This is a genomic window from Streptomyces sp. NPDC093018, from assembly GCF_040684035.1.
GTDB classification, from domain to species: Bacteria; Actinomycetota; Actinomycetes; order Streptomycetales; family Streptomycetaceae; genus Streptomyces; species Streptomyces murinus.
On the sequence record NZ_JBFBFF010000011.1, the window covers coordinates 1 to 115,343 of the forward strand.

Genomic DNA, 115,343 nt, shown 5'->3' on the forward strand with positions numbered 1-115,343 from the left:
CACAATCCACCCATCCCCCCCCCCCCGTTCTTCTCTACCACTGCCCGGCCGCCCGCCCCCCCCCCGCCCCCCCCCCCCCCCCCCCCGGGGGGGGCGCCGGGGGGGCCCCCCCCCCCCCCCCCCCGCCCTTCGCGTCGGGCCTGCCTCAGTCGAGCCCCGCCGACTTCAGCCACGCCTTCGCCACGTCCAGCGGGTCCTTGTGCTGGAGTTGGACCTGGGTGTCCAGGTCGAGCAGGGTCGTGGTGTCGAGTTTGGCGGAGACCGCGTTCAGGGCGGCGACGCCCTTCTTGGGGAGGGCGGTCCTGGAGACGACGGGCTGGACGTTCTGGAAGCCGAAGAGGTTCTGGGGGTCCTGGAGGACGACGAACTTCTCCTTGGCGATGGTGGGGTCGGTGCTGAAGATGTCGGCGACCTGGACGTCGTTCTTCGCCAGCGCGGTCTGGGTGAGCGTGCCGCCCGCGTCCAGCGCCTTGAAGGACTTGAAGTCCAGGCCGTAGACGGACTTCAGGCCCACCAGGCCCTGCTGCCGGGTCTGGAACTCCGGCGAGCCGCCGATCACCAGATCCCCCGCGACGGCCTTCAGATCGGCGGCGCTGGACCGCGCGGTGAGGTGGTACTTCCGCGCCGTCTCGGCGTTGACCGCCAGGGTGTCCTTGTCCTGCGCCGACGAGGGGTCCAGCAGGGTCAGCCTGGAGGCGAGCTTGGCCTTGATGGCCGCCGTGGTCTCGGCGGCGCTCTTCGGCGTCGCCTTCGGGTCGAGGTAGGCCAGCAACGCCCCGTTGTACTCGGGCAGTACGGCGACGGAGCCGTTCTTCAGCAGACCGTAGGTGGTCTCGCGGCTGCCGATGTTCGGCTTGTACGTGACGTCGATCCCCTTGGCCTTGAGCGCCTCGCCGTAGATGTCGGCGAGCAGGTTGCTCTCGGGGAAGTTGTTGGAGCCGACGACCACACCGCCGGACTTGGCGGAGCAGCCCGCGAGCAGGGCCGTCGCCATCGCGAGCGCGACCGCCGCCGCCGCGCCCCGGCTCCTCCGTATGGACCTGCTGATCTGGGTTGTTGAAGTCACCACTTGATCCAATCCACGGGCTCGACGCCGAGTCAACCGCGCGCCCGGCTCTTGTAACGCATTCTTGATGAAGGGAAACGAAGGGGAATGCGGCCGGCCGCTCAGGTGCCTCGGCGCACACCACGTGACACCGTGGCCCGGGCGGCCGCCCAGAACAGCAGGAGGGTCACCAGGGCGAGCCCGGCGACCAGCGCGGCGCCGCCCACGACCTTCTCGTAGTCGCGCTGGTAGAGGCCGTCGATGATGTAGCGGCCGAGCCCGCCGAGCCCGACGTACGCCGCGATGGTGGCGGTGGAGATGATCTGCACGGCCGCCGTGCGCAGCCCGGAGAGGATCAGCGGCAGCGCCACCGGCACCTCGACCCGGAACAGCACCCGCGCCTCGGACATCCCCATGCCCCGGGCGGCGTCCACCGGGGACGGGTCGACGGTGCGCACCGCCTCGTAGGTGGTGACCAGGATCGGCGGCACGGCGAGCACCACCAGCGGAATCATCACCGGCAGCAGCCCGAGCCCGATCCACAGGACCATCAGCACCAGCAGCCCGAAGCTGGGCAGCGCCCGCCCGGCGGTGGCGATCAGCGCGAGCGCGTTGCCGCCCCGGCCGTAGTGCCCGGTGACCAGGCCGACGGGCAGCCCGATCACGGCGGCGATCAGCAGCGCCTCCAGCGAGTAGCCGATGTGCTCGGCGAGCCGGGTCGGTATGCCGTCGTAGCCGTGCCAGTGGGCGCCGTCGCCGAAGAAGGCGTGGACGAGGTTGAGTACGTTCACCGGGCGGCGCCCTTCCTCGGCATCCAGGGGGTCAGCAGTCGGCGCACGAGGACCAGCAGGGCATCGGCCAGGACGCCCAACACCGCTGTGGTCAGTACCGAGTTGATGGCCAGGTCGGGCCGGTGGTAGGTGTTGGCGTCGTAGAGCATGTTGCCCAGGGCGCCCTGGTTGCCGATGAGCATGCCGACGCTGACCAGGGACAGGCTGGAGATGACCGCCACCCGCAGCCCGGCGATGATCGCCGGTGCGGCGATGGGGAGTTGGACCTGGAGATAGCGGCGCAGCGGGCCAAAGCCCATCGCCTCGGCGGCGGCCAGTGTCTCCTGGGGCACCGAGCGGACGCCGTCCACGATGCCGGGGACCAGCACCACCAGGCTGTAGACCGCGAGCGGGATCATCACCGTGGTCTCGCTCTGCCCGAAGTAGTCGATGAGGACGACGAAGAAGGCGAGCGAGGGAATGGAGTAGAGCACGGTGGTGAGGCCGAGCACGGGCGGGTAGATCCACCGGAAGCGGGCGCACAGCTGGGCGATGGGCAGCGCGACGATCAGCCCGGCCAGCACCGGGATCAGCGCCTCGCGCAGATGCAGTCCGACGAGTCCGAGGTAGCTGTACTGGAGGTCGCTCGGCAGATCGAAGAAGCCGTTCATCGGGCGGCCTTCGCCTCGGCGCCGGCCCGGCCGTGCGCGGCGCGGATCGCCTCCCCGACGGCCTGCTGCGACACGACGCCCACGGCGCGCCCGTCGCCGTCCACCGCGACCGCCCAGCCGGTGGGCGACAGCACGGCGCCGTCCAGGGCGGTGCGCAGCGAGTCGGTGCCGGGCCGGAACGGCCGCCCGTGGTCCAGGAGTCGGTCCCGGTCGAGGGGCGCACCGGACTCGGCCCAGCCGAGCGGCCGGCCGTCGGCGTCGGTGACCAGGAGATAGGGCGCGTCGGCAGCGGCGGCGAGCCGGTCGGCGTCCGCGTCGAGCGGGACGAGCGGCGCGGTCGCGAGCTCCAGCGCGTCGGACGGGAAGAAGGACAGCCGCCGGATGCCCCGGTCGGCGCCGAGGAAGTCCTCCACGAAGGCGTCGGCGGGTGCGCTGAGCAGCTCGGCCGGCGGGGCGAACTGGGCCAGCCGGCCGCCCTCGCGCAGTACGGCGACCATGGTGCCCAGTTTGATCGCCTCGTCGATGTCATGGGTGACGAAGACGATCGTCTTTCCCAACTCGTCCTGGATCCGCAGCAGTTCGTCCTGGAGTCCCTTGCGGACCACGGGGTCGACGGCGGAGAACGGCTCGTCCATCAGCAGCACCGGCGGATCCGCGGCGAGCGCGCGGGCCACCCCGACGCGCTGCTGCTGGCCGCCGGAGAGCTGGTACGGATACCGCTTGGCAAGGGACGCGTCGAGGCCGACCCGCGCCATCAGTTCCGCGGCCCGCCCGCGTGCCTTCTGCTTGCTCCAGCCGAGCAGCCGGGGCACGGTGGCGATGTTGTCGAGGATGGTGCGGTGCTGGAAGAGCCCCGCGTTCTGGATGACGTAACCCATGGAGCGGCGCAGGGAGTTGACCGGCTGCTGCCGGATGTCCGCGCCGTCCAGGAGGATGCTGCCCTCGGTGGGCTCCACCATCCGGTTGATCATCCGCAGGGTCGTCGTCTTGCCGCAGCCGGAGGGCCCGACGAGGACGGTGATCGCGCGGTCCGGTATCTCCAGCGACAGCCGGTCGACCGCGACCGTGCCGTCGTCGTACCGCTTCGTGACTGCATCTATCCGTATCAAAACGCCGAACACCCTTCGGGTCTGACAGCTCTCCGCCCGCCCGCGGCCACGGCACGGCCGACGACGCGCGGGCCGCTGCCGCGAGAGTCTAGACGGCAACGGCCCGGTTCATCCGGCCTGTTCGAGGCGTGTCAGCCCTCCTCGGGCGCCAGCCTCAGGGAGATCGAGTTGATGCAGTACCGCTGGTCGGTGGGGGTCGGATACCCCTCCCCCGCGAAGACATGCCCGAGGTGCGAGCCGCAGCGGGCGCAGCGCACCTCGGTGCGGACCATCCCGTGGGAGCGGTCCTCGATCAGCTCCACGGCGTCGGTGTCCTTCGGGTCGAAGAAGGACGGCCAGCCGCAGTGCGAGGCGAACTTGGTCTCCGAGGTGAACAGCTCGGCCCCGCAGGCGCGGCAGGAGTAGACGCCCTTGGCCGTGGTGTCCGTGTACTCACCGGCGAAGGCGGGCTCGGTCCCGGCCTGGCGCAGCACCGCGTACTCGCCCGGACTCAGCTCCGCGCGCCACTGCTCGTCCGGCTTCTCGATGTCGTACGACATGGGTCTCAGCCCCTTACTGCTGCGACAGGCGGTCCAGGATCAGCGGGCCCAGGTCGGTCACATCGCCCGCGCCCATGGTGAGAACGAGATCACCGGGCCCGGCCATTCCCGCGATCACGGCCGGGATCTCCGCCTTGTCGTGCACGGCGGTGACCTCGGCGTCCGCGGTCCGCGCGGAGTCGATGATCAGCTCGCTGGTGATGCCCGGGATCGGGTCCTCGCGGGCCGGGTAGATGTCCAGGACCACCGAGGCGTCGGCGAGCGCCAGGGCCTGGCCCATCTCCTTGCCCAGTTCCTGGGTGCGGGAGAAGAGGTGCGGCTGGAAGACGACGAGGATCCGGGCGTCCCCGGCGGCGGCCCGCATGGCCTCCAGGTCCGCGGTCATCTCGGTGGGGTGGTGGGCGTAGGAGTCGATCACCTGCACCCCGGCGGCCTCGCCCTTGAGCTGGAGGCGCCGCTTGACCCCGGTGTAGGCGGCGATGGCGGGCGCCAGCTCGGCGGCCGGGATGCCGAGGGCGGCACCGGCGGCGAGCGCGGCGACGGCGTTCAGCGCGTAGTGCCGGCCGGGCACGGAGACCGCGAAGGTCAGTTCCTGGCCGTCGATCACCGCGGTGACCAGGCTCTTCAGGCCCTGCGGGACGATGGCGGTGACCCGGACGTCGGCGTCCGCGGCCTCGCCGTACGTCACTGTCCGCACCGATCCGGCCAGCCGCCGGGTCAGTTCGCGGGCGCCCTCGTGGTCGGCGGAGATCACCAGGGTGCCGCCGGGCACGATCTTCCCGGCGAAGGTCTCGAAGGACTCGTAGATCTCGTCCATCGAGGCGTAGTTGGCGTGGTGGTCCAGCTCGACGTTGAGGACGATCGCGACCTCGGGGGCGTACTTGTGGAAGCTGCGGTCCGATTCGTCCGCCTCGGCCACGAAGATGTCGCCCGCGCCGTGCAGCGCGTTGGAGCCGGGCTCGTCCAGGTCGCCGCCGATGGCGTACGAGGGCTTCAGGCCCAGTTCGCCGAGCGAGACGGCCAGCATCGAGGTGGTGGTCGTCTTGCCGTGCGTGCCGGCCACGGCGATCGGGCGCAGCCCCCGCATCAGCGCGGCCAGCGCGTCCGAGCGGTGCACGACCGGGATGTCCAGCTCGGCGGCGCGGGCCAGCTCCGGGTTGTCCTCGCGGATCGCCGAGGAGACGACGACACAGCTGGCGTCGTCGGCGAGGTGCCCGGCGGCGTGCCCGAGGTGCACGGTGACCCCGAGCGCCCGCAGCGCCGCCGCGGTCGCCGAGTCCTTGGCGTCGCTGCCGGCGACCTCGGCCCCGCGCTGCGCGAGGATCTTCGCGATCCCCGACATCCCGGCGCCGCCGATGCCGATGAAGTGCGGTCGGTCCATGGCGGCAGGAAGGCCGGGTGCCATGTGTTTCTCCCCAGAGACGGTACGAGCTGAAGCGGGGCCTAGCCTATGCGCTCGGCCCCCGCCTTCGGTGAAGCCCCCGCGCCCGAGCGCCTACGCCTTGCTGTGCGAGAACAGCTTCAGCACCGGCACCCCCACCTTGTGCCGGGCCCGGGAGGCCCAGTCCCGGTGGAAGAACTCCTCCACGTAGTGCGGGTCGGTGAGCACGATCACCTCGTCGGCGCCCACCTCCGCCACCATCGCCTTCAGCGCGTCCAGCGGATGGTCCTCGACCAGCCGCCCGTCGGCCACGCTGCCGGAGGCCCGCAGGGCGGTCACGGAGACGTCCAGGGCCTGCCGGCCGACGCTGCGCGCGTCCTCCCCCTCCGGGGTCTCGTGCTCGCGCACCGCCTCGTCCAGCTCGCCGAGCGCGATGTCGTCGATGGCCCGCAGCAGGCGGTCCGCCTGGTCGCCGCGCGGCTGGAGAAGCACATGGAAGGCGACCGGCTCGTCGCCGTGCAAGGTGGTGACGAACTCGACGTCCGCGGACGTCATTGCCTTCTCGATCATCAGAACGCTTGTGAACACCAAACGCCTCTTCTCCTCCGTGGGCCGTGGCCGGACCCTTGCGGAAACCATTTTCCCCCGCGCCTGCACGGGTACTGCGGGTCTAAGTGTGCCCGCCGAAGGCCAAACGGAACGGCAGATTCCGCTGATTTCAGGGCCGACGGTAACGACCGAACAGAAATCCGTCCTCCTCCAGGAGGGACACGAGTTCGAAGCGGCGCGGCACGGCGACCGGCGGTCCCCCGGCGACACGCTGCGCGTCCCCCGCCGTGAGCGTCGGCGAAAGGGTCAGACACAGCTCGTCCAGCACCTCGGCGGCGATCAGCTGGCCGAGCAGCCGGGGCCCGCCCTCGGTGAGCAGCCGGTGGTGGCCGAGCCCGGCGAGGGCGCCTACGGCGCGTGCGGGGTCGACGCCCATGCCCTCACCCGCGACGACCACCCGGGCGCCCGCCTTCTCGGCCGCGGCGACCTTCTCGGGCGCGGCCGCGGCGCCGGTCAGGATCAGCGTGGGCACCAGGGGCGAGGCGAACAGCGGGAGCGAGAAGTCCAGGTCGAGGCTCGCGGTGACGACCGCGATCGCCGGTGCGGGGGCCTGCCCGGCCGCCTCCCGCGCCGCGGCGAACTCCGCCCGCGCGCGGGCCGGGCGGTACCCCTCCTGCCGTACCGTTTCCGCACCGACGACCACGACATCGGCGAGCGCCCGCAGCGTGCCGAAGATCCGCATGTCGGAGGCGCTGGAGATGGGCTGGGAGTGGCCGTCGTGCTGGGCGGCGCCGTCCAGCGAGGACACCATGTTGCCGCGCAGCCAGGGGCGCTGCGCCGGGTAGGCGTAGGCGGTGGCCAGCTCGGCGAGGCTCCACTCGCGGTCGGCGCCCGCGGCGTCCCTTTCGCCCCCGCCAAAAGCCTGGGCTGGTGTTTCGTAGGTCACAGGGAACAGGCGTCGCATGTCGTGCAGTGTGACACGGCGCTTAGCATGGGTAATCGTGTCGTCCTCCACCACCGCCCCCGGATCCAGCGCCCTGACCGAAGCGGGCCCCCTCTCCCTCTGCGAGCGCGAGCCGCACGTCCCCGCGGACCGGCTGGTCGCCGAGATGGTGCCGCCGCCGCGCTTCGACTCGGTCCGCTTCTCGACGTACATACCGGACCCGAACCAGCCCAGCCAGACCGAGGCCGTCACGGTCCTGGAGGGCTTCGCGGCCGGGCTCGGCGGGGCGCACGCCTCCGGCACGGGCCGGCGCGGCTTCCTCGGCTTCGGCCGGGCGAAGGCGCCCAGGACCCCGGCGGGCCCCCGCGGTGTCTACCTCGACGGCGGGTACGGCGTCGGCAAGACCCATCTGCTCGCCTCCCTGTGGCACGCCACCCCCGCCGAGCCCTCCCGCAAGGCGTTCGGCACCTTCGTGGAGCTGACCAACCTTGTCGGCGCCCTCGGCTTCCAGCAGACCGTGCGGACCCTGTCCGAGCACCGGCTGCTGTGCATCGACGAGTTCGAGCTGGACGACCCGGGCGACACGGTGCTCGTCTCGACGCTGCTCGGCAAGCTGGTCGAGGCCGGGGTCGCGCTCGCCGCCACCTCCAACACACTGCCCGGCAAGCTGGGCGAGGGCCGGTTCGCGGCCGCCGACTTCCTGCGCGAGATCCAGGGCCTGTCCGCCCACTTCCGCGCCCTGCGCATCGACGGCGAGGACTACCGCCACCGGGGTCTGCCCGAGGCGCCCGCGCCGTTCACCGACGAACAGGTGACCAAGGCGGCGTACGCCACCGAGGGCGCCTCCCTCGACGACTTCCCGCATCTGCTGGACCACCTGGCCAAGGTGCACCCGAGCCGGTACGGCGCGCTGACCGACGATCTCAGGGCGGTCTGCCTCACCGATGTGCGCCCGGTGCCGGACCAGTCGACGGCGCTGCGCCTGGTGGTGCTCGCGGACCGGCTCTACGACCGCGAGGTCCCGGTCCTGGCGTCCGGACTGCCGTTCGACAAGCTGTTCAGCGAGGAGATGCTGAACGGCGGCTATCGCAAGAAGTACTTCCGCGCGATATCCCGCCTCACCGCGCTCGCCCGGGACGCGAAGGGCCTTGTCGGTTCCTGACCAGAAGGGTCTCGTCGGTTCCTGATCAGGGGGCTCCATCCCCCCATAGGGTGAATTTCCGCCCATGGGGGGCTTTGCCACGCTAATGTCTTTCTTGACCTTCCATTGACCAATGGTTGGCCCGGACGAGAGGCATGGATGGCCCCCTATGCAGCCCCTCATCGACAACGCCCGTAACTTCGGCGACCGCCCCGAGGAGTTCGCCCGGCACGGCGCCGGACAGTCCCCGCAGGTCCTGTTCATCACCTGCTCCGACTCCCGGGTCGTCCCGGCTCTGATCACCGGCGCCCGCCCCGGCCAGCTGTTCGAGCTGCGCACGGCGGGCAACATCGTCCCGCCGCACACCTCCGCCCACCCCACCAGCGAGGCGGCCACCATCGAGTACGCCGTGGAGGTGCTCGGCGTCCGCGACATCGTGGTCTGCGGCCACTCGCACTGCGGCGCCGTCGGCGCGCTGGTGCGGGGCGACGACCTGACGGCCGTACCGGCCGTGCGGGACTGGCTGGCGCATGCCGCACCGCGCCCGTCCGGCGCGGCGGAGGATCCGGAGGTCGCCGAGGCCGTGCAGTGCCATGTACTGACCCAGCTGCTGCGGCTGCGCTCGTACCCGTGCGTGCAGCGAGGCCTCGCCGAGGGCCGGCTGGGGCTGCACGGCTGGTACTACGAGGTGCACACCGGCGCGGTGCGGACCCACCGGGCGGAGACCGACACCTTCGAATCCCTCTGATCCGTCCGGGCCGAATCCCCTGTGGACAAAATAGGCATATCGTTGCATCAACAGGTGAATCAGGCCTCTGGGTGAGGAGGTCGTCATGGTCCAGGAGCTGGTGGGGGCGATCGTCGCGCTGCTCTGCGTCGCCCTGGTGTACACGGGGATGGCGGCCCGCGTGGTCAAGCAGTACGAGCGCGGGGTGCTGTTCCGGCTCGGCCGGGTCGCCGGTGAGGTACGGCCGCCGGGCCTCACGCTGATCATTCCCTTCGTGGACCGGCTGGCGAAGGTCAATATGCAGATCGTCACGCTGCCGATCCCCGCCCAGGAGGGCATCACCCGCGACAACGTGACCGTGCGCGTGGACGCGGTCGTCTACTTCCGGGTGGTCGACGCGACGAGCGCGCTGATCAAGGTCGAGGACTACAAGTTCGCCGTCTCGCAGATGGCGCAGACCTCGCTGCGTTCGATCATCGGCAAGAGCGACCTGGACGATCTGCTCTCCAACCGCGAGCAGCTCAACCAGGGCCTGGAGCTGATGATCGACAGCCCGGCCGTGGGCTGGGGCATCCAGGTGGACCGGGTCGAGATCAAGGACGTCTCACTGCCCGACACGATGAAGCGGTCCATGGCCCGCCAGGCCGAGGCGGACCGGGAGCGCCGGGCCCGGATCATCAACGCCGACGCCGAGCTCCAGGCGTCCAAGAAGCTCGCCGAGGCCGCCCAGCAGATGTCCGGCACCCCGGCCGCGCTCCAACTGCGCCTGCTCCAGACGGTGATGGCCGTATCCGCCGAGAAGAACTCCACCCTGGTCCTGCCGATCCCGGTGGAACTGCTGCACTTCCTGGAGCGCGGCAACCGCCCGGACACACCGCCCGCCGAGGGCGCCGCGCATCAGCCCCAGGAACAGCCTCCCAAGGAGATCACCCCTCAGGAGGCCGCCCCGCGGATCACCCCCGAGGAGACCACCCCGAACGGCGACCGGGCACAGGCCCCCGATCTGAACGGCGCCCCCGGCCCCGAGATCGGCCGCCACCACCTCACGCCGAACCCGGGCGGAGGCCCCCGCCCCGAGTAGCGTGCGGGCATCCGCAAGAGCTTGGCGAGCGCGGCGGTCGTCCTGATCGCCGCCACCGGCTGCGGAGGCGGCACCGGCGACGCGACCGGTGCCGCCTCCCCCACCGGCAGGACGGACACGACGACCCCGGCCGCCGCCCGCCACCTCACGGTGACGAGCACGGCGTACCGCGACGGCGGCACCGTCCCCCGCCGCTTCACCTGCGACGGCGCGGACGTCTCGACCCCGCTCGCCCTCTCCGGGGTGCCCGCGGGCACCCGCTCCCTAGGGCCTGTCCGACCATGACGGTGCGGGATCTCGACGCGCCGGGCGGCACCTTCGCCCACTGGCTGATCTGGGACCTCGACGCGCACACCCGCCGGCTGTCCGCCGGGGCGCACCCGCCGGGCGCCGTCGAGGGCCGCGACAGCTTCGGGAGGACCGGCTACAGCAGCCCCTGCCCGCCGCGCGGCGAGCACCCGCACCGCTACGTCCTCACGGTCTACGCCACCGACCGCCGTCCACCCCTCTCCCCCGGCACCTCCCCCCGAGCGTCCCCCGACGCGTCCTCCCGCGCCTCCCTCGACGACCTGCGGCGCGCCCTGTCCGGCCACACCCTCGCCACCGGCACCCTGATGGGCCGCTACGGACGCTGAACGGCCCCCGGGCTGGCGTGTCGGGCGCCGGGCGACGCACCATCGAAGGACGCCGAGCCGGAAGGGACGCCCGTGGCGAAACGAGATCTGCGGCGGCTGCTGCGCCTGTCACCGGGCGAGCCCGTCGACCTGACGGCCCACGACCCGGCGGCCACCCCGGGCGCCCCCGGCGACAAACAGGCCTCGCTCGCCGACGCCGAGCGCATGGGCGAGGAGCTGGCCGGGCTCCAGGAGCGGCTGTGGGCGGCGGGCACCGCGGGCGACCGGCGCCGGGTACTGCTGGTGCTCCAGGGGATGGACACCAGCGGCAAGGGCGGCACCGTCAAGCAGGTGATCGGCCACCTCAACCCCTCTGGCTGCCGTATCCGGGCCTTCAAGGCACCCACCGCCGAGGAGCTGCGGCACGACTTCCTGTGGCGGGTGCGCCAGGCGCTCCCGGAGCCCGGAGAGATCGGCATCTTCGACCGCTCGCACTACGAGGACGTCCTGGTCGCCCGCGTCCGGCAGCTGGTACCGGCCTCCGTGATCGGCAGCCGCTACGGCCGGATCAACGACTTCGAGCGCGCCCTCACCGAGGACGGCGTGACCGTGATCAAGTGCTTCCTCCAGCTGTCCTACGAGGAGCAGCGCCGCCGGCTGCTGCGCCGCCTCGACCGCCCGGACAAGCGCTGGAAGTTCGCCCCCTCCGACATCGACGAGCGCGCCCTGTGGCCCGCCTACCAGCAGGCGTACGAGCTGGCCCTCGAACACTGCGCCACCCCGCCCTGGTATGTGATCCCCGCCGATCACAAGTGGTACCGGAACTGGGCCGTAGGCCGCCTGCTCCTCGAACACCTGCGGGAGCTGGACCCCGAGTATCCGCAGTCCCCGTTCGATCTGGCCGAGTGCCGGGAGCGGCTGCTGAAGGAGACGTGAGCCGCCTCCGGCCCGGGGTACCCGGCGGCCATGCGCAAGATCACCGAGTCGTACTGGCTGGGCACCGCACCCGGTCCCGCCCACCCCGCCCTCGCCGAGGACATCGAGGCCGACGCGGCCGTGATCGGCGCCGGGACGGCCGGGCTGAGCACCGCATACGAACTGGCCAGGGCCGGGCTGCGGGTCGTCGTACTGGAGGCCGGGCGGGTGGCGGCCGGGGTCACCGGGTACACCACGGCCAAGCTGACCGCCCAGCACACCCTGATCTACGACCGGCTGCGGCACACCCGCGGGCCCGAGGGGGCGCGGCTGTACGCCCGTTCGCAGTCGGAGGCGATCGCGCACGCGGCGGACCTGGTGGCCGAGCTGGGCATCGACTGCGAGTGGGAGACCCGGGACGCGTACACCTACGTACGGGACCCGGAGCGGGTGGACGAGGTGCGGGCGGAGGCGCGGGCCGCGCGGGCGGCGGGCCTGGACGCGTCGTTCACCACGGAGACCGGGCTGCCGTTCCCGGTGGCGGGCGCGGTGCGGGTGCGGGGGCAGGCGCAGTACCACCCGGTGAAATACCTGCGGGCGCTCACCGCGGACCTGATCGCGCGCGGCGGCCGGGTCTACGAGGGGACCCGGGTCGTCGGCCTGGACGAGGGCGGCACCTCCGGACCCTGCCGGCTGACCACCGAGACGGGCCGTACCGTCACCGCCCGGGACGTCGTCGTCGCCACGCACTACCCGGTGTTCGACCGCGCCCTGCTGTTCGCCCGGCTGCATCCGCGCCGTGAACTGGTCGTCGCCGGGCCGCTGGGCGACGGGCCCGACCCCGGGGGCATGTACATCACGCCCGAGGAGAACACCCGTTCGGTGCGTACCGCGCCGCATGACGGCGGGCGGCTGCTCGTGGTCACCGGGGAGCACTTCACGCCCGGGACCGGAGATCCGGGCGCCGCTCTCGACGGGCTCGCCGCGTGGGCCGAGCGGCACTTTCCCGGGGTGCGCCTGGATCACGCCTGGGCCACCCAGGACAACGACGCCACCGACACCGTGCCGCTGGTCGGCCCGCTGCATCCCGGCGCCCGGCACACCTATGTGGCCACGGGCTTCGGCGGCTGGGGCCTGAGCGGCGGCATCATGGCCGGGCTGCTGCTGACCGCGCTGATCACCGGCCGGGACAGCCCCTGGCGGGAGCTGTACGACCCCCGGCGCCTGAAGTCGGTGGTGCGCGAGGCGCCCGCGCTGCTCAGGGCGCAGGCCGAGGTGGCCCGGCACTTCGTCGGCGACCGGCTGAAGCCGCCGGTGGACCTCGACGACCTGGAGCCGGGCGACGGCGCGCTGGTCCGGGCCGGTGAGCAGCGGCTCGCCGTGCACCGCGACGACGCGGGCGCGCTGCACGCCGTCTCGGCCCGCTGCACCCATCTGGGCTGCCTGGTCGCCTTCAACCGCGCCGAACGCGCCTGGGAATGCCCCTGCCACGGCTCCCGTTTCGATGTCGACGGGCGGGTGCTCCAGGGGCCCGCGGTACGGCCGTTGGAGCAGCGGGACCTCGAATCGAGCCCGAGCGTGGCGGCGGACGACCCGGAGCGGGACGCCGAGTGACCCCCGGGGCGCCCTCGGTGTGACATCAGGGGCGCCCCGCCACGACCGTGCGCGCGCCTGGGCCGACCGCCGCGCGGGTGACCGTACCGCCGCGCCACGGAACATATCGCCATACAAACGATCAAACAGTCCTACGTTCGTACGGTGATCCCACTAGTACGCCGTATGACTGCCGTTTGTGCTCTGGGCGCGGCTCTCGCCGCCTGCGGAACCGCGGGCCCCACGGGCAGCACCCGCCCGGCCCCGGTCAAGTCCCCCGTCTCCGCCTCCCCGTCCGCCACCCGTCCGCCCGTGCTCACCCCGGGTCCCGGCGGCCTCACCCCGGTCTTCGAACACGGCCCGCGCGACAAGGGCAAGATCGTGGCGTTCACCTTCGACGCCGACATGACCGCCGACGAGGGGCCCCGCGCGGCCTCCGGCGAGCACTTCGACAACCCCGGTCTGATCGGCGCCCTGCGAACGCTGAAGGTGCCCGCGACCATCTTCATGACCGGCCGGTGGGCCGAGGAGTACCCGGACGAGGCCCGCAGCCTCGGGGGCGACCCGCAGTTCGAGGTCGCCAACCACTCCTTCAGCCACTACGCGTTCACCCCGAGCTGCTACGGGCTGCCGACCATGGACGCGGAACACGGCCGCGCGGACGTCGAGCGGGCCTACACCGCCTTCCGCAAGGCGGGCCTGCGCAACGCGCTGCCGTACCTCCGTTTCCCCGGCGGCTGTTACGACCAGCAGACGCTGCGCACGTTCAGCAAGCTCGGGGTGACCGCGATCCAGTGGGACGTGGTGAGCGGGGACGCGTTCGCCACGGACACCGACGCGGTGGTCAAGCAGGTGCTGGACGGGGTGCGGCCCGGCTCGGTGGTCGTCATGCACTGCACCCGCAGCGCCGCCCCGACCACCGAGCAGGTCGTCCGCACCGTCGTACCGGAGCTGCGCAAGCGCGGCTACACGTTCGTGAAGGTCTCCCAGATGATCGCCGCGAGCCAGGGCCACCGCTGACGCTCAGGGCGTTCTGCGGGCGGTGAGCGCGCAGGCCGCGGCGAAGGCCGCGGCCGCGAGCAGGGCCGCCCCGGCGAGCGGCAGCAGCGGCACCGGCACCCGGCCGGACTGCGAACCGGTGACCAGGCCGCTGACCGCGGCCTGCGCCGGGGAGCCCGCGAGCACCGTCGCCAGCAGCGCGCCCAGCAGCATCGCGGGCACCGCGCGACCGGCGGAGCGCAGCAGCGGCCAGTGGGTGAGCGCGCCGACGGCCGCGCCGAGCAGCGCGCAGGCGTACGCGGCCGCGAGACCGGCCGCGCCGGCGCCCAGGCGATCCACCCTGACCTGGGCGCCGTTGCTCGCCGGATCGCTGATCAGGGTGACGACGAATGTCGCCGCCGTACCGAGGACGGCCGCCGCGAGCAGCGCCGTCAGCAGACAGGCGAGATGCGCCCGCGCGGGTCCGTGCGGCGCGGCCACGACGGCACGGGCGGCGGGCGGCTCCCCGGTGACGCAGATCCGCACCAGCCAGGCCGCGACCGGCAGCAGCCCGGCGGCCGCGTACCCGAGCGAGTCCAGCACCGGCTGCCCGCCCTGCACCCCGACCCCCAGGAACGCGGCGTACAGGATCACCGGAGCCAGCCACCGCTGCGAGCGCAGCAGCAGTTCGACGTGGTAACGCAGGAGTGCGCTCATACCCGGCTCCGGGGGTCGAGGGGTGGCCCGGCGGGGTCGGCGGGGTCTGCGGGTGGTGCGACGCTGACGACATGCCAGGGCGGGCGGGTCGCGAGCAGGGTGCGCAGCAGGACGTCGGAGTGGGAGGCGGGGACGGTCAGCCGGTGGCGGCCGGGGCCGGTCTCCTCGGCGGCGGTGACGAGCCGTGCCGCGTCGGGCGGCAGCTGCCCACCGCCCTGTACGACGATGACGGCGAGCGCCCCGGCAGCCGGACCGCCGCCGCCCGCGGGGGCCTTGAGCCCGCCGTCGATCACGGTGTACGTCGCGTCCGGCGCCCCCGCGAGCCGTCGCGGGTCGTGGTCCACGAAGACGACGGCGCCGCCCGCGGCGGTCCGCTCGGCCACCGCCCGCTCCAGCTCGTCCCGCGCGTCCGCGTCGAGCCCGGTCCACGCCTCGTCCAGGACCAGCAGCTCGGGGTCGGCGAGCAGTGCCTGCGCGACGGCGATCTTCTGGCTGCTGCCCTTGGACAGCCGCGCCATCGGTGTACCGGCGTACGCGGCCGCCCCGAACCGCTCCAGCCAGGCCCCGGCGGCGCGGGCGGCGGACGCGCGGGACAGGCCGTGGACGGTGCCGAGCCGGGTCAGGTATCCGGCGGCCGTGAAGGGCAGCGCGGACGGGAACCGCTCCGGCACATAGGCCGTGCGGGGGCGGCCGGTGATCCGGCCCTCGGTGGGCGCGTCGAGCCGGGCGAGCAGGCGCAGCAGGGTCGACTTCCCGGTGCCGTTCGCCCCCTCTATCCGGGTCAGGGTGCCGGGGGCGATGGTGAGATCGACGCCTCGTAACACCCAGGGGCCGCGGACGCCGTAGCGGCGGCCCACGGCGGTCAGTCGCAGGTCACGGTGCATGGGGCCATTCTTCTTCAGGCGGCCTGCCGGACGGGGAGGGTCCTCGCGACATGGGACGCGCGCCGGTCGTGCACTGTAGGACGTCCATTTCGGGGCGCGCGTTGATCGGCACGCGTGCGGCTTCGTAGGGTGGCCCCTCGTGAGCGATGTTCCGATCCCCGCCGAGAGCCCCCTTCCGTCCCCGCGCGACGAGGCCCCGCAGTACGTGCTGCCCCTCGTCGTCCGCCTCGAACGCGATGCGCCGCCCGCCCGCACCGACGCCCTGGAGACGTCTGCGCGGGCGGTCCTGACGCTGCTCGGCGACGAACGGGCCCTCGGCGACGGCGAGTGGGCCGAGGCCGTACGGAACTGGGAGGACGCCCGGATCCGCAAGGTGGTCCGGCGGGCCCGGGGCGCGGAGTGGCGGCGCGCCGGAACGCTGCCCGGGATCACGGTCACCGGCAGGACGGCGGAGGTACGGGTCTTCCCGCCGATCCCCCTGGACGGCTGGCCCAAGGACCTGGCCAAGCTCCAGGTCTCCGGCACCGAACTGGACGACCCCGAGCCCCCGTCGGACCCCGACCGCACCGCCCCCGTCCTGTGGCTCAACCCGGACCTCGCGATGTCCGCGGGCAAGACCATGGCCCAGACCGGCCACGCCGCCCAACTCGCCTGGTGGGCCCTGCCCGACACGGCCCGCACCGCCTGGCGCACCGCCGGCCACCCCCTCTCCGTCCGCACCGCCACCCCGGCCGAATGGATCCGCCTCACCCACAGCGGACTGCCGTTGGTCCGCGACGCCGGTTTCACGGAGATCGCTCCGGGCTCGTGCACGGTGGTGGCGGATCATCCGGCGTTGCGCTGACATGGGGACCGCGAGCGAGGCATCGAAGACCGAGACACCGAAGGCCGAGGCATCGAAGACCGTCGGCACGCCCCTGAAGATCCCCGCGTTCCGGCGGTTCGTGGCGGCGAATCTGATTTCGGCGACCGGGTCCGCGATGGCGCCGCTCGCGCTCGCGTACTCGGTGATCGAGGAGGGTGGCGGGGCCGGGTCGCTGGGGGTCGTGCTCGCGGTGAACACCGTGCCCACGATCCTGTTCCTGCTCATGGGCGGCCTGTTCGCGGATCGGTGGTCGCGGAGCCGGATCCTGTTCCTGGGGAATCTGGCGGCGGCGGGCGCGCAGGGGGCGCTGGCCGTCACCGTGGCCACGGGGCACGCGACGACGGTGTCGATCGCGGCGTGCGGCTTCGTGTCGGGGACGGCGGCGTCGTTCATCGTGCCGGCCACCCAGGGTGCCGTCGCCCAGATCGTCCCCGAGGAACACCTCCAGCAGGCCAACGCGCTGCTCCGGCTGCCGAGCAACGCGGTGAAGGTGCTGGGCCCGGTCGTCGGCGGCTTCGTCGTCGCCCTCAGCGGCGCGGCCTGGGCGCTGGCCTGGGACGCCTGCACCTTCGCCGTCGCGGCCGTCCTGCTGCTGGGCCTGCGCCTGGCCGTGCCGCCCGCCGCGCCCGGCGGTGTCCTGGCCGACCTGCGGGCCGGCTGGACGGGGTTCCGGTCCCGTACCTGGCTGTGGACCTACACCGCCGCCGGGACCGTCCTCGTCGCCGCGTGGCTGGCCGGCTTCCAGCTCCTCGGTCCGCTCGTCGCCGCCCACCGGTACGCCGGGGCGCGCGACTGGGGCCTGGTCCAGGCGGCCTTCTCCTGCGGGCTGCTGGCGGGGACCCTGGTGTGTCTGCGGTGGCGGCCGTACCGGCTGCTCGCGGTCGCGGTCGTCGCGGGCGGCGGGCTCGCGCTGCCGCTGGCGGCCATGGCCTGGGGCCTGCCGCTGCCGCTCGTCCTCGTGGCCGCGCTCCTGGCGGGGGTCGGGCTCGATGTCGCGATCGTCGCCTGGACCACCGCGTTCCAGCAGCATGTGCCCGCGGCGGAGCAGGGCCGGATGAGCGCGTTCAACGGTGTCGGCGAACGGCTCGCCATCCCCCTCGGCTATCTCATCACCGCCCTCGCGGTGCACGCGTGGAGCAGCCAGGGGGTGCTCCTGGCCTGCGCCGCGCTGATCGTCGCGGCGACCGTGCTCAACCTCTGCGTCCCGGATCTGCACCGCGTCAACCGCGTCCGCCGGGAGGCCGACCCGGCCTGAGGCCCGGCGAGGAGCTTCGCGCGCGGCCCGGCCTGAAACCCGGTTCGAAGCCCGGCCCAAAACCCGGCGCGAACCTCAAATGTTGCTCTGAAGGCGGCCGGGAGGGGGTTCGGGGCCGGGCGCCGGGGTCATGTACGACGCGTGCGCCGGGGGGCGAGGAGGGGGACAGGTCATGGGGAGACTGGGGACGGGCATCGGCTGGCGGCCGGAGATCGCGGAGGCCGTGGAGCGGATGCCCGGGATCGACTGGGTGGAGGTCGTGGCGGAGAACGTCTGCCCCGGCCATCTCCCCGAGTCGCTGGGGCGGTTGCGGGCGCGCGGGGTGACCGTGGTGCCGCACGGTGTCTCCCTCGGCCTCGGCGGCGCGCAGCGACCCGACGCCGGCCGGCTCACGGCGCTCGCCGAACGCGCTCAGGCGCTCGGGTCGCCGCTGGTCACCGAGCACATCGCGTTCGTCCGAGCGGGCGGCGCGCTCACCGCGTCGCCACTGCTGGAGGCCGGCCATCTGCTGCCCGTGCCGCGCACCCGGGACGCGCTGGACGTGCTCTGCGAGAACGTGCGCATCGCCCAGGACGCGCTGCCGGTGCCGCTCGCCGTGGAGAACATCGCCGCGCTGTTCTCCTGGCCGGACGAGGAGCTGACCGAGGGGCAGTTCCTGTACGAGCTGGCCGAGCGGACCGGCGTACGGCTGCTGATCGACGTGGCCAACCTGCACACCAACCACGTCAACCGCGGCGAGGACCCGGCCGAGGCGCTGGCCGGGCTGCCGCTGGAGGCGATCGCCTACGTCCATGTCGCGGGCGGCGTCGAGCGCGACGGCGTGTGGCACGACAGCCACGCGCACCCGGTGCCGGACGCGGTGCTCGGCATCCTGGCCGACCTCGCCGCCCGTGCCGCCCCGCCCGGCGTCCTGCTGGAACGCGACGAGAACTTCCCCGAACCGGCCGAGCTGGAGCGGGAGTTGCAGGCGATCCGGAAGGTGGTGGAGGGCGGCCGGCAGGGGGATGCGGAGGTGCGGCCCGTCTCACCGGTGCGCACGGACTCCGGCGACACCGGGGGCGCCCGGCAGCGGCTCGGGGTCGCGCAGGCCGCCGTACTGTCCTCGCTGGTGGCCAGGACGCCCGTGCCCGAGGGGTTCGACCGGGTACGGCTGGGGGTGCAGGCGCGGGCGCTCGCGGCGAAGCGGGCGGACGTGGTGGCGAAGGTGGCGCCGGAACTGCCGGTGCTGCTGGGGGCGTCGTACCGGGAGGCGTTCCTGGAGTACGCGCGGGCACGGCCGATGCGCGGGGGATACCGGCGGGACGCGCTGGACTTCGCCCAGTTCCTGCTGGACGGAAAGCGGACGGGCCTCCCGAGGCGGGAGCTGCGCGAGTGGTGGCTGGACCGCTCCGGCCCGGCCCCGCGGGGGCGGGTGGCGCGGGCGGCGCGCAGGGTGTTGCTGGGGCGCGTCCGAAGCGCGCCGCCCGTACGCGCCTGAAACACCCCGCCCGTACGCGCCTGAGCACCTCATCCGCATGCGCCTGAAGCACGCCGTCCGTATGTGAAAAATCCTGGCGGCCGCCCCCACCCCTGACATACAAAGCACCTCATGTTCTGGCTCCTCCTCCTGCTCCTCGCCTGGGTGTTCACCGGCACGGCCTGCGTCCGTCTCTGTCTCGCGGCGATGCGCGCCGCGGCCGCGGACCCGGGCCCGGATCCCGGAGGAGTGGCCGGAGGCCATGATCTGACCCTGTACGAGGCCGCGTTCCTGTCCGGCGGACCCCAGCGCGTCGCCGATGTCACCCTCCTGTCGATGGCCCGCCAGCGGCGCCTGCACCTCGCCCACACCGGCTGGGCCACCGTCGTCGACCCGCTCGGCCGGGACGAGATCGAGCGGTCCGTCATAGGGGCGATCGGCCCCGACGGCCAGTCCCGCATCGCGCCCGTGCGGACCCGCGCCGCCCACACCGACGCCGTACGACGCCTCGCCGACCGCCTCGTGCGCAGCGGCCTCGCCGTCCCGGACGCCGCGGGCCCCACCATCGCGGCGGCCGTGCGCCAGGTCCGCGCCGCCGCGCTCGCCGTGGCGGTCCTCGCCGTCGCCGCGCTGCTGATGCCGATCCAGGCCGACACCTCACGGCTGATGGTCGGCCTGTGGTTCCTGCTGCCGTTCACGCTGTCGCTGAGCTGTCTGGCCATCGCCCGCTTCGAGGTGCACCCGTACTCGCCGTGGGCCTCCGCCGCCGGGCAGCGCGTGCTGGGCGCGCTGCGGCGGCGGCGCTCCGGTGACGAGCCGTCGTTCCTCACCGCCGTCGCGCTGCGCGGCATCCGCGCGATCGGCGAACCGGAGCTGCGCGCGGCCTTCGCCCACCGCGACGCGCCACACCGGGAGTAGGGGGCGCATCGGGGCACGCGCGCCGACACCCGCCGGGCGGTGCTTGCCTTCCCCGGCGGGGGAACGAAACATCCCTGGTGTCCGCCTCGGTGACCGAAGGGATGCCGGATGAAAGCCGTCGCCGTCTGCTCGGCCGCCGTCTCGCTGCTGCTGACCACCCTGGCCACCGCCCCGGTGGACGCCACGCCGACCGTCCCCGCCGCGCCGAGCCTCCCCGGCGTGCCGTTCCCCTCCGGCGCCGCCGAACTCCGCGGCACCGTCGTCGCCGCCCTCCGCGCCCGCGCCACCGGCCCGCACTACGGCACCTGCGACCCCGCCGAGGTGCCACCGGTCGCCCACTCCCCCGCCGGACTGCGCTGCGGCACCGTCTCCGTGCCCCTCGACTACGCCCACCCCGACGGCAAGCAGATCGCGCTCACCGTCAGCCGGGCCCCCGCCACCGGCAAGGACGGCAAGCGGAAGGTCCCCCGGCAGGGCGCCCTCGTCTACGACCCGGGCGGCCCCGGCGCCTCCGGCATGTACTTCGCGCTGGCCGGCACCCTGCCCGTCTGGAAGCGGATCGCCGCCGCGTACGACCTGGTCGGCTACGCACCGCGCGGGGTGGGCCGCTCCGCGCCGCTGTCCTGCGAGGACCCGAAGCAGTTCGGCAAGGCGCCCACGCTCGCGCCGACGCACCCCTCCGCGTCGTACAAACGCGAGCGCGTGGCGGAGGCGAAGGCGTACGCCCGCGGCTGCGCCCGGCGTTCGGGCCCCGGGCTGCGGTTCTTCAACTCCCTGAACAACGCACGGGACCTGGAGGTCCTGCGGGCCGCGCTGGGCGAGGACCGGCTGACGTTCCTGGGCGCGTCGTACGGCACGTACTACGGCTCGTTGTACGCGGCGATGTTCCCCTCCCATGTCCGCCGGATGGTGCTGGACGCGGCGGTGAACCCGGATCCGGAGCGGATCTGGTACCGCGGCAACCTCGACCAGTCGGCCGCGTTCGAGAAGCGCTGGGCGGACGTGCGGGACTGGATCGCCCGGCACGACGATGTGTACCGGCTCGGCGCCACACCGCGGAAGGTGCAGGGGAGTTACGACACCGCCGCCGCGCGGCTCGCCCGGAGACCGGCGGGCGGGAAGGTCGGGCCCGGCCAGCTGCAGAACGCGTTCCTGACGGCCGGGTACTACGACACCTACTGGCCGAGCCGGGCCGCCGCCCTCTCCGCCTATCTGCACGGCGACCCGAAGCCGCTGGTCCACCTGGCCGCGCCGGACCCCGCGTCGGCGGCCGCGGCGGAGAACGGCACCGCCGTGTACACGGCCGTCGAGTGCAATGACGCGCCCTGGCCCACGAGTTGGGCGGTGTGGGACCGGGACAACACCCGGCTGGCCCGCGTCGCGCCGTTCGAGACCTGGGACAACGCGTGGATGAACCTGCCCTGCGCGTACTGGCCCGAGCCCCGGCAGCGGCCCCTGGACGTGCGCACCGCGCCCGGCGCGCTGCCCCCGGTGCTGATCCTGGCGGCCGAACGGGACGCGGCCGCGCCGTACTCGGGGGCCCTGGAGATGAACCGGCGGCTGGCCGGCTCCCTGCTGGTGACCGAGCGCGGCGCGGGCACGCACGGCATCGGCGGCGGCCCCAACAAATGCGTCAACGCCTATCTGGACGACTATCTGCTGACGGGACGCCTCCCGGCGCGGAACGCGTCCTGCGCGCCCCGCGCCGAACCCGTCCCCGGCCGGGGACGGACGGCGGGCTGAGCCTTACGCCAGCCCCGCCACCAGGTCCGCCACGTCCTTGCGGCGGCCCGTGTAGAACGGGACCTCCTCGCGGACGTGCATCCGGGCCTCGGAGCCGCGCAGATGGCGCATGAGGTCGACGATGCGGGACAGGTCGTTCGCCTCGAAGGCGAGGATCCACTCGTAGTCGCCCAGCGAGAACGAGGCGACCGTGTTGGCGCGCACGTCCGGGTAGCCGCGGGCCATCTTGCCGTGGTCGGCGAGCATCCGGCGGCGGTCCTCGTCGGGCAGCAGGTACCAGTCGTACGAGCGCACGAAGGGGTAGACGCTCACATAGTCGCGGGGCGTCTCGTCGGCGAGGAACGCCGGGATGTGCGAGCGGTTGAACTCTGCCGGGCGGTGCAGCGCCATGTTGGACCACACCGGCTCCAGCGCGCGGCCCAGCTTGGTGCGGCGGAAGAGGCTGTACGCCTCCTGGAGCTGGTCGCTGGTCTCCGCGTGCCACCAGATCATCACATCGGCGTCGGCCCGCATACCGGACAGGTCGTACGTGCCGCGGATCGTCACGTCCTTGGCGGCGAGCTGGTCGAACAGCTCCTGGACCTCGTCGGCGTAACCCGCGCGGTCGGCCGGCAGCACGTCCTTCAGCTTGAAGACCGACCACAGGGTGTAGCGGATGACATCGTTCAGGTCCTTGGCCAGCTTGCCCTTGTTGGGGATCCTGCCGGACTCGGTGGTGGGGGCGTCGTCACTCATGGTTCCTATTCTCCTGCTCCGCCGTGAAGGCTCTGCACCGGGTGGGCCGTCAGCTCCTCGACCCCGCGCAGATCACCGGACAGCTGGTCGACGGCCGCGTTCGCGCTCGCGACACACGCGGGGATGCCCACGCCGTCGTACTGCGCGCCGCAGACCGCGAGGCCCGGAAGCTTGGCGATGTGTTCGCGGATCCGGGCCACCCGGCCGTGGTGCCCGACCGGGTACTGCGGCAGCCCGTCGGTCCAGCGGGTGACCCGGGTCTCGACCGGCGCGGCCTCGATGCCGACGGCCTCGCGGAGGTCGTCCCGGGAGACCTCCACCAGGTCGGCGTCGTCCCGGCCGAGGACCGCCGTCTCGCCGTACCGCCCCACCGAGGTGCGCAGCACGACCGTGTCCGGGTCCTGCTCGGCGATCCAGCCCCACTTCTGGGAGGCGAACGTGGCGGCCTTGATGGTGCGTCCGTCGACCGGCGGCACCAGGAAGCCGCTGCCCTCGGGCAGGTCCAGGTCGGCGCGCCGGTAGGCGAGGGTGATCAGGGCCATCGAGGCGTACTCGACGGCGGCCAGTTCGGCGGCGGCGGCCGGGGACTCGGGGCGCAGCAGCCGGGCGGCGGCCGGGGCGGGTACGGCGACCACCACGGCGTCGGCGTGCAGTTGCCGCCCGGCCGCGGTGATCCGCCAGCCGCCCGCGGGGTCCCGGCGCAGCTCGGTGACGGGGGCCCCGGTGCGGATCTCGCCGCCGCGCGCCCGGACGGACTCGGCGACCGCGAGCGGCAGGGTGCCCACGCCGCCCTCGATGCCCATGAACACGGGCCCGGTCTGCTGGGCGGCGGCGGCCCTGGCCTGGATCTCGCGGACGCCCTCGGTCAGGGAGGCGTGTGCGCGGGCGGCCTGGAAGAGCTGGGGGACGGCGGAGCGCATCGAGATGCGGTACGCGTCGCCCGCGTACACCCCGCCGAGCAGGGGTTCGACGAGGCGGTCCACGACCTCGCGGCCCAGGCGCGCCGCCACGTACTCGCCCACCGCCACGTCGTCGCCGACCTCGGTGCGGGGCAGCACGGCGTCCTGTTCGATGCGGGCCAGGCCGTCCTGGGACAGGACACCGGCGAGGGCGGCGGCGGTGCCGGGCACGCCCATCACGTGGCCCTTGGGCATGGGGCGCAGGGCGCCGCGGGTCCAGATCGCGGCGCTCGCGATCGCCGGGGTCCTGAGCCGGGCGTCGAGGCCGGCCTCGCGGGCGAGGGCCACGGCCTCGGGGCGGCGGGCGAGCATCGACTCGGCGCCGAGGTCGACCCGGACGCCCGCGATCTCGCCGGGCAGCAGCTTGCCGCCGACCCGGTCGGACGCTTCGAGGACCGTCACCCGCGCGCCGCGCTCCAGCAGCCGGTGGGCGGCGGCCAGACCGGCGACACCGGCTCCGATGACGACGGCGTGCCCCGAACTCGTACCCGTTGCGCTCATGGCCCCCACTCTCTCAGACCCCACTGACAGCGCCGATAGGGCCGTAGGTCCCGCACCCGCGCGGCGGCCCGGACCTCTAGCGTGTCCTCATGAGCATGCATCAGGGGCGGGAGCGGCTGGTCGTCGTCGGCGGGGACGCGGCGGGCATGTCGGCGGCGTCGCAGGCGCGGCGGCAGAAGGGGCCCGAGGAGCTGGAGATCGTGGCGTTCGAGCGCGGTCACTTCACCTCGTTCTCGGCGTGCGGCATCCCCTACTGGGTGGGCGGCGCGGTCCCCGAGCGGGACGACCTGATCGCCCGCACCCCCGAGGAGCACCGCGCCCGGGGCATCGACCTGCGGCTGCGTACCGAGGTCACCAAGCTCGACGTGGCGGGGCAGCGGGTACGCGCGCGGGACGTGGATTCCGGCGCCGAGTCCTGGACGTCGTACGACAAGCTGGTGATCGCCACGGGGGCCCGTCCGGTCCGCCCGGAGCTGCCGGGCGCGGACGCCCCCGGGGTGCACGGCGTGCAGACCCTGGACGACGGGCAGGCGCTGATCGACACGCTGACCCGGGCGAAGGGCCGGCGCGCGGTGGTCGTCGGCGCCGGGTACATCGGCGTGGAGATGGCCGAGGCGCTGATCGACCGGGGCTTCGAGGTGACGGTCGTCAACCGCGGCGAGCAGCCGATGTCGACCCTCGATCCGGACATGGGCCGCCTGGTCCACCGCGCCATGGAGGGCCTCGGCATCGCCATGGTGAACGGCACCGAGGTCACCGAGATCCGCACCGGCGAGGACGGCCGGGTCCGCGCGGTGGCCACCCGGCACGCCGAGTACCCGGCCGACGTGGTGGTCCTCGGTATCGGCGTCCGCCCCGAGACCGCCCTCGCGCGCGCCGCCGGTCTGCCGCTCGGCGCCCACGGCGGGCTGCTCACCGACCTGGCCATGCGGGTGCGCGGCCACGAGAACATCTGGGCGGGCGGCGACTGCGTGCAGGTGCTGAACCTGGTCTCGGGCCAGGAGCAGTACGTCCCGCTGGGCACCCACGCCAACAAGCACGGCCAGGTCATCGGCAGCAACGCGGGCGGCGGCTACGCGACCTTCCCTGGCGTGGTCGGTACGGCGGTCAGCAAGGTCTGCGACCTGGAGATCGCCCGCACCGGGCTGCGCGAGAAGGACGCGCGCCGGGTGGGCCTGGAGTTCGAGGCGGTCACCATCGAGTCGACCAGCCGGGCCGGCTACTACCCGGGTGCCTCCCCGATGACCGTCAAGATGCTCGCCGAACGCCGCACCGGACGGCTCCTCGGTGTGCAGATCGTGGGGCGGGAGGGGGCGGCCAAGCGGGTGGACATCGCGGCGGTGGCGCTGACCGCGCGGCTGACGGTGGAGCAGATGACCGCCCTGGACCTCGGCTACGCGCCGCCGTTCTCACCGGTGTGGGACCCGGTCCTGGTCGCCGCGCGCAAGGCGGCGGGGAAGGTGCGCGGGAGCTGACCGGCACACGGCCGCCCGCCGGGTCCACCCGGTTGGGCGCGGGTTCGCCGGGCACTACTCCTTCGTGGTCATCCCCGTCCATGACATCAATCCGGTGCGCCGCACCCCCTGGGTGACGTACGCGCTGATCGCCGCGAACGTCCTGGTGTTCCTGGCGACGCCCGGCATGCCCGGCTCCCTGACCGGCGGCGAGAGCCTGGCGCAGCTGTGCCATCTGGAGGCCTTCATGGACCGCTTCGCGGCGGTCCCCAGCGAGCTGATCCACGGCCGGGTCCCGCATCTGGTGCCGACGGGGCAGGTGGGCGTCGGCCCGCACGGCCCCGGCTGCGTGGTGGCCCCGCGCGGCTTTCACAAGTCGCCGCCGCTGTCGGTGTTCACGGCGATGTTCGTGCACGGCAGCTGGCTGCACCTGCTGGGCAACATGCTGTTCCTGCTGATCTTCGGCAACAACGTCGAGGACCGGATGGGCCACATCCGCTACGTCGTCTTCTACCTCGTCTGCGGCTACGCGGCCGGATACGGCTTCGCGCTGCTGAACGCCGGTTCGGGCGACCCGCTGATCGGCGCGTCCGGCGCGATCGCCGGGGTCCTCGGCGCCTACATCGTGCTCTGGCCCAGGGCCCGGGTCTGGGTGCTGGTGCCGTTCCTGGTGTTCCTGCCGCTACGGCTGCCGGCCTGGCTGGTGCTGGGCTTCTGGTTCGTGCTCCAGGCCGTGTACTCGTCCGGGCAGGGGGTATCCGACGCGGGGACGGTGGCGTACGTCGCCCATGTGATCGGCTTCCTGGTGGGCCTGCTCATCGCCCTGCCGCTGAAGCCGGGCACCCCGCCCCCGCCGGAGCCGCCCGGCCTGCTGTTCGGCAGGCGCGCGCGGCCCTCCTACCCGAACTGGTGAGCGTCAGCGGGCGCTCGCGCCGTGGACGTACTCCACGAGGCGGGTCAGCGCGTCCGGGTCGGTCTTGGGCATCACGCCGTGGCCGAGGTTGAAGACATGGCCCTCCAGACCCGCGGCGGCGTCCAGCACCTCCTGGGCCTTGGCCTCGACGACGTCCTTGCCCGCGAACAGCACGGTCGGGTCCAGGTTGCCCTGGAGCGCCTTGCCGGGGCCGACCCGGCGGACCGCCTCGTCCAGCGGGACGCGCCAGTCGACGCCGACGACGTCCGCACCGGCCTCGCCCATCAGGCCGAGCAGCTCGCCGGTGCCCACACCGAAGTGGATGCGCGGCACGCCGTGGTCCGCGACCGCGTCGAAGACCTTGGCCGAGGCGGGCAGCACCGAGCGCCGGTAGTCGGCGGGGGCGAGGGCGCCGGCCCAGGAGTCGAACAGCTGCACCGCGGAGGCGCCGGCCTCGATCTGGACCTTCAGGAAGGCGGCCGTGATGTCGGCGAGCCGGTCGAGCAGGTCGGCCCACAGCTGGGGGTCGCCGTACATCATCGCCTTGGCGTTCTCGTACGTGCGCGAGGGGCCGCCCTCGACCAGGTAGCTGGCGAGCGTGAAGGGGGCGCCCGCGAAGCCGATCAGCGGGGTGGCGCCCAGCTCGCGGGTGAGCATCCCGATGGCCTCGGTGACATACGGGATGTCCTCGGGGGTCAGGTCGCGCAGCCGGGCCAGGTCGGCGCGGGTGCGGATGGGCTGCTCGACGACCGGGCCGACGCCGGGCTTGATGTCCAGGTCGACACCGATGGCCTTGAGCGGGACGACGATGTCGCTGTAGTAGATCGCCGCGTCCACGCCGTGCCGGCGTACCGGCTGAAGGGTGATCTCGGTGACCAGCTCGGGCCGCGCGCAGGACTCCAGCATCGGAATGCCCTCGCGCACCTTGCGGTACTCGGGCAGCGAGCGGCCGGCCTGGCGCATGAACCACACGGGGGTGTGCGGCACGGGTTCGCGCCTGCACGCCTTGAGGAAGGCGCTGTCGTACGTCGCGGTCGGCTGCTTGCCCGAAGGGGCGTCGTTGGCGGTCACGGGAAAAGTCTCGCATGCGGTGTGGACGGGCCGTGCACAGGCGGCGAGCAAGCGCACGTCGCGGGGTGTCTTGCCTGCGCAGAGGCCCGATTCCCCTTACTCTTCCCCGCATGGCTGCGGCTCACGGACACAGGTCGGAAGGCGCTGACGGATTGGGCGACGTGAAGGACACCGAGGAGGCGGACCGGCACCCGGGTGCCGCGGGTCCGCCGGCGTTCCGGGCCGCGGTCGAAGCCCTGCGCGGCTGCCGGCTGCGCCCGCAGATCGAGGTGGAGCCGACCCCCGCGCCGCAGCGGCTCGCGCCGTACGCGTACGCGCTGGAGGCGGTGGTGGTCGACGGCGAGCAGGAGCTGGCCGACGGGCGCCTGGTGCTGCTGCACGATCCGGCCGGGCACGACGCCTGGCGGGGCACGTTCCGGCTGGTGACGCTGGTGCGGGCGGAGCTGGAGCCGGAGATGGCGGCCGATCCGCTGCTGCCGGAGGTGTGCTGGTCCTGGCTGACCGGGGCGCTGGGGGCGCGCGGCCTCGGCTACGGCGAGCCGAGCGGCACCGTCACGCGCGCGAGTTCGCACTACTTCGGCGGTCTCGCCGACCGGCCGGCCGCCTCGCAGATCGAGATCCGGGCCTCCTGGACGCCGCGCGAGGGCCGCGCCGGGGTGCCGGACACGGCCGCCCATCTGATCTCCTGGTGCGATCTGCTGGCCCAGGTCGGGGGGCTGCCGCCGGCCGGTCCCGGCGACACCTCGGTGGTGACGCTGCCGCAGCGCAGGGGTCCGCAGTCCCGGTGAAGTGACGGCGCGTGACGGCCGCCGTCATCCTCCGGGGCGCCTTATTGACCATCTCTTTGTCGATACGGCCACATTGTGAACTCGAATCGCATCCGCTCGGACCGATTCGATCTTCGGGTGATCGAGCGCGTGTCCGAATTGCACGGATTGTTACTCACTAGATCGTGATCACTCTCTAAAGGCGGACACGTTTGCTGCCGAAGACGACTGTGACCTTGAAAGCACGGTTCGTCCCGGCTTCTTCCCCACAAGCCGGCCCCGTCCCCCCACCCAGGAGGCCTGGTGTCCGTTCTCCTTGAGCAACCCGCAAGCCTGGTCGCCTACCGCCCGAACAAGCCGACCGCCATGGTGGTCGTGGCCGACCCGCGCGTGCGTTCCACCGTCACCCGCCATCTGTGGGCGCTCGGTGTGCGCGATGTGATCGAGGCCTCGTCCATCGCGGAGGCTCGTCCCCGCATCGGCAACCCCCGCGACATCTGCGTCGCCGACGTCCACCTGCCCGACGGCTCCGGCCTGACCCTGCTCTCCGAGACCCGCGCCGCGGGCTGGCCCAACGGGCTCGCCCTCTCCGCCGCCGACGACATCGGCGCGGTCCGCAACGCCCTGGCCGGCGGGGTCAAGGGCTACGTCGTCACCGGCACCCGCACCAACATCGGGCTCCCCACCCGGCCCGGTGCCGCCCCCCTCGGCGGCGCCGCCCGGATGCACCGCCGCCCCCCGGGCGCCCCGAGCCACCCGGGCGGCTACCGCGAACTGTCCGGACGCGAGGTCGAGGTGCTGCGTCTGGTCGCGGAGGGCCAGTCGAACAAGGCGATCGGCGTGTCCATGGGCCTGTCCGCCCTCACCGTGAAGAGCCACCTCGCCCGCATCGCCCGCAAGCTGGGCACCGGCGACCGGGCCGGCATGGTCGCCGTCGCCCTGCGCACCGGAATCATCCACTGACCCCTCCCCCGCTCCCCTTCCCCACCGATCTCTTCCGGAAAGCGGCCGTTTCACTCCCCTGAACCGCCGATTTCACCGGGCTGACTGGTTTACGACCCCTCGGCGCCCGTCGACGGAACGTTCCGGCGACGGGCGCTGTCCACGCATGGATACCCTTGACAGGTGACCGACGCCCAAGACACCGCAGCAGACAGCACCCGGCGCAGCAATGGAGACACGTCTCCCGACGACGCCGGATCTTCTGTGACGGAGGCGCCGACACCCCTTCTCGAACCCCGCGAGGGCATTCCGCCCGTGATCGCCGACGAGGCGGCGCTCGCCGAGGTGGTCGCCGCCTTCGCCGCCGGCTCCGGACCGGTCGCCGTGGACGCCGAACGCGCGTCCGGGTACCGCTACGGCCAGCGCGCGTATCTGGTGCAGCTGCGCCGCGAGGGCGCCGGTACCGCACTGATCGACCCCGTCGGCTGCCCCGACCTGTCCGCGCTCGGCGAGGCGCTGTCCGGCGTGGAGTGGGTGCTGCACGCGGCCACCCAGGACCTGCCGTGTCTGCGCGAGATAGGCATGCTCCCCACCCGGCTGTTCGACACCGAGCTGGCCGGCCGGATCGCCGGGTTCCCCCGGGTGGGCCTCGGCGCCATGGTGGAGAACGTCCTCGGCTTCGTCCTGGAGAAGGGCCACTCCGCCGTCGACTGGTCCACCCGCCCGCTGCCCGAGCCGTGGCTGCGCTATGCCGCGCTGGACGTCGAACTCCTCGTGGACCTGCGTGACGCCCTGGAGAAGGAGCTGGACCGCCAGGGCAAGCTGGAGTGGGCCCTGCAGGAGTTCGACGCGATCGCGAGCGCCCCGCCGGCCGAGCCCCGCAAGGAGCCCTGGCGCCGTACGTCCGGGATGCACAAGGTACGGCGCCGCCGGCAGCTGGCCGTCGTACGGGAGCTGTGGGAGACGCGGGACCGGATCGCGCAGCGGCGTGATGTGTCGCCGGGCAAGGTGCTGCCGGACGCGGCGATCGTGGAGGCGGCGCTGGCCGTGCCGGGCAATGTGCACGCGCTGGCCGCGCTGACCGGGTTCGGGCACCGCACCGGGCGGCGGCAGCTGGAGCAGTGGCAGGCGGCGGTGGACCGGGCGAAGGCGCTGCCGGAGTCCGAGCTGCCGCAGCCGGGGCAGCCGGTGACCGGTCCGCCCCCGCCCCGGGCGTGGGCCGACAAGGACCCGTCGGCGGCGGCGCGGCTGTCCGCGGCGCGGGCCGCGGTGACGGCGCTGGCCGAGCAGCTGTCCATGCCGCAGGAGAACCTGATCTCCCCGGACACGGTCCGCCGGCTCTGCTGGCAGCCGCCCGCCGCGGTCGACGCGGGATCCGTCTCGACGGCGCTCTCGGGGTACGGCGCGCGTCCGTGGCAGGTGGACCTGGTGACGCCGGTACTGGTGGGCGCGTTGTCGGGAAAGGGCGCCTGAGCGCCGTAGAACAGATCGAGATCGAGCGGCCGCGAGTCCACCGTGGCCGCTCGCGCCGTTTTCCGCCCCCTGACGGGGCTGCGGGGCCGTACAGATCGCGCCAACCTCCGGACGGCTCCCTCTCTCCCGCCGGTGTGACCTTCGCCGCTGGCACCCCTGACGCTGGGCAACTACATTACTCGCAAGTAGCATGGGCTTAAGCAAGCGCTCAGCGTCCCGCACCATGGAGGAGAGCCATCGTGCCTCGTACCGTCAGGGACGTCGTCTTCGTCGACGGCGTCCGCACCCCGTTCGGCAAAGCGGGCCCGAAGGGCATCTACCACGAGACTCGCGCCGACGACCTCGTCGTCAAGGCGATCCGGGAGCTGCTGCGCCGCAACCCCGGCCTGGACCCGAAGAAGATCGACGAGGTCGCCATCGCCGCGACCACGCAGATCGGCGACCAGGGTCTGACCCTCGGCCGCACCGCCGGCATCCTCGCCGGTCTGCCGCAGTCGGTGCCGGGTTACTCCATCGACCGCATGTGCGCCGGTGGTCTGACCGCCGTGACGTCCGTCGCCGGCTCCATCGCCTTCGGCGCCTACGACGCCGTCATCGCCGGTGGTGTCGAGCACATGGGCCGCCACCCCATGGGCGAGGCCGTCGACCCCAACCCGCGTTTCGTCAGCGAGAAGCTGGTGGACGAGTCGGCCCTGTTCATGGGCATGACCGCGGAGAACCTGCACGACCGCTACCCGAGCCTCACCAAGCTGCGTGCCGACCAGTACGCGGTGCGCTCGCAGGAGAAGGCCGCCAAGGCGTACGCCGACGGCAAGATCCAGCAGGACCTGGTGCCGATCTCGGTGCGCCGCACCACCCCCGTCGGCGGCGAGACCGGCTGGGGCCTGGTCACCGCCGACGAGCCGATGCGCCCGGGGACCACCCTGGAGGGCCTCGCCAACCTGAAGACGTCGTTCCGCGTCCACGGTCGCGTCACCGCCGGTAACTCGGCCGGTCTGAACGACGGCGCCACCGCGTCGATCGTCGCCAGCGAGGACTTCGCCCGCGAGCACGGCCTCCCGGTCAAGATGCGCCTGGTCTCCTACGCCTTCGCCGGCGTGGAGCCCGAGGTCATGGGCTACGGCCCGATCCCGGCCACCGAGAAGGCGCTCGCCAAGGCGGGCCTGTCCATCTCGGACATCGGCCTGTTCGAGATCAACGAGGCCTTCGCCGTCCAGGTCCTGGCCTTCCTCGAGCACTACGGCATCGCGGACGACGACGCGCGCGTCAACCAGTACGGCGGCGCCATCGCCTTCGGCCACCCGCTCGCCTCCTCCGGCATCCGTCTGATGACGCAGCTGGCCCGCCAGTTCGAGGAGCAGCCGCACGTCCGCTACGGCCTGACCACCATGTGCGTCGGCTTCGGCATGGGCGCGACGGTCATCTGGGAGAACCCGCACTTCGAGGGGGACAAGTGAGCACCACCGAGCTTCTGAAGCAGGCTTCGGGCCTGTTCCCCGACGAGGTCGTCACCAGTGCGCACGTGCGCCACTTCGACCTCCCCTTCGGCGCCGGCCGCTTCGCGCTGATCACGCTGGACAACGGCCTGGACCACACCAAGCCGACCACCTTCGGACCGGCCTCGCTCGCCAATCTGAACGCGGCGATCGACCAGGTCGAGCAGGAGGCGGCCGAGGGCGCGCTCGCCGGTATCGGTATCACCGGCAAGCCGTTCATCTTCGCCGTCGGCGCCGACCTCAAGGGCGTCGAGCTGCTGAAGGAGCACGAGCACGCGCTCGCCATCGGCAAGGGCGGCCACGAGGTCTTCAAGCGCCTCTCGGGCCTCGCCGTGCCGACCTTCGCCTACTACAACGGCGCGGCCATGGGCGGCGGTGTGGAGGTCGGTCTGCACTGCACCTACCGCACCGTCTCCAAGGCGATCCCGGCGTTCTCGCTGCCCGAGGTCTTCCTCGGTCTGGTCCCCGGCTGGGGCGGCTGCACCCTGCTGCCGAACCTGATCGGCGCCGACAAGGCCGTCTCGGTCATCATCGAGAACTCGCTGAACCAGAACAAGCAGCTCAAGGGCAAGCAGGTCTTCGAACTGGGCATCGCCGACGCCCTGTTCGAGGGTGCCGACTTCCTGGAGCAGTCGCTGCTGTGGACCGCCAAGGTCCTCAAGGGCGACGTCACCGTCGAGCGCCCGGAGATCGACCGCGGCGAGGCCTGGGACCAGGCCGTCGCCAAGGGCCGCTTCATCGCCGACTCCAAGGTGCACGGCGCGGCCCCGGCCGCCTACCGCGCCCTGGAGATCATCGAGGCCGCCAGGAACGGTGACCTCCAGCAGGGTTACGACGCCGAGGACCAGGCGCTCGCCGACCTGATCATGGGCGGCGAACTGCGCGCGGGCATCTACTCGTTCAACCTGGTGCAGAAGCGCGGCAAGCGCCCCGTCGGCGCCCCGGACAAGAGCCTGGCCCGCCCGGTCACCAAGGTCGGCGTCGTCGGCGCCGGTCTGATGGCCAGCCAGCTCGCGCTGCTCTTCCTGCGCCGCCTGGAGGTGCCGGTCGTGCTGACCGACATCGACCAGGAGCGCGTCGACAAGGGTGTGGGCTATGTCCACGCCGAGATCGACAAGCTGCTCGGCAAGGGCCGTATCCACCAGGACAAGGCCAACCGCCTCAAGGCGCTGGTCACCGGCGTCCTGGACAAGGCCGAGGGCTTCGCGGACGCGGACTTCGTCATCGAAGCCGTGTTCGAGGAGATGAGCGTCAAGCAGAAGGTGTTCGCGGAGGTCGAGGCCGTCGCCCCGGCGCACGCGGTCCTCGCGACCAACACCTCCTCGCTGTCGGTGTCGGAGATGGCCGCCAAGCTCCAGCACCCCGAGCGGGTCGTTGGCTTCCACTTCTTCAACCCGGTCGCGATCCTGCCGCTGCTGGAGATCGTGCGCGGCGAGCAGACCGACGACGCCTCCCTGGCCACCGCCTTCGCGGTCGCCAAGAAGCTGAAGAAAACCGCGGTGCTGGTCAAGGACGCCCCGGCGTTCGTCGTGAACCGCATCCTGACCCGCTTCATGGGCGAGATCCAGAACGTCATCGACGAGGGCACCCCGGTCGAGGTAGCGGAGAAGGCGGTCGAGCCGCTGGGCCTGCCGATGTCCCCGCTGGTCCTGCTCGAACTGGTGGGCCCGGCGATCGGCCTGCACGTCTCGGAGACCCTCAACCGGGCCTTCCCGGACCGCTTCACGGTCTCCCCGAACCTGAAGGCCGTGGTCGAGGCCGGCAAGCGCGGCTTCTACGTCTACGACAGCGGCAAGCCGGAGCTGGACCCCGAGGTCGCGGCGCTCCTCAAGCAGGGCGATGTCGTCCTGACCGAGGAGCAGGTGCGCGACCGCGTCCTGGACGCGGTGGCGCAGGAGATCGGGCTGATGCTGGACGAGGGCGTCGTCGCCGAGGCCCAGGACATCGACCTGTGCCTGATCACGGGCGCCGGCTGGCCCTTCCACCTGGGCGGCATCACGCCGTACCTGGACCGCGAGGGCGTCTCGGAGCGCGTGAACGGCAAGCCGTTCCTGTCCCCGGGCGTGGCGAGCGTCCCAGCGTAACCCCGGCAGCGTGAACACGAAGGGCCCCCGCTTCGGCGGGGGCCCTTTCCGTACGTCCGCCCGGCGCAGCTCAGTCGAAGTTGCAGTCCTATGAAGGTAGGCCCTGCACGTCCCAAGCCAAATCTGCACGTGGCTTTGCGTTCCTCTGCCTGAGCGTGCAGCAGTTCGGTCAGTGCTCCAGCTGTAGATCGCGACCTCCGTAGACGCGGACTGCCGAGCAGCGGCCGGCTTGGGCTTGATGGCTGGGGCGGGCTGGCGCGTAGGGTGCCGGGGTGATCGCGATGCCAGAGGAATTCGCACAGAGCACCATCGACCGCGAGGGGGAGGCCGGGGCGGCATGGCTCGCCGAACTGCCCGGAATCGTGGAGGAGTTACTGGGGCGCTGGGGGTGCGTGCCGGATGGCGCGGTCATGCACGGGGGCGTCGGAGTCATCGTTCCGGTACGGCGGCGGGTTGAGGAGAGCGCCGTGCTGAAGGTGTCGTTTCCGCATCCCGGCAACGTCCATGAGCCGGATGCGTTCGTTGCGTGGGGCGGATGCGGCGCCGTGCTGCTGCATGAGCGCGACGACGAGCGGTTCGCGATGCTGCTGGAGCGGGTTCAGCCGTCGACCCTGGCGGAGGTCGAGGACGGCGACGAGGTGGTGACGGTCGCCGGGCGGCTCAATCGCCGCCTGGCCATTCCCGCTCCGCCCGGCCTGCCCCGGCTGCGTGAGCAGGCCGATGCCTGGGAAGAGCAGCTGTGCAAGGACGCCAAGGAACTGACGCATGCACTACCGCGTCAGGCGCTGGATGCCGCTGTGGCGACCGTTCGGGAGCTGGGTCGGGCACAGCCGGACACCCTCATCCACGGCGACCTCCATGCCCGGAACATCCTGCGTGCCGCCCGGGAGCCGTGGCTGGCGGTCGACCCCAAGGGGTACGTGGGAGATCCTGCCTACGACGGCGGCACACTGCTGAAGTCCCGCGCGCTGACGCTTCTCGAAGCGGATGATCTGCGTAAGGCTGTCCACCACGCCTTGGACGTCTTCGCCGAGGCCGCGGAACTCGACCGTGAGCGCGTTCAGCGGTGGGCCCAGTTCCATGCCGTCCAGACTGCGTTCTGGGGCCGCCGCCACGGTTTTCGTGTCGCCCGCAGCGGACCACGGCTGGACTGGCTCACCGAATTCGCCGACCGCTTGGCGGAGTTGCTCACCGAGCACTCGTAGGGCGTGATGGTGCCGACCGGGTCTGCCGCGGCCCCTCCTGGACCCGCTGGGTCACCCTTGCCATGCTCGCCTACGCGTTCCTCGCCGTCGTCCGTGCCGACGAACACACCCACCGTCCCTGACCTGCCGATCTGGTCCCGCTGCCCTGCGTGGCGATTCCACCTCGGTCGGCGGCAGTGATCAGCGGCGCTCTCCGCGTCCGCTCGCCGAGCCTGGAGCGTGGTGCGCCGGGCTCATGACGAGGACGACCGTGCACTCGGTGACCAAAGGGCCACCGAATCAGCCCGGTCAGGGCTGTCCGCCCAATGTAGGAGTGGCGCAGATTCCGCCTGTACCAGTCATAGTCCGGGCACCCGGCGGCCGCATCGAGAGTCGACGACGGGCCGAACCGCCCAAACGGCCCCCGTCACGCATCCCGTAGCGAGGATGGTGGACGCATATCCGGGAGCCGTACTACCAGTGGCACCGCACCTTGCGAGATCGACCGCGCTTCCCGCCGTCACTCACCCGATGCGGGTGAAACCGCAGGTCGTCAGTAGTAAATATGTTCTATAGGACATCGTCCGACACCGCATGGGAATACGGGCCGCAGCGATATTCGTCCGCGCTCAGGCTGCGGCTTCGCCTGGGTCCTCGTCCTCGTCCTCGTTCTCGTTCTCATCCCCGTCTTCCGAGGAGCCGCCCCGCTCATAACCCGACACAGGGATTTCGCGGCCGTCAGGGAGCCGCCTCGTGTGCCCGGCCACCGAGTGCCTGACGGGGGAGGTCCGTCGCTCGTCCTCCTCCACCGAGTCATCGGCCGACCCGGTGTCCTCGGCCTCCCGGGTGTTCTCCGTGGTGTTCTGCTCCCTGGCCTGCCGGGCGACCACGACCGCGACAACCACGGCCGCGCCGCAGACTGCGCCACACGCGGCACGGATCGTCGTCCTGTGCTTCCCGTACCAGTTCTTCGTCTTCTCGACGAAGGAGGTGGGCTCGCCGTCCTCGGAAGTGGGCTCGCTGGGCGTGGAGTCATTCACGCGCACACATCTACCGGACCCATCCCTCACCTGTCAGGCAATCGCCCGATCAGGTTCATCAGCCACCGAGTCGGACGGTCGTTCCTTCGTCGTCCGGTGCCGCGCGGCGCACGCGGCAGCCAGATGGGGAACGAGCCGGGGCCGGGTCAAGGAACGGTCCGGCGGACGGTTCCGTCAGCGGCGGGCTCGCGCAGGCCACGGACTCAGACGGTCCGCCACGCCTCCAGCGCGAGGCCCGGTTCGGCCTTGCGGCGGGTCAGGAGGAGTTGGCCGATCGACAGGGAGAGGGTCGCCGCGACCACCCGGTCGTCCTCGTCGGTCGTGAGGGACACCCGGGCGTCCACCGTCAGCTGGGGGCCCGACTCGGTCCACCAGGCGCCCGCGGACTCCAGTTCGGTCGGGTAGGCGGCGAAGGCGACGCGGCCGGCGGCGGAGCGCTGGGCCAGCAGGGTGCAGTCGTGGCCGTCGAGGTCGCAGCGGACGGCGCTGACCGGGCCGTGGCCCGCGGCCGTCAGCAGGGTGACCGGTTCGCCGCCGGGCCGCCAGGCGCACAGTCCGCCGTCGGTGCCGGTGTAGTAGAGCGTCGTGCTCTCGGCGGACGTGGCGAGGGCGTACAGGGTCCCTGGGCGCACCGGGGCCTTCAGGGGCTCCTGGAGTACCGGCTGGGCGCCGGGGGCCTCCTGACGCCAGTACAGGACGCCCTCGGGGCCCGCCGCGTACAGCTCGACCCTGCCGGACTCCCCCGTCACCGCTGCGAGTCCGTCCTGGACGCCTTTGCCGCCGAGGTCCCGCCAGGGCTCCCAGCCGCCCTTCTCCTTCTGCGCGAGCATGCTGATGCCGCCGCCCCTGTTGCGTACGAAGACATGGGCGCGGCCCTGGGCGTCCACGGCGACAGCGGGTTGTCCGGTGCGGTCGCCCTTCTTGTCGGGGTGGCCGACCGGGCTCCAGTCCAGGGCGGCGAGGTGGGCGCGGTAGTGGGTGGAGTGCACGAGGCCCGACTCGCCCTTGCCGGCGGGCCGCCAGGACACCAGGTGGGTGTAGCCGTCCGCGCCCTGGCCGAGGGCCCAGGCGGGATGCAGTTTCTGTTCGCCGCCGACCTTGCGCGGACCGGTCCAGGGGCCGCCGGGGGCGCTTTCCGCCCGGCACAGGACGGCGTCGCCCGACGACTGGTAGACGCTGAGCCGGCCGTCTCGGCCGCGAAGGAGCCAGTCTCCGTTCACCCGGCCACTTTAAGCCGGGACCCTGTGCGCCCGGCGAGCGGGCACCATGGCAGGCATGACGAACGATCTGCCTCTGCTCATCGTCGACGGCGCCAATGTGGTCGGCTCGGTGCCCGACGGCTGGTGGCGCGACCGGCGCGGGGCCGCCGAACGGCTGCGCGACCGCCTGGTCGCGTACGCCGACTCCGGTACGGCGGAGCTGCCCGGGCCGCTCGAACTGGTGCTGGTGGTCGAGGGCGCCGCGCGCGGGGTGGCGTCCGTGCCGGGGGTGCGGGTGGCGGAGGCGCCGGGCAGCGGGGACGACCGGATCGTGGAGCTGGCCGGGGAGGCGGCGGGCCGTACCTGTCTGGTCGTCACCGCGGACCGTGAGCTGCGGCGCCGGGTGACGGCGCTGGGGGCGGGGGTGACCGGGCCGCGCGCGGTGCTCGGCTGAGCGGGCCGTCGCGGCCGTCGCGCGGGGCCCCGCGCCAGCGGGCCGGTCACGAGACCGGCGGCGCGGGCTCCGGCTTCGTCGGCTGCTCGGGGCGGGCGAGACGGCTGTGCGAGCGGCCGTAGAGGAAGTAGACGGCGAAGCCGATCACCATCCAGATGGCGAACCGCAGCCAGGTCTCGGCGGGCAGATTGAGCATCAGCCAGAGCGTGGCGCACACGGAGACGATCGGAACGACCGGAACCCAGGGGGTGCGGAAGGCGCGGGGCAGGTCGGGGCGCGTCTTGCGCAGGATGATCACGCTGATCGCCACGACCACGAACGCGAACAATGTACCGATATTGACCAGTTCGGCAAGTTCGCTCAGGCTGGTGAAACCGGCGACGATCGCGATGATCACACCGAGCAGGATGGTCGGCCGGTGCGGGGTCCGGAACCGGGGGTGCACCCGGGAGAAGAAGCGCGGCAGCAGCCCGTCGCGGCTCATCGCGAAGAACACCCGGGTCTGGCCGAGCAGCAGGATCAGGCACACGGTGGTCAGTCCGATGGCGGCGCCGAAGCTGATCACGCCCGCGTACCAGGGGTGCCCGATGGACTTGAAGGCGTCGGCGAGCGGGGCGTCCACGGACAGCTGGGTGTAGTTCTGCATGCCGGTGACGACGATGGAGACGGCCACATAGAGCACGGTGCAGATGATCAGCGAGCCGAGGATGCCGCGCGGCACATCGCGTTGCGGGTTGCGGGTCTCCTCGGCGGCGGTGGCCACGATGTCGAAGCCGATGAAGGCGAAGAACACCACCGAGGCGGCGGTGAAGATGCCCATCACGCCGAAGTTGGCGGGCGCCCAGCCGAACATCAGCTGTACCAGCGGCGCCTTGAGGCTGGCCCCGGCCGGCACCGGCTGGGCCGGCGGGATGAAGGGGTGGTAGTTGCGGGACTGCACGAAGAACGCACCGGCGATGATCACAATGAGCACGACGGCCACTTTGATCGCGACGACCAGCGAGGTGATCCGGGCCGAGAGCTTCATGCCGAGGACGAGGATCGCGGTCAGGACGAGCACCAGGAGCGCGGCGAGGATGTCGAAGCCGAAGCCGTGGGCGCCGTCGCGTCCGGAGAGGTATTCCGGCAGGTGCCAGCCCGCGTTGTCCAGCAGTGAGCGGATGTAGCCGGACCAGCCGACCGCGACCACCGCGGTGCCCAGCGCGAACTCCAGGACCAGGTCCCAGCCGATGATCCAGGCGGGCAGCTCGCCCAGGGACGCGTAGCTGAAGGTGTAGGCCGAGCCCGCCACCGGGACCGTGGACGCGAACTCGGCGTAGCACAGGGCGGCGAGGGCGCAGACCACACCGGCGGCGACGAAGGCGAGGGCGACCGCGGGTCCGGCGTTGTTCTTCGCGACCTGCCCGGTCAGAACGAAGATACCGGTACCAATGATCACGCCGACGCCGAAAACGGTCAGGTCGAGCGCGGAGAGCGACTTCTTGAGCGCATGCTCCGGTTCCTCGGTGTCCCGGATCGATTGCTCGACGTTCTTCGTCCGGAAGAGCGAGCTGCCCACGTTGCTGCCTCCCACGCTTGTCGTCTTCGACCTGGTCGACTTGATCGAGAGGACCGGGACGCGAGTGCCCCGTGACAGGCAGGCTTACGCAAGCGGGCCGGTTCCGCCACCGCAAGGTGGGGCGGAACCGGCCCGGTTGAGAGCGCCGGTCCTAGTCGCGCGCGGTTTCCACGGAGTCCACCGGGTCCGCCGTACGGTCGAACCGGCCGTCCAGCTTGGCGACCAGGCCGGTCACCTGGCGGGCGATGTCGGGCGCGGTGAGCCCGATCTCGGTGAGCACCTCGGCGCGCGAGGCGTGGTCGAGGAAGCGCGGCGGGATGCCGAAGTCGCGCAGCGGCACGTCGACGCCCGCGTCGCGCAGCGCCTGCGCGATGGTGGAGCCGACGCCGCCGACCCGGCTGTTGTCCTCGACGGTGACGACGACCTGGTGCCGCTCGGCCAGCGGGACCATCGCCTCGTCCACGGGCTTGACCCAGCGCGGGTCGACCACGGTGGTGGAGATGCCCTGCTTGTCGAGCAGGCCGGCGATCTCCAGGCACATCGGGGCGAGGGCGCCGACGGAGACCAGGAGGACGTCGGGCCGTTCGGTGCCCGCCTCGCGCAGTACGTCCATGCCGCCGACCCGGCCGACGGCGGGGACGGCGGGGCCGACCGCGCCCTTGGAGAAGCGCACCACGGTCGGCGCGTCCTCGACGGCGACGGCCTCGCGCAGCTGGGCGCGCACCTGGTCGGCGTCGCGCGGCGCGGCCATCCTGAGGCCCGGGACGACCTGGAGGATCGACATGTCCCACATGCCGTTGTGGGAGGCGCCGTCGGTGCCGGTGACGCCGGCCCGGTCGAGCACGAAGGTGACGCCGCACTTGTGCAGCGCCACGTCCATCAGGACCTGGTCGAAGGCGCGGTTGAGGAAAGTGGCGTAGACGGCGAAGACGGGGTGGACGCCCGCGTGGGCGAGGCCCGCGGCGGAGACGGCGCCGTGCTGCTCCGCGATCCCGACGTCGTACACCCGTTCGGGGAAGCGTTTGGCGAACTTGTCGAGGCCCACCGGCTGGAGCATGGCCGCGGTGATGGCGACGAGGTCCTCGCGCTCCTCGCCGAGCTTGACCATCTCCTCGCCGAACACGGAGGTCCAGTCGGCGCCGGACGCGGCGATCGGCAGGCCGGTGTCGGGGTGGATCTTGCCGACGGCGTGGAAGCGGTCGGCCTCGTCCTGGAGCGCGGGCTGGTAGCCGCGGCCCTTCTCGGTGAGGCAGTGCACGATGACCGGGCCGCCGAACCGCTTGGCGCGGGCCAGCGCGGACTCCAGCGCCTCGATGTCATGGCCGTCGATCGGGCCGACGTACTTCAGGCCCAGGTCCTCGAACATGCCCTGCGGGGCGATGAAGTCCTTCAGGCCCTTCTTGGCGCCGTGCAGGGTCTCGTACAGCTGGCGGCCGACGACGGGGGTCTTCTCCAGCACCTCGCGGGTGCGGGCGAGGAAGCGCTCGTAGCCGTCGGTGGTGCGCAGCGTGGCCAGGTGGTTGGCGAGGCCGCCGATGGTGGGGGCGTACGACCGCTCGTTGTCGTTGACGACGATGACGAGCGGGCGGTCCTTGGCGGCGGCGATGTTGTTGAGCGCCTCCCAGGCCATGCCGCCGGTCAGCGCGCCGTCACCGATGACGGCGGCGACATGGCTGTCGCGCTTCATGAGCTGGTTGGCCTTGGCGATGCCGTCGGCCCAGCCGAGCACCGTGGAGGCGTGGCTGTTCTCGATGACGTCGTGCGCGGACTCGGCCTGTGCGGGGTAGCCGGAGAGGCCGCCCTTCATCTTCAGCCGGGAGAAGTCCTGCCGGCCGGTGAGGAGCTTGTGCACATAGGACTGGTGGCCGGTGTCGAAGAGCACCTTGTCCTTGGGGGACTCGAACACCCGGTGCAGGGCGATGGTGAGCTCGACCACGCCGAGGTTCGGGCCGAGGTGTCCGCCGGTCTTGGAGACCTCCTCCACGAGGAAGGTCCTGATCTCCCCTGCCAGCTGGTCCAGCTCCTCCAGGCTGAGCCGGTCCAGATCGCGCGGTCCCGTGATGCGGGTCAGCAGCGGCACCCGTGCCTCCTTGCAATAGAGCTGATCGAGCTTGCCGGGCTCGCCAGAGTCTAACTTTCCGGCATGGTGCGCGGTGCTCCAGGTGGCAGAGCCGCATCATTTGATCAGGCGATGTCGGCCGCGGAGCCGGCGAGATCCGGCTCCGCGGCGGTCCCCCTATTCCAGGTGCATGCCCAGGATGTGGGCGAAGGCCCGCCACTTCATGGTGGCGAACTCCTTGTTGATCGCGTCCGGGATGGTGGGGTGGGTGACGAGCGCGTACACCTTCAGGTGCAGGAAACCCTGCTTGTCGTCGTAGAAGCGGAACCGGACCGCCGAGTCCTTGCCGTCGAAGTGCCCCTTCTGCGCGAAGAAGAACCAGGCGTAGGGATAGCTCTTGTCCTTCTGGTAGCGGACCGGGGCGTTCTTGCACGCGTAGTGGCCGATACCACAGGCCTTCAGCTTGATGTACTGGTTCTCCGAGGGGAACTTCTTCGGTGCGCCGTCCACCGGGAAGCTGCAGTTGAAGCAGCGGTGCAGCTCGTCCCACGCCTTCTTCGGCTTGAGCTTCAGCTTCCGCACGTCCTTCGCGCCCACCCGCTCGCCGACGAAGAAGTCGACGTCGTACAGAACACGGTCGGTGGACTGCGCCGAGGCACGCGCCTGCGGGGCCGCCGTTGGGGCCGCCAGCGCGGGCGTCGCCAGGAACGTGGTCGCGAAGAAGACTGCCGACACAAGGGCAGCCAACATTTTCTTCATGTCTTCCCTCCCGTGATGCGTGGGCTGGGAGCACCCACAAATGATCATGAAGTTCGGGAAGTATCACCAATAACCCGATAGGGTGTCAATTCGGTTTCAGGTGACAAACAGGCAGCCCCCGTGGCCTCATGGCACGGGGGCTGCTCGTCGATTCCGGTCAGGCGCGGCCTGCCGTCTTCTGCGTCTTGCGCGTGATCGAGTCGATCACAACGGTAGTGAGCAGAACGGCCGCGGTGATCATGTACTTCACCGGCTCCGCGATGGACTCCAGCTGGAGCCCGTACTGGATCGAGACGATCACCAGCACACCCAGCAGGGCGTTCCAGGTACGTCCCCGGCCGCCGAACAGCGACGTGCCACCGATGACAGCGGCCGCGATCGCGTTCATGAGCAGGTCACCGGTACCGGCGCTCTGATTCGCCGAGGCGATCTTCGACGCCAGGAACAGGCCGCCGATCGCCGCGAAGCCACCGGAGATCGCGAAGACGGAGATGCGCACCGCCGTCACGTTGATACCCGCGCGCCGGGACGCCTCGACGCTGCCGCCCAGCGCGAAGATCTTGCGGCCGTACGAGGTGCGCCGCAGTACGAAGTCCGAGCCGATCAGGAACACAAGGAAGATCACGGTGGCCAGCGGCAGGCCCTTGTACTGGTTGTACATGTACGCCGCGGCGAAGGAGATCACGGCCAGCAGAACGGTCCGCAGGACCGTGTCGCTGAGCGGCCGGGAGGGGACGCCCGCGGCCTCCCGGCGCCGGTTGGCGAGGAACGAGGTGAAGAAGAAGACGGCGACCACGACCACGGCGAGCCCGTACGCGGCGGCCACGTCCGAGAAGTAGTACGTGGTGAGCTTGCCGACCAGACCGTCCGAGTCGAGGTTGATCGTGCCGTCCGCGCCCAGCACCTTCAGCATGAAGCCGAGCCAGAACAGCAGACCGGCCAGGGTGACGGCGAAGGCGGGCGCGCCGAGCACCGCGAAGAAGAAGCCGTGCAGCGCGCCGATGGCGGCACCGGAGGCGATGGCGAGCAGCACGGCCGCCCACTCCGGCCAGCCCTGGTTGACCGCGAGGACGGCCGCGAGGGCGCTGGCCGCGCCGCTGACCGAGCCGACGGACAGGTCGATCTCGCCGAGCAGCAGCACGAAGACGATGCCGACCGAGATCATGCCGGTGCCGACCATCGTGATCGTGATGTCGTTGATGTTCTGCGCGGACAGGAAGTTCGAGTTCAGCACCTGGAAGATCACGCAGATGATCACGAGGCCCACGATGACGGGCATGGAGCCCAGCTCGCCGGCCTTCATCTTGCGCTTGAACTCGCTCCAGTAGCCCATCAGGCCCTGTTCGCGGACGAGGAGGCGGGGGTCGACCGCGGTGACCGCGGCGGCCGCCGCCTCGGGGTTCTCCACTACGGCGTCCTGGGGAGTGTGGTCCTCGGGAGGCGTGGAGGTCTTGTCCAGGCTCACTTCTGGACCTCCTTGGTGCTACGCGCCGCACGGCGGGTCACCGCGTTGTCGGTGGCGCCGGTGATGGCGGAGATGATCTCTTCCTGAGAGGTCGAGGCGACGTCGAACACGCCGTTGTTACGGCCGAGACGCAGCACGGCGACCTTGTCGGCCACCGCCTTCACGTCCGCCATGTTGTGGCTGATGAGGACGACGGCGTGGCCGCGCTCGCGCAGCCGCTCCACCAGGTCGAGCACCTGTGCGGTCTGCTCGACGCCGAGGGCCGCGGTGGGCTCGTCCAGGATGACCAGCTTGGGCTCGCCGAGCATGGAACGGGCGATGGCCACCACCTGGCGCTGACCGCCGGAGAGGGAGGCGATCGGGATGCGGACGCTGGGGATGCGGATCGACAGCGTGGTGAGCAGCTCGCGGGAGCGACGCTCCATCTCGACCTCGTCCAGCACGCCCCACTTGCTCAGCTCGCGGCCGAGGAACAGGTTGCCGACGACGTCGATGTTGTCGCACAGCGCGAGGTCCTGGTAGACCGTCGCGATACCCAGTGCCTGGGCGTCTTGGGGCCGGCCGATGGAGACGGGCTTGCCGTCCCACTCGATGACACCCTCGTCGATCGGGTGCACACCGGCGATCGTCTTGACCAGTGTGGACTTTCCGGCGCCGTTGTCGCCCACCAGGGCGACCACCTCACCGGCGTGGACCTCAAGCTCTACGTCGGTGAGCGCCTGGACGGCACCGAACCGCTTGGAGACCCCGCGCAACGCCAGCACGGGCGTAGCGGACACGTGAACCATCTCCTTCGCCGCCTGACCCGGCGGGAGGTTGTGCAGAGAGTTTGGGGGGGGTTCCGTCCGGCGCCCCGCGCCGAGCTTGCGGGGCTGTATGTGTCGCGGAGCGCCGGAGGACAGTGGGACGCCCTCTCCCCTCACGAAGGGGGTTCCCCGGGGAGTTACGGGGGTGAACTCCCCGGGGAAGAAGGCGTGTTGCTGCGGCTTACTTCAGGCCGAGCTTGTCGCAGGCGGACTTGTACTGCGAGGTGCAGATGTCGGCGACCGTGTAGACGCCGTCCTTGATGACGGTGTCCTTGACGTTGTCCTTGGTGAGCGCGGTGACCGGGACGAGGACCGACGGGACGTCCTTCTGGGAGGTGCTGGAGACCTTGTCCTTGGCGACGGAGTCCAGCGACTTGCCCTGGGCGAGGGCGACGGCCATCTCGGCGGCGGCGTCGGCCTCGGGGGCGTACGGCTTGTAGACGCTCATGTACTGCGTCCCGGCGACGATGCGCTGCACACCGGCCAGCTCGGCGTCCTGGCCCGTGACCGGGACCTTGAGGCCGGCCGCGCTGAGGGCGGTGATGATACCGCCGGCCATGCCGTCGTTGGCGGAGTAGACGCCCGCGATCTTGTCCTTGCCGACCGCGGAGATCGCCGCCTCCATCTCGGAGTTGGCGTTGTCCGGCGACCACTCCTTGGTGTCGTACTCCTTGGCAATCGTCACCTTGCCGTTGAGGACCTTGTGCGCGCCCGCCTTGAACTGGGCGGCGTTCGGGTCGGTGACCGAGCCGTTGATCATGACGATCTTGGAGGACTTGGTGGCCTTGCTGCCCAGCGCCGTCAGCAGGGCCTGACCCTGGGTCTCGCCGACCTTCTCGTTGTCGAAGGAGGTGTAGGCGCTGATCGGGCCCTCGGCGAGGCGGTCGTAGGCGACGACCTTGATGCCGGCGTCCACGGCCTTCTGGACGGAGTTCTGGATGGCCTTGGCGTCGACCGCGTCCACGATCAGGACGTCCACCTTGTTGGTGATCATGGTGTCGACCTGCTGGGCCTGCAGGTTCGCGTCCTGGCGGGCGTTGTTGTAGTCGATCGTCGCCTTGCCGTTCGTCAGCTCCTTGATCTTCTTCTCGATCAGCGGGCGGTCGAACTTCTCGTAACGAGCGGTCTTGTTCTCCGGGAGCAGGAGACCGACCTTGATGTTGTCGCCCTTCTTGGCGGAGGACGCGGAGGAAGAGCTGTCGCCCTTCGAATCCTTGGCACTGCCACAGGCGGCGAGCGAGACGGCCATGGCACCAGCGGCAACGGCGAAGGCCGCACGACGCATACGCGTGTTCACTTCTCAAACCTCCCTGACGAGGCCGCGTCGTTGCGGCCGAGGTGGCTGGAAGTCAACTCGGCCACACGTGCGACGTCAAGAAGTAAATCCTTAACGAGATGGCAACGGTGCCATTCCTTCTCTAAGTGAAGGCAGGTGCGGACACGGCCGGAGCACCGGTGGCGGATCCGTCCAGAAGGGCCGAATCGCCCATCTCGCTCAGGGCCAGGGCGAGCGCGCCCAGCACCTCGGCGCGGCCCCCAAGTGCCCCGGGGAGCACGGTGAGTTGGCGGGCGGCGCTCGGGATCGCGTAGCGGCTGACGGACTCCCGGATGGGCCCGAGGACCAGCTCGCCGGCCTCCGCGAGATCGCCGCCGAGGACCACTCGGCTGGGGTTGAGAAGATTGCAGAGGTTGGCCACGCCGCTGCCGATGTGGCGGCCGACGTCGGCGACCACCCGGCGGCAGCCCGGGTCGCCCTCCCTGGCGAGCCGTACGACGCCCTCCATGGTCAGATCGGAGCCGTGGCTGGGCTGGAGCAGCGGCAGGACGTAGCGGGCCGCCGCGAAGGTCTCCAGGCAGCCGCGGTTGCCGCAGCGGCAGACCGGGCCCGACTCGTCCAGCGTGATGTGACCGATCTCGCCCGCGGTGCCGCCCGGCCCGCGGTAGATCTTGCCGTCGATGACCAGGCCCGCGCCGACGCCGCTGGCGACCTTGATGTACGCGAGGTCGCGCACGCCCTTGCCGCTGCCCCAGACCAGCTCGCCGAGGGCGCCGAGGTTCGCGTCGTTGTCCACGTGGACGGGCACGCCGAGGCGTTGTTCCAGTTCCTCGGCGGGCTTGGTGCCGCCCCAGCCGGGCAGGATGGCGCTGTGTCCGAGGGTGCCGGACTCCAGGTCGATGGGGCCCGGCACGCCGAGGCCCACGCCCGCGACCTTGGAGCGGTCCACGCCGGTGGCCACGATCAGCCTGCTGACCAGTTCCTCGGCCCGGTCGAAGCCCTGGGCGGCGGAGGCGTCCACGTCCAGCGGCTCGGCCTCCTCGGCCAGCACCTGGTGGGCGAGGTTGCCGACCGCGACCCGCAGATGCTGGTGCCCGAAGTCGACGCCGATCACAATGCCCGCGTCGCCGCTGAGGCTGACGCTGCGGGCCCGGCGCCCGCCCGCCGAGGTGGGCGTGACCTCGACCGTCCCGCCGTCCTTCAGCTCCCGCACGATGTTGGAGACCGTGGCGGCGGACAGGCCGGTCGTCCGCGCGATCTCCGCCTGCGTGAGCGAACCGGCAAGCCGGACGGCCCGTACCACCCGCTCCAGGTTGGCTCGGTGCAGTGACGACTGCGACCCTGGAGTCTCCACGACGACCTCCTGAGCGCGGGGCCGCTTCGGCGAGGCCCCGTGTATGTCCAACTAGTGAACTCTAAGCTGAGCCGTTCGGGGTGACTCACGTCAAGAGGTTGAGCCAGATCCGGGGTACACCACAGCGGCGCACGCCGCCCGGAGATCCGGTACGGCGTGCGCCGGTACGACTACGGAGAGCGACCACGCTCGGCGAGGGTGCTACTTGAGCGCCCCCGCGGTGAGCCCCTGCACCACCTGCCGCTGGAAGATGATGTACGCCCCGAGCACCGGCAGCATGGCCATCACCAGGCCCGCGAACAGGCCCGACCAGTCGCCCTTGTAGCCCTGGCTGACCGCGAGCTGGACCAGGCCCTGGGTGAGCACCTTCTTGTCGGGGTCGGTGTTGAGGACCGTGGGCAGCATGTACTGGTTCCACTGGCCCAGGAAGTTGAAGATGCCCACGCTGATCAGACCGGGCTTGGCCATGGGCAGCATGATCTGGAAGAACGTACGCGTGTGCGAAGCCCCGTCCACGAACGCCGCTTCCGCCACCGAGGTCGGCAGGGTGCGGAAGAACGCCGTGAGGAAGAAGACGGTGAAGGGCAGCGAGTACGCGATGTAGACCAGGATCAGCCCGTGGATGGTGTTCAGCAGGCCCATGTTGTTCACGACGTAGAACAGCGGGACCAGCGCCAGCATGATCGGGAAGCTCATGCCGCCGATGAACAGGTAGTAGATGAAGCGGTTGCCCGGGAAGTCGAACCGGGCGAGCACATAGGCGGCCATCGAGCCGAGCACCAGGGTGCCGATGAGTGAACCGCCCACCACCAGGACGGTGTTGAGGAAGTAGCCGCTCATGTTGGCCTCGGTCCAGGCCCGCGCCCAGTTCCCGAAGTGCAGCCGGTCCGGCAGCGCCCAGGGCGAGCCGAAGATGGAGCCGTCGTCCTTGAAGGACGTCATCACCGCCCACAGCAGCGGCGTGACCACCATGATCGCCCAGATGACCAGCACGCCGTGGGAGAAGACGTTGAGGACGGTCCCCTCCTTTTTGCGGCGGCCGGGCTTCGAAACCGGCGCGTCCACCTTGGAGACGCTCGCACCGGGCTCGGCCGGCGGCGGGGCGGGGGTCTCGGTCGTCTTCATCGCTTCAGAACTCCAGCCGCTCGCGACGGCCCAGCCGCATCACGATCGCCGCGAAAGCGAGCGTGACGACCAGCAGGGCGACGCCGATGGTGGTGGCGTAGGCGGCCTGACCGTCCCGGAACGCCTTCTGGTACACGTACAGGACCAGCACGGTGGTCGAGTAGTCGGGCCCGCCCGGACCGGTCGTCATGATCTGTACGACCGCGAACGACTCGGCGCCGAGCGCGAGGATGCCCATGTAGACCCAGCCGGACTGCACGGTGTCCCACAGCAGGGGCAGGGTGATGCGGAAGAAGGTGGTGGCGCGGCTCGCGCCGTCGATCAGCGCGGCCTCGTACAGCTCGGCCGGGATCGAGGCCATGCCCGCGGAGAAGAGGACCACGAAGAAGCCGGTGGTGGACCAGACGAGCACCGCCATCACACACCACAGGGCGAGGCTCGGATCACCCAGCCACAACGGCTGCACATGATCGAGTCCGATCCCGCGCAGGAGCGAATTGATCGCTCCGCTGTCCGGGTTGTAGGCGAACTGGAAGAGGAGCGCGACGATCGCGATGGACAAGACCTGCGGAAAGAAATAAACGATCTTGTAGAAGGAGGAGCCCCGCACGCCTGTGATCGCGGGGCCGCCCCTTCTGCGCCGTCCGCCCACATTGATCATGAAGGCGAAGAAAAGCGCCAGACTGATCGTCACGATCGGCAGCACCAGAGCGAAGAGCAGGCTGTGCTGCAACGACTTCCAGAAGACGTCGTCGTGCAGCATCCTTTTGTAATTGTCGAGGCCGACCATCTTGAATTCGGGGCTCAGCCCTGTCCAGTCCGTGAACGAGTAGTAGATGGACTGGATGAAGGGCCACACCACGAACAGCGCGTACAGTCCCAGGGGTACGACCAGGAACCCCACGATGAACCGGTACTTGCCGTGCTGCATCGTTACTCCGGTGCGCTCGGGGGTGCTGGTTACTGGTGCTTGTAGTGCTTGATGGTGGTGTCCTTGGCCGCCTCGTCGGCGTAGCCCTGGATCTTCTTTATGGCCTCCGCCGGGGTGAGCCGGCCCGCCATCATCTCGCCGAGGGCGCCCACGCCGATCTTCTCCTTCTGCAACTGGACGTACCAGTCCTGCAGGCGCGGGTTCACCACATTGGTGCCGGCCAGCTTCAGCGCCGCCACGCCGGACTTCAGGCCCGGGGTCAGCTCGATGCCGTCGGTGCCGCCGTTGTAGGCGGACAGCGACTTCACCTTGGAGGTGAAGTTCTTCGAGGACGCCTCGGAGAGCATGATGCGCAGCTGCTCCATGCCGCCCTCGGGGTTGGCCGCCTTGGAGGGCACGATGAACGGCTCACCGCCGGACGCCCAGATGGTGCCGAAGGGCATCTTGTCGCTGCTGTCGATGCCGGAGGGCGCCGAGACCGCGAGGTCGAAGTCCTTGGGGATGACGTTCGCCGACTCGTTCTCCACCCAGGAGCCGTTCGGGATGAACAGGGCCTCGCCCTTGGCCCACGCCGTCTGCGACTGGATGTGGTCGAGACCCGGGGTGCCCTTGAGGATGTAGCCCTTCTGGTAGAGCTCGTAGTACGCCTCGAAACACGCCTTGACGGCCGGGTGCTTCCAGGCGTTCGGCTCCAGGTTGTCGATGGCGTTCAGGACGTCGACGCCGCCGACCTTGCCGATCATCGGGTAGAGCGAGAAGGGGATGTAGTACGGGTACTTGCCCGCGTACGTCCAGCCCGCCATGCCCTTCTTCTTGGCCTTCGCGCAGACCTGGAGCATCTCGTCCCAGGTCTTCGGGTACTCGGCGTCCAGCGAGTCCAGCGCCTTCTGCGAGTACCAGACGCCGTAGACCGTGTACGCGTAGTACATGATCCACACCGGGTTGCCGTCGAACTGGCCCATCTCCACGATGCCGGGGCGCAGGGTGTCGCGGACCTTCTTGCTCGGGTCGTCGTACGACGGCGCGTCGAGCAGCGGGGTGAGGTCGGCCAGCTGGTTCTTGCCGACCAGGACGCCCATGTCCATCTGCTCGGCGCCGGAGTTGTCGATGAGGTCCGGCGGGTTGCCCTCGTTGAAGCGGGGCTGGAGCGTGGACTGGATCTTCTGGGTGGCGGAGAACTTCACCTGGGCCTTGGGGAAGTCCTTCTGGTAGATCTTGACCGCGTCCTGCGCGTACTCCTTGCCGAAACCGCCGTCGAAGAGGACGAACTCCATCTTGGCGCTGTCGTTCACGCCGAGCGGGTTCTTGGCGGTCTTCTTTCCGGCCTTCGCCTTGCTCTGGCCGTCGCCGCCGCTGCTCGCGCAGGCGGACAGCAGGCTCATCCCAGGAACGGCGACCAGGCCGAGTGCGGCGGACCGCCTGATCAGTTCTCGGCGGCCGACACCCTCACGATCGTGATGCGCAGTGGATCCCATGCTCAAGTCCTCGCCTTCTCCAGGACTCAGGCGGTGAACCGGATCCTGCCCGGCACCGCGGTCGGGTCAAGCTGGGTGGTGCAGGAAGTGCTACGTGCATGAACTGCCGGGATTGCTCTTGTACCGGGCGCCGACAGGTATAGTCCACTTCCCGCCAGCGGAGCAAGATCGAATGCAGGGTTGGCCGTGGGTCTTTTCCGAGTTGAGACCTCGCCGACATGGGAGCGGCCTGTGTACGGCCCCTGGGAAATCCGCGCGACATCAACCCCTGAATGACACGCCCAACACCCTTGACATCACCCATCACTTGACCACCTACTTGGTTCCTGTGTACCGCCTATGACAACGTTGTCGGCAACGGCGCGGGGAGGAAATCCGTACATGCAGCGGAGAACTCGGCACAGATGGGGCCCGGCGGCCGTGCTCACGGCCGCCTTTGTGATGGCCGTGGGCGGGCAGGGCACCGCGGTCGCGCTGCCCGCCAAGGCCCCGGTGGCGGACCGGGAGTTCGCATCCTCGTTCGAGGCGGGTGATCCCGCCCCGGACTGGCTGAACACGGTCGACACCGGCGCGGACGGCACCCCGCGCGCCTCGGGCGTGGACGGCGGCTACAGCACCGGCATACCGGGCAATGTGAACGACCATGTCACCGAGGTCCGGGCGAGCGGCGAGAACGCCGGCGCGGGCGAGGTGAAGGAGAACCTGGCCGACGGCGAGTCCGGCACCAAGTGGCTGACCTTCCAGCCCACCGGCTGGGCGGAGTTCGACCTGGACAAGCCGGTCGAGGTGCGGACGTACGCGCTGACCTCGGCGAACGACGCCGCCGAACGCGATCCGCGGGACTGGAAACTGCTCGGCTCCACCGACGGCAAGGACTGGAAGACCCTCGACACACGGGCGGGCGAGACCTTCTCGGAGCGGTTCCAGACCAGGTCGTACGACCTTCAGCAGGCGGCGGAGTACCAGCACTTCCGGCTTGAGGTGACGAAGAACAACGGGGCGCCGGACATCCTCCAGCTCGCCGATGTGCAGTTCTCCACCGGCGGGGGCGGCGGACCCGTGCCGCAGGACATGCTGACGCTGGTGGACAAGGGCCCGACCGCCTCGCCGACGGCCAAGGCGCGGGTCGGGTTCACCGGGACGCGGGCGCTGCGGTACGCGGGGCGGCACACGGCGAGCGGACGCGCGTACTCGTACGACAAGGTGTTCGACGTCAAGGTGAAGGTCGGTGGCGACACGCAGTTGTCGTACCGGATCTTCCCGTCGATGGCCGACGGCGACCGGGACTACGACGCCACGAACGTCTCCCTGGACCTCGCCTTCACCGACGGCACCTACCTCAGTGACCTCGGTGCGCTGGACCAGCACGGGTTCGGGCTGTCGCCGCGCGGGCAGGGCGACTCCAAGGCGCTGTACGTCAATCAGTGGAACGACGTGGTCGCGCGGATCGGCTCGGTCGCGGCGGGCAGGACGGTCGACCGGATTCTCGTCGGGTACGACTCCCCCACCGGGCCGGCGAAGTTCCGCGGCTGGATCGACGATGTGTCGCTGAAGCCGGTGGCGCCCGAGAAGCCGAAGGCGCATCTGTCCGACTACGCGCTGACCACGCGCGGCACCAACTCCAGCGGCAGTTTCTCGCGCGGCAACAACTTCCCGGCGACCGCGCTGCCGCACGGTTTCAACTTCTGGACGCCGGTGACCAACGCGTCGTCGCTGAGCTGGCTCTACGAGTACGCACATGCGAACAACGACGCCAATCTGCCGACGATCCAGGCGTTCAGCGCGAGCCATGAGCCGAGCCCGTGGATGGGTGACCGGCAGACCTTCCAGGTGATGCCGTCGGCCGCGGCCGGCACCCCGGACACCGGGCGGGAGGCGCGGGAGCTGGCGTTCCGGCACGAGAACGAGACGGCGCGGCCGTACTACTACGGCGTACGGTTCGAGAACGGGCTCAAGGCGGAGATGGCGCCGACCGACCACGCGGCGGTGATGCGCTTCACCTACCCGGGCTCCGACGCGAGCGTGCTCTTCGACAATGTCACCGAGCAGGCGGGGCTGACGCTGGACAAGGAGCACGGGACCGTCACCGGCTACTCGGACGTCAAGTCGGGCCTGTCGACGGGCGCGACCCGGCTGTTCGTGTACGGCGTGTTCGACAAGCCGGTCACGGACGGCTCGGCGAGCGGCGTGAAGGGCTATCTGCGGTTCGCGGCCGGCGCCGACCACCGGGTCACGCTGCGGCTCGCGACCTCGCTGATCAGCGTCGAGCAGGCGAAGGACAATCTGCGCCAGGAGATCCCGGACGGCACGTCCTTCGACACCGTCAAGGCGCGGGCGCAGCGCACCTGGGACAAGCTGCTCGGCAAGGTCGAGGTGCAGGGCGCGACGCCGGACCAGCTGACCACGCTGTACTCCAGCATGTACCGGCTGTACCTGTACCCCAACTCGGGCTACGAGAAGGTGGGCGGCAAGGACCGGTACGCGTCGCCGTTCTCGCCGATGCAGAGCCAGGACACCCCGACGCACACCGGCGCGAAGATCGTGGACGGCACGGTGTACGTCAACAACGGTTTCTGGGACACCTATCGGACGACCTGGCCGGCGTACTCGTTCCTGACGCCCTCTCAGGCGGGCGCGATGGTCGACGGGTTCGTGCAGCAGTACAAGGACGGCGGCTGGACCTCGCGCTGGTCCTCCCCCGGTTACGCGGACCTGATGACCGGCACCTCCTCGGACGTGGCGTTCGCCGACGCCTATGTCAAGGGCGTGAAGTTCGACGCGAAGGCGGCGTACGAGGCGGCGCTGAAGAACGCGACCGTCGTACCGCCGAGTTCGGGCGTGGGCCGCAAGGGTATGAGCACGTCCCCCTTCCTCGGCTACACCGGCACCGACACCGCCGAGGGGCTGTCCTGGGCGATGGAGGGGTACGTCAACGACTACGGCATCGCGCAGATGGGGGCGGCGCTGTACAAGGAGACGGGCGAGAAGCACTACAAGGAGGAGTCCGACTACTTCCTCAACCGCGCCCGTGACTACGTGAATCTCTTCGACCCGAAGGCCGGTTTCTTCCAGGGCAAGGACGCCAAGGGGAACTGGCGGGTGGATTCGGGGAGTTACGACCCCCGGGTGTGGGGTTACGACTACACGGAGACCAACGGCTGGGGCTACGCCTTCTCCGTACCGCAGGACACCCGCGGCCTGGCCGATCTGTACGGCGGGCGGGGTCAACTCGCCGACAAGCTCGACCAGTTCTTCGCCACCCCGGAGACCGCGTCCCCCGAGTTCGTCGGCTCCTACGGCGGGGTCATCCATGAGATGACCGAGGCGCGGGACGTGCGGATGGGCATGCTCGGGCAGTCCAACCAGGTCGCGCACCACGTCTCGTACATGTACGACGCGGCGGGGCAGCCGTGGAAGACGCAGGCGACGGTGCGGCAGATCCTGTCCCGGCTCTACCTCGGCAGCGAGATCGGGCAGGGGTATCACGGTGACGAGGACAACGGCGAGCAGTCGGGGTGGTTCCTCTTCTCCGCACTCGGCTTCTACCCCCTGGTCATGGGCAGCGGCGACTACTCCATCGGCTCCCCGCTGTTCAAGAAGGTCACCGTGCATCTGGAGAACGGCCGTGATCTGGTGGTCCGGGCGCCGGGCAACAGCGCGAAGAACGTGTACGTGCAGAGCGTGACCTTCAACGGCCGCCCCTGGACGTCCACTTCACTGCCGCAGTCGCTGCTGGCCAAGGGCGGGGAGCTGACGTTCACCATGGGGCCGCGGCCCTCGGCGTGGGGCTCCGGGAAGAACGCCGGGCCGGTCTCGATCACCCAAGGCGACAAGGCGCCCGCGCCCCGGACGGACCTGCTGCGCGGGGAGGGCGCCCTGTTCGACAACACGTCGGCGACGGACGAGACGTTCACCTCCGTCGAGCTGCCGGTGAGCGGGTCCGGGAAGCCGGTGCAGTACACGCTGACGTCGGCGGCGGACCACACCACCGCGCCGACGGACTGGACCCTCCAGGGCTCGGCCGACGGCACGACCTGGCGGACGCTGGACCACCGCTCCGGGGAGACCTTCCCGTGGAACCGGCAGACCCGGGCGTTCACCATCGCGGCGCCGGGGTCGTACGCCAAGTACCGGCTGGTGCTGGGCGGTTCGGCGACGCTCGCGGAGGTGGAGCTGCTGGGGTGAGGTGAGCGGCGGCGCGGGGCCCCGGGTGCGAGTGCGGCGCCCGGGGCTCCGCGCTGTCCGGGCGACCGGGCTATCCGGGCAGTCCGGGCGGTACCCCAAGAGTTGGTAAAGTGAGTGCTTTATGATTCCTTTTGCCGACTTCGTTCCCACCTCCCCCGCAGGAAGCTCCCGTTGATCGCCATAGCCGCAGCCCTCATAGAGGTCGCGCTCATCGCCGTACAGCGCCGGCGCACCCCGTCCGGCGCCCCGAAGGAGACCTCCTGGTCCCATGTGGCCGCGGCACTGGCCGCGGGCGTGGTGGGATGGCTGCTCATCGGCAGGCCCGAGACCGCGTGGGACGATCTGTGGCTGCCCGTCTTCTTCGGGGTGATCCTCGGCACCGAGGCCGCGCGGGCGGCGCACGTCCTCTCCGGCAAGGAGTGGGCGGGCTGGGCGACGGCGTGCGGGAGCGGGGCGGCCTCGGCCAACTGGCTGCTGGCCACCCCGCTGCCCTTCATGTGACGGCCCTTCACATCAGGGCGAACTCGCACCACACGATCTTGCCCGGGTTCCGTTCCCCGACGCCCCACTTGTCGGACAGCGCCGACATCAGCAGCAGGCCGCGGCCGCCCTCGTCCAGGGTGGGGTGCGCGACGGCCGGGACGCCCGTTCCGCTGTCGTGGACCTCGACCCGGACGACCGTGCCGTCCCAGCGCAGCCGCAGCAGGAAGCCCCGGCCCGGCGGGACCCCGTGCACGACCGCGTTGGTCGCCAACTCGCTCACACAGAGCAATACGTCCGCGCTCCGCTCCCATTCGGTCAGCCCCCAGTACGACAACGACCACTCCGTGAACCGTCTGGCAGCGGGGACGGAGCGGCGGGCCCGCGCGTAGAACTGGTCGCGCTGACGCAGGAGTTCAATCTGCTCGTTCACGGGGCGAATGTCGCGCAGCGTGACTAGTCTGCGGCAGTAAGCGATCCCGTACAGATTGTTTGTACGGGATTGTGCGGGGTGGCGTACGGACGGCACGGGGAGTTCAACAGTCATGACGCCTGCACGAAGGAAGAACCAGTCGGCCATGAAGATGCTCGGCCGTCAACTGGGCACGGCGCGCCGGACGGCGGGTATGAGCCAACCCGCACTGGCCGCGGCGCTGAATGTCAACGACGAGACGATCGCGTCGATCGAACAGGGCCGACGCCGACTGAAGCTGGACATCGCCGAGCGATGCGATGAACTTCTGGACACCAAGGGGACGTTGGCGGCAGGGGTAACAAACCTCCCGGAGATCGACCAGTTTCCGCTCTGGGTCGAGGAGTACATGGATCAAGAGAAAGTTGCCGTCACACTGTCGTGGTACGACGCGATGGTTGTGCCTGGCCTGCTTCAGACTGAGGCTTACGCGCGCACGGTTCTGCAAAATCGCGTTCCCGCGTACGAGGCGGAGGAACTGGAGACGATGCTGCGGCTGCGGCTCGATCGCCAAGAGATCCTTAAGCGCAAGTGTCCGCCGACGCTGAGCTTCGTGGTGTGGGAGCCAGCACTGCTGCTGCGTATCGGCACCGAGGAGATCCGTAGGAAGCAGATGCGGTATCTGCGCGAGGTAGCCGAACTGCCTTTCGTCTCGCTCCAAGTGCTACCGCTGGACAGCCCCCTGCACGCGGGGGTCGCGGGCCCCTTCGCCATCCTGGAAACCCCGGACCACCAAACGCTTGCCTACACCGAATCGCAGCGCGGGAGCCAGTTGGTCTCCGACCCAGAAAGGGTGTCTCGGCTGGCACGCAAGTATGCAATGCTGCGGACACAGGCCCTGAACATCCAGTACTCCAAGGGCTTGCTCGACCGTCTGCTAGGAGAGCAATGAGCACGGAAGCACTTCAGTGGTTCAAGTCGACGTACAGCAGCGACGAAGGCGATGCCTGCCTCGAAGTCGCTGTCTCCTGGCGCAAGTCGAGCCACAGCAGTAGCGAGGGCGGCCAGTGCGTCGAAGTCGCCTCCTGCGCTCACTCCATCCTCGTCCGTGACTCGAAGCAGGACCCCTCCCACGCTCCCACCCTCCGGGTCAGCCCGCTCACCTGGGCCGCCTTCACCTCCTCGGTCCGGTGAACAGCGGACGCGCCGTCCTCGCCGTCGAGGTCTCAAGAGAACTGCTTGATCGTCTACTAGGAGAGCAATGAGCGCCGCACTTCAGTGGTTCAAGTCGAGCTACAGCGGCAGCGAAGGCGGCCAGTGCGTCGAAGTCGCCTCCTGCGCCCACTCCATCCTCGTCCGTGACTCCAAGCAGGACCCCTCCCACGCCCCCACCCTCCACGTCAGCCCCCTCACCTGGGCCGCCTTCACCTCCTCGGTCCGGTGAACAGCAGACGCGCCGTCCTCGCCTCCGTCGCCGCGCTCGCCGCCGGGCTGCCCACGGTCGACGCCGTCGTGCGCGGTACCGGTGCCACGCCCGCCGCGGCCGCGGCGGACCAGTACGGGTCCAACACGGAGCTGTACACCCGTACCGCGGACCGGGAGGGCGTCGACTGGGTGCGCCGGTTCCGGATCGGCGCGCCGGCGCAGATCACGGACAATGACCGGGCCACCAGCAGCCTGCTCGGCAGTACCGCGGTGATCGCGCCGCACGGGGGCGGGATCGAGGCCGGTACGAGTGAGCTGTGCATGGCGATCGCCGGGTACACGCCGTTCGAGGCGGACACCGACCCGGCGGGCGCGGCCGTACAAGGAGAGCCGCAGCGGGACTACTGGATGTTCGAGGCGCTGGCGAACTCCGCCGCGCAGCATGTGACGTCCACGCACTGCGACGACCCGGCCGCGCTGGCCGTCTGCACGGGCAATCTGTACGCCGTGTCGCTGCACGGGTTCGACGACACCTCCGTGAAGAAGGTGATCATCGGGGGCCGGGACGCGCGGCTGAAGCGGAACCTGCTCGCGGCGTTCACGAAGTACGGGCTGACGTCCCCGGCGGCCAACCCGGACTGGAACGTCACCGTGGTCCTCGCGGACCCCTCGACCACCATCGACGGCGACGACCCGGCCAACATCGTCAACCGCACCCGTACCGGCGGCGGCGCCCAGCTGGAGATATCCACGGCGCTGCGCAAGGCGATGTTCGGCGACTTCTCCGGCGCGGCCAAGCGCCGGACGACCGCGGGCGTCCCGAGCACGGCCGCCCCCTACGCCGACCACTTCTGGACCGGCTTCGTGGGCGCCGTACGCGAGGCGATCAAGAACCATGAGCGGGGCCTGGACGCACTGTAGGGACCGGCGCCGGATCATCGGCGGTTCCACCCCCTAGAACACCTGTCCAATCTATGGACGGACCATGGCCACACAGCGGACCCCGGTGCTACAAATGCGGCATGTCGGACACCGTTGCTCGATTCAGACGCCTGCTGTGGCGCTCTGTGATCGGCGGGAGGCAGTGGAGCGTCGCCAAGCAGGTCTTCCTGCTCCAGGCGGCTCTCGTGGTGCTGCTGGTGCTCAGTGGCGTCCTCGCCCTGTATCTGCAGTCCGAGCGGGACACCACGGCCGAGGCCCGGCGTCGTTCCGTCGCCGTGGCGGAGACCTTCGCCCACTCCCCCGGGGTCCTCCAGGCACTGGCGGCCCCCCAGCCCTCCAAGGTGCTCCAGCCGATGACCGAGGCGGGGCGCAAGGCGGCCGGGGTCGACTTCATCGTCGTCATGGACACGCACGGCATCCGCTATACGCACCCGATGCCGAGCAAGATCGGCCAGCGGTTCGTGGGCACCATAGGGCCGTCCCTCGCCGGGCAGACGTACACGGAGAGCGTGCACGGTCCGCTGGGCCGCGAGATGCAGGCCACCGTGCCGATCGAGGACGCGCACGGCAAGGTGACCGCGCTGGTCTCCGCCGGGCTCAAGGTCAAGCACGTCACCAGCGAGGTGGACCGGCAGATCCCGATCATCCTGACCGCCGGGGCGGGCGCGTTCGTCGTGTCCACCGGCGGCACCGCGCTGGTCGGGCGGCGGCTGCGGCGGCAGACGCACAGCCTCGCCCCCGACGAGATGACCCGGATGTACGAGCACCACGACACGGTGCTGCACTCGGTGCGCGAGGGCGTCCTCATCGTCGGTGACGACGGCCGGCTGCTGCTCGCCAACGACGAGGCCCGCCGCCTGCTGCGGCTGCCGCCCGACGCCGAGGGCAGCCATCTGTCCGAGCTGCCCGGACTCGACCCCGAGACGGTGGAGCTGCTGGCCTCCGGGCGCGAGGCCACCGACGAGGTCCTGTTCGCCGGGGAACGGCTGCTCGCCGTCAACCAGCGCCCCACCGACCACGGCGGCGCCCCTGGCGGCACCGTGGTGACCCTGCGGGACACCACCGAGCTCCAGGCACTCTCCGGGCGTGCCGAGGTCGCCAGGGAGCGGCTGAAGCTGCTCTACGACGCAGGTCTCGGCGTCGGCACCAGCCTGGACGTGCGGCGCACCGCGGAGGAGCTGGCACGGATCGCCGTACCGCGCTTCGCGGACTACGTCACCGTCGACCTGGACGACGGCATCCTGCACGGCGAGGAGCCGGCCCCCACCGCGGCGACCCTGCGCCGGATGGCCGTGCACGGCATCCGGGGCGACCATCCGCTGTACGAGCAGGACCGGCTGATCGACTTCAAGCCGTTCACGCCCCAGGCGCGCGGCTACGGCTCCGGCCAATCCGAACTGGTGTCCGATCTGGCCGCGGCGACGGACTGGCGGGCGCAGGACCCGCAGCGCACCGAGAACATCCTCGAATACGGCATCCAGTCGCTGATCTCGGCCCCGATCCGGGCCCGCGGGGTGGTGCTGGGCATCGCCAACTTCTACCGGGCCAAGCGGGACCCCTTCGACGAGGAGGACCTGACGCTCGCGGACGAGCTGGTGGCCCGTGCCGCCGTGAGCGTCGACAACGCCCGCCGCTACGCCCGTGAGCACACCCTCGCGGTCACCCTCCAGCGCAGCCTGCTGCCGCGCGCCCTGCCCGAGCAGAGCGCCCTGGACGTGGCCTACCGGTATCTGCCGGCGCAGTCGGGGGTGAGCGGGGACTGGTTCGACGTGATCCCGCTGCCGGGCAGCCGGGTGGCGCTGGTGGTCGGCGACGTCGTCGGGCACGGGCTGCACGCCGCGGCCACGATGGGCCGGCTGCGGACCGCCGTACACAACTTCTCGACCCTCGATCTGCCCCCGGACGAGCTGCTCAGCCATCTGGACGACCTGGTCGGACGGATCGATCAGGACGAGGGGGACGGGGAGGACTCGGACGCGATCGTGGGGGCCACGTGTCTGTACGCGATCTACGACCCGATCACGCGCCGGTGCGCCATGGCCCGCGCCGGGCATCTGGCGCCCGCGCTGGTGCATCCCGACGGCAGCGTCACCTATCCGGAGCTGCCCGGCGGTCCGCCGCTTGGCCTCGGGGGGATGCCGTTCCAGACGGCGGAGCTGGAGCTGGCCGAGGGGACGCAGCTGGTGCTGTACACGGACGGGCTGATCGAGGACCGTACCCGCGACCTGGACGAGGGCCTGGAGCTGCTGCGGCGGGCGCTGGCCGGGCATCCCGACCGCTCCCCGGACGCGAGCTGCGGGGCGGTCCTTGAGGAGCTGCTGCCGGAGGGGCCCAAGGACGATGTGGCGCTGCTGGTGGCGCGGACCCGGGCGCTCACCTCGGACCAGGTGGCCGAGTGGGACGTACCGGCCGATCCGTCCGCCGTCGCGGGGCTGCGGCGGGCCGTGACGGAGCGGCTGGAGGAGTGGGGGCTGGACGAGCAGGCGTTCGGCATGGAGCTGGTGCTCAGCGAGCTGGTGACCAACGCGATCCGGTACGGCTCCGAGCCGATCAGACTGCGGCTGATCCGGGACCGGGCGCTGATCTGCGAGGTGGCCGACGGAAGCAACACATCACCGCATCTGCGGTACGCCGCGACGACGGACGAGGGCGGCCGGGGACTGTTCCTGGTCCAGCAGATGACGGAGCGGTGGGGGACGAGGTATTCGCCGCAGGGGAAGGTGATCTGGGCGGAGATGGCGCTGCGGGGGGCTCCGCCGGTCGGGGCGGAGTTGACGCTGGATTCGTTCGATGAGATCTGAGGTCGGAAAGACATGGACGGAAGAGAGGGCCGCACCCCCGTTACCAGGGGTGCGGCCCTCAACTGCCGTTACTGATCGCTTACTTGCGGATCAGGCTGCGCAGGACGTACTGAGACATGCTCCCGTTACACGGTAGTTCTGCAGGATTTCGAGGACTATGGCGTTCTGGCAATGATCCTCGCATCAGATCGCCACAATGACCATGGTTTCCGGGCGTGGCGAGCGCATCTGGCCGAGTTTTCCTACCGCTAACGCAGCACCTCGACACGCGCAGCACGGCGAGTCAACGTGCTTCATTGGCGATTGTTGTCGGTGTGAGGTCTCAGGAGATGCTTGACCGTTTGTGCTCTGGACATGGTTGACACGTTCGGCTGAACGTCCGCTATCCCCCAACTGCCGGTGCGGCAGGGGTGCTTCCGTCGGAGTTATGGACATACAGCAGTTGGCCGAGTACCGCTACCGCGCTGTCCGCGAAGTGCTCGGCGGGTCTGCGATTGGTGAGGTCGCGGCCCGGTACGGCACCTCGCGCCAGACACTGCACAGCTGGCGGCGGCGGTTCGAGCAGGAGGGCATGCCCGGTCTGCTGGATCGCTCCCGCCGGCCGCGGAGCAGTCCCACGCGCCTGTCCGCCGAGGTTGAGGCCGAGATCTGCGAGCTGCGCCGCCGGCATCCCCAGTGGGGTGCCCGCCGGATCTCCCACGAGCTGTCCGGCCGCGGGCTGGCGTCGGCCCCGTCGCGGACAACGGTTCACCGGATGCTGTCCCGCAATGGCCTGGTCCGCTCCCAGGAACAGCAGCAGCCGCGCACGTACCGCCGGTGGCAGCGTGAGGCGCCGATGCACCTGCGGCAGATGGACCTGGTTGAAATAGGGCAATTGCTGGGTCCATCAGCTGCAGCAGGCAACACAGCCGAGAACAGCAGCGATGCACCACGGTCAGTTCGACCCTCGGCACGCACGACCGTGAGCATAGAGCACGCCGACAATCAGAGCGCCTCGCGAACACGATGGCCGCACCACCCCGCCTCTCCGGCCGTGCTCGAGGACCTCCGGAAGGCGGTAGCCGCGAAGGCCGAGGGCGCGCCTCCTCTGTCACAGGCGCAAGTCGACCTGATCGTCACCATCCTGCGCCAGGCAGGCTGCGAGGCCGGTGCACATCGTGCACGCGGAGCGCCACACCGGACAGATGACGGGCCGCAGGGGCGGTACTCGGCACCGGCGGCACGGGGTGCGGTCACGCTCCTCTCGCATTCGTGCTCACCCAATGCTGCAGCGTGAGCCCGCTGGTCCGGTCCTCCCTGATCGTGACCGAGACGGACTACTGGACCGAGATGGCACCGGCGATGCTGGTGATCGACTTCGGCTTCGGGACCGGCGTCATCGCCCGGACCAGGCCGTAGGCTATGGAGTGGACCACGACAACCGGAGATCGCCTCGGCGCTGCTCACCTCCGCCCAGCACCTCGGCGTCGCCCTGGCCTCGAGACCCTGGCGAGCGTCGCCGCTGCAGTCAACGACAAAGCCGCTTCACGCAGAGACTTCCCCTCCTCGCTGTGATCGGGGAGATCGAGTCGACCTTTCCCAAGGCCGCGCCGCCCTCGAGTGAAGTCAAAGTCCCCGGTCGCGGCAGCCACACGGCGATCATCCTCATCGGATGCGCGCTCACCGACGATGTATGACGCTGCGAAGCCCGCCTACTTCGTCTCGTTCGGGTGGCTCGTGTGCACCTGCTCCAGGAAGACCGTGCGCTCGTGGACGTAGAACCAGATGCGCGCCGTGCCCTTCGCAGTCGGTTTGTGCTGCCACCGCTCACGGGTAGCGCCGCCACGCTCGATGACGCCGAGCTCACCCTTGAGCCGATAGTTCGTCGGTGTCGTGGCCATTGGCGTCCGCGTGAGGAAGTCCCAGGTCTCCGTCATGGGGTTGCGGATCGTCGCGACGAGGTCGCGCCATCCTTTCTGCGCGTCGACCGTGGCGAAGCGGATCTCGTACTCGATCTTCTTCGGAGGGCGAGGAACCAGCTCGCCCTTCCTGGCGGCCGCCACGGCTACGGACGCTCCACGGTCTCATCGTCGTCGAGCCACTCCAGACCGGCGCTGCCGCTGCTGAGCCCGGCCGCGACGGCGGTGGCCGTCTCCTTCCAGGAGGTCAGCTCTGCGATCGCGAGGTGCGGCTGATCGGTGGAGAACGACGCGCGCGCCGCATCGACGAGGTCCTGCGCGCAGGACTCCCGGTCGGCCGGCGACAGCGCGAGCATCCAAGGGAAGGCCTTGGACATCCGCTCGGCGAGCGAGCCGCGGTCGTCGAGAGTGACGGTGATGAGCTGCGCGGCAAAGTTCAGCAAGCGGGCACGACCCTCGGCCTCGCGCTGCGACATCAGGACCAGAGCCTCGCCGTCGCGCCGGGTCACCGTCACGGGGTGGTCCTCGGCCTCGGCGAAGACCTCGGCGGAATGCTTGCTCAGGTCCGAGGAGCGCCGAGTCGTCACGGGGAGGTCTACTGCGGTGGTCATGGATCCATAGTATTCGGAACGTATTCGGAAGTCCAGTCGAGGGCGCTGAGTGCGTGCGCCAGACGTGCCCGATGGTGTCCCGCGTGATGGTGTACGTGATCAGTTGGTGAGAGTGCGCGGGTACCTATCCGGGGCGATTCAAAATGCTCCGCCTCCTGGAACACGGGCACCAAGTATGGATAGTCCCCGTCAGCGATCACGGGATCGCCGTCCACACTCCGGAGGACCTTGTGCGCGCCGGTGCTCTCCTGAAATCTGAGGGGAGGCAACATCAGGACCGGTAGTTGGCAGTGGCCCGGAACACTGCAGCCGCAAAGCGTAGCGGGGGAACCTCAAAACCACCGAGACAGATGATCGGGTCATCGCGCCAGCACAGGACAGGTCTCCCCACGGCTCACGCCGTGTGTCCAACCACTACCCGGCCACGACGACTGCTTACGCCTCGCCCAACGACTCGTCCTCCTCGCCGTGCTCGGGCGTGGCCCCGATCGAGGCCGTCCCCGGATCGGCCTGCTCCGTGTCCTCCATGGGCTCGGCGTACTTCGCGGTGAGCCGAGCGAGGTGCAGGGCTAGTGGAAGCTGGAGCGCGTTGGCATAGTCGTCCGGGAAACGCTGCTGGTGGACGTACATGGCCCACTGCTCCGGATCGTCGCCTGGTTGGAGTGCTGCCATGCAGAGGTCCAGGATTTCGGGATTCCACGCCGGCGTTCCTGGCATGCGTAGGGACCGTCCGGCTGCGTTCCGGTGCTCGGTGAACTTGCTGATGTCACGGGGGTGTCCGTGCTGGCTGGCCTTGTCCGAGGTGCTTTGGAAGAGCCGATTGTCCGGCTGCGCGTCAGCGGGCAGCCACAGGCCCTTGGCAACCCCGGCGCCCACGTCCCCGTCGGGTGCCCACCACTGCGGTGTCTCCTCCCGGTCGTGGCTCGCGATGCGGACGACCCGCAGGCGGCGGCCGTGCGCAGCGAGCCGCTGAAGTGGTCCGGCGCCCAGGCTCAGGCGGTCGACGGCCAGCCCGGGGTTGGTCAACCACGGCCAGCGCTGGCGGGTGTTCTGTGCGTGGGTGAGGACAAGGGTCGGCTCGCCGCGCAGCTTGTACAGCGTCTGCTTGACGAACAGGGCGGTTGCGTCCTCCTGCTGCTTTCGCGTCCTGAGATCTGTGCCGCGGATCTCTCCGGTAAGGCTGCGCAACAACTCGGGGTACGGCACCCAGCCCGATGTTGCCGCCGTACGGCCGAGCACACAGTCCTGGCCAGGACGGATGAGTACGGCGATCGGGGTGAACTGCGGGTATTTGTTGTCGCGGCTGACGTTGCGCTTGACGAGCCAGAAGGCGAGCTGGTTCAGGTCCTCCGGGATGGCCGCACCGAGTGAATGCTCGGGCAGGAACCGCATCCCGAGCTGCCGCAGGCCATCGCCCCAGGCAGCCTTGGCCCGGTGCGGGTCCGAAACAGCCTCTGGCTTGGTGCCGTCCGGGTCCGGGAGGTCCAAGAACTGGCTGACCAGGCCGGCGTCAGCAAGCCCCACACGCAGCGCGGACTTAGGGTCGCTGGTGCGGCGCCGGAAGCCGTCCTTGCCCTCCAACTCGACGAATGCCAGCTGAGGGTGCGTGCCCAGATCGGTCGTCCACGCGCGCATTGCGTCCCGCACCGCACGCCGTCGCGCATCCATGGCGGCGTCCCATTCGTCGCCGCGCCGCAGGAAGCTTCCCTCACCCAGCGGGCCGACCAGTTCCCCGGCCTGCCGGACGTGGAGACGCACGGTCAGGTCGGGATGGTCCCACTGCCACAGGTCGGGGCCACCGGCTGTGCGGTGCTGCGCGAGGCCCAGGTTCTCCTCGGCAGCCGCGACCAAGTGGTCGCGCATGGTGTCGGTCTGGTGCAGCAGTACGGCGGTGAGCCCCGCGGAGCCGACGGCGCGCGCGAGAAGTGGGCGCCGTCGGGCGGCGTTGCGCGCCTGCCGCTCGGCGTTCTCCCGGTCGATCCTCGCCTTGTCCTCGTCGGTGGCCTTCTTCGGCACGGAGGCAGTGGACTCGAGCACGTTGTGCGGGGTCTGGCGCCGGATCTCGCTGCGCCGGGATGTGCTGACGCGCATGAACTCGGGGGATAGTGCCGCCGTGGCCCACTCCGTCAGGCGCCGTCGCTCCTGCGGCGCGATTCCGGCCTGTACCCCGTGTCGTCCCATCATCGTGTGGTGCACCACTGCAGCGGTGACGCCGTCCCGGCTGGTGAGCCAGGTCTCCGGCTCCTTGGCCATGAGGTCGGGTGAGGGGAAGCGGGGTACGGCAGAGATCTGGTTCAGCATCCCCTCCGGCCCGCCCTGAACCCACGCGTAGCCCCCGGTCTGGGGCACCCAGCGCAGGCCGCCGACCGCGAACCGTTCCGGGGCGGGTCCGTCGGGCACAAGACTCTGGTCCGCCAGCAGGTAGACGGAGGCGCTTCCCCGCTGCGGGAGCCAAACGGGACCGCGTACCCATCGGCGTACACCGGTGGAGAGGTGGATACGGGGGGTCGGGTCGAAGGGAGCGGTGCGCAGACAGATCCGGATGTACGCGGAGTAGTTCCACACCTTGGCCTTCGCACCACGTCCGGTGGGGTGCTCCAGCGGCGGCCACGAGACGAGCTCGGCCCCGGGGGCTCCTGCGTCCATCGCGACCTGCCGGAACGTGAGCCGCTCGCCGAAGTGCTCATAGGCCGGTTCCTGTCGTGCGATGCGGGCAGCGAGGACCTCGGGCAGAAGCCGCCACAGGTGGTCGGCGGGCACGGCGGTGCCGCCGTCACTGACGGTCTGCTCCAGCATGCTGACGCTGAGGAGATCCCACTCCAGGCCGTCGATGCCCAGCAGGGAGGCGGTTTCCTTGACTTTGGCGTGTCCCTCGGGGCCCGGCTGCAGATCGCGCAGCCAGGCGTGGATGAAGGTGCTCATCACCGCCTTGGGATAGGGGGCGTTCGCGTACAGCCAGGGCCGGCCGTCGTCGAGTGGGGCCCTTTTTGCGACGGACACCAAGTCGGGGGCGACGGCTGCGATCACCTGGTTGAGCCGCTTGATGGGCACCGACACCTTGCCGCGGTCGCGCCGCTCGGGCTTACCGTGCTGCCAGTGGTCCTTGAGGGGGTCCCGCCAGGCTCGGGGGAAGGTGAGTGCGTAGTGGGGCATGAGGAAGGGATCGCCGCCCGGTGTGGGGATGAAGGCGGCGGGCTGGATGTGGTCGTAGGCCATGGCGGGGTGGGTCTCCGTTCGGATCGGTGAGAAGCGTCAGTGAGTGTCATTCCGATGCGTTAGAGCGCGTCGATGCGCCGGCGCGGGAGTGTCAGCGGGTGCCTCAGTCCATGTCCGCCAGTGCCTTGTACAGCGGCTCGTACAGGGCCTCGACCAGGGACTTATCGATCGCGGGCACGGCGGATTCGATACTGAAATAGGGGGCGAGGAGCACGCGCATGCTCGCCAGCAGGCTGGTGGCGGGGGTATCGGTGGCCGCGAGGCCAGCCTCGCGCGGTGAGAACGCAGCGTCGACGAATACGACGCGAGCGGGCACTCCGCCCCGCACGAGGCGGCCGATGACCTGCCAGATCACGACCAGCTGGTCCCAGGTGAACGACTCCTTCTCGGTCTTCGGGAGACTAGTCCACGACAGTCGGCGGGTCAGGAAGCGGTTCCAGGCGTGGCGGGCGTCGCGCCGGAAGGCGAGCCCCGCTCGGTCGGGGGTGCCTTCCCGGCGGGCGAGGCGCCGCAGGCCCTCGCCCGGGCCGCGGGTCTGCCGTACCGCCCAGTCGTTGACGGCCTGCACGGCGAGTGCGATGTCGTCGGGGCGGGGGTGTGGGCGGGCCAGGAAGTAGACGGTGCCGATGGCGGCCTTGCCTCCGGGGACGACGATGTTGTGGCCACGTTCGACGGCGAGGAGCGGGGCGACTAGGAGTTCCCCATCGGCCTGGCCGCCGCCCGCCCAGCCCGCGACGTCGCCGCGGCGCAGGGCCTTCGCCTCGGCGGTGCGTGGCAGGGCGCTCCAAACCGTGTCGAGGTCGGCGTCGTCGGAGACGAGCCGGGAGACCCGACCGGCCCATTCGGGGATCGAGTTGAGGTACGTGGCGGCCCTGCGGGCCTCCTCGTAGCTGCCGACGAGGAGCAGCAGGCGGCGCCTCTCGGGGTCTTCGATGTCGTCGAGTTCCTGCTGGAGGGCGCTGACCGAGCCGATGAGGCCGCGGTCGGGCTCGGCGAGCTGGTGCAGCATCTGGACGAGGGCGGCCGGGCGTTCCTCCGGGTCGCAGCCGGACAGCCGCAGTGGTCTTGTACTTCCGGGCCAGTACAGGAACTCCTTGCGGAACTCGGTGTCGAGGATGGCGCACACCTCCTCCCTGTGCGGGCGCAGCACCGCATCGACATCGGCGTGCACGTGGTAGCGGCTGGAGGTCCCGGCCCAGCTGGTGGCGGACATCAGCATCAGATGCGGGCCGGGCCGTCCGTCGACGGCTGGCAGGTCGGACAGACCGAGCAGCAGTTCGCGTCCCACACCGTTGCAGCGGAAGAAGCGCAATTCGCCACTCTGCTCGCCCTCTTTTCTCCTCTCGTCCAGCTGGAACTGGAAGCCGAGGACGTTACCCATGGGCGACTCGGGCATCACGGGCTCGTAGTCACGGGGCGGGCGACGGGAGAGCACATTGGAGGCGGACTCCAGGTTGAGGGCCGCTTCGACGCGCTGCCAGAGCCCGGTCATGAAGTTGAGCCGATGGTGGAGAGCGGCGAGGACCAAAGTGAGTTCGAACCGGGGCACGTGGGGGTCGGTTCCGTCGTCCAGTCGTACGGCGCCGTTGAGGAGCCGCTCCAGCACGGGCCGCACCTGAGTGCGGGTGTCGGAGCCGTGAGGGGCGTGCAGCAGACCGAGGGTGAGATGGACGAGCTCGTTGACGAGCACGGTCTCCGCCGGGTCCATTTCGGGTTCGGAACCGGCGGTACGGGGCTGGAGCGGATCGTCACGGAAGCGGTTGAGTACGCCGTCGATCCGCTCGCGCTGCGCAAGGCGCCGGGCCTCGGGCATCTCCTCGGACACAGTGCTCTCGTCCACGTCCTTAAGGTCGGGGAACCAAGCGTTGATGAGCCACTGGTGGAGGGTGACCGCGCTGAAATAGTCCTGGGTGATCCAGTGGCGCAGCGGGCGGTTCTGGATGAGGCGCGAGTACAGCCGGTCGGTGGCGTGGCGCACAGTGTGAGTAGCGTTCGTCCAGTCGTCGATGTCCCGTGCCGAGAGCTGAAGTCGCGCCTGACCGGCGAGTTCGGCAAGGGCGTGGGCAGCGACCTCGTCGATCCACGAGTTCGGGGCGCGTCCGGCGAGAGTCGTGGCAGGGGCGAACGCCGTGTCGAGCTGCATCTGCACCCGGTCCGCCTCGTCCACGACGACCAAGTCGCTCATTCGACATGCGAGTTCGAGGTAACGCAGCCGCTGATGCTGAAGCTGTTCGGGCACGGCAGTGTGGACGAGACTCGCGGGAGTGGCCACCCACACCCGGGCGTCGACGAGCTGACGGGCCGCGTGATGGCGAGGGCAGCGGGACCACAGGGGGCAGCCGTGACGCCGCGGGCGTTCGTCGTCCGTGGACGCGGCACTCGCAGCGGGTTCAGCGGCCGCTGCCCCGTCGAGGGCCTCCCCATCATCATCGGGATCTGCCTCGGAAGCCTCCCCGCCGAACAGCCCTTCCCGCGAGTCCGCCGCCTCCGTGGGTGTCCGGCGCACCTCATAGAGGTTTCCGCACGGCGCCTCGCCGACGCGCAGCGGTCGCTCCGCCTCCATGCCGCGCAGGGCGTCGAGTGGGCAGGCGCTGTTGACGTGGTCGAAACCGTCGTGCCAGTGGGTGAGCAGGCTTGGGGTGCCGCTCGACGCGATGCGCCGGTGGAGTCGCTGGATGTGGCGCTCGCGCGTGGAGTGGCCGAGTACTGGTGCGGTCGGCACGCCCAGGCGATCCAGGAGTCCGGTGACGGACAGGGCTTCGGCGACATCGCCGACGACGACGGTGATCCGCAGCCCACGTTCGGTGACGGCCCAGAAGGTGAGGATGTCGCGCAGGGTGCTCTTGCCGGCGCCGACCATGCCGACGAGGTGGAGGAGCCGGTCGATGCGCAGGGTGTCGCTCTGCTCGAACTTCCCTTGTCCCTCGTCGCGTACGAACAGCTCGACGCGCCTCAGGCGCTGGAGCCAGTGGCCACGCCCAATGTCCGAGGCCTTTGACTCGATCGCGTCCATACGGCACGCGGCGGCCTCCAGTTCACGCCACTCGACGGTGATCGGCTCACCCTTGCCGGGCAGCGGCGCATCGAGGTCATGTGCGGCCGTCGGTCCGTCCGGAAGCAGGTCCTCGGTGAAGGTGATGGCGTACCGGCGGTCGCGCACGGGGAACACGTAGTCTCCGGCCTGGGCGTGCGGCAGTCCGTGGCGCGCGTACGGGGGCGGCTCGCCGAGCACCTTCTCGTACCGCTCGAAGCGGCGTGCGGCCCGCGCGGGCGAGCGACGCACGGGCACGGACTCCGCGGATGCGAGATCGTACCCGCGCAGTTCCTGGGGAACGGCGAGGTAGGACTCGAGGGCGAGCAGCCATTCCCGGCGCCTGCGCAGAGGCAGCAGGTAGTGCCGGGCTCGCCGGACGCGCAGTCGCTGCGCGTCGGTGGTGATGTCGCCGAACGCTTCCCCGAACGGGTAGCCACTGACGAGTGTCCACGTGTCGATGGCGGCCCGGCCCGGCATGACCGACTCCAGGAGGTACAGGCCGAGTTCCACATCTAGTAGATCGCCGGGGCTGAAGGAACGGGGTCCGTCCTGCCATGCGTCCTTCAAGGGGGCGGTCAGCCCGCGGTGCCAACCACTGCGGTCACGCATCGAGCTCCCCTTCCTGGGGTTTCGGTGTCGTTCGCTGTACCCTCCGCGCTGTCCGGGGCGCCGGTCGGGCGGTTTCGGGCTCGGTACGCCGCACGCTGCAGGCCAGGGTGCTTTTCGCCTGCCGCACGACCTCCTCGTCCGTGAGCAGGCTGACTTGGCCTTCCACTCCCTCGGGCAGATGGTGGTGGAAGACTTCGCGGTAGCCGTCCCGCTCCTTGAACCTGTAGGAGGGCACGACGAGCAGTCCCCGGTCGCGGGACGGTTCGCCGCGCAGGGCGGTGGTGGTCCGGCCCAGCAGCGCGGGGTTGGCGCGGTCCTTGACGTCGATGCCCCACGCCCGGCCGTCGGGAAAGACGACACGGAGGTCGTACGCGTCGAAGTTGGGCCACATCGCGACGTCGAGGCCGAGTCCCACAAGCCGCCGTTCCAGGCCGGTCTCGGCCAGTCCGGGGCCGGTGATGAAGACGCGAAGCGGCCTGGTGAGGAGGTACAGGCCGCCATCGGCCCCGGGCTCGAGGCGTTCTTTGGCGACCACAGGCTTCCTGCGGCAGCGGTCGAGTGTGCAGGCGTAACCGCCGTCCCTCAAGGGCACCAGCAGACATCCGCAACCGGCACACAGCGTGCACCGCCCCTGGCTGACATAGGCGGCGGTGACCGGCTCGTAGCACCGCTTCACGGTGTCGAGCAGCAGCGACAGGTCCAAGTCGGTGCTGAGCAGGGCGAGTTCGACACCGGTCAGGACGGGGCGCTCGATGAGCAGCCTACGGAAGGCGGTGTAGGAGTCGGGAGCCTTGGCCGCCCGGCACAGGGTGAGCGCCTCTTTGAGCAGTGCGTTCTCGATCTGCTCGGCAGCCGGATCGGGCGCGAAGACGGCCCACTCCAGGCACTCCTGGGTTGGGGCGCCGGTGTCAGCATCGACCAGCCGCAGGTCACCGATGTGCTGGTCTTCAAGGAGGTACGGCCACCAGTCTGCCAGTGGGCGTGCAGCCGCCCACCGGGCGAGCTGCGGCACACTGCCGGGGGCCGGACTCCCGGTGCGCAGGCAGACGAGGACGAGATGGTTGTAGGCGGCCTGCACGACGTCGGGGTAGACGGGATCGCCGGGCGTGCGCAGCCGGGACAGGCGTACCAAGGCGGTGGCGACCAGCCTCAGCAGCCGCTCGGACTCGGCACCTGCGACGTCCGGGGGTTCAACGGCGGCCACGACGCACCTCCTCGGGGGCGCTCGCGCACCACTCGGTAACGGGGCAGGTGCGGCAGTGGGCGCCGGGGCTGGGCGTGAAGACCTCGTCGCCGCGCCACGCATCGACGTACTCCCGCACAATCCGACGGGCGGCCTCGACGCGCTCGGGCTCGTTGCGCGGCTCGATGTACGAGGGGTCGCCACTGTCCGGCCGCAACACCTCCAGCTCGACCCGCGAGCCCGCCGGGTCTCCGCCGAAGGCCCCTTCGGCAAGAAGGACGGCGGCGAGGGCGAGTTGCGGATCGGTGGTGAAGGGGTCCCGGCCCATCCAGGCGTCCGCGCTCTGCGTGGTCTTGGTCTCGCGCCACACCCACGAGCCATGCTCCAGGTAGAGCAGGTCCGGTTTCACGATCAGGACGGCATGGGCGTACGGATCGTAGAAGGCGCGCCGGGGCTCGGGCAGCACGGTCGTGACGCCGTCGTTGAGGAACGGGCACATATCGATGTGCTGGGCGAGCATCCTGGACCCGATGCGAGCCCACTTGCCGGTCATGCACAGCTCCCCGTCACCCCAGGCGGTGTCACCCCAGGGCATGTCCGCGCCCCCACACGGTGTCAGGAGACCACTCCTGTGGTTGGCCTCCAGATGGGCGTGGACGGCCTTGCCGAGCTGGTTCTCCGGGGAGTACTCGCGAGTGCGGGGGAGGTGCTGGGCGTAGGAGAAGTACATCTGCGGACACTTGCGGTAGTAGCGCAGGTGGCTGGCGGACAGCTCCCGCAGCGGGAAGGGGCCTCGGCCGGCGGGAATGCCGAGCAAGCCGGGCAAACGAATCGGAGCGTCACAGGTCTCCAGCCGGCGGCAGCCCGCGCAGCTGCCGCCGGGCGTTGCAGGGCCGCCGCCCACGATCTCCTTGACACGTGCTTCGGCATGCTGTTCGTAGTAGGCGCGGACCTGGTCGGGCCCGCCCTCGAATAGAAGCCGGTACGAGCCGTCGTGCAGCCCGGTGAGGGCCACGCGAACGTGGTCGACGGGCTCGGCACCGAGGAGCCGATACGGGTGCCAGGGCTTGGCGCCCTGCCGTGCGGGTTCCCCGAGGGCGGCGGCGAGGGCGGCAATCGCAATGCGGTCCTTCGGGACGGACCGGGGGTCGGCGCTGCCGTAGCAAAGGAAGGAGAACTCGCGAAGCCGCCGTCCCGGGTTGTGGTGGCAGGCCCCCCATCCGGTCAGCTCCCACGTCCGCCCGTCTACCTCCCGCATCCGCACCCACGGGCCGGGAGCGGGAATCACAGGCGGCGCCTCCTTGGGCCGGTCGCGTTCGAGCCACCGCTCGACGGCGTGCCGCAGGAATCGGCGCTGGGCCCGGTGGAGGGAACGCCCGGCAGAGTCTTCGGCCCGCCGTACGGCGTCCTGTGGGGCCATTCCCTCGCACTCGACGAGCCGCACAGCGGCCAGGACGAGGCCGAGGACGAAGTTCTCCAGGTACGGCTTCGGCCGCTCGACGCGGCGGCCAGGCCAGGCGTTCGGCCGCGTCTTGCCCTCCGCGAAGCGCAGGCAGGTGTACTGCTCGTCCACCGCGTGCGAAGCCTGCACCCGGATCAGCGTGCCGCTGCCGGTCATCCCCTCCGGGGGTGGCCATTCCCGCATTGCTGCCCCGCCGCTGCCTGTGTCCTGCACGGTCCGTCTCCCTCGGCAACTGCGGTGCCCACGGCACACCCCACCCGTCACTGCGGCCCCCTGAGGCGACCGTGGTGAGACCGTACCATGCGAGAGTGTGAACATAGCCAACCAATGTTTGTGATCTAGATATCGCGCTGCTGTGATCCTGTTCATCGCATTCGAATTCACGTAAGGTCGACCGCACCCCCCGAGCTGCCGGAAGACGAGGAGCCGAGGAGCATGACGACAGGCCGAGTGGAGGTGACCGCGGCGGACATCGCTCGGCTCGCCGAGGTGAAACCGACCGCTGTCAGCAACTGGCGCAAGCGGCACGACGACTTCCCCCAACCCGTGGGCGGCACCGACCGCAGCCCTCGATTCGACCTCGCCGAGGTCGAGGAGTGGCTCGGGCGCCAGGGCAAGGCCCGGCGTATCGCGGTGGCCGAGCGGCTGTGGCAGAGCTTCGAGTCTGCAAGGGCCGGCAGTGCCGCCGAGGACGCCCTGGCCCTCACCGGCCTGCTCCTGTTCCACCTCCACCACCATCCCGGCGTGCAGAGCCCGCGAGACAAGGCGGGCCTGGTCCGGCTGATGGAGCGCGCCGAGCACACCTTCGCCGAGGCTCCCGGCGGCACGGTCGGCAGTCTCGGTGAACTCCTCAGCTCCCTTCAGTACGAGCTCGGCACCCGGCTGCTCGCCCTCCTGGCCACCGCCACCGAGGCCGCGGCAGCCGACGGCGCGCGCGCCACTTTCGACGACCTGTGCGCACGCTTTCTGCACCAGGGCTCACGCTCCGGCCTCACTGCCACCCCCCGTGGACTCGCCGACCTGATGGTTACCCTCGCTGGGCCACCCACTGAGCGCGCGGTTCTCGACGCCTCCTGCGGTAGCGGAACCTTCCTCCTCGCCGCCGCCGACGGGGGTGCAACCTCCGTTCAGGGCCAGGAGCTCAGCCACTCCCTTGCCCTCCTCTCCTCCCTCCGCCTAGCCTTCCGCAACACCGATCCGGCAGCGACGGCCGTGTCCTTCGACGTGCACACCGGTGATTTCCTGCGCCGCCCCGCGTTCCGCCCCGGGCGCGCGGCGGCCGTCGTCGGTCACCCGCCATTCGCCGACCGCAACTGGGGTCACGAAGAGCTCGTCGACCATGTGGGCTGGGAATACGGCATCCCATCGCGCGGTGAGTCGGAACTGGCCTGGATCCAGCAGGCCCTTACCCATGCCGCTCCGGGCGCGCCCGTGGTCCTCCTCCTGCCCCCGGCGGTCGCCCTCCGTCCGTCCGGTCGCCGCATCCGCCAGGAACTGCTGCGTCGCGGAGCGCTACGCGCGGTGATTGCCCTTCCCGCCGGGTATGCGGCCCATTACGCGCTCGCCCTGCAGATCTGGGTTCTGCGCCGGCCCGAACAGGGTGAACTTCCGCCTGCCCGCATCCTGTTGGCAGACAGCGGGGAGGAGCAGGACCCGCGCATGCTGATCCAGGATCTCTGGGCGCGGTACGTGGCGGCGGCCGAAGACGACTCCTCCTCGTTCCCGGAACGCCCCGGCGTGGCTCGACTGGTCCCCGTGATGGATCTCCTCGACGACGACGTCGACCTGACCCCCCGCCGCCATCTACCCCAGCCCGCCGCACTCGGCGTAAGTGCCGAAACTCTGGACGCGGGCCGCACGGCCGTGGACGAGACCCTGCGCGCGCTCAGGTCCGCGCTGCCCGCCGTCGGCGCGCTCCCTGGCTTGCCGGACCTGACCGAGGCGGCGCGCGCGGGCGTCCGCGTCGCCACCCTTGCCGAGCTGGCCAAGAGCGGCGTCGTGGTGCTGCGCCGCCCCGCCCACACGGAGCGCCACCGTCCTGCCGCCGATGTTCACCGTGGGCAGACCGGCTCCGCTCCACTCCCCACCCTTGGCCCCGGGGAGTCTCTCTTCCTCACCGCGCGAGACGTCGTGACCGGTCGGCCGCCGTCCGAGGTCGGTCCGGCCCCCGACGACATCGTCCAGCACCAGCCGGTGCGCGTCGGTGACGTCCTGCTGCCCGTCGCCGCCCGCAACGTCGTAGCCCGCGTCGCCACCGCCGAGGATGCGGATGCCTACCCGGCGGCCACCCTGCACCACATCCGCGTGGCCAACACCGACATCCTGGATCCCTGGTACCTGGCCGGCTTCCTCTCCAGTGTGGAAGGCGCGCACCAGGCCGCGTCCACCACCAGCAGTCTCGGCTCCCACACCCGCCTGGACCCGCGCCGTGTCCGTGTCCCCCTGTTCCCCATTGACCGGCAGCGCGCGTACGGCGCGGCGTTCCGCACCGTGGCCGACTTCAGCCGCCTCCTGCGCACGGCGCACGAAATGGGGCAGGATCTGGCCAGGGACGCCACGGAGGCGGTGGCGGGGGCACTACGCGGCCGGGGCGGTGGGGAGGCCCACGACGCACCGGCGGGTGCACGAGCCGACGTTGCTCCGTGAATCCCCGCTCTTGCCGCCACCGGCCTCCTGGGCTTTGCCGGTGTCCCCGAGTTCCCCTGACCTCAGCTACCAAGAAATGTAAGGATGTACGGACGTGGTGACCGATCCGGAGGCGCAAGCAGCCGCGGAGTACGCACAGGCGACGAAGCTCGCGAACCTCATCTGGGAGGTGGCGGACTTGCTGCGGGGCGAGTACAAGCGCTCGGACTACGGCAAGGTGATCCTGCCGTTCACCGTGCTGCGACGCCTTGAATGCGTGCTGGCGCCGACACGGAAAGAGGTGGCCGCCGAGTTCAAGCGCCTCACGGACAAGGGGAGAAACCCTCACCCGTTCCTGCCGGCCAAGTCCGGCCACTCCTTCTACAACACGACGCTCCACACACTCGCCTCTATCGCAGGCGCCCACGAGGACGAGAAGGCCGATCTGCCGAAGTACGTCCAGGGATTCTCCCCGGATGCGTACGACGTGTTCCAGAAGTTCCGCTTTGAGGAGCAGATCCAGCACCTGTTGGACACGGAGCTGCTCCACAAGGTCGTGTCGGCTTTCGCGGGTTACAACCTTCACCCCAAGGCAGTCTCCAACCACGTCATGGGATACGCCTTTGAGGAGCTCATCCGGAAATTCTCCGAGGAGTCCAACGAGACGGCTGGTGAGCACTTCACACCGCGCGAAGTCATCCAGCTGATCACCCGCCTCCTCATCACCCCGGACCTCGGTGAACTCAAGGTCGGCAGAGCCACGCGCACCATCTACGACCCGACGTGCGGCACGGGCGGCATGCTCAACGCGGGTCAGGACGTGATCCACGAGCACAACACAACAGCCGACGTGTATGTGTTCGGGCAGGAGCTCAACCCCGAGTCCTGGGCGATCTGCCGCTCCGACATGATGATCAAGAACCAGGACATCGAGCGCATTCAGCTGGGTAACACCCTCAGCGACGACAAGTTCGAGGACCTCCGCTTCGACTACATGCTCTCCAACCCGCCGTTCGGTGTGGCCTGGAAGAAGGTCCAGAAAGAGGTCGAGGACGAGCGGGACAACCTGGGCCACCGAGGCCGCTTCGGCGCGGGCACCCCGCGCATCAGCGACGGCTCGCTTCTGTTCCTCCAGCACATGATCTCCAAGATGCGGCCTGTGGAGGACGGCGGCAGTCGCATCGGCATCGTCTTCAACGGCTCGCCGCTCTTCAGCGGGGCAGCGGGGTCCGGCGAGTCCGAGATTCGCCGCTGGATCCTCACGAAGGACTGGCTGGAGGCTGTGGTCGCACTCCCCGACCAGCTCTTCTACAACACCGGCATCTCCACGTACTTCTGGATCCTCAGCAACCGCAAGGCCCCGGCCCATAAGGGCAGGGTCATGCTGGTCGACGCCCGCGACCAGTGGGTCAAGATGCGCAAGTCCCTCGGAGACAAGCGGAAGGTGATCAGCGAGGAGCAAATCACGCATGTGATGAAGCTGTATGCCGAGGGCCTGGAGATCGCCGAGAACGATTCCCACGCGTTCCACGACAAGGTCAAGGTCTTCGACAACGACGACTTCGGCTACCGGCGCATCACCGTCGAACGCCCGCTGAAGCTGCGCTTCGAGGTGACCGAGGAGACGCTGGAGGAGGCCCGCGAGTCGAGAGGCATGATCAAGCACTTCGGGGAGGCCGGAGTCGAGCACTTCACGGATGCTCTCAAGCCGCTTCTCGGGAAAACATGGTCGAGGAAGAAGGCAGCCTGGGCAGCGGTCAACGCGGCGCTCGCCGAGGCCCACATTCCGTGGAGCCGCAACACCTCCTTTCAGAAGGCGCTGCGCGAGGTCATTGGTGTGCGCGATCCGGAGGGCGAGGTCCAAATGAAGAAGGGCGAACCGGAACCGGACCCGGAACTGCGCGACTACGAGAACGTGCCGTTGGATCGGGACGTGGAGCAGTACCTCAAAGACGAGGTGCTCCCGTACGTGCCCGACGCATGGATCGACCACGAGAAGACGAAGATCGGCTACGAGATTCCGTTCACCCGTCACTTCTACGTGTACGAGCCACCGCGCCCGCTGTCGGAGATCGACGCGGAGCTGAATGGACTGGAGGAGCAGGTTCAGAGGTTGTTGCGGGAGGTGACGGAGTGAGCGTAACCGAAATCGCTCCATGGCTTGCAAATTCCCAGTGGCCCACGGCACCGATTCGCCTTGTGGCACGATTGGGGTCCGGCCATACGCCAAGCCGCAGCAAACCTGAATATTGGCAGGACTGCACCATTCCGTGGATTACCTTGGCTGACGTTTGGCAGTTGCGTAGCAACCAGGTTGATGTCATCACGGAGACGAAGGAGAAGATCAGCAAACTCGGAGAGGCAAATTCCGCCGCAGTCAGACATCCTGCGGGCACTGTAATTCTTTCCCGTACCGCGTCAGTCGGCTTCTCGGCAATAATGGGGAAAGAAATGGCGACAAGTCAGGACTTCGTGACCTGGACTTGCGGGCCGCGGCTCGATCCCCGCTTTTTGTTGCACGCACTGCGAGCGATGGCTCCGGACCTCAAGCGGATCGCAGCCGGATCTACTCACAAGACGATCTATATGCCAGACGTAGAAAAGCTCAGGGTGCCACTGCCTTCGCTGGCAGAACAGCGTCGCATCGTCGAGTTTCTCGATGTCGAGACGACTCGCTTGGACGAATTGACTCGTGCGCGCAGCGACCAGCTGGACGCTTTGGGAGAACGCTCCTTCGCGAGCGTCAGTGAAACCCTGATCCCGGGCACGCTCACACAGCCACTCGGCAAGTACCCGTACCCTTGGCTTCCCGCAATGCCCAAAGACACCCGCCTTACGCGCCTTGGCTACGTCTGTCGCCTGCAGAACGGTGTCACAGTCGACGAGGGACGTGCTCGAACCGATAGCGATGTAACTCGGCCGTATCTCCGTGTAGCGAATGTTCAGGCCGGACACCTGGCGCTTGATTCCATCGCGGAAATCACCGTTCCCAAACACGTGGCGAAGCGAAGCACCCTACGTGCTGGCGATGTCCTGATGACCGAGGGTGGGGACCTCGACAAGCTTGGCCGTGGCACGGTGTGGCGCGGCGAGTTGGCCAACTGCCTTCACCAGAACCATGTCTTCGCTCTGCGTCCCGAGCTAGACAAGCTGGATCCGGACTATCTGGCGTTGATGACCCAGACGGTCCACGGACGGTTCTACTTCGAAAGCACCGGAACTAAGACGACCAACCTGGCTTCCACGAACAGCGGAAAGATCCTCAGTTTTCCCGTCCCGTTGCCCAATCTCCAGAGGCAGCAGGATCTCGTCAGACGAGTGCAGGAGCAACAGGAGTCCGCGCGCGAGGCATACCAGGTCCTCACCCGCCAATCGGCTCTGCTCGCCGAACGCCGCCAGGCCCTCATCACCGCTGCAGTAACCGGCCAGCTCGACATCACCACCGCCCGAGGTGTGGAGGCCCCGTGACCCTCGCCAATGCCCCTGGTAGAGCCGCCCCCGTACAACCCCGCCCGGATTGCGAGTACGCCTTCGAGCGGACCATCGTCGAAGCCCTCACTACCTCCGATTGGCACGAAGGCGAGCGGGGGAAGGGCGCCTACAACCCCGAGCTCGGTCTCGACACGGCCCAGTTGTGGACCTTCCTTGGCACCACGCAGCCCGCCGCCCTGGAGCGGCTCAAGGAATTCACCGGCGAGGCAGGGAGTCCCGAGGCCGCCGGCATCGCCATGCGTGAGTTCGGCAAGCTGCTCGCCCGCGAAATCGACGCGCGCGGTACGCTCGACGTGCTGCGCAACGGCGTCAAGGACCGCGGCCTGCACATCGAGCTCGCCTACTTCCGGCCCGCGCACGCCATCGCCGAGGACGCGTTCCACAACTACCGGAGCAATCGCCTGACGGTGACCCCCCGCCTGCGCTATGCGCCGGACCACACCCGCGAACTTGACCTGGTCCTGTTCCTCAACGGGCTTCCCCTCGCGACGGCCGAGCTCAAGAGCTCGGCGTCCCAAAACCCCCAGAACGTCGAGGATGCGAAGCACCAGTACCGCACCACTCGTGACCCGAAGGATCTGATCTTCGCCAAGCGGGCCCTTGTCCACTTCGCGGTCGACGAGAGGCTCATCTTTCTCACCACCCGCCTCCAGGGCGAGAAGACGCTCTTCCTCCCCTTCAACCAGGGATCGAAGGGGCCCGGCAATCCTGGAGGCGCAGGCAACCCGCCCCTTCCCGACAGTGAGAACGGACCGGCCTACCGCACCGCCTACCTCTGGGAGGAGGTCTGGCAGCCGGACAACTGGATGGCGATCGTCAAGCGGTTCCTGCACGTCGAGGACCCCAGGAACAAGAAGGGCGCCGCGAAGAGTGGGCGGCCGCGTCGCTTGTCCGTGCACAACCGGACCCTGATCTTCCCCCGCTACCATCAGTGGGATGCCGTCCGCCGCCTCACCAATCACGCCGCATACCACGGCTCAGGCCAGAACTACCTCGTCGAGCACTCCGCCGGTTCCGGCAAGTCCAACACCATCGGCTGGCTCGCCCACCACCTCTCCGTGCTGCACGGTTCCGCCGAGCCGGACGCGCTCGATCCGAAGGCGGTCGCCGAAGGGCGTATCGAGGCCGACAAGCCTGTCTTCCACAAGATCGTTGTCGTCACGGACCGGACCGTCCTGGACGACCAGCTCCAGGACACCATCTACCAGTTCGACCACACGCCGGGCGTGGTCCGCCGGGTCAAGGGAACCGAAGGCGCCAAGTCACAGCAGGTTGCCCAAGCCCTCGGTGACACCGGCACGAAGATCATAATCGTCACGGCGCAGACCTTCCCTCACATCCTCGAAGGCGTCACCGGCCTGCAGGACAAGCGGATCGCGATCATCGTGGACGAGGCCCACTCCGGCCAGACCGGCAGCTCCGTGCCCAAGATGCGCAAGGTGCTGCGCGGACTCGGAGCGGAGGAGAAGGCCGGCAAGGACGAGGAGGAGTTCCTGACCTCCTCCGCTGCCGCACGCCAGATGCACCCGATGCTGTCGTACTTCGCCTTCACCGCGACGCCCAAGAAGAAGACCCTCAACCTCTTCGGTGTCACCGACCCGGACTCCAAGCTCAAGCGCGGGTTCCACATCTATTCGATGAAGCAGGCCATCGAGGAGGGCTTCATCCTCGATCCCCTGCGCAACTACACCCGCTACACGACCCATTGGCGGGTCGCCAAGGACGGTGCCGAGCAGATCGAGGTGGACGAGGACAAGGCGAAGGGTGAGCTCGCCAAGTTCGTCTATCTCAACCCGACCACCCTCGCCCAGCATGCCGAGATCATCGTCGAGCACTTCGCCGTGCACGGGCGCCGCAGGCTCGGCGGGCGGGCCAAGGCGATGGTCGTCACCCGGTCCCGGCAGGCCGCGTACAAGATGTACGAGCATCTGGTGCAGGCCACCAAGGACCTGGACTGCGCGGACCTCGGCGTCCTCGTCGCGTTCTCCGGCGAGCTGGAGGTGGAGAAGGAGATCGACGGAGTCGTCACCAAGGTCAAGGTCACCGAGGCCGAGCTCAACGGCGTCTCCGAGAAGGAACTCCCCGACGCCTTCGCCTACACCCGCGCCGATGACCGCTACGCCGCCCTGCGCACCGGAAAGCCTGGCGGTGCGCCCCCGCGCACCGAGTACCGCATGCTCGTCGTCGCGGAGAAGTACCAGACCGGTTTCGACCAGCCGCTCCTCACTCACATGTACATCGAGAAGCTGCTGACCGACGTCGCCGCCGTCCAGACCCTCTCCCGCCTCAACCGCACCCACCCGCGCAAGAGCCAGGAGGATCTGTTCGTCCTGGACTTCGTCAACGACCCCGAAGACATCAAGAAGGAGTACGCCCCCTACTTCAAGGAGGCCCGCACCGAACCCGCCGACGTCAACCTCCTGTACATCTCCCAACGCGAGGTGACGGACCACCAGTTGCTGTACGAGGACGAAATGGACGCCTTCGTCCGCGCCCTGGCCGCCGCGCAGGCCGCCGACGGGTCCGCCTCCGTCGGTGAGCCCGGCGCCCGCCGCTGGGAAAAGGCCCACGCTGGTCTCTACCGCCACACCGACGCCGCCCGCGCTCGCTTCGTCGAGCGCCAGGAACAGGACAGGGATGCCGCCGAGGAGTTCCGCGCCGACCTGCGCGGCTTCCTACGCCAGTACGGCTTCCTGTCCCAGCTCATGCCGCGCGTCGACATCGGCCTCGAACGCCTCTACCTCTACGGCAAACACCTCGCCAACATCCTGCCCCCACCCCCGTACGACCCCTCCCTCGACATTGGGGAGATGGACCTCACACACATGCGGGTTACCAAGGTCGGCGACTACGACATCAGCCTCACCGACGACGACGTCGAGGACCTCGCCCCGTACGGTGCCGAAGGCGCGGGCAGCCACCGAGACCCGGACAAGATCCTCCTTTCCGAGCTCATTGAGGAGTTCAACGTCCGCTATGGCCTCGGGCTGAGCGAAGCCGACCGTGTGATGTACGAGGAGCGCATCGTCGCCGCCGCGGAAGATCCGGACCTGGAGGACGCCGCCGTCGCCGCCCGCAACGAAGGAGACTTCGAGCACCCCTTCAACAAGAGGTTCCGTGACATCATGATCGAACGGGCTGAGGCGGACACCAAGTTCACCGAACGCTACTTCTCCGACGCGGAGTTCCAGGGGCAGCTCCTCCAGGAGGCCCGCACTGCCGCGTACCGTCTGATCCGGCGCCGCCACAACCTCCCCGACACCCGCTGAGCCCACTGCGGGCGTATGGCGAAGGGGCGGCTACCAGACAACGCCCGCCAGAAGCCGCCCCTTCCACGCGTACCGTTCGCGCCCTTCGGTGCTCAACCGGAGCCATGTATCAGGCGAGCACCGTCCGGGACGCCGGGTCCACAGCGAGCTGCGGGCCCGGTCGGCCGGTCAGTACGACGATTCGGGCCGGGGGCTCCCCCTCGCCGAAGCGCCGACCGGCCGGCTGCGGGTTGAGCTCGCCGTTCCGTCGGCAAAACCGTGGGCGAAACTCGATGTGCGCCAAGCGTCCCGAGGATGAGCGTGGCTCTCAGCCCTCCGTCTCCTCCTCAGTGGCCAGCCACTCCATGGCCATGTCCCATAGAGTCTTCTTGCCGCCGACGACCCAGCGTGCCGGTCCTTGCACAGCAGTCGGCGCCTGTTCCCAGCCAGCCAGCTCCCAGATGCGGTTGACGAGGCCGCTCGCCGAGTAGGGGTTGCCGTCGTAGGCCCATACCAGCGGCTTGGAGCGGTCGTTCGTCCAACTCGCCTGCTCTCTGCGAGGGTCGCCGGTCAGCCAGGCCCGTACGGCCTTCTCTTCCGGGGCGTTCATCGGGACGTACAGGACCGGAGTGCCCTCCGCCAGGAGGCGGGCGGTCACCAGGGTCGGCACCGCGTTCGGGCGGCGTCGGCGGCGGGGCTGCGGGGCGGGTGGCTGGTAGGTGTCGGGGACCTCCGGGACGGACACCCCGGCCCGCACCACCGGCAGGACAAGGCCGACGAGTTCCTTGCAGCGGTCCTCGTTGGTGAAGGTACTGGTGAGGAAGGACTGCGGTCCGTAGACCGTATCGATCTGGTGGATGAGCCACTCCACGACTGGTCTGACCAGGTCCGGGACGCGAGCGACGAGGGGCACGAGGTCGAACTGTGGGTCGTCGACGTCCTCCATGTCGGGGGCGAGGAGCTGGAAGACCAGGTGGCTGACGAGCAGATCACCGCGGAGCGTCGTGTCGGCTGCCCGGCCGCGCACCTGCTCGTGCAGCCGCTCCAGCGCCTCGCCAACCTCACGGTGGACCAGGACACAGCGCCAGATACGCAAGGCGCTCGGCTCCTCGCCGAACAGCCGTGCGTAGTTGCCCAGCCGGCCGCTCTCCCAGAGCAGGTCTGTCGACCTCTTGGCGCGAACCGCCAGTTCCGGCGTGCGGTGCGCACAGGCCAGCGCGACGGCGGCATGCGCCACCGAACAGCCCGCCTCCGGCGCCGGATCGGCCTCGCCACGCTTGTACACGTACTGCTTGCCGAGGGACAGGTCGAAGTCCTCGCGGATTCGCGCCTGGGTGTCGTCCAGGGCGATGAAGTCCCGTAGCGATACGTCGTTCTGGGTGTTGGTGGTCTGCGTGATGCGTTTCGCGTAGGTGACCCGCTCGTCGCCGAGGTCGCCCAAGGCGATCACTCGGACGCTGACATCTGCATCTTCGACAGTGTCTGGTGTCAGGCTCCGTGCCTCGTGTATCGAGGTGACGGTCTGAGCGCCGTTGACGACGCTGACGTTCCCCAAGATGAGCTCTACCGGCTCATCAGGGCGACGGCGGCCGATCCAGCGCTCTTCGATGCTGTCGCACAGCACTGTAATGCCGTTGTTGAAGTACCAGAAGTTTTCGGGCTCTTCCGCGAGTGTCTTCTGTATGCCGGAGTTGATCGTAGTAAGGCCGAGGGAGTTTCGGATGTTCTGGGAGAACAGGCGCGGACCGTGCCCGTCATACCACTCGGCCACCTCACCAGCCGCTACCGTGCCCTGAAAGGCGGTGAACGGCGTGTCGCGCTTGATCCACTTCTGCATTCTCACGGTGACGTCCACCGGGACGGGCGCCCGGTCGTCCTTGAGCTGGCGCAACAGCTCACCCGTGCCCAGGAGTTCATAGTCGAGCATGGGGCCGTGGCCGCGATGGTCCTCGACTGCGCGGTCCAGGACGTCCGTGGCGTGCTTGCTGAGCGGGTCGTCCCCCACGAGTGCGATCACGAGGTGGATCTTCAGGCGGGCGTCCGCCAGCGCGGAGTCCAGTTGTGCGGTGAAGGGCCGCAGCTTGTCATTGAACACCTCGAACTTGCGCTGCTCCAACAGGCTGAGCCCGTGGATCAGGGCGAAGGCGGCATTCTGATTAAAGCCTGCGTTCCCCTTGTCGTTCCACTTGGCCTGGACTAGCCACACCTGGGCTCCGTCGGTGACCGCGACCGCGTCGAGCCCGCCGTCCTCATACCCGTCGATGACAGCCTTCGCGCAGGTCTCGTGGTCCAGACCGGTCTTGCGGCGCAGCGCTGTCGCTGCCACTGCCCGCGACAGCCATGCGCGCTCCAGGTCGCGGCCCGACTTCTGTTCCAGACCGCTCTCGTCGATGAGTCCCTGATAGCCCCGCTTGAGCCCCTCCTCGATCTGGTGCAGCTCCTGACGCGTCGTCCTCGACGGTCCCCGCCCCGTACCGCTCACGCTTCTCCTCGGCTCCTCGTTGCCACCCCGTTTGTGCACGCCGGGCCAGCGTAGCCCGGCACCTTTCGCTCACCATGGGCAGGAGCCAGTGTCCGCGTGGACCTGACGTACGCTCATCCAAGGACTGGGTGCCCCATACATCGGGAGGTCGCCACCACATGACCATCGGCCGGACCAGACGTATCTCCGACCGCTACGAGTTGAGCGCGCTGCCGATGCCCGGCGGCATGGGTCTGGTCTGGGAGGGATATGACATCGTCCTCGACCGGCCCGTCGCCATTAAGCAAATCCGCGTCGAGAAGGCTCGCACACCCGCCGAACTCGCCATCCTGGTGGGCCGGTTCCGGCGGGAGGCCCGTGTAACGGCACGGATCGAGCACCCGGGCGTGCCCGCGGTGTACGACGCAGCCATCGACCAGAGCGCCGACTCGCCCGACGAGGCCGCCGAACTGTACGTGGTGATGCAGCTGATCCGGGGCATGGATCTGCGGGACATCCTCGCCGAGCAAGGCCCCCTGCCCGTCGAGTGGGCGGTCGCCGTAGCCGCGCAGGTCTGCTCCGTGCTGTCACACGCGCACGCCGTACCCGTCGTCCACCGGGACCTGAAGCCGAGCAACATCATGATCGACGGCAGCGGGGCGGTGAAGGTCCTCGACTTCGGTGTGGCCTCTGCCTTCGGAACCGACACGGCCCAGCTGACCGAGACCGGCCGCCCGGTCGGCACCCGCGACTACATGGCCCCCGAGCAGTTCCTCGGCGTCGGTGTCAGCCCGCGCAGCGACCTCTACTCCCTGGGGTGTGTCCTGCACGAAATGCTCGCCGGGCGCAGGGTGTTCAGCGGGACGGGCGATGCCGCGCTGCGGCACGTCCACGACAGCCCCGAACCACTGCGTTCCGTGCGCCCCGACGTGCCCGTCGAGCTGGAACGACTCGTCCTAGACCTCCTGGAGAAGAATCCCGACGACCGCCCCGCTGATGCGCATGCCGTGCACGACCGGCTTGTCCCACACCTTCCGTCACCCGGCTCCGGTACCGCACCGCGAGACCCGTCCGGCCTGGCAGATCCCACCCTCCCCTATCGCACCCCACTCGCTCCCAAGGGCCGCCCAGCCGTACGCGCCGTGCCTGCACCGGCGCGTCCCGCGCCGCCCGCCGCACTGTCTGACGCGCTCGTTCAGGAGGGGGAGGAGGAAGCGGTGCAGCTGTTCGAGGAAGGGCGTTTCACGCAGGCCGCTCACGTACTGGAGGAGTTGCTCGACCAAGCCGACCCGCTCGACCCGCGCTTGTCGGAGACTCGGCGCATCCACGCGGGCGTCCTGCTCGCAGGAGAGGATTTTCGCCGTGCTCTCGGTGCGTTCCGGCATTTGGCAGCCGAAGCTACGGACGGCAGTGACGTCCGTGAATATCGCTGGCACATCGCGCTGTGCCTGGCCACACTCGGCGAGCACGAACAGGCACTGGAGGAGTACCGCTTTCTGCTGCCAGACGCCCCCCACGCCGAGGCCGTCACGCTTCGGCAGAAAATCGCTGACCTTCTGCTGGCACTGCATCGCGCGAGCAAGGCGGCAGACTTGCTGCGCAGTCTTGTGAGTGAACTTCCTCCGGAACACCCCGCCGCGGTGCGCTCCCGCGAGCTGCTCAACCGCATCCAACTCGCAGGGGGAGCCACCGAATAAGGAGCTGGTGAGCAGCACGGAGGCGTGTCCATTATCGGATGGTGCTGACCTGTGGCGGGGCCGGGTGATCTCGGCGGCCTGACGGTCTTGTAGTTTCTTGGTCGTATCGCAGGGACCCTCGTACGAGGAGCCTGCCGCTCTTGTGTCGCTGTGCAGGTCGGCCCTCCTGGACGCGGCCCCGCCGTCCCACCTGGCCGAGTACGTGCCCATGTCCAACGCCATGGACCACCCGCAACTGGTCGGCTGTGACGTCGGGCGGGGGTGCGCGGCGCAGGATGAGGTCGGCCAGGGCATGGACGTGGGCACGCAACTGGTGCAGCGGCCCCACGATCTATGTGGTCGTCGACGACTACGACCTCGTGTCGACCTCCAGCGGCAACCCCCTCGCCCCTCTCACCAAACTCCTCCCATTCGCCCGCGACGTGCGGCATCCGCTTCATCATCACCCGCAACAATGCAGGCGCCAGCCGCTCCTCCTACGAACCCTTCATTCAGCGCATCAAGGAACTGGGCGCACAGGGCGTCGTACTCTCCGGCGACCCGAACGAGGGCGACATCCTCGGCAACGCACGCCTGCGTCCCATGCCGGCGGGGCGGGGAATCTTCGTCGCGCGGAGGCGGGGGAACCTGTTGGTGCAGACGAGGCTTATGGGAGCGGATGATCGGCACTGACGGCTCGATCACGTCGTTGCCGAGGCCCTCGATAGAGCGGTTTCCTCGGCGGGCAGCGCATGGTGTTCCGCCAGGGCTTGTCGTGTCAGCTCCAGTCTGCGCGCCCGTCGCTTCGCTTCGACCAACGACAGGACCCGATCACACACGTAATGCACGAGCTCCATCAACACGCCGCGGGGTCGAGGAGGAACGTGACGGTCGGCTCGCCATCGAGCGCCTGATCAACAAGCTCAGGGCCTTGCGAGGCATCGCCACCCGATACGACAAGACCCCGGACAGCTGCCTCGCCGGACTCCACCCTGCGCGCCTGGATGATCTGGATCAAAGACCTCACACGGACCATCCATTGATCACGACCCGATACGCACCCTAGAGGCGCTTGTTCGCCACACGCCCGCAAGGACAGAAGTACCCGCACCTGGTACCAGGTGCGGGTACTTCGTCGTCGTAGGATGCGCAGCTCCGCTCCGGGAACAGATCGCGTGCAATCATGCTCGCAGGCGCGCCTTCCGCCCCGTCGCGCACGAGCGCCCCGCCCCCACACGCGAGATGCAGGGGCAGGGTGCTCGTTCACATCAGGTCAAGAACCGACAAGTTGGCGCAGCACATACTGCATGATGCCGCCGTTGCGGTAGTAGTCGGCCTCACCGGGGGTGTCGATGCGGACGACCGCGTCGAACTCGACGCCCGTGTCGGTGGTGGCCTTGACCGTGCGCGGGGTGGTGCCGTTGTTCAGTTCGGTGACACCGGCGAAGGAGAAGGTCTCCTCGCCCGTCAGACCGAGGGACTCGGCCGAGGTGCCCTCGGGGAACTGGAGCGGCAGGACGCCCATGCCGATGAGGTTCGAGCGGTGGATGCGCTCGTACGACTCGGCGATGACGGCCTTGACGCCGAGGAGCGCGGTGCCCTTGGCCGCCCAGTCACGGGACGAACCGGAGCCGTACTCCTTGCCGGCCAGGACGACCAGCGGGGTGCCGGCGGCCTGGTAGTTCTGCGAGGCGTCGTAGATGAAGGACACCGGCGCGTCGGCCTGGGTGAAGTCGCGGGTGTAGCCGCCCTCGGTGCCCGGCGCGATCTGGTTGCGCAGGCGGATGTTGGCGAACGTACCGCGGATCATGACCTCGTGGTTGCCGCGGCGCGAGCCGTAGCTGTTGAAGTCGCGGCGCTCCACACCGTGCTCGGTGAGGTACTTGCCGGCCGGGGTGTCGGCCTTGATGGCACCGGCCGGGGAGATGTGGTCGGTGGTGACCGAGTCGCCCAGCTTGGCCAGCACGCGGGCGCCGGTGATGTCGGCGACCGGGGCCGGCTCCATGCCCATGCCCTCGAAGTAAGGGGGCTTGCGCACGTAGGTGGACTCGGCGTCCCACTCGAAGGTGTTGCCGGTCGGGACCGGGAGCGACTGCCACTGGGCGTCGCCCGCGAACACGTCCTGGTAGGACTTGTTGAACATGTCCTCGCCGATGGCGCTGGCGACGACCTCGTTCACCTCGGCCTCGGAGGGCCAGATGTCCTTCAGGTAGACCGGGTTGCCGTCCTGGTCGGTGCCCAGGGCGTCACGGGTGATGTCCACCTTCATGGAGCCCGCGATGGAGTACGCGACGACCAGCGGCGGGGACGCCAGGTAGTTCATCTTGACGTCGGGGTTGATGCGGCCCTCGAAGTTCCGGTTGCCGGAGAGGACCGAGACGACGGCGAGGTCGTGGTCGTTGACCGCCTTGGAGACCTCCTCCGGCAGCGGGCCGGAGTTGCCGATGCAGGTGGTGCAGCCGTAGCCGACCAGGTTGAAGCCCAGCTTGTCCAGGTACGGCGTGAGGCCGGCCTTGTCGAAGTAGTCGGTGACGACCTTCGAGCCCGGGGCGAGGGTGGACTTGACCCACGGCTTGCGGGACAGGCCCTTCTCGACGGCCTTCTTGGCGACCAGGGCGGCGCCGATCATGACGTACGGGTTGGACGTGTTGGTGCAGGAGGTGATGGCCGCGACGGTGACCGCGCCGTGGTCGATCGTGTAGGTCGAGCCGTCGGGGGCGGTGACCTGGACCGGGTTGGACGGACCGCCGTTCGGGCGGACGGCCGGGGAGTCGGAGGCCGGGAAGGACTCCTGGCCCGCCTCGTCCACGACGTCCACGTAGTTGAGGACGTCCTGCTTGAACTGCTCGGCGGCGTTCGCGAGGACGATGCGGTCCTGCGGGCGCTTCGGGCCGGCGATGGAGGGGACGACCGTGGAGAGGTCCAGCTCCAGCTTCTCGGAGAAGTCCGGCTCGGCCTTCGGGTCCAGCCACAGGCCCTGGGTCTTGGCGTACGACTCGACCAGCGCGACCTGCTGCTCCGAACGGCCGGTCAGACGCAGGTAGTTGAGGGTCTCGTCGTCGATCGGGAAGATCGCGGCGGTGGAGCCGAACTCCGGCGACATGTTGCCGATGGTGGCGCGGTTGGCCAGCGAGGTGGCGGCGACGCCCTCGCCGTAGAACTCCACGAACTTGCCGACGACGCCGTGCTTGCGCAGCATCTCGGTGATCGTGAGCACCAGGTCGGTGGCGGTGGTGCCGGGCTGCAGCTCACCGGTGAGCTTGAAGCCGACGACGCGCGGGATCAGCATGGAGACCGGCTGGCCGAGCATCGCGGCCTCGGCCTCGATGCCGCCGACGCCCCAGCCGAGGACGCCGAGGCCGTTGACCATGGTGGTGTGCGAGTCGGTGCCGACCAGGGTGTCGGGGTAGGCCTTGCCGTCGCGGACCATGACGACACGGGCCAGGTGCTCGATGTTCACCTGGTGCACGATGCCGGTGCCCGGGGGTACGACCTTGAAGTCGTCGAACGCGGTCTGGCCCCAGCGCAGGAACTGGTAGCGCTCGCGGTTGCGGCCGTACTCCAGGTCGACGTTCTGCTTGAACGCGTCGCTGGTGCCGAACTTGTCGGCGATGACGGAGTGGTCGATGACCATCTCGGCCGGGGAGAGCGGGTTGATCTTCGCCGGGTCGCCGCCGAGGGCCGCGACGGCCTCACGCATGGTGGCGAGGTCCACGACACAGGGCACGCCGGTGAAGTCCTGCATGATCACGCGGGCCGGCGTGAACTGGATCTCCTGGCTGGGCTGGGCCTGCGAGTCCCAGCCGCCGAGGGCACGGATGTGGTCGGCGGTGATGTTCGCGCCGTCCTCCGTGCGGAGCAGGTTCTCCAGCAGGACCTTGAGGCTGTACGGCAGGCGGGCCGAGCCCTCCACCTTGTCCAGCCGGAAGATCTCGTACGACTCGTCGCCCACCTGCAGCGTGCTGCGGGCGTCGAAGCTGTTCGCCGACACGACAGTCTCCTTCATTGATGTGCGCGTACCACCGTCAATCCTGCCGCCACGCCGGGTTGGCCGATCCAGTAAGGTCAGGCTAAGTTAGGCTTGCCTTACTGGAGTGGCGGCTACGGTGCGCCTCGGCAGATATCTCGATGTCGAGATAACTCTAGTACATGGGTGCCGGATGGTCATGCCGGGGCCGCCTGGAACGCTGCGAACGGGCAGGGCCCGCCCATCGGCATGGCCCTGCCCGCCCACCTTCACCCGCTGGCAGCTGTGCGGTGGTGCGTCCCGGTCAGTAGTCCTCGTAGAGGTCGTCCGGGAGGAGGTGCCGGGCCACCTGGAGAAGCCGCTCCAGCCGGGCCGGTGCGGGCTCCGCCTCCGTCAGGATCCAGTAGGCGAAGAGCGCGCTGCCCACGGCCCGGCCCGAGAACACCTCCTCGTACAGGGTCCAGAGGCCGGTGCGGGCGACGTCCTTGCACGCCTCGGCCAGGTCGTCGTCCAGGATGACGAAACCTGCCAGCAGGTCGAGAAACCGGTGCCGTGCCTCCACGGAGAGGGTTCGGCCCGCCAGGCCCGCCATCAGGGCGCGGGCGACCGGTACCACCGTCGCCGTCCCCCAGGTCTCCTGGAAGACATGGCCCTCGATCCCACGCGGCTCGGCCTCCTCCCGGGTCCGCGCCCGAGCCATCCGCAGCAGGTCACCGGGAACATGCTCGTGCCGACCGGCACGAGCGGCACGGCAGCGCCGACCAGTCGTACAGGCTCAGCTCCATCTCAAAGGCGTTCATGGAGCCCATCCGATCAGAAGAAGTCGGGCCACCGGATGGCGTGCTCTTCCGGAGTGCGCCGAATCGCTCGGCCTTCGCTGCGACAGGTCGGCCTCGGCCGCTACCCTCTCCGCTCATGCGAGCCCTCTTCCCAGGATCCTTCGACCCGGTCACTCCAGGGCACCAGGACGTGCTGCGGCGCGCGTCCCTCCTGTTCGACGAGGTCGTGGTCTGCGTGATGTTCAACGCGAACAAGACCGGGCGCTTCCCCGTCGCCGAACGGCTGGAGCGGCTCCGCGCGGCCGCGGGCGGGCTGGGCAATGTCACGGTCGACTCCCACACCGGCGGGCTGCTGGTCGACTACTGCCGCGGGGCCGGGATCGATGTCGTCGTCCGCGGGGTGCGGGACGCCAAGGATCTGGACTACGAGATGCCGATGGCCCGGATGAACCATGAACTGGCCGGGGTGGAGACGTTCTTCCTCCCCGCGGATCCGGCCCTGGCCCATGTCTCCTCCAGCCTTGTCACGGCGATGGGCCGGCATGCGGGGGGCGACAAATAGGTGGGCGACAAATAGGGCATGCGCCTGCCGGTGGCCGGAACTGTGGCTTCCGCCATGGCTCGGGGGGCCGGGCGCTGATGGGATGCGCGGATGCGCAATGCCTCCTCACTTCTTCCGGGCGTCGTTCCCGCCGTCGCCGCGCTGCTGTTGCTCACGGCGTGCGGGGCCGAGCACGCGGGTGTTTCCGGCGCGGCCGGGTCAGGGGCCGAGGGCGGGTCAGGGGCCGAGGGCGGGTCAGGGGCCGGGTCTGCGGTTCCGGTCGATGAACCGCCCGTGGACGGTGTCCGGATCACCTCGGTGACGATCCCCACCGCCACGCCGAGCCCCACCCCCTCCGACTACGTGGTGCACGCCGACCCGCTCCCGGGCGCCGACTCCGGGATCTCGGCCACCTACGAGGTCACCAACAGCGGCGGCCAGGCACTGACGTACACAGTGCTGTTCGACTTCACCACGGACAGCGGCGCGGTCATGGGCAACCACTCCGAGACCGTGCGCGCGGTCGCCCCCGGCGCGACGAAGCGCGGCACGGTACGGCTGGGGGCACTGGCCCCGGGATCGTCACGGATCAGCCGGATCAAGGTCGCCCAGGTGACCCGGGTGCCCGCCGCCGAGGCGCCGCCCGCGCCCGGCGTGTGCCCGCCCTCCGGCGTCCGTCTCACCAACGACGACGGCGACGCCGCGATGGGGCTGCGCGTGGTGGGCCTGCGCCTGGAGAACTGCGGCAAGCGGGACTACGCACTCGACGGCTATCCGCGACTGGAACTGCTGGACGACGACCTCGCGCCCGTCCAGGGCGTCCGGATCTTCCACGGGAGCGGCGGCATCAGCACCGGCAGCGGGTTCGACGACCCGGCCCGCCCGCTGGTCCTGAAGCCGGGCGAGAGCGCGGTCTCGGGCCTCATGTGGCGCAACACCACGGAGTTCGGTACGGCGGTCAATGTTCCGTACGTGCGGGTGCGGGCGAAGGAGGGCGCCGCGCCGGTGACGGTCACGCCCCATCTCGACCTCGGCACGACGGGCAAGCTGGCGGTCCGGGCCTGGGCGCGCGAGGCGTCGTAGAACCTGGTGCGTCGTAGAAACCGGTGCGTCGTAGGACCCGGTGCGGCGTCGGCCGTGCGTCAGCAGCCGCAGGTGCCCGCGACCGGGGCGGCGAGGGGGTCGGCTTCGCGGCGCTCCGGGCCCTGCCAGGTGTCGTAGCCGAAGCCCTCGCGCACCCAGTACTCGAATCCGCCGAGCATCTCCTTGACCTGGTAGCCGAGTTCGGCGAGGGCGAGGGCGGCACGGGTGGCGCCGTTGCAGCCGGGGCCCCAGCAGTAGGTGACGACGGGGACGGACCTGTCGAGCAGGGCGGGGGCCTGTTCGGGGATGAGCGCGGTGGGGAGGTGGACGGCGCCGGGGATGTGCCCCTGGTCCCAGGAGCGGGTGGAGCGGGAGTCGAGGAGCACGAATCCGGGGCCGCCGGGGGTGGCGAGGGCGGCGGCCACGTCGGCGACGTCGGTGTGGAAGCGGAGGGAGGCGCGGAAGTGGGTGGCGGCTTCGGTGGGGGTGGCGACTTCGGTGGGGATGGCGGCTTCGGTGGGGATGGCGGGGGTGGCGGTCGTAGGCATGAGGGCGGGGGCCTTTCGTCAGCTGAGGGGGCGCTCGGCTCTGTTCTCCGGCTGTCCGGCTGTCCGGCTGTCCGGCTGTCCGGCTGTCCGGCTTGAATCTACGGACCGGAATCGGCGCTCTGAAGGCTCGATCCACGGCGATGTCACCCGATCGGTCGGGGAATCCGTGCTATTTCTCGACCATGACCGCGATATCCCTGGACGCCATCGACTGGCGCATTCTCGACGTCCTTCAGCGGGACGGCCGGACCAGCTTCGCCGACCTCGCGCGGGCCGTCTCCATGTCGGCCAGCGCGGTCACGGAACGCGTGCGCAGGCTGGAGGAGGGCGGGGTCATCAGCGGCTACGCGGCGGTCGTGGACCCGGAGCGGGTCGGGCTGGGCGTCATGGCGTTCGTACGACTGCGGTACCCGAACGGCAACTACAAGCCATTCCATGACCTGGTCGAGGCGATGCCGGAGATCCTGGAGGCGCACCATGTGACGGGCGACGACTGCTTCGTCATCAAGGTGGCGGCACGCTCGATGCGCCATCTGGAGGAGATTTCGGGACGGATCGGCGGTCTGGGGTCCGTGACGACCAGCGTCGTCTACTCGTCCCCGCTCCCACATCGCCCCATCAGCTGCTAAATCCGTAATGAGCGGCATTGCGGAACGAATCGCCCATGGATGCCCATGGATCGCCCATGACCGGCGCATCCCCGGGAACCCGCAGGTCATTGACGCGCCATCACCCGAATGGACCCCCCAAGCGAGCGCCATCTCATATCTGAGATAACCTCAACCTCATGGCAGACGACTACCTCGTACGCATCGGCAAGCTCATCCGTGACGCCCGGCAACACCGGGGCTGGACGCAGACGCAGCTCGCGGAGGCGCTCGGCACCAGCCAGAGCGCGGTCAACCGCATCGAGCGCGGCAACCAGAACATCAGCCTTGAGATGATCGCCCGCATCGGTGAGGCCCTGGACAGCGAGATCGTGTCGCTGGGCTACGCGGGCCCGATGCATCTGCGGGTCGTCGGCGGCCGTCGGCTGTCCGGTGCCATCGACGTCAAGACGAGCAAGAACGCCTGTGTGGGCCTCCTCTGCGCGTCCCTGCTGAACAAGGGCCGCACGGTGCTGCGCCGGGTCGCGCGCATCGAGGAGGTGTACCGCCTGCTGGAGGTGCTCAACTCCATCGGCGTGCGCACCCGCTGGATCAACGACGGGGTCGACCTGGAGCTGGTCCCGCCGGCCGAGCTGGAGATGACGGCGATCGACGCCGAGGCGGCCGTACGCACCCGCTCGATCATCATGTTCCTCGGCCCGCTGCTGCACCGCATGGACCAGTTCAAGCTGCCGTACGCCGGCGGCTGCGACCTCGGCACCCGGACCATCGAGCCGCACATGATCGCGCTGCGCCGGTTCGGGCTGCAGATCGCGGCGACCGAGAACCAGTACCACGCGCAGGTGGACCGCACGGTCAGCCCCGACCGCCCGATCGTACTGACCGAGCGCGGCGACACGGTGACCGAGAACGCGCTGCTGGCTGCGGCGCGGCACGACGGCGCGACGGTGATCCGCAACGCGTCCTCCAACTACATGGTCCAGGACCTGTGCTTCTTCCTGGAGGCGCTGGGCGTCAAGGTGGAGGGCATCGGCACCACCACGCTGACCGTGCACGGCGTGCCCAACATCGATGTCGACGTGGACTACTCGCCCTCCGAGGACCCGGTCGAGGCGATGAGCCTGGTGGCCGCGGCGGTGGTCACCGAGTCCGAACTGACCGTGCGCCGGGTGCCGATCGAGTTCCTGGAGATCGAGCTGGCGGTCCTGGAGGAGATGGGCCTGGACCACGACCGTTCACCGGAGTACTTCGCGGACAACGGCCGTACCCGGCTGGTCGACCTCACGGTCCGTCCCTCCAAGCTGGAGGCGCCGATCGACAAGATCCACCCGATGCCCTTCCCGGGCCTGAACATCGACAACGTGCCCTTCTTCGCGGCGATCGCGGCGGTCGCCTCGGGCCAGACCCTGATCCACGACTGGGTCTACGACAACCGGGCGATCTACCTCACCGACCTCAACCGCCTCGGCGGCCGCCTCCAGCTCCTCGACCCCCACCGCGTCCTCGTCGAGGGTCCGACCCGCTGGCGCGCCGCCGAAATGATGTGCCCCCCGGCACTGCGCCCCGCGGTCGTCGTCCTGCTGGCGATGATGGCGGCGGAGGGGACGTCGGTGCTGCGCAACGTGTATGTCATCAACCGGGGTTACGAGGACCTGGCGGAGCGGCTGAACTCGATCGGGGCGCAGATCGAGATCTTCAGGGACATCTGACGAGGCTAGGGCTTGCCCCTTTCCGGGCTTGCGTGGATGCGGGTCCGGGAGGGGGCCGGCACTTTGACACTCGTCAGGGCGGCGTCCCGCGTGTGGCGGCCGGGCAATCGCGGAAGGCGCTTGGCAGTCCCACGACGTTAAGGATTTCCGGTCATGGGCCCGGGCACCGTACTGCGCGAACCGCGTGTGACTGTCGTGGAGTTCAACTCTTCCAGACCCTCGGCGAGGTAGCCGATCCAGCCGGACGTCTCCTCCTGCATGATCTCGTGCACCTTGCTGTGCAGGCGCTCGACCACAGCGAGAAGCTCTCGCAGTTCCTCCTTCGCAGGCTGAGTGGTGTCGAGCGTCAGCAGCGCGGAGACCCATTCCGACTGGGCCCGGGCCAACGCGTGCTGGAGGGCGATCCCAGTCCGCGTGAACCGGCTCCAGGATGTCGAGTGACCGAAGACCCGGTCGAAGAGCACGCACCCCGCACCGATCGCGAGAAGGACGAATCCCCAGTCGGGAGTGATCAGATCGGGTGACGCGCCGTGGACGAGCGGAATGATGCCGCCGACCACAGCAGCGCTGACGGCGATGCTCCGCAACAGCCGGGACCACTGCGCCGGGCGTCTGCGCTTGGTGAGGTACCAGTCGATCGCCTCGATGGTATAGCGCTCGGCGTGCGTGAACAGCGTGGTGACGGTGGCGAGTCGGTCCTCCGGCCCAGCCTTGCCGACCGCGAGCGGGGAGAGCTTGAGGTCCTCGATCCGGCGTCTGTGGGGCATGGGTGGTGCCTTCCGCTGTGTGGCCGCGCGGCGACCGGTCCGGGGACGGTGAGGCGCTGAGCGGTGTCCCGCCAGCACTCAGAGGTCGTCGACCGCCAGGTGGGTGAAGTCACCGCCGGTGAGTCTCGCCAACTCCTCCTGAATCATCCGCCACCGGCTCCGCCTCACCGTGATGCGGGTCTCGTCGATGACCTGTTCGCAGAGGCTGTCCAGGATCGCGGTGACCGCCCGATCGGTCGAGGGCTCACGATCGCTGCGGCTCACCACCGCCTCCAGCGCCTGGATGACCGTATGGGCGGAGTTGAGGAACACACGGGGCCGCTCGGTCGTCGAGGTCTCGGCGCGACGGCGCTCGATGCCCTGGACCCGGGTGACCGACCTCGCGCCGCGCAACCGGGGCAGCGGAAGGGAGAGGGACGGCCCGAACGCCGTGCTCTCGGAGAGCGCGAAATCCGAACGAAGGAGCCGCCACAGACTGCCGCTCCGGGATTCGGGCAGGACGGCCTGAAAGTTCTCGGTGAGGTGCGAGGTCGAGGAGACGATCTTCAACGAAGTGTCGTGCGGCCAGGCCTGTTTGACCAGGACGCGCTCGGCATTGCTCATCGAGACCAGCCACTCGTCGATCTCCTCGGCGCGCACGAAGGCGGGGAAGATCGGGTTCTCCGTAAGTCCCTTTGCCACGACGATCGAGCAGATCTGGGGGTCGACTTCGGACAGCAGCGAGTAGCGTTCAGTACCGTCGGCCGATTCGACCAATACCGGGCAGTTCGCGAGGTACGCCTGGGTACAGGCCTGACTGATCTCGGGGATGTGATGGAATGTATGTTCCCACGTGGAAACGGGCCCGCGATAGAAAGCATCCGTGAGGGTCTGGACGATCGCGCGGTGCCGGTCCTGCGGCCGTCGGGCACCGGCGACCGCCGCTCGAACCAGATCGGGAACGAGCTCGACGAGCTCTTTGGTGATGAGCTGCTCGATCTCGTCCTGAAGCTCCTCGGCCGAACCGAGTTCATTGCGGGACGCCAGCACCGGCGCATGGTCGCGGGCGAAGTCGATGGTCAGGTAGACACCGCTGAGATTCAGGTCGGCCTTGGTCGCGGTGTACCCGGGATAGCTGTCGCCCTCTGTGCTGAGGCGCAGTCCTTTGTGCTCACTGATGCGAACGCCATCGGCGGAGAACGTCACCGAGGTGTATCCGAGGTCACCAAATTTGGGCGTTTTCGCATCACGTCCGCTCTTACGGCGGTGTGGCTGGGGGTCATAAAGGAGCTCCACTTTGAAGCCGACCTCGTGAGCCCCAAGCTGGACACGGCCCTCGCGGGCGAGAACATTCCAGCCGGAGAGCGCGCCGCTGTGTCGTCCGACGGCTGAGAACGTGGCCAGGGAGCTCGGAATGCCCGGCGCGGGCGAGACATGCAGAAAGTCCGGCAGGTAGGCGAAGAGGTCCTGTAGCGCGGCTTTGAACTGCGATGCCTTGATCGGCTCGGTGAGTGTGACGGTGATCTCGGTGCCGATGTCACAGGTCGTGAAATCCGTGTAGAACGGCCGGTCGGGGGCGGTGAACTGGACGAGGACACCGTCGACGGGGCGGCTGCCCGAAGTGCGGGTGCGGACGTCCACCGCCGCGGCGGCACTGAAGACGGAGGCGAATCCGATCCCGAAGCGACCGAAGAACGCCGGTATGTCGGCGGGCTGCTGAGCCTCTGCGGAGCTCCGCCAGCCTGAACGCCCGAGCACCGAGAGCTGGTTCACCACCTGCTGGTAAGTCATCCCGATGCCGTTGTCACGGATGACCACGACGTGTTCGCTCCGCCGCTCGACATGGACGGCGGGGATGTAGTCGACCTCACCACTCTTCGCACGCATGGCCGTTGCGTCCACGGCGTTCTGGATGAGCTCCCGCAGCCAGACGTGCTCGCGGTCGCCGTAGAGAGCCCGGCCCATCAAGATTTCCGTCACCGGGCGCGGGTCGACCCGGATTTCGTGGTGATTCAGGCTCCGGTCCACCCAGTTGGGCGTGTCGAGCTCGAACCGAAGCAGCGGGTGGATCAGCTGCCACTTGCGCCAGAGGTCGTCCAGCTCGGTGAAGTAGCGGCGGACGGAGTGCAGGGCCTCGGAGGCCAGGTGGAAGGTACGGCGCTCGGTGGCCGCGAGGTCGAATACGAGCGCGTCGCCGCCGTTCGGGGCCTCACGCACGGAGAGCACGTTGCGGCGGCACTGGTCGGTCGGTCCGGTGCCGTCGATCAGACTGGGATCGTCGAGGAGTTGGGCCAGTCTGGCGAGGCCCCAGAGATAGACGAAGGCCTTGGCGGCCGGGGCGCCTCGCAGGTCGCCGACGGTTCGGATCCGACTCGGCTCGGCCACGCTGACGTGGTCGACCGCCCGGAGTAGCACTGCCAGGTCGGGCACGACGGCCGGCACGACACCAGCGAGCCGGGCCGCGTCCTCCTTGAGCCGGGAGGCGACGCTGAAGTCGGCCTGCGCCTGGACTCCGCCGACCGCGCGGGCCCGGACCATCGACAGCTCGGCGAGGACATAGGCGAACGCGAACGAGGATCCGTCCAGGAGATAGGGCGCCAGCCCGTCATAGCGGTCGACGAGCTCGACGGACGCCTGGAACATGTCGAGACCGTGCCGCACCTCGCGGTCGCAGTCGATGAGCTCCGGTATCCGCTCACGCAACCGGGCGATCTCCGGGAGCGTGTCACCGAACCGCGAGCGCGCCCTTGTCCGCGCCACCGACTCCACACCGGAGCGGCGTGACTTGAGGACGGCCGTCGGAGGCTTCCCTTCCTCGGCGTAGACATCCGTGAACTCCTTGAAAGACTCGGAGTAGACGCTGTCGTACTTGAAGTACCGCACGCGGCACTCGCCGGTCGCGACGTCGATGTCGCCGACGCTGTAGCCACGGGGATAGCGAGCGGAGTCGTCCCCGTGCGGCCGTCCGAAGAGCAGCATCGAGGGGATTCGGAGGACGGTGGAGTGGGGCGAGCTGAGCTGACCGAGCTCGCGCGGGCTGTGGACATGCCCGAAGAGGCCGACCTGGTAATTCCGGCGCAGACTCTGCACCGCCGGGTCGCAGACGTCCTCGTGCAGCCACTCGAAGGGGTGGTGCTGGGCGAAGAGGGCGAAGTCCGCGTCCTCGGCAGGCTTCGGGGTCTGGTCTATGGAGAGCAGCAGCCGGCCGCGATCACTCTCCGTCGGGTCGTCCGTCGCATGATAGAAGCCGGCCCAGGCCGAGTTCAGGCCCAGAACGGTGAGCTTGTGGCCCGCAGCGGTGATGGTGTGGGTCCAGCGGTAGGCGTCGTCGGTACCGGCGGGGGCCCACCGCGCCACGAACTCGGAGTAACTGCGGAAGGGGTCGGCGAAGTTAGCGCGATTGCGCGGGTTGCCGAGAAAGGCGTCGACGGCGGCCGGGTCTGCCAGGTCGGTGACCAAGCGGCTCTGCTTGATCAGCGCTTCGTCGCGGTCCATGTCGTGGTTGCCCGGGACGAAGAGCAGCGGGACGTCGTGACCGAGCAGTTCACGCAGCGGCGCGATGAGGTGCTCGCCGACCGAGTCGTACTCCTTCGACTGGCCCGAGTACGCGATGTCGCCGGTGAAGACGACGAAGTCAGGTTGCCCCGAGGCGGCCACGGACTCGTGTAGGTGCCGCAACAGATTGTCGATGTACCGCTTCAGCTCCGTGGATGGATCAGCCGGCCAGTGCAAATCCGACAGCTGCCACCACGTCAACCTACCCCGAACCACTGCTGGCTCCTCGCTCCTGACGGCTTGCAAATGCGCGGCCCCCGGTGCCTCTCCCGGAGAGTACTCGACGCCTCGGACATCAGCGGGCGTGCCGGTGGTCGACCGCGCTTCAGGCAGTTGATGGCGCGCTCGTCGTATCCGTAGTCGGCCGACGGCCCTCCGTCGTGGCCAGCTGTGGTCGGTTGGGCCGCGCCGGAATCGTGTTGGACACGAGGGCCGGTCGGTAGGCCACAGGTTCCGGGAAGCGGCAGGGTGCTTGGCGAGGCACGGTCACCGTTCCAGGTGAGGAGCGACACCGCCGAACACCGGATGGGAGTACAGGCTCGTACACGTGGCTGTCCGATTGCTTGGGGGCGGCTGGGCTGTGGTGCCCGCAAGCGCCGTTCCAAGCCCCTGAAAGTACGTCGGCCTGCCTCTCGGTCACCGGCGGTAGGCCGTTCCGTCGGCAACGATCCGCGCCGCCTTTTGCGAGCCAGTGCCCCGGTAGTCTGCGACTGACGGCCGTCGCGCACTGGAGGGTTTGTGGAAGCTGCCGCTCTCACTGGTCCTGACCGACTGTGGTCGGCGCGGGAGGTCTTGCTGCGTCCGAGCCCTGTTCCGGCGGCGGCCGGCGTCTACGGGTGGCACTTCAAGCAGGCGCCGCACCCAGACCTGGCTGCCGGGCAGCTGCTCTACGTCGGCATAGCTCCGCGGCACATGGCGAACCGGACCAGTACACAGAACCTGCGCAAGCGTGTGCGGTACCACTACCGCGGCAACGCGGCCGGTTCGACACTGCGGCTCACGCTCGGCTGCCTGCTCGGGCTTGAACTGCGCCGCGTAGGCAGCGGCAAGCGCATGACGTTCGGCAAGGCCGGTGAAGCCACACTCAGCCAGTGGATGGCGGAGAACGGCCGGGTGTGCTGGATCGAGCATGCCAGGCCGTGGACCGTGGAGTCGGAGTTCATCGCTCGGCTCGATCTGCCGCTGAATCTCGAGCAGAACCGCCACAACGCGTTCCACAGCCGCCTCAAGGGGCTGAGGGCCCAAGCCCGCCAACGCGCAAGGGAGTTGCCCATCGGCATCTAGGCCGTCGGGCATCTAGGCCGTCGGGCTGCTTGGCCGTCGGAGCGACGGCATGCGGGGGTCCAGCTGCTCGGGAGGGCGTACGTCAGCCCGCGGCGCCCTCGCCCAGGAAGTGCTTCGCGTACACCACGCCCATGCCGTAAGCGCCGGCGTGCGCCTTCACGATGTCCATCACGCCGTCGTACGTGCCGGTGCGGGCCCAGTCCCGCTGGAGTTCCAGCAGCACCTGGACCCAGGTGACGGTGACCGCGCCGGCCCGGGTCATCCGCTGGAGGGCGTGCTCATGGGCCGCGGGGGTGACGCCGCCCGAGGCGTCGGCGACGACGTACACCTTGTAGCCCTGGCCGAGCGCCGACAGCACCGGCAGGACCAGGCACACCTCGGTCCACAGGCCGGATATGACGATCTTGCGGCGGCCGGTGGCGCGCACCGCCTCGACCAGGGCCTGGTCCTCCCAGGCGTTCATGCGGGTGCGGTCGATCAGCTTGTGGTCCGGGAAGACGTCCACGAGTTGCGGCAGCGCCGGGCCGGAGAACGACTCGGCGGCGACGGTCGTGATGATCGCCGGTACGTCGAAGAGGCGGGCCGCCTTGGCCAGGCCGACGGTGCTGTTGATGATGGCGGTGCGGTTCCCGCTGCCGGTGCCGAAGAACATCTGCGGCTGGTGGTCCACGACCAGGAACACACAGTTGCCGGGGGTCAGGAGGTCGGGGCTGGGCGCCGCGGTGACGGCGTCGAGGTCGAACTCGGGCATGGGGGCTCCTGGGGGAAGTGGCGGGAGGGACGGGCAGAGGCGCAGTCGTACGATGCTTCGTCAGGCGGCGTACAGCGCCTTGCGCCGTGCGTTCACCGCGAGGGTGATCGCGGCCTCGGCCCCCTCGGTGGTGCGCAGGGCGTTCAGCGTCACGAAGTCGTGGATGACGCCCTGGACGCGCACCATGGTGACGGGCACACCGGCCGAGCGGAGGCGGGCGGCGTACGCCTCGCCCTCGTCGCGCAGGACGTCGGCCTCCGCGGTGATGACGACCGCCGGCGGCAGGTCCCTGAGCTGCTCGATGCTCGCGCGCAGCGGGGACGCGGTGATCTCGGCCCGGTCCGCCTCGTCGGTGGTGTACTGGTCCCAGAACCACTTCATGCCGTCGCGGCGCAGGAAGTAGCCCTCGGCGAACAGCTGGTACGACGGGGTGTCGAAGGCCGCGTTGGTGACGGGGTAGAAGAGGATCTGGAGGGCGAGTTCGAAGTCGCCCCGCTCCTTGGCCAGCAGGGTGAGCGCCGCCGACATGTTGCCGCCGACCGAGTCACCGGCGACGGCGACGCGCGCCGCGTCCAGCCCCTTGGCGGTGCCGTCCCTGACCACCCACTGGGCGACCGTGTAGCTCTCCTCGATCGCCACGGGGTAGCGGGCCTCGGGCGAGCGGCTGTCCTCGGGGAGGACGACCGCCGCACGGGCCCCGACGGCCAGCTCCCGCACCAGGCGGTCATGGGTGTGCGCATCGCCGAACACCCGGCCCGCGCCATGGATGTAGAGGATCACCGGCAGCGGCCCCGGTGTCCGGCCGGGCGCACGATCCGCGTCCGTACGGAGCCGGTGGGGCCGCCCTCGACGGTCACCCACTCCTCGTCGATGTCCGGCAGCGCGACGGCGCCGGACTGCACGTCGTCCACCGCCTTGCGGCCCTCCTCTACGGGAATCTCGTAGAGGTAGGGGGTTCGGCGGTGGCGGCGGTGAATTCCGCGGCCTCGGACTCCAGAACCGGGCCGACTCCGCTGCCGCCGTTCTGGTCGGGGGCGAGGGCATCACAACTCGCCTTTCGATCTATGTCTGTTGAGTACCGGCGGGATTTATCCGCCGGGTGCCGCCGGGGGTCTCAGCGTGCGGCGGACGCCCGCCTGGCGTTCCACGTCCCGTAGTTGGACGGACAGTTCGTGGACTGGTCGTAGAGCGCTTGGCGGACCTGAGGCAGGGAAAGAGGAGCGGCGAGTTCTTCGGTTTCTTCGCGAAGCCGAAGTCGGGGCGTCGGATCGCCATTCAGATGGTGCTCGGAGTGTCATACGCGAATGGACGGGCGTGCTGTCCGCAGACGCACACCCGCCCATTCGTTCGAGATTGGAATTTTACTGCCGGCGTCAGAGGGGCGCGCTGGGGACCGGGCGACCCAGCGCAGAGATGCGATCACGCAGAATGTAGGAGATCTCCTTGCGTTCCTGGTCGGTCAGCTTCCCGAGCAAGGAAGCCAGTTCCTCCTGCCAGTCGGTGCGCGGCGGACTGAGCAGGGTCGGGTGATCGACTGCCCAGTCCAGCACCTGTCGCACTTGGTCGGGGTGCCTGAGCAGCCAGAGCGCCGCCAAGGACACCGGGCCGGCGTGCAGCGCCTGGAGACAGAACTCGTACTCTCCACGTCGGCTGGGAGTCCAGGAATAGCGAACACCCTCGCCTTCCTCCTGGCCGAGGAGGAGTTCCTCACCGCTTTCCCGGAGCCGCACATCGAACACCCGGTAGCTCAGGCCCGTCTCCTCCATACGTTGCGCCATGCCGAGATGCTGCATGATCTCGGGAGCGCCGAGCCCGTTCCCGGCCACCATCTGGGCCTCCGCCAAGTGGTGCAGGGAAGCCGTGAGATGGGTGCGGACCACATGCCAGCCGTGCACAGTCCTCGTACGCACGACACGTACAGGGTCGTGAACCCACCACGACACCCACAGATCCACGGACTCCGTGCCGTACACGGTGGGAAGGCCGACCGCCCGCGTGTCCACGTGCTCGGTCCCATCCACCCGGAAGGCCTCGGTATAGGTGCCGCCGAGAGCAGGTGCGGCAGCTTCGTCGGGCACCGGCACGTACGCGCCGATGTCCTCGGGGTCCCCACGGCGGCCGAGGAGGAAATAGTCTCCCGTGCCGTCTCTGAGCACCAGGGACCAATCCTTCGAGGCGGACCAGCGATGACTGAGGATCTCCCGCCAGGGCGGCTTGGACGCCCTGTGGTAGAGCCGCTCGGTTGCTTCGTCGTTCATGACCGTCTCCCGGTATCGCCCTCGCGCCATCTGCTGAGCGCAGCCCGTGCCACTGTCAGCCCCGCCCAGCCATCGCCGCCTCGCTCGTCCATCTCCACGAACAGCCGGAATTCGCCGAACTGCATGGAACCGGCCAAGACGGTGAACAAGTTCTCCACCGCCCGGAACAGGATTTCGTCCCATTGCCCCCATTCAGCCCAGCGCAGCAAGTCGGAACAGGTGGAGTCGAACGAGCTGTCCATGTTCAGTGCGTGCCGAACGGTGTCGGCGATCAGCCCGGCTTCAGGAGCCTCTTCGGCGAGTTTCCGCTGGAACCACGAAGGGGATCTCAGTAGCTGGCTGAACAACACGAGCAAGGGCTCTTGGTCGAATTCCTCGGTGCTCAGCCACTCAAGAAGCCGACCGAACACCTTTTCCTCGTTGCCGGCCTGGAACAGGTTCAGGGCCGCTGCGCGCACCGCCATGAACACCCGTTCGTCCTCCTCCCCCTCTCCCGCGCGAAACTGTCCGCCTGAGATGAGGGTGCGAAGGAGCTGGAGTGCCAGGTCCGGGCGCGCCAGCCCGAACTCCGCACCGCATGCGTACGCCACCGTGGTTCTCAAGGTGGAGCTGACTGCCAGGCTCCAGCGCTGGAGGCGATAGCGCACCTCCCCGACCAGTACGGGATCCTCGGCCGCGATGCCCAGCGCGTGTGCCGCGATGAGGCGGCTGGTCGTACGCTCGGACTCGGCCAGAGCCTGGATGTGCCGCAATGCCCGCCGGCCGCCGCCCCAACTCGCCGCTCTGCCCATGACCTGACCTACCGGCAAGGTCAATTCAGCGGCGCGGTTCACCTCCCGCAGCCATTCGACCAGGAGATCCGACAACTGCCCGTACTCACGCCACACATGCCTGAGCACCACTTCGGCCTGCCGGTGCCTGACGAACACAACCGGCTCCACGCTGTGCGCGTAGGAGCCCCCGGTGCGGATCTCGCGCGTTTGCCGAGAGGCGCGGACAGCGTGCAGCAGTTCCGTCAGGGAGCGCCGGAAGACGAAGTCCGGATTGGGCCGTTCCGCGTTCTCGGTTCCCTGGGCGTCCGTCGCCGGCAGCATGGCCGCCAGACGTCCGTTCGACAACTTCAGCAACCGGTCCGCCTCCTCCCGGAGGATCCGGTAGTCCAGCCGCTCGAAGACACAGGCAGCCAGCAGGAAGGCCAAGGCGTCAGGGTCATCGCGTAACCCCTGGATGAATGCGGGGACTTCCCGCTCGGCTCGGTAACTCAGCCGGTCCTGTAGATCACCGAGCGCGCTCGGGTCACCGTCCGCCGCCACGAGGGTCGCCACCAGCTCGACCACTTCAGCCGGCACCAACTCGGGTACCAGCAGGTCTCCCAGACCATGGTTCTGGTCCAGCGCCGCAAGCAGGCGTTCTCGTTCGAGTTGACCCGGGACAGCGGCTTCGAAGTGACTGGCGAACACCATGGCAGGCCGCGGCGGTACACACTCGGTGGGTCTGACGTGGAGGTCCTGTTCGAGTCGACGCAGCAGAGCCGCGTCATCGGGCAGGACGATGACCATGCATGCCTCGGCTCGCTCCAGCAGCGACCGCACATGCCCCAGGACACCGGGCCCCAGCGGCCGGGTCGGGAACAGTCCGTCCATCAGGTAGCCACGGGCCGAAGTGTCGGTGGGTTGCCAGCGGTCCAGCTCCGCGACGCTGTCCAGGGCACGCAACGGAGCGTCCTGCCCACAGTTCGCACGCAGTAGATTGAGCGCCGCCGTGCGGCGGCCGGAGCCCGGCCGCCCGGCAAGGAAGAGCAGTCCCTGGCTCAGCTGTTCCAGAGCGCTGTCGAACCATTCGGGTTCCGCGAACCCGAAGGCCGCCGCCTGTACTTCGGCCTTCGGGATCGGCCCCTCGCGCACCCTGGCCGCTTGCCGCCCCCGACCCTCGCCGACGGGCCCGTTGTGCACACGTTGACCGCCGTGTACAGAGCCGGCGTTGAGATTCGCGTAGGGCGCGTACACGACCGGGCCTCGGGTGCCCGCCGCACCGCCGATGGCATCGATCAACTCGGAGACGTCGTGCTCCGGCTCCGCGGGAAGCTCCTCCTTCTGGGACGAGTCCTCCGGCGACGTGCCAGGTCCAGGCTCTTTGGGAGCCGCCTGTGCATCCGCGGTCACTGCCGGCCCTGATACTTGTCGCCCCGGACCTGGTCCCCCTGGAAGCCACGGACACGACCGGCCTTGTTGCCTGTCACGTGATCCCCGGCGACGTGGGAGTTGGAAACGCTCTGCCCACCGTGGACGGTGCCCGTGTTGATGTTTCCGTTCGGGGCGCTGTTCCGCACCTGCCGGCTCTCTCGCTCGCCGACCTCCACCGGAGGGGCAGCCTTCTCCAGGGGCGGCTCCTGAGCGACGTCGCCGGGCGGAATCTCCTCGTGCAGCGGTCCGGACGGCTGGGGTACGTAGATCCAGGCCCGCTGGAAGAACGGCTTGCCGTCGACCGTGGCGGCCACCTCCACGAAGTGATCGGGGTGGCGGCCGGTGTACCCGCTGGCGACCGCCTCCTGAAAGCAGCGGTCCGAGAGGATGGCCGCGACATGCGTGATGTTCGCCTTGTGCGAGGCGAGCACAGCTTTCACGGGGCGGGAATCGAGCAGGCGGTGCGTGTCGTTGCGTGCCGTGCCGTTGCCGCTGAACTCGTCACCGGTGTCGGGCAGCGGGCCGATGTGCAGGCTGACTCGGAGTCTGATGGGTGTTACCCCGTGGGACAGGATGTTGTGGTCCGTCAGTACCTCCTGCAGCGTGAGCAGGAGAGGATGGACCACGAAGGGCATCAGCGAGGGGTCGAAGCCGAGTACATAGCCGTCGCCCGTGGAGGCGGGGAACTTGCGGTCGTTCCAGAGTTCTCCCAGTTCCGCCCTGATCAGCGCCGTCCTGAGGAGTTCGGGTACGACACGGCTGATGACTTCGTGCTCGATGGCCGGTCGCCCCGTGAAGTCCTTGGCATCCACGGCCAGGATGCCCCGGTACGGGGGCAGCGGGCGGCTGCGGCTGTACGAACCGGCCGTTCCCCGAGGCAATTCGCCGATGTGCTCGTGCATGTCGCTCCTCTGTGAAGGCCGCCCGGCCGAGACAGGCCGGGCGACGACGCCGTACGTGCGTTGGTCGTGCGTCTTGAGCTTCACAGCGGTCGCGTATTCGCTCCGTTCCGCAGGCACAGACGGAACGTGACGTGGGACACTCGGCCGTCACATGCCAGTGCTGCCGGCGAGGGTCTTCCTCAAGTCTTCGACATTGATCACATTTATCCGGCTCTTGGCGACCCTCACTTGATCCGGTCCCAGCTGCAGCAGCGCCTTGGTGACGGACTTGCGCCCCACTCCGATGTGCTGGGCCATCTCTTCTCTGGTCAGCGGAAAGGACCGCACGCCGCCGGAGAGTTCGACAAGGCGAAGCAGAGCCGCGGCGAGGCGTTCGTGCACAGCGCCGTCATAGATCTCGGCCTGTTCCCTCAGCCGATGGGACGCCAACACGGCCAAGGTGTACGCAAGCCTGCGCTCGTCCACGAAACGGTGGAAATCTTCAGCGGGGATCACGGATGCTTTGCATTTGCTCATCGTCTGTACATCGGCCAGTCGCACCCCTCCCTGCTGCAGCGCCATCTCGCCCAGGATCTCCCCCGGTCCACGGAAGGCGAGCAGTCGCTGCCGCCCGTCCCGGTCGGTTCGGACCACTTTGACCAGTCCACTGATCAGGGCGAGCACATGAGTTCCCCGCTCGCCCTGCCGTAACACGGTTCGGTCTGTCGAATACGTCCAGGACGGATACCGCGTCAGCCCCAACCAGTCCTCCTCCGACACAAGATCCCGAAGGGCCGGTACCGAGAAGGAACGAAGTTCGCTCATGCGATCACGCTAAACGAGACACGTGATGCATATGTACGGAATTCTCCATTCCGCGCTTATGCCGCCTCGATGGGGCCGGAACTCTCCCACGCGGCAAGATTTACACCGCGCTGCCTTCTCGGTTGTCGTCGGTCATCGGAGGCAAGGTACTCAGCTGGGGCTCCGGGGAGCAGCGGATGTTCCAGGGGATCCAGATCGCGGTGACGGTGACCGCGAGGGCCGAGGCGGCGACCAGTGCCATGCCCAGGGTGAGGCCCCCCGCCGTTGCCACGAAGCCGATCAGGGCGGGGCCGGCCAGCAGGCCCGTGGTGCCCATGGCGGCGACCAACGACAGGGCGTCGGAGCCCCGTTCGGCGGCGGCGACGTACACGCACGGGGTGATGGCGGCCGCGCCGAGGCCGACGCAGGCGAAGCCGAGGAGCGTCGCGGGCACACCGCCGGTCAGCAGCGCGAGCCCCAGTCCGACGGCGGCCAGCGCGCTGCCCGCGCGCACCACCGGGCCATCGCCCCAGCGGTCGCGCCAGCGGTCGGCGCAGGCGCGGGCCAGGAGCATCGTCGCGGAGACCACGGCGATGCCCAGCGGGGCGACCGTCGAGGACGCCTTGACGGTGTCCTTGAGGTAGAGGGTCGACCAGTCGTTCATCGCGCCCTCGGTGATGGTGCCGAAGGTCATGGCGGCGCCCATGAGGAGGGTCAGGCCGGAGGGGAGGGACCAGCGTCGTGTGCCCTGTCTCTCCGTCGCCGTCGGCGCCGTCTCCACCGGTGCGGGCGCGTCGGGGAGCAGGCCGCGGCGGCCGCAGATCAACAGCACCAGCAACACCGCGCCGGCGACGGTGAAATGGGCCGGGACGGACTGCGTCAGGCTGGTGACCCCGGAGGTCAGGAGGGCCGCCGTGAGCAGGCCCGCGCTGAAGGTGGCGTGGAGTTGGGACATGGCCGTGCGGTCGTACGACGACTCCAGTGCGGCGCCCTGCGCGTTCATCGCGACGTTGAGGCAGCCGACGGCGACTCCGTCGGCGCAGACCGCGAGGAGGGCCAGGGGGTAGTTCGGTACGACGGACAGCGCGGCCAGTACGACGATCAGGGCCAGCGCCGAGGCGAGCGACAGGGTGCGTGAGCCCAGGCGCCGCATCAGTACCGCGACCAGCGGGAACGCGGCCGCCGCGCCCGCGCCGCAGGCCATCAGGAGGAGACCCACTTCCCCGGCTCCCAGGTCGAGGCGGGTCTTCAGCGCGGGGAGGCGGGAGACCCAGGTGCCGTACTGGAAGCCGAGGAAGCAGAACAGGGCCGCGATCGACCACTTCGCGCGGGAGAAGGAGGGGGTGGGCATCAGGACGTCCTCAGCGCTTCGCGGGGCAGACGGGCCGACATGTAGAGGGCGTCGGTGCCATAGGCCGACGGGACGGGGGTCTCGGGGTGCGACGCGTATCCGTTCGCCCGCCAGAAGGTCTCCTTGCCGGCCACGGCGATCAGCGAGACCGTCTCGAAGCCGCGCTCCCGTGCCGTCTCGGTGACATGGCGGACCAGGCGGCTGCCCAGCCCCCTGCGGCGCAGCGGGGCGCTGATGACCAGGTCGTGGAGATGGAGGTTGGTGGTGTCGTGGCGGGTGTGTTCGGGGCGGGTCGGGTCGGGGCAGTGCGGGCGGGGGTAGGGCAACGTGAGGGTGTAGCCCGCCAGTTGACCGTCCACGGTGAGGGCGAAGCAGGTGGTGGGTGAGGCGGCGGCGCGGGAGCGCAGCAGGTGCTCGCCCTCGGCGAGACAGAGGTGCGCGTACGTCTCGTGTTCGAGGGCGGCGAGCGCGGGCCAGTCGGGGGCCGCTATCTCCCGGATGCGTATGTGGTCGTTCATTTCAAGGCCGTTCGTGGTCTGGGGAGTTGTGCGCGCGTACGCAGACGCAGGGCAGCGGGCCGAAGCCGTTGAAGCCGCCGGTGGTGTAACTCGTGGCGTAGGCACCGGCGGAGAGGATCCACACCGGGTCGCCGGAGGCGAGGGATCGGGGGATGCGGACCGGGTGCAGGCCGGCGCCGTAGGCGTCGTCGCTGTCGCAGGTCGGTCCCGCGACGACCGCCGGTACCGCCTCCCCCGCCTCCCCCGTGTCCGGCCGGCCGGGGAAGACCATGTGGTGGGTCAACTGGTCCATCTCGTAGAGGCCGTTGAACTTGCCGCAGCTGAGGTAGAGCCAGTGCGCGTCCGCGCCGTCCGGCCCCCGGCGGTGGGTGAGGCGGGCGACATGGGCGCGGACGGCGCCGTGGTCGGCGACCAGGTGGCGGCCCGGTTCCATGACGAAGGTGACGGGGGCGAGGGCGCGCAGCCGGTCCATGCCCTCGCGGAGCACGGCGAAGATCTTGTCCAGCGGCGGGTCGAGGGGGTTGCCGTGGCGGTCCCGGTAGCCGAGCGCGGGCAGTCCGCCGCCGAGGTTGATGTGATCCGGTACGATCGCCCGCCCGGCCAGCGCCGTCAGGGTCTCGGCGAGCAGGTCGAGGGCGGCCTGCCAGCCCTCGGCGGTCATCTGCTGGGAGCCGACGTGCACGGACAGACCGGCGGGGGTGAGGCCGGCCGACCGGGCCGTGTCGAGGATGCGTACGGCGTCCTCGGGGGCGCAGCCGAACTTGCGGTTCAGGCCCCACAGGGCACCCTCGCCGCTGGTGGCGAGGCGGCAGAACACGCGGGCGCCGGGGGCGTGCCGGGCGATGGCGGTGACGTCCTCGACGCTGTCGGTGGCGAAGGTGCGGATGCCCTGGCGGTGGGCCTCGGCGATGTCGTGGTCGGACTTGATGGTGTTGCCGTAGTGGACGCGGTCGGGGTCCACGCCGGTGCGGAGGGCTTGCTCTATTTCGGCGGGGCTCGCGGCGTCGAAGCCGGCGCCGCGGGCCGCCAGGCAGTGGAGGACGTCGTCGACCGGGCAGGCCTTGAGGGCGAAGCGGATGTCGGTGGCGGGGAGTTCGGCGCGGAGGGCGTCGTACTGGTGCTCGATGCCGGTGAGGTTGTAGATGATGCGGTCGGTGGTGGCGGCGGCGAGTTCCGCCATGGGGACGCCGGGCAACGTTGTCGGGCGGGTGCGGGTTCGGTGGGGCTGGGCGCACGGTTCCCCGTGCTCCTTCGGGGCGGCGTTCATGTGCGGGTCGCCTTGATCAGTGCGGGCCAGGCGTCGATCAGGTCCGCGTAGGCCGTGATGTCCGAGGCGGCCTCGGCCAGCAACTGGGCGCGTTCGTCACTCAGTTGCTCGGCGAACTCCGCGTATCTGCCGCCCAGTTTGCGGTACGAGGTGTCCAGGCGGTCCAGGCGCCAGATGTTCTCGGCCGGGTCCAGGGTGGTGCTCTCGCGGAGGAACGCGGTGATCCGGTCGGGGCGGACCTGACCGTCGTCGTCCAGGAGGGCGGCGCCGGTGGCGGTCATGTGGTCGTAGACGTGCTGGAAGTAGTGCATCGACAGCAGGAACTTCACGAAGCGGCGCTGGTAGGCGGGGAAGCCGGTGGGGCTGCGGCGTTCGGGGGTGTGGAAGTTCTCGATGTGCCGGTTGTGCAGGATGCCGGGCAGTGTGGCGTCGTGGACCAGGTGGAGCAGGAAGTAGTCGCTGCCGATGGTGTCCGTGGCGGGCGGCAGCGGGACGCGTTCGTAGACGGCCCGGTCGAAGGCGATGTTGCACATGTCGACGCGCATCGGGTCGACCAGGGTGAGGGTCGAGCGGTCGCCGGTGAACGGGGCGGTGCCCGCGCCCGTGAAGGACTCGGCGACCAGGTCCCGTTTGCGCTCCTCGGGCCAGTCGGTGGGCGCCCAGAGGCTGACCACGTCGTGGTAGACGGCCGGGTCGAGGCGGCGTATCTCGGCTATGTCCACGGAGAGTTCGCCGATGAAGGAGGCGCCGGCCAGGGAGACCGGGCGGTGGGCGTGGGCCGGGTCGAGGTCGGTGTGCAGTCCGGCGGCCGTCGCCTCGGCGGCGGGGCGGCCCAGCCAGGGCAGCTCGTGATGGATGGGGAACACCGGTTGCCCGGCGTGGAGTTGGTAGGTGCTGTCGGAGTCCCTGCGGTGCACGGAACGGCAGCCGAGCAAGGCGGCGAACAGGAAGGCGCGGTTGGTGCAGGCGCCGTAGGAGACGGCGGGCGGGAGCAGCTGGTCGAGGAGGCCGGAGGACTGGTCCGCGGAGTCGATCAACCGGCCGAGGCGGATGCGCTGTTGGTCCTCGTCCATGTGGTGGACGGTCACCTGGGCGACCTCGGGGAGCGCGGCAATCGCCCGGAGGTGGTCGGCGCGGGTGGGGGCGTCGGCGGAGTCCAGGATCAGGAGGTGGACGTCCGTGTCGAAGTGCCGGACCGCGTAGGCGGCCTCCTGGTGCAGGGCGGTGATCGTCGCGGGGCAGGCGCGGTTGGTGGGCAGGCAGAGGCAGATGCGGTGCTTCACTCGGTGTCGCCTCCGCCGGTCCAGGAGTCGAGGCCCAGCAACTTGCGTCCCAGCGGGTCGAGTTCGGCCGTTCCGTAGCGCTCCGCCTCCGGGCGGCGGGCGTCGCCGAGGAGGGTGCCGTTCCAGTCGGGGGTGGCCAGGGTGCGCCAGGAGTGCACACGGGAGTCGCGCAGGGTGGTGTGCTCCTCCAGGGCGGGCATCATCGACAGGTACTGGACGGCCCGGACCCCGCGCTCCGACCGGTTGGGGGCGACGCCGTGCGCGAGCAGCCCGTTGAAGATGAGCAGGTCACCGGCCTGTAGGTCGGGGCGGACCACGGGGAACTCGGTGCGGTCGGCGTTCGGGCGGATCGGGTCGCGGCCGGGTGGCTGGGCGAGGCGCCATTCCTCGAAGCGGTGGAAGAGTTCGGGGGCGCACTGGAAGCCGCCGAGTTCGGGGCGGGTGTCGTTCAGCGCGATGATGCCCTGCACGCGCTGGGGCAGCACGGCGAGGGTGGTGTCCACGTCCCAGTGCAGATCGATGTCGAAGCCCTCGGTGGTGGGTTCGATCAGCGAGCGGGAACGGGTGCCGGTGTTGGGCGGGTTGAGGTTGAGGCGGTCGAGGGTGACCCACAGCTCTTCGCAGTCCCAGACGTCCACGAAGGCGTCGTAGACCCGCTGGTTCTGCCGGCTGTCCCACAGGAGCTGGTGGTGGTACGACTCGACGAAGCCGTAGATGAACAGGTGCTGGTCGAGTTCGGAGCGGAACTCCGGCTGCTCGTACCAGGTTTCCGGGCGGTCCGGGTCCAGGCCCTGGAACTCCCAGGTGAAGTCGAGGAGTTGCTTGGCCTCGCCGGGGGTGATGGCCTCGCGGACGACGACATAGCCGTACGTCTGCCAGAACGCGAAGTCCGCTTCCGAAAGCACCCTCAGCGGGCGGGACTTCTCGATGTCGCGCAAGGGGGTGGGGGCGAGGTAGGTCTCGCCGTCGGCGCTGAAGTAGGGGCGGTCGGATGCCGCGCGGTGGAGGTAGGGGGCTGGTGTCTGCATGCGAGCACTCCGGGGTGACGGATGTGGGTGGCGGTGAGACATGTGCCGGTGGCATGCGCCAGGGCGTGAAGGGCCCGGGGCGCGAAGGGGCGAGGAAGTCTTTGAGTGGGTGGGGGTTCGGTGCGCGGATGGGTGCAGGGGGGCACGGGGGTGGGTGCGGGAAGGGGGGCCGGCGCGCGGATAGGTGTGGGAGGGGGGCCGGCGCGTGGATAGGTGCGGGAGGGAGGTCGGCGCGCGGATAGGTGCGGGAGGGAGGTCGGCGCGCGGATGGGTGCGGGTGCGGGTGCGTTGTGGCTTGTCGCGCCCCGCGGCGGAGCCGCATGTCGAGAACGGCCCCGCGCCACTTCGGGGCGCGGACGCTCGCCGGGGTGGGTGGGCTCGGCCCTGCCGGGTTGGGCCGAGCCCACCCCGCTTCGGGTGGTCGAGCCGGTGAGGCTTCAGCTGGTCGGGGTGAGCGGCACCGGGTGATCGACAGATACGGCCGGGGCCCCGCGCGGGCCCGCCGGGGCGGTCCGGTCAGGGGCGGCGCGGAAAAGGTCGTTCCGGCGACCGGCACGGGCGCGTTCCAGGTCCCGCGTGCCCGCCCCGATCGCAGGCCCCCCGGGCCCACCTCGTCCGCGCGAGCCCCCGTCGCGCCGTACACGCACCGCGCCGTCCCCCGCCCGGCCCCGTTCCGGCTGCCGTGGGCCCCCCGAACCTACGGCAGCCGGAACACCGGGCCCCCCGGCCCCTCGTCCTGGCCGCTCAGCCCGTCACGACCGCCTCCGCCGCCGCGATCCCGCACACGCGGGCGGCGCCGTACGTGGCGATGTGGACGGAGCCTCTCGGCGTCGCCTGGGGCAGGCCCATTTCCACGACAACGGTGTCGGGGCGGGCGGCGAGGAGGGTGTCGAGGGCGGAGCGCATCCAGTCGTGGCGGTGTTCGTCGCGGACTACGGCGACGATCCGGCGCTCGCCTGCCGCGGCGAGGGCGAGGGTGCCCGCGTCCGTGCCGGTGAAGGAGCCGTCCGTGCTGCCGGGCACCAGCCGTCTCAGCTCGTCGGTGACGCCCCAGGGGGTCTGGTCGCCGACGGCGATGTTGGGCTCGGGGTTGAACTGGGCGACGTACACGGGCGAGTCGACGGGCGCGGGGCCCCCGGCGCGGGTCACTCTCAGTGCCCGGCGCGCGGCCGTCAGGCCGACCTCCGGTGCAGGCTCGGTGCGGGCCGCGTCGCCGCGCGCGCCGGCCGTCCAGCGGGCCAGCTCCCGTACCCGGGCGGCCGCGTCGGCGAGCCGTTCCTCGGGCAGTTCGCCGGAGCGTACGGCGGCCACGAGCGCGTCCCGCAGGCCGAGCACCGTGCCCTCGTCGCACAGTCCGCCGCCCACGCAGATCGCGTCGGCGCCGGCCGCGATGGCGAGGACCACGCCGTGTTCCAGGCCGTAGGTGCCGGAGATGGCGCGCATCTCCATGCCGTCGGTGACGATC

Annotated in this window: 90 protein-coding genes and 3 pseudogenes (1 of these 93 running past the window's edge); 43 read left to right on the forward strand and 50 right to left on the reverse strand. The window is 69.8% G+C overall.

What is annotated here, in order from left to right:
• Positions 1 to 145: 145 nt before the first annotated feature.
• The 8 genes from AB0N90_RS23670 to AB0N90_RS23705 form a co-directional block, all read right to left on the reverse strand.
• The gene (locus tag AB0N90_RS23670) at positions 146 to 1,066 is read right to left on the reverse strand and encodes an ABC transporter substrate-binding protein (protein ID WP_365199607.1); all 921 of its coding nucleotides are present in this window, start codon (positions 1,064 to 1,066) and stop codon (positions 146 to 148) included.
• Positions 1,067 to 1,167: 101 nt separating this feature from the next.
• Positions 1,168 to 1,836, reverse strand: a complete 669-nt coding sequence (locus AB0N90_RS23675; protein WP_361682840.1) for an ABC transporter permease — start codon at positions 1,834 to 1,836, stop codon at positions 1,168 to 1,170.
• Positions 1,833 to 2,486 (reverse strand): ABC transporter permease subunit, encoded by a 654-nt coding sequence (locus AB0N90_RS23680; RefSeq protein ID WP_361682842.1) that lies wholly within the window; start codon positions 2,484 to 2,486, stop codon positions 1,833 to 1,835. Before AB0N90_RS23680 ends, AB0N90_RS23675 begins: the two co-directional genes overlap by 4 nt.
• Positions 2,483 to 3,595: an ABC transporter ATP-binding protein gene (locus tag AB0N90_RS23685; protein WP_365199610.1), complete on the reverse strand. Its 1,113-nt coding sequence runs from the start codon at positions 3,593 to 3,595 to the stop codon at positions 2,483 to 2,485. The genes AB0N90_RS23680 and AB0N90_RS23685 overlap by 4 nt, the downstream gene beginning before the upstream one ends.
• A gap of 131 nt (positions 3,596 to 3,726) precedes the next feature.
• Positions 3,727 to 4,134 carry a peptide-methionine (R)-S-oxide reductase MsrB gene (gene msrB, locus AB0N90_RS23690; RefSeq protein WP_111581041.1) on the reverse strand — a complete coding sequence of 136 codons (408 nt, stop codon included), beginning with the start codon at positions 4,132 to 4,134 and terminating at the stop codon, positions 3,727 to 3,729.
• Between the two features lie 13 nt (positions 4,135 to 4,147).
• A complete protein-coding gene (murC, locus tag AB0N90_RS23695; protein WP_365199612.1) occupies positions 4,148 to 5,539 on the reverse strand; it encodes a UDP-N-acetylmuramate--L-alanine ligase in 1,392 nt (463 codons plus the stop codon).
• A gap of 90 nt (positions 5,540 to 5,629) precedes the next feature.
• On the reverse strand, positions 5,630 to 6,103 hold the full coding sequence (locus AB0N90_RS23700) for an indole-3-glycerol phosphate synthase (protein WP_172427674.1): 474 nt from the start codon (positions 6,101 to 6,103) through the stop codon (positions 5,630 to 5,632).
• A 130-nt stretch (positions 6,104 to 6,233) separates the two neighbouring features.
• The gene (locus AB0N90_RS23705; protein ID WP_365199615.1) at positions 6,234 to 7,028 is read right to left on the reverse strand and encodes a pyrimidine reductase family protein; all 795 of its coding nucleotides are present in this window, start codon (positions 7,026 to 7,028) and stop codon (positions 6,234 to 6,236) included.
• A 37-nt stretch (positions 7,029 to 7,065) separates the two neighbouring features.
• On the opposite strand from AB0N90_RS23705, the gene zapE reads away from it, so the two are divergent.
• The 8 genes from zapE (at position 7,066) to AB0N90_RS23745 (ending at position 14,098) form a co-directional block, all read left to right on the forward strand.
• On the forward strand, positions 7,066 to 8,169 hold the full coding sequence (gene zapE / locus AB0N90_RS23710) for a cell division protein ZapE (RefSeq protein ID WP_365199616.1): 1,104 nt from the start codon (positions 7,066 to 7,068) through the stop codon (positions 8,167 to 8,169).
• Between the two features lie 148 nt (positions 8,170 to 8,317).
• Entirely contained in the window at positions 8,318 to 8,896 is a 579-nt protein-coding gene (locus AB0N90_RS23715; protein ID WP_365199618.1) for a carbonic anhydrase, read from the forward strand.
• 85 nt (positions 8,897 to 8,981) lie between these two features.
• Positions 8,982 to 9,956, forward strand: coding sequence for a slipin family protein (locus AB0N90_RS23720; protein WP_365199620.1), 975 nt, complete (start codon positions 8,982 to 8,984; stop codon positions 9,954 to 9,956).
• A 21-nt stretch (positions 9,957 to 9,977) separates the two neighbouring features.
• Positions 9,978 to 10,241 (forward strand): hypothetical protein, encoded by a 264-nt coding sequence (locus AB0N90_RS23725; RefSeq protein WP_365199623.1) that lies wholly within the window; start codon positions 9,978 to 9,980, stop codon positions 10,239 to 10,241.
• Entirely contained in the window at positions 10,238 to 10,591 is a 354-nt protein-coding gene (locus AB0N90_RS23730) for a YbhB/YbcL family Raf kinase inhibitor-like protein (RefSeq protein WP_365199625.1), read from the forward strand. Before AB0N90_RS23725 ends, AB0N90_RS23730 begins: the two co-directional genes overlap by 4 nt.
• A gap of 72 nt (positions 10,592 to 10,663) precedes the next feature.
• Positions 10,664 to 11,506 (forward strand): PPK2 family polyphosphate kinase, encoded by an 843-nt coding sequence (locus tag AB0N90_RS23735; protein WP_365199626.1) that lies wholly within the window; start codon positions 10,664 to 10,666, stop codon positions 11,504 to 11,506.
• A gap of 30 nt (positions 11,507 to 11,536) precedes the next feature.
• Positions 11,537 to 13,099, forward strand: a complete 1,563-nt coding sequence (locus AB0N90_RS23740; protein ID WP_365199628.1) for an FAD-dependent oxidoreductase — start codon at positions 11,537 to 11,539, stop codon at positions 13,097 to 13,099.
• A gap of 144 nt (positions 13,100 to 13,243) precedes the next feature.
• Entirely contained in the window at positions 13,244 to 14,098 is an 855-nt protein-coding gene (locus tag AB0N90_RS23745; protein WP_365199630.1) for a polysaccharide deacetylase family protein, read from the forward strand.
• A 3-nt stretch (positions 14,099 to 14,101) separates the two neighbouring features.
• Here AB0N90_RS23745 and AB0N90_RS23750 read toward each other — a convergent pair whose 3' ends face one another.
• Together AB0N90_RS23750 and AB0N90_RS23755 are read right to left on the reverse strand one after the other, a co-directional pair.
• Positions 14,102 to 14,773, reverse strand: coding sequence for an ABC transporter (locus AB0N90_RS23750; protein WP_365199632.1), 672 nt, complete (start codon positions 14,771 to 14,773; stop codon positions 14,102 to 14,104).
• Positions 14,770 to 15,657, reverse strand: coding sequence for an ATP-binding cassette domain-containing protein (locus AB0N90_RS23755; protein ID WP_365199633.1), 888 nt, complete (start codon positions 15,655 to 15,657; stop codon positions 14,770 to 14,772). The genes AB0N90_RS23750 and AB0N90_RS23755 overlap by 4 nt, the downstream gene beginning before the upstream one ends.
• 139 nt (positions 15,658 to 15,796) lie before the next feature.
• On the opposite strand from AB0N90_RS23755, the gene AB0N90_RS23760 reads away from it, so the two are divergent.
• The 5 genes from AB0N90_RS23760 (at position 15,797) to AB0N90_RS23780 (ending at position 21,894) form a co-directional block, all read left to right on the forward strand.
• Positions 15,797 to 16,501, forward strand: a complete 705-nt coding sequence (locus AB0N90_RS23760; RefSeq protein ID WP_365199636.1) for a peptidyl-tRNA hydrolase — start codon at positions 15,797 to 15,799, stop codon at positions 16,499 to 16,501.
• 73 nt (positions 16,502 to 16,574) lie between these two features.
• Positions 16,575 to 17,777 (forward strand): MFS transporter, encoded by a 1,203-nt coding sequence (locus AB0N90_RS23765; RefSeq protein ID WP_365200017.1) that lies wholly within the window; start codon positions 16,575 to 16,577, stop codon positions 17,775 to 17,777.
• Between the two features lie 172 nt (positions 17,778 to 17,949).
• Positions 17,950 to 19,254 carry a DUF692 domain-containing protein gene (locus AB0N90_RS23770; protein WP_365199639.1) on the forward strand — a complete coding sequence of 435 codons (1,305 nt, stop codon included), beginning with the start codon at positions 17,950 to 17,952 and terminating at the stop codon, positions 19,252 to 19,254.
• A 111-nt stretch (positions 19,255 to 19,365) separates the two neighbouring features.
• Positions 19,366 to 20,151 carry a TIGR04222 domain-containing membrane protein gene (locus AB0N90_RS23775; RefSeq protein WP_365199641.1) on the forward strand — a complete coding sequence of 262 codons (786 nt, stop codon included), beginning with the start codon at positions 19,366 to 19,368 and terminating at the stop codon, positions 20,149 to 20,151.
• A gap of 108 nt (positions 20,152 to 20,259) precedes the next feature.
• Positions 20,260 to 21,894, forward strand: coding sequence for an alpha/beta hydrolase (locus tag AB0N90_RS23780; protein WP_365199644.1), 1,635 nt, complete (start codon positions 20,260 to 20,262; stop codon positions 21,892 to 21,894).
• A gap of 3 nt (positions 21,895 to 21,897) precedes the next feature.
• On the opposite strand, the gene hemQ is transcribed toward AB0N90_RS23780, so the two are convergent.
• Complete coding sequence (hemQ, locus tag AB0N90_RS23785) at positions 21,898 to 22,629, reverse strand: hydrogen peroxide-dependent heme synthase (RefSeq protein WP_085567088.1); 732 nt, start codon at positions 22,627 to 22,629, stop codon at positions 21,898 to 21,900.
• A 5-nt stretch (positions 22,630 to 22,634) separates the two neighbouring features.
• Positions 22,635 to 24,089: a protoporphyrinogen oxidase gene (gene hemG / locus AB0N90_RS23790; protein ID WP_365199647.1), complete on the reverse strand. Its 1,455-nt coding sequence runs from the start codon at positions 24,087 to 24,089 to the stop codon at positions 22,635 to 22,637.
• A gap of 89 nt (positions 24,090 to 24,178) precedes the next feature.
• On the opposite strand from hemG, the gene AB0N90_RS23795 reads away from it, so the two are divergent.
• Both AB0N90_RS23795 and AB0N90_RS23800 read left to right on the forward strand, forming a co-directional pair.
• Entirely contained in the window at positions 24,179 to 25,564 is a 1,386-nt protein-coding gene (locus AB0N90_RS23795) for an FAD-dependent oxidoreductase (protein ID WP_365199649.1), read from the forward strand.
• Positions 25,565 to 25,628: 64 nt separating this feature from the next.
• Positions 25,629 to 26,456: a rhomboid family intramembrane serine protease gene (locus tag AB0N90_RS23800; protein WP_365199652.1), complete on the forward strand. Its 828-nt coding sequence runs from the start codon at positions 25,629 to 25,631 to the stop codon at positions 26,454 to 26,456.
• A 3-nt stretch (positions 26,457 to 26,459) separates the two neighbouring features.
• On the opposite strand, the gene hemE is transcribed toward AB0N90_RS23800, so the two are convergent.
• A complete protein-coding gene (gene hemE / locus AB0N90_RS23805; protein WP_085567084.1) occupies positions 26,460 to 27,527 on the reverse strand; it encodes a uroporphyrinogen decarboxylase in 1,068 nt (355 codons plus the stop codon).
• 110 nt (positions 27,528 to 27,637) lie between these two features.
• On the opposite strand from hemE, the gene AB0N90_RS23810 reads away from it, so the two are divergent.
• The 6 genes from AB0N90_RS23810 to AB0N90_RS23835 all read left to right on the forward strand — a co-directional run bounded on the left by AB0N90_RS23810 (position 27,638) and on the right by AB0N90_RS23835 (position 35,494).
• A complete protein-coding gene (locus tag AB0N90_RS23810) occupies positions 27,638 to 28,315 on the forward strand; it encodes a DUF3000 domain-containing protein (RefSeq protein ID WP_365199655.1) in 678 nt (225 codons plus the stop codon).
• A gap of 282 nt (positions 28,316 to 28,597) precedes the next feature.
• Complete coding sequence (locus AB0N90_RS23815) at positions 28,598 to 29,257, forward strand: response regulator transcription factor (RefSeq protein ID WP_046419368.1); 660 nt, start codon at positions 28,598 to 28,600, stop codon at positions 29,255 to 29,257.
• 162 nt (positions 29,258 to 29,419) lie between these two features.
• A complete protein-coding gene (locus tag AB0N90_RS23820; protein WP_365199657.1) occupies positions 29,420 to 30,709 on the forward strand; it encodes a ribonuclease D in 1,290 nt (429 codons plus the stop codon).
• 239 nt (positions 30,710 to 30,948) lie between these two features.
• Entirely contained in the window at positions 30,949 to 32,166 is a 1,218-nt protein-coding gene (locus tag AB0N90_RS23825) for an acetyl-CoA C-acyltransferase (RefSeq protein ID WP_037655383.1), read from the forward strand.
• Positions 32,163 to 34,289: a 3-hydroxyacyl-CoA dehydrogenase NAD-binding domain-containing protein gene (locus AB0N90_RS23830; RefSeq protein ID WP_365199660.1), complete on the forward strand. Its 2,127-nt coding sequence runs from the start codon at positions 32,163 to 32,165 to the stop codon at positions 34,287 to 34,289. The genes AB0N90_RS23825 and AB0N90_RS23830 overlap by 4 nt, the downstream gene beginning before the upstream one ends.
• A gap of 272 nt (positions 34,290 to 34,561) precedes the next feature.
• Positions 34,562 to 35,494, forward strand: coding sequence for an aminoglycoside phosphotransferase family protein (locus AB0N90_RS23835; protein ID WP_365199662.1), 933 nt, complete (start codon positions 34,562 to 34,564; stop codon positions 35,492 to 35,494).
• Positions 35,495 to 36,102: 608 nt separating this feature from the next.
• Here the strand turns inward: AB0N90_RS23835 and AB0N90_RS23840 are convergent.
• Positions 36,103 to 36,513 (reverse strand): hypothetical protein, encoded by a 411-nt coding sequence (locus AB0N90_RS23840; protein ID WP_365199664.1) that lies wholly within the window; start codon positions 36,511 to 36,513, stop codon positions 36,103 to 36,105.
• 203 nt (positions 36,514 to 36,716) lie between these two features.
• Positions 36,717 to 37,733, reverse strand: a complete 1,017-nt coding sequence (locus AB0N90_RS23845; protein ID WP_365199667.1) for a hypothetical protein — start codon at positions 37,731 to 37,733, stop codon at positions 36,717 to 36,719.
• 55 nt (positions 37,734 to 37,788) lie between these two features.
• Between AB0N90_RS23845 and AB0N90_RS23850 the strand changes: the two genes are divergently transcribed.
• On the forward strand, positions 37,789 to 38,166 hold the full coding sequence (locus AB0N90_RS23850) for an NTP pyrophosphohydrolase (RefSeq protein ID WP_208637902.1): 378 nt from the start codon (positions 37,789 to 37,791) through the stop codon (positions 38,164 to 38,166).
• A gap of 46 nt (positions 38,167 to 38,212) precedes the next feature.
• Here AB0N90_RS23850 and AB0N90_RS23855 read toward each other — a convergent pair whose 3' ends face one another.
• The 10 genes from AB0N90_RS23855 to ngcE all read right to left on the reverse strand — a co-directional run bounded on the left by AB0N90_RS23855 (position 38,213) and on the right by ngcE (position 50,974).
• Positions 38,213 to 39,724 carry an amino acid permease gene (locus AB0N90_RS23855; RefSeq protein ID WP_365200020.1) on the reverse strand — a complete coding sequence of 504 codons (1,512 nt, stop codon included), beginning with the start codon at positions 39,722 to 39,724 and terminating at the stop codon, positions 38,213 to 38,215.
• 151 nt (positions 39,725 to 39,875) lie between these two features.
• Positions 39,876 to 41,804, reverse strand: coding sequence for a 1-deoxy-D-xylulose-5-phosphate synthase (dxs, locus tag AB0N90_RS23860; RefSeq protein ID WP_365199669.1), 1,929 nt, complete (start codon positions 41,802 to 41,804; stop codon positions 39,876 to 39,878).
• Positions 41,805 to 41,960: 156 nt separating this feature from the next.
• The gene (locus AB0N90_RS23865) at positions 41,961 to 42,518 is read right to left on the reverse strand and encodes a hypothetical protein (RefSeq protein WP_085567074.1); all 558 of its coding nucleotides are present in this window, start codon (positions 42,516 to 42,518) and stop codon (positions 41,961 to 41,963) included.
• A gap of 181 nt (positions 42,519 to 42,699) precedes the next feature.
• Complete coding sequence (locus AB0N90_RS23870; protein WP_365199671.1) at positions 42,700 to 44,007, reverse strand: sugar ABC transporter permease; 1,308 nt, start codon at positions 44,005 to 44,007, stop codon at positions 42,700 to 42,702.
• Positions 44,004 to 44,795, reverse strand: coding sequence for an ATP-binding cassette domain-containing protein (locus AB0N90_RS23875; RefSeq protein WP_085567072.1), 792 nt, complete (start codon positions 44,793 to 44,795; stop codon positions 44,004 to 44,006). Before AB0N90_RS23875 ends, AB0N90_RS23870 begins: the two co-directional genes overlap by 4 nt.
• Positions 44,796 to 44,994: 199 nt before the next feature.
• The gene (locus AB0N90_RS23880; protein WP_365200022.1) at positions 44,995 to 46,098 is read right to left on the reverse strand and encodes a substrate-binding domain-containing protein; all 1,104 of its coding nucleotides are present in this window, start codon (positions 46,096 to 46,098) and stop codon (positions 44,995 to 44,997) included.
• Between the two features lie 133 nt (positions 46,099 to 46,231).
• Positions 46,232 to 47,443 carry an ROK family transcriptional regulator gene (locus AB0N90_RS23885; RefSeq protein WP_037655372.1) on the reverse strand — a complete coding sequence of 404 codons (1,212 nt, stop codon included), beginning with the start codon at positions 47,441 to 47,443 and terminating at the stop codon, positions 46,232 to 46,234.
• A 201-nt stretch (positions 47,444 to 47,644) separates the two neighbouring features.
• A complete protein-coding gene (locus AB0N90_RS23890; RefSeq protein WP_161221244.1) occupies positions 47,645 to 48,568 on the reverse strand; it encodes a carbohydrate ABC transporter permease in 924 nt (307 codons plus the stop codon).
• Between the two features lie 4 nt (positions 48,569 to 48,572).
• On the reverse strand, positions 48,573 to 49,499 hold the full coding sequence (locus AB0N90_RS23895; protein WP_085567068.1) for a sugar ABC transporter permease: 927 nt from the start codon (positions 49,497 to 49,499) through the stop codon (positions 48,573 to 48,575).
• A gap of 29 nt (positions 49,500 to 49,528) precedes the next feature.
• On the reverse strand, positions 49,529 to 50,974 hold the full coding sequence (gene ngcE, locus AB0N90_RS23900; protein WP_365199674.1) for an N-acetylglucosamine/diacetylchitobiose ABC transporter substrate-binding protein: 1,446 nt from the start codon (positions 50,972 to 50,974) through the stop codon (positions 49,529 to 49,531).
• Between the two features lie 381 nt (positions 50,975 to 51,355).
• Here ngcE and AB0N90_RS23905 point away from each other — a divergent pair, with 381 nt between their 5' ends.
• The gene (locus AB0N90_RS23905) at positions 51,356 to 55,159 is read left to right on the forward strand and encodes a GH92 family glycosyl hydrolase (protein ID WP_365199676.1); all 3,804 of its coding nucleotides are present in this window, start codon (positions 51,356 to 51,358) and stop codon (positions 55,157 to 55,159) included.
• A gap of 171 nt (positions 55,160 to 55,330) precedes the next feature.
• Positions 55,331 to 55,660 carry a hypothetical protein gene (locus AB0N90_RS23910; protein WP_365199678.1) on the forward strand — a complete coding sequence of 110 codons (330 nt, stop codon included), beginning with the start codon at positions 55,331 to 55,333 and terminating at the stop codon, positions 55,658 to 55,660.
• A 7-nt stretch (positions 55,661 to 55,667) separates the two neighbouring features.
• Here the strand turns inward: AB0N90_RS23910 and AB0N90_RS23915 are convergent, their stop codons facing one another.
• On the reverse strand, positions 55,668 to 56,072 hold the full coding sequence (locus AB0N90_RS23915; RefSeq protein WP_365199680.1) for an ATP-binding protein: 405 nt from the start codon (positions 56,070 to 56,072) through the stop codon (positions 55,668 to 55,670).
• A gap of 145 nt (positions 56,073 to 56,217) precedes the next feature.
• Between AB0N90_RS23915 and AB0N90_RS23920 the strand changes: the two genes are divergently transcribed.
• The 7 genes from AB0N90_RS23920 to AB0N90_RS23950 all read left to right on the forward strand — a co-directional run bounded on the left by AB0N90_RS23920 (position 56,218) and on the right by AB0N90_RS23950 (position 62,617).
• Positions 56,218 to 57,003 (forward strand): helix-turn-helix transcriptional regulator, encoded by a 786-nt coding sequence (locus AB0N90_RS23920; RefSeq protein WP_365199683.1) that lies wholly within the window; start codon positions 56,218 to 56,220, stop codon positions 57,001 to 57,003.
• Complete coding sequence (locus AB0N90_RS23925) at positions 57,000 to 57,245, forward strand: DUF397 domain-containing protein (protein WP_365199685.1); 246 nt, start codon at positions 57,000 to 57,002, stop codon at positions 57,243 to 57,245. Before AB0N90_RS23920 ends, AB0N90_RS23925 begins: the two co-directional genes overlap by 4 nt.
• 67 nt (positions 57,246 to 57,312) lie before the next feature.
• A complete protein-coding gene (locus tag AB0N90_RS23930) occupies positions 57,313 to 57,495 on the forward strand; it encodes a DUF397 domain-containing protein (protein WP_365199688.1) in 183 nt (60 codons plus the stop codon).
• Entirely contained in the window at positions 57,492 to 58,397 is a 906-nt protein-coding gene (locus AB0N90_RS23935) for a poly-gamma-glutamate hydrolase family protein (RefSeq protein ID WP_365199691.1), read from the forward strand. Before AB0N90_RS23930 ends, AB0N90_RS23935 begins: the two co-directional genes overlap by 4 nt.
• A 101-nt stretch (positions 58,398 to 58,498) precedes the next feature.
• On the forward strand, positions 58,499 to 61,219 hold the full coding sequence (locus AB0N90_RS23940) for a SpoIIE family protein phosphatase (RefSeq protein WP_365199694.1): 2,721 nt from the start codon (positions 58,499 to 58,501) through the stop codon (positions 61,217 to 61,219).
• Positions 61,220 to 61,646: 427 nt separating this feature from the next.
• A complete protein-coding gene (locus AB0N90_RS23945; RefSeq protein ID WP_365199697.1) occupies positions 61,647 to 62,495 on the forward strand; it encodes a helix-turn-helix domain-containing protein in 849 nt (282 codons plus the stop codon).
• Complete coding sequence (locus AB0N90_RS23950; RefSeq protein WP_365199699.1) at positions 62,492 to 62,617, forward strand: hypothetical protein; 126 nt, start codon at positions 62,492 to 62,494, stop codon at positions 62,615 to 62,617. Before AB0N90_RS23945 ends, AB0N90_RS23950 begins: the two co-directional genes overlap by 4 nt.
• 293 nt (positions 62,618 to 62,910) lie before the next feature.
• On the opposite strand, the gene AB0N90_RS23955 is transcribed toward AB0N90_RS23950, so the two are convergent.
• From AB0N90_RS23955 to AB0N90_RS23980, 6 genes are all read right to left on the reverse strand, one after another.
• The gene (locus AB0N90_RS23955; RefSeq protein ID WP_365199702.1) at positions 62,911 to 63,261 is read right to left on the reverse strand and encodes a hypothetical protein; all 351 of its coding nucleotides are present in this window, start codon (positions 63,259 to 63,261) and stop codon (positions 62,911 to 62,913) included.
• A gap of 2 nt (positions 63,262 to 63,263) precedes the next feature.
• Positions 63,264 to 63,728, reverse strand: coding sequence for a prevent-host-death protein (locus tag AB0N90_RS23960; RefSeq protein ID WP_365199705.1), 465 nt, complete (start codon positions 63,726 to 63,728; stop codon positions 63,264 to 63,266).
• 435 nt (positions 63,729 to 64,163) lie between these two features.
• Complete coding sequence (locus tag AB0N90_RS23965; RefSeq protein ID WP_365199708.1) at positions 64,164 to 66,944, reverse strand: DUF3962 domain-containing protein; 2,781 nt, start codon at positions 66,942 to 66,944, stop codon at positions 64,164 to 64,166.
• Positions 66,945 to 67,047: 103 nt separating this feature from the next.
• On the reverse strand, positions 67,048 to 70,587 hold the full coding sequence (locus tag AB0N90_RS23970; protein WP_365199710.1) for a signal recognition particle: 3,540 nt from the start codon (positions 70,585 to 70,587) through the stop codon (positions 67,048 to 67,050).
• Entirely contained in the window at positions 70,580 to 71,791 is a 1,212-nt protein-coding gene (locus tag AB0N90_RS23975; RefSeq protein WP_365199713.1) for a hypothetical protein, read from the reverse strand. Before AB0N90_RS23975 ends, AB0N90_RS23970 begins: the two co-directional genes overlap by 8 nt.
• Positions 71,778 to 73,445: a PD-(D/E)XK nuclease family protein gene (locus AB0N90_RS23980; RefSeq protein WP_365199714.1), complete on the reverse strand. Its 1,668-nt coding sequence runs from the start codon at positions 73,443 to 73,445 to the stop codon at positions 71,778 to 71,780. Before AB0N90_RS23980 ends, AB0N90_RS23975 begins: the two co-directional genes overlap by 14 nt.
• Before the next feature lie 222 nt (positions 73,446 to 73,667).
• Here AB0N90_RS23980 and AB0N90_RS23985 point away from each other — a divergent pair, with 222 nt between their 5' ends.
• The 4 genes from AB0N90_RS23985 (at position 73,668) to AB0N90_RS24000 (ending at position 82,618) form a co-directional block, all read left to right on the forward strand.
• Complete coding sequence (locus AB0N90_RS23985) at positions 73,668 to 75,878, forward strand: N-6 DNA methylase (protein WP_365199717.1); 2,211 nt, start codon at positions 73,668 to 73,670, stop codon at positions 75,876 to 75,878.
• 97 nt (positions 75,879 to 75,975) lie between these two features.
• The gene (locus tag AB0N90_RS23990) at positions 75,976 to 77,994 is read left to right on the forward strand and encodes a class I SAM-dependent DNA methyltransferase (RefSeq protein ID WP_365199719.1); all 2,019 of its coding nucleotides are present in this window, start codon (positions 75,976 to 75,978) and stop codon (positions 77,992 to 77,994) included.
• A complete protein-coding gene (locus tag AB0N90_RS23995) occupies positions 77,991 to 79,325 on the forward strand; it encodes a restriction endonuclease subunit S (protein WP_365199722.1) in 1,335 nt (444 codons plus the stop codon). The genes AB0N90_RS23990 and AB0N90_RS23995 overlap by 4 nt, the downstream gene beginning before the upstream one ends.
• Positions 79,322 to 82,618, forward strand: coding sequence for a DEAD/DEAH box helicase family protein (locus tag AB0N90_RS24000; protein ID WP_365199724.1), 3,297 nt, complete (start codon positions 79,322 to 79,324; stop codon positions 82,616 to 82,618). Before AB0N90_RS23995 ends, AB0N90_RS24000 begins: the two co-directional genes overlap by 4 nt.
• Positions 82,619 to 82,925: 307 nt before the next feature.
• Here the strand turns inward: AB0N90_RS24000 and AB0N90_RS24005 are convergent, their stop codons facing one another.
• Positions 82,926 to 85,079 (reverse strand): AIPR family protein, encoded by a 2,154-nt coding sequence (locus AB0N90_RS24005; protein ID WP_365199727.1) that lies wholly within the window; start codon positions 85,077 to 85,079, stop codon positions 82,926 to 82,928.
• A gap of 158 nt (positions 85,080 to 85,237) precedes the next feature.
• On the opposite strand from AB0N90_RS24005, the gene AB0N90_RS24010 reads away from it, so the two are divergent.
• From AB0N90_RS24010 to AB0N90_RS24020, 3 genes and pseudogenes are all read left to right on the forward strand, one after another.
• A complete protein-coding gene (locus AB0N90_RS24010) occupies positions 85,238 to 86,755 on the forward strand; it encodes a protein kinase (RefSeq protein ID WP_365199728.1) in 1,518 nt (505 codons plus the stop codon).
• A gap of 154 nt (positions 86,756 to 86,909) precedes the next feature.
• A pseudogene (locus tag AB0N90_RS24015) lies at positions 86,910 to 87,427 on the forward strand (type VII secretion protein EccC); the annotation flags it as partial.
• 208 nt (positions 87,428 to 87,635) lie between these two features.
• Positions 87,636 to 87,777: pseudogene (locus AB0N90_RS24020) on the forward strand (IS5/IS1182 family transposase); the annotation flags it as partial.
• A gap of 230 nt (positions 87,778 to 88,007) precedes the next feature.
• Here the strand turns inward: AB0N90_RS24020 and acnA are convergent.
• Entirely contained in the window at positions 88,008 to 90,725 is a 2,718-nt protein-coding gene (gene acnA / locus AB0N90_RS24025) for an aconitate hydratase AcnA (protein ID WP_365199731.1), read from the reverse strand.
• A gap of 280 nt (positions 90,726 to 91,005) precedes the next feature.
• Positions 91,006 to 91,401 carry a hypothetical protein gene (locus tag AB0N90_RS24030; RefSeq protein ID WP_365199733.1) on the reverse strand — a complete coding sequence of 132 codons (396 nt, stop codon included), beginning with the start codon at positions 91,399 to 91,401 and terminating at the stop codon, positions 91,006 to 91,008.
• A gap of 215 nt (positions 91,402 to 91,616) precedes the next feature.
• Between AB0N90_RS24030 and coaD the strand changes: the two genes are divergently transcribed.
• Together coaD and AB0N90_RS24040 are read left to right on the forward strand one after the other, a co-directional pair.
• Positions 91,617 to 92,042, forward strand: a complete 426-nt coding sequence (gene coaD / locus AB0N90_RS24035; protein ID WP_365199736.1) for a pantetheine-phosphate adenylyltransferase — start codon at positions 91,617 to 91,619, stop codon at positions 92,040 to 92,042.
• 273 nt (positions 92,043 to 92,315) lie between these two features.
• Complete coding sequence (locus AB0N90_RS24040; RefSeq protein WP_365199739.1) at positions 92,316 to 93,104, forward strand: DUF4232 domain-containing protein; 789 nt, start codon at positions 92,316 to 92,318, stop codon at positions 93,102 to 93,104.
• Positions 93,105 to 93,163: 59 nt separating this feature from the next.
• On the opposite strand, the gene AB0N90_RS24045 is transcribed toward AB0N90_RS24040, so the two are convergent.
• Positions 93,164 to 93,652, reverse strand: a complete 489-nt coding sequence (locus AB0N90_RS24045) for a rhodanese-like domain-containing protein (RefSeq protein WP_365199742.1) — start codon at positions 93,650 to 93,652, stop codon at positions 93,164 to 93,166.
• A 182-nt stretch (positions 93,653 to 93,834) separates the two neighbouring features.
• Between AB0N90_RS24045 and AB0N90_RS24050 the strand changes: the two genes are divergently transcribed.
• Complete coding sequence (locus AB0N90_RS24050; protein ID WP_365199745.1) at positions 93,835 to 94,281, forward strand: Lrp/AsnC family transcriptional regulator; 447 nt, start codon at positions 93,835 to 93,837, stop codon at positions 94,279 to 94,281.
• A gap of 158 nt (positions 94,282 to 94,439) precedes the next feature.
• Positions 94,440 to 95,969, forward strand: coding sequence for a UDP-N-acetylglucosamine 1-carboxyvinyltransferase (locus AB0N90_RS24055; protein WP_365199748.1), 1,530 nt, complete (start codon positions 94,440 to 94,442; stop codon positions 95,967 to 95,969).
• Positions 95,970 to 96,106: 137 nt separating this feature from the next.
• Here the strand turns inward: AB0N90_RS24055 and AB0N90_RS24060 are convergent, their stop codons facing one another.
• The gene (locus tag AB0N90_RS24060) at positions 96,107 to 96,736 is read right to left on the reverse strand and encodes an SLATT domain-containing protein (protein WP_365199751.1); all 630 of its coding nucleotides are present in this window, start codon (positions 96,734 to 96,736) and stop codon (positions 96,107 to 96,109) included.
• 78 nt (positions 96,737 to 96,814) lie between these two features.
• The gene (locus tag AB0N90_RS24065; protein ID WP_365199754.1) at positions 96,815 to 100,471 is read right to left on the reverse strand and encodes a metallophosphoesterase; all 3,657 of its coding nucleotides are present in this window, start codon (positions 100,469 to 100,471) and stop codon (positions 96,815 to 96,817) included.
• Between the two features lie 591 nt (positions 100,472 to 101,062).
• Between AB0N90_RS24065 and AB0N90_RS24070 the strand changes: the two genes are divergently transcribed.
• Positions 101,063 to 101,554: a GIY-YIG nuclease family protein gene (locus tag AB0N90_RS24070; protein WP_365199757.1), complete on the forward strand. Its 492-nt coding sequence runs from the start codon at positions 101,063 to 101,065 to the stop codon at positions 101,552 to 101,554.
• Positions 101,555 to 101,636: 82 nt separating this feature from the next.
• On the opposite strand, the gene AB0N90_RS24075 is transcribed toward AB0N90_RS24070, so the two are convergent.
• From AB0N90_RS24075 to AB0N90_RS24130, 12 genes and pseudogenes are all read right to left on the reverse strand, one after another.
• Entirely contained in the window at positions 101,637 to 102,305 is a 669-nt protein-coding gene (locus AB0N90_RS24075; protein ID WP_365199760.1) for a hydrolase, read from the reverse strand.
• A 60-nt stretch (positions 102,306 to 102,365) separates the two neighbouring features.
• Positions 102,366 to 103,302, reverse strand: a pseudogene (locus AB0N90_RS24080) (alpha/beta hydrolase).
• A gap of 376 nt (positions 103,303 to 103,678) precedes the next feature.
• The gene (locus tag AB0N90_RS24085) at positions 103,679 to 104,563 is read right to left on the reverse strand and encodes a hypothetical protein (protein WP_365199763.1); all 885 of its coding nucleotides are present in this window, start codon (positions 104,561 to 104,563) and stop codon (positions 103,679 to 103,681) included.
• Complete coding sequence (locus tag AB0N90_RS24090) at positions 104,560 to 106,614, reverse strand: hypothetical protein (RefSeq protein ID WP_365199765.1); 2,055 nt, start codon at positions 106,612 to 106,614, stop codon at positions 104,560 to 104,562. Before AB0N90_RS24090 ends, AB0N90_RS24085 begins: the two co-directional genes overlap by 4 nt.
• A 107-nt stretch (positions 106,615 to 106,721) precedes the next feature.
• Positions 106,722 to 107,648 carry a hypothetical protein gene (locus AB0N90_RS24095; protein WP_365199768.1) on the reverse strand — a complete coding sequence of 309 codons (927 nt, stop codon included), beginning with the start codon at positions 107,646 to 107,648 and terminating at the stop codon, positions 106,722 to 106,724.
• A gap of 147 nt (positions 107,649 to 107,795) precedes the next feature.
• Positions 107,796 to 108,452: a Crp/Fnr family transcriptional regulator gene (locus AB0N90_RS24100; protein ID WP_365199770.1), complete on the reverse strand. Its 657-nt coding sequence runs from the start codon at positions 108,450 to 108,452 to the stop codon at positions 107,796 to 107,798.
• 100 nt (positions 108,453 to 108,552) lie between these two features.
• Complete coding sequence (locus AB0N90_RS24105; RefSeq protein WP_365199773.1) at positions 108,553 to 109,782, reverse strand: MFS transporter; 1,230 nt, start codon at positions 109,780 to 109,782, stop codon at positions 108,553 to 108,555.
• Positions 109,782 to 110,300, reverse strand: coding sequence for a GNAT family N-acetyltransferase (locus AB0N90_RS24110; RefSeq protein WP_365199775.1), 519 nt, complete (start codon positions 110,298 to 110,300; stop codon positions 109,782 to 109,784). Before AB0N90_RS24110 ends, AB0N90_RS24105 begins: the two co-directional genes overlap by 1 nt.
• Position 110,301: 1 nt before the next feature.
• On the reverse strand, positions 110,302 to 111,480 hold the full coding sequence (locus AB0N90_RS24115) for a type III PLP-dependent enzyme (RefSeq protein ID WP_365199778.1): 1,179 nt from the start codon (positions 111,478 to 111,480) through the stop codon (positions 110,302 to 110,304).
• An 83-nt stretch (positions 111,481 to 111,563) separates the two neighbouring features.
• Positions 111,564 to 112,850, reverse strand: a complete 1,287-nt coding sequence (locus tag AB0N90_RS24120; protein WP_365199781.1) for a DUF6271 family protein — start codon at positions 112,848 to 112,850, stop codon at positions 111,564 to 111,566.
• Entirely contained in the window at positions 112,847 to 113,878 is a 1,032-nt protein-coding gene (locus AB0N90_RS24125) for a phytanoyl-CoA dioxygenase family protein (protein ID WP_365199784.1), read from the reverse strand. Before AB0N90_RS24125 ends, AB0N90_RS24120 begins: the two co-directional genes overlap by 4 nt.
• A gap of 744 nt (positions 113,879 to 114,622) precedes the next feature.
• Positions 114,623 to 115,343 carry the 3' end of a glycoside hydrolase family 3 N-terminal domain-containing protein gene (locus tag AB0N90_RS24130; RefSeq protein WP_365199787.1) on the reverse strand. It continues 767 nt past the right edge of the window, so the window shows 721 of its 1,488 coding nt (coding positions 768–1,488); its start codon lies beyond the right edge, outside the window; the stop codon is at positions 114,623 to 114,625.

Excerpts from the sequence above, each read along its gene's own strand:
- AB0N90_RS23680 (WP_361682842.1), bottom strand. The coding sequence starts at position 2,486 with ATGAACGGCTTCTTCGATCTGCCGAGCGACCTCCAGTACAGCTACCTC.
- msrB (WP_111581041.1), bottom strand. The coding sequence starts at position 4,134 with ATGTCGTACGACATCGAGAAGCCGGACGAGCAGTGGCGCGCGGAGCTG.
- murC (WP_365199612.1), bottom strand. The coding sequence starts at position 5,539 with ATGGCACCCGGCCTTCCTGCCGCCATGGACCGACCGCACTTCATCGGC.
- AB0N90_RS23705 (WP_365199615.1), bottom strand. The coding sequence starts at position 7,028 with ATGCGACGCCTGTTCCCTGTGACCTACGAAACACCAGCCCAGGCTTTT.
- AB0N90_RS23715 (WP_365199618.1), top strand. The coding sequence starts at position 8,318 with ATGCAGCCCCTCATCGACAACGCCCGTAACTTCGGCGACCGCCCCGAG.
- AB0N90_RS23720 (WP_365199620.1), top strand. The coding sequence starts at position 8,982 with ATGGTCCAGGAGCTGGTGGGGGCGATCGTCGCGCTGCTCTGCGTCGCC.
- AB0N90_RS23730 (WP_365199625.1), top strand. The coding sequence starts at position 10,238 with ATGACGGTGCGGGATCTCGACGCGCCGGGCGGCACCTTCGCCCACTGG.
- AB0N90_RS23740 (WP_365199628.1), top strand. The coding sequence starts at position 11,537 with ATGCGCAAGATCACCGAGTCGTACTGGCTGGGCACCGCACCCGGTCCC.
- AB0N90_RS23750 (WP_365199632.1), bottom strand. The coding sequence starts at position 14,773 with ATGAGCGCACTCCTGCGTTACCACGTCGAACTGCTGCTGCGCTCGCAG.
- AB0N90_RS23755 (WP_365199633.1), bottom strand. The coding sequence starts at position 15,657 with ATGCACCGTGACCTGCGACTGACCGCCGTGGGCCGCCGCTACGGCGTC.
- AB0N90_RS23770 (WP_365199639.1), top strand. The coding sequence starts at position 17,950 with ATGGGGAGACTGGGGACGGGCATCGGCTGGCGGCCGGAGATCGCGGAG.
- AB0N90_RS23775 (WP_365199641.1), top strand. The coding sequence starts at position 19,366 with ATGTTCTGGCTCCTCCTCCTGCTCCTCGCCTGGGTGTTCACCGGCACG.
- AB0N90_RS23780 (WP_365199644.1), top strand. The coding sequence starts at position 20,260 with ATGAAAGCCGTCGCCGTCTGCTCGGCCGCCGTCTCGCTGCTGCTGACC.
- hemQ (WP_085567088.1), bottom strand. The coding sequence starts at position 22,629 with ATGAGTGACGACGCCCCCACCACCGAGTCCGGCAGGATCCCCAACAAG.
- hemG (WP_365199647.1), bottom strand. The coding sequence starts at position 24,089 with ATGAGCGCAACGGGTACGAGTTCGGGGCACGCCGTCGTCATCGGAGCC.
- AB0N90_RS23795 (WP_365199649.1), top strand. The coding sequence starts at position 24,179 with ATGAGCATGCATCAGGGGCGGGAGCGGCTGGTCGTCGTCGGCGGGGAC.
- AB0N90_RS23810 (WP_365199655.1), top strand. The coding sequence starts at position 27,638 with ATGGCTGCGGCTCACGGACACAGGTCGGAAGGCGCTGACGGATTGGGC.
- AB0N90_RS23850 (WP_208637902.1), top strand. The coding sequence starts at position 37,789 with ATGACGAACGATCTGCCTCTGCTCATCGTCGACGGCGCCAATGTGGTC.
- AB0N90_RS23875 (WP_085567072.1), bottom strand. The coding sequence starts at position 44,795 with ATGGTTCACGTGTCCGCTACGCCCGTGCTGGCGTTGCGCGGGGTCTCC.
- AB0N90_RS23880 (WP_365200022.1), bottom strand. The coding sequence starts at position 46,098 with ATGCGTCGTGCGGCCTTCGCCGTTGCCGCTGGTGCCATGGCCGTCTCG.
- AB0N90_RS23890 (WP_161221244.1), bottom strand. The coding sequence starts at position 48,568 with ATGAAGACGACCGAGACCCCCGCCCCGCCGCCGGCCGAGCCCGGTGCG.
- AB0N90_RS23895 (WP_085567068.1), bottom strand. The coding sequence starts at position 49,499 with ATGCAGCACGGCAAGTACCGGTTCATCGTGGGGTTCCTGGTCGTACCC.
- ngcE (WP_365199674.1), bottom strand. The coding sequence starts at position 50,974 with ATGGGATCCACTGCGCATCACGATCGTGAGGGTGTCGGCCGCCGAGAA.
- AB0N90_RS23905 (WP_365199676.1), top strand. The coding sequence starts at position 51,356 with ATGCAGCGGAGAACTCGGCACAGATGGGGCCCGGCGGCCGTGCTCACG.
- AB0N90_RS23920 (WP_365199683.1), top strand. The coding sequence starts at position 56,218 with ATGAAGATGCTCGGCCGTCAACTGGGCACGGCGCGCCGGACGGCGGGT.
- AB0N90_RS23925 (WP_365199685.1), top strand. The coding sequence starts at position 57,000 with ATGAGCACGGAAGCACTTCAGTGGTTCAAGTCGACGTACAGCAGCGAC.
- AB0N90_RS23930 (WP_365199688.1), top strand. The coding sequence starts at position 57,313 with ATGAGCGCCGCACTTCAGTGGTTCAAGTCGAGCTACAGCGGCAGCGAA.
- AB0N90_RS23940 (WP_365199694.1), top strand. The coding sequence starts at position 58,499 with ATGTCGGACACCGTTGCTCGATTCAGACGCCTGCTGTGGCGCTCTGTG.
- AB0N90_RS23945 (WP_365199697.1), top strand. The coding sequence starts at position 61,647 with ATGGACATACAGCAGTTGGCCGAGTACCGCTACCGCGCTGTCCGCGAA.
- AB0N90_RS23960 (WP_365199705.1), bottom strand. The coding sequence starts at position 63,728 with ATGACCACCGCAGTAGACCTCCCCGTGACGACTCGGCGCTCCTCGGAC.
- AB0N90_RS23965 (WP_365199708.1), bottom strand. The coding sequence starts at position 66,944 with ATGGCCTACGACCACATCCAGCCCGCCGCCTTCATCCCCACACCGGGC.
- AB0N90_RS23970 (WP_365199710.1), bottom strand. The coding sequence starts at position 70,587 with ATGCGTGACCGCAGTGGTTGGCACCGCGGGCTGACCGCCCCCTTGAAG.
- AB0N90_RS23985 (WP_365199717.1), top strand. The coding sequence starts at position 73,668 with ATGACGACAGGCCGAGTGGAGGTGACCGCGGCGGACATCGCTCGGCTC.
- AB0N90_RS24010 (WP_365199728.1), top strand. The coding sequence starts at position 85,238 with ATGACCATCGGCCGGACCAGACGTATCTCCGACCGCTACGAGTTGAGC.
- AB0N90_RS24030 (WP_365199733.1), bottom strand. The coding sequence starts at position 91,401 with ATGGCTCGGGCGCGGACCCGGGAGGAGGCCGAGCCGCGTGGGATCGAG.
- coaD (WP_365199736.1), top strand. The coding sequence starts at position 91,617 with ATGCGAGCCCTCTTCCCAGGATCCTTCGACCCGGTCACTCCAGGGCAC.
- AB0N90_RS24045 (WP_365199742.1), bottom strand. The coding sequence starts at position 93,652 with ATGCCTACGACCGCCACCCCCGCCATCCCCACCGAAGCCGCCATCCCC.
- AB0N90_RS24050 (WP_365199745.1), top strand. The coding sequence starts at position 93,835 with ATGACCGCGATATCCCTGGACGCCATCGACTGGCGCATTCTCGACGTC.
- AB0N90_RS24055 (WP_365199748.1), top strand. The coding sequence starts at position 94,440 with ATGGCAGACGACTACCTCGTACGCATCGGCAAGCTCATCCGTGACGCC.
- AB0N90_RS24060 (WP_365199751.1), bottom strand. The coding sequence starts at position 96,736 with ATGCCCCACAGACGCCGGATCGAGGACCTCAAGCTCTCCCCGCTCGCG.
- AB0N90_RS24075 (WP_365199760.1), bottom strand. The coding sequence starts at position 102,305 with ATGCCCGAGTTCGACCTCGACGCCGTCACCGCGGCGCCCAGCCCCGAC.
- AB0N90_RS24085 (WP_365199763.1), bottom strand. The coding sequence starts at position 104,563 with ATGAACGACGAAGCAACCGAGCGGCTCTACCACAGGGCGTCCAAGCCG.
- AB0N90_RS24095 (WP_365199768.1), bottom strand. The coding sequence starts at position 107,648 with ATGCACGAGCACATCGGCGAATTGCCTCGGGGAACGGCCGGTTCGTAC.
- AB0N90_RS24100 (WP_365199770.1), bottom strand. The coding sequence starts at position 108,452 with ATGAGCGAACTTCGTTCCTTCTCGGTACCGGCCCTTCGGGATCTTGTG.
- AB0N90_RS24105 (WP_365199773.1), bottom strand. The coding sequence starts at position 109,782 with ATGCCCACCCCCTCCTTCTCCCGCGCGAAGTGGTCGATCGCGGCCCTG.
- AB0N90_RS24110 (WP_365199775.1), bottom strand. The coding sequence starts at position 110,300 with ATGAACGACCACATACGCATCCGGGAGATAGCGGCCCCCGACTGGCCC.
- AB0N90_RS24115 (WP_365199778.1), bottom strand. The coding sequence starts at position 111,480 with ATGGCGGAACTCGCCGCCGCCACCACCGACCGCATCATCTACAACCTC.
- AB0N90_RS24125 (WP_365199784.1), bottom strand. The coding sequence starts at position 113,878 with ATGCAGACACCAGCCCCCTACCTCCACCGCGCGGCATCCGACCGCCCC.